At 64.0% G+C, this 115,343-nt stretch carries 92 protein-coding genes and 1 tRNA gene (2 of these 93 cut by a window edge); 59 read left to right on the top strand and 34 right to left on the bottom strand.

Annotated elements, in window-relative coordinates; translation table 11 throughout:
• Together KF712_18745 and fdhD are read left to right on the top strand one after the other, a co-directional pair.
• Nucleotides 1–319 carry the final stretch of a hypothetical protein gene (locus tag KF712_18745; GenBank protein ID MBX3743030.1) on the top strand. Its footprint begins 641 nt before the window's first position, so 319 of the gene's 960 nt are visible here — the last part of the coding sequence; the start codon falls outside the window, past its left edge; its stop codon occupies nucleotides 317–319.
• 107 nt (nucleotides 320–426) lie between these two features.
• Nucleotides 427–1,194, top strand: coding sequence for a formate dehydrogenase accessory sulfurtransferase FdhD (gene fdhD / locus KF712_18740; protein ID MBX3743029.1), 768 nt, complete (start codon nucleotides 427–429; stop codon nucleotides 1,192–1,194).
• Nucleotides 1,195–1,273: 79 nt separating this feature from the next.
• On the opposite strand, the gene KF712_18735 is transcribed toward fdhD, so the two are convergent.
• Nucleotides 1,274–3,562, bottom strand: coding sequence for an FdhF/YdeP family oxidoreductase (locus KF712_18735; protein ID MBX3743028.1), 2,289 nt, complete (start codon nucleotides 3,560–3,562; stop codon nucleotides 1,274–1,276).
• A gap of 83 nt (nucleotides 3,563–3,645) precedes the next feature.
• Between KF712_18735 and KF712_18730 the strand changes: the two genes are divergently transcribed.
• Nucleotides 3,646–4,692, top strand: coding sequence for an agmatine deiminase family protein (locus tag KF712_18730; protein ID MBX3743027.1), 1,047 nt, complete (start codon nucleotides 3,646–3,648; stop codon nucleotides 4,690–4,692).
• Between the two features lie 127 nt (nucleotides 4,693–4,819).
• Here the strand turns inward: KF712_18730 and KF712_18725 are convergent, their stop codons facing one another.
• On the bottom strand, nucleotides 4,820–5,737 hold the full coding sequence (locus tag KF712_18725) for a methyltransferase domain-containing protein (protein ID MBX3743026.1): 918 nt from the start codon (nucleotides 5,735–5,737) through the stop codon (nucleotides 4,820–4,822).
• 58 nt (nucleotides 5,738–5,795) lie between these two features.
• A complete protein-coding gene (locus KF712_18720) occupies nucleotides 5,796–6,248 on the bottom strand; it encodes a GNAT family N-acetyltransferase (protein ID MBX3743025.1) in 453 nt (150 codons plus the stop codon).
• Nucleotides 6,249–6,340: 92 nt separating this feature from the next.
• Between KF712_18720 and KF712_18715 the strand changes: the two genes are divergently transcribed.
• From KF712_18715 to ligD, 7 genes are all read left to right on the top strand, one after another.
• Nucleotides 6,341–7,714, top strand: coding sequence for a DUF1552 domain-containing protein (locus KF712_18715; GenBank protein ID MBX3743024.1), 1,374 nt, complete (start codon nucleotides 6,341–6,343; stop codon nucleotides 7,712–7,714).
• Between the two features lie 88 nt (nucleotides 7,715–7,802).
• On the top strand, nucleotides 7,803–8,630 hold the full coding sequence (locus KF712_18710) for a hypothetical protein (protein MBX3743023.1): 828 nt from the start codon (nucleotides 7,803–7,805) through the stop codon (nucleotides 8,628–8,630).
• 128 nt (nucleotides 8,631–8,758) lie between these two features.
• Nucleotides 8,759–9,559, top strand: coding sequence for an SDR family oxidoreductase (locus KF712_18705; protein ID MBX3743022.1), 801 nt, complete (start codon nucleotides 8,759–8,761; stop codon nucleotides 9,557–9,559).
• A gap of 147 nt (nucleotides 9,560–9,706) precedes the next feature.
• On the top strand, nucleotides 9,707–10,018 hold the full coding sequence (locus KF712_18700) for a hypothetical protein (GenBank protein ID MBX3743021.1): 312 nt from the start codon (nucleotides 9,707–9,709) through the stop codon (nucleotides 10,016–10,018).
• A gap of 21 nt (nucleotides 10,019–10,039) precedes the next feature.
• Nucleotides 10,040–10,924: a YihY/virulence factor BrkB family protein gene (locus tag KF712_18695; GenBank protein ID MBX3743020.1), complete on the top strand. Its 885-nt coding sequence runs from the start codon at nucleotides 10,040–10,042 to the stop codon at nucleotides 10,922–10,924.
• Between the two features lie 30 nt (nucleotides 10,925–10,954).
• A complete protein-coding gene (locus tag KF712_18690) occupies nucleotides 10,955–11,881 on the top strand; it encodes a Ku protein (protein MBX3743019.1) in 927 nt (308 codons plus the stop codon).
• A complete protein-coding gene (gene ligD / locus KF712_18685) occupies nucleotides 11,838–14,165 on the top strand; it encodes a DNA ligase D (protein MBX3743018.1) in 2,328 nt (775 codons plus the stop codon). Before KF712_18690 ends, ligD begins: the two co-directional genes overlap by 44 nt.
• Before the next feature lie 141 nt (nucleotides 14,166–14,306).
• Here ligD and KF712_18680 read toward each other — a convergent pair whose 3' ends face one another.
• Together KF712_18680 and KF712_18675 are read right to left on the bottom strand one after the other, a co-directional pair.
• Nucleotides 14,307–16,628, bottom strand: a complete 2,322-nt coding sequence (locus KF712_18680; GenBank protein MBX3743017.1) for a hypothetical protein — start codon at nucleotides 16,626–16,628, stop codon at nucleotides 14,307–14,309.
• A gap of 244 nt (nucleotides 16,629–16,872) precedes the next feature.
• The gene (locus KF712_18675) at nucleotides 16,873–17,589 is read right to left on the bottom strand and encodes an AraC family transcriptional regulator (GenBank protein ID MBX3743016.1); all 717 of its coding nucleotides are present in this window, start codon (nucleotides 17,587–17,589) and stop codon (nucleotides 16,873–16,875) included.
• A 136-nt stretch (nucleotides 17,590–17,725) separates the two neighbouring features.
• Between KF712_18675 and xylA the strand changes: the two genes are divergently transcribed.
• The 7 genes from xylA (at nucleotide 17,726) to KF712_18640 (ending at nucleotide 25,189) form a co-directional block, all read left to right on the top strand.
• Nucleotides 17,726–19,033 (top strand): xylose isomerase, encoded by a 1,308-nt coding sequence (xylA, locus tag KF712_18670; protein MBX3743015.1) that lies wholly within the window; start codon nucleotides 17,726–17,728, stop codon nucleotides 19,031–19,033.
• A 112-nt stretch (nucleotides 19,034–19,145) separates the two neighbouring features.
• Nucleotides 19,146–21,113, top strand: a complete 1,968-nt coding sequence (locus KF712_18665) for a hypothetical protein (protein ID MBX3743014.1) — start codon at nucleotides 19,146–19,148, stop codon at nucleotides 21,111–21,113.
• An 86-nt stretch (nucleotides 21,114–21,199) separates the two neighbouring features.
• A complete protein-coding gene (locus tag KF712_18660; protein ID MBX3743013.1) occupies nucleotides 21,200–21,946 on the top strand; it encodes a hypothetical protein in 747 nt (248 codons plus the stop codon).
• A gap of 12 nt (nucleotides 21,947–21,958) precedes the next feature.
• Entirely contained in the window at nucleotides 21,959–23,101 is a 1,143-nt protein-coding gene (locus tag KF712_18655; protein ID MBX3743012.1) for a glutathionylspermidine synthase family protein, read from the top strand.
• A gap of 32 nt (nucleotides 23,102–23,133) precedes the next feature.
• A complete protein-coding gene (locus tag KF712_18650) occupies nucleotides 23,134–23,499 on the top strand; it encodes a hypothetical protein (protein MBX3743011.1) in 366 nt (121 codons plus the stop codon).
• A gap of 89 nt (nucleotides 23,500–23,588) precedes the next feature.
• The gene (locus KF712_18645; protein MBX3743010.1) at nucleotides 23,589–24,014 is read left to right on the top strand and encodes an OsmC family protein; all 426 of its coding nucleotides are present in this window, start codon (nucleotides 23,589–23,591) and stop codon (nucleotides 24,012–24,014) included.
• Between the two features lie 86 nt (nucleotides 24,015–24,100).
• Nucleotides 24,101–25,189, top strand: coding sequence for an exo-alpha-sialidase (locus KF712_18640; GenBank protein ID MBX3743009.1), 1,089 nt, complete (start codon nucleotides 24,101–24,103; stop codon nucleotides 25,187–25,189).
• A 251-nt stretch (nucleotides 25,190–25,440) separates the two neighbouring features.
• Here the strand turns inward: KF712_18640 and KF712_18635 are convergent, their stop codons facing one another.
• On the bottom strand, nucleotides 25,441–26,094 hold the full coding sequence (locus KF712_18635) for a hypothetical protein (GenBank protein MBX3743008.1): 654 nt from the start codon (nucleotides 26,092–26,094) through the stop codon (nucleotides 25,441–25,443).
• A gap of 203 nt (nucleotides 26,095–26,297) precedes the next feature.
• Here KF712_18635 and KF712_18630 point away from each other — a divergent pair, with 203 nt between their 5' ends.
• Complete coding sequence (locus KF712_18630; GenBank protein ID MBX3743007.1) at nucleotides 26,298–27,137, top strand: PEP-CTERM sorting domain-containing protein; 840 nt, start codon at nucleotides 26,298–26,300, stop codon at nucleotides 27,135–27,137.
• 68 nt (nucleotides 27,138–27,205) lie between these two features.
• Here KF712_18630 and KF712_18625 read toward each other — a convergent pair whose 3' ends face one another.
• Both KF712_18625 and KF712_18620 read right to left on the bottom strand, forming a co-directional pair.
• Nucleotides 27,206–27,916 (bottom strand): choice-of-anchor M domain-containing protein, encoded by a 711-nt coding sequence (locus KF712_18625; protein MBX3743006.1) that lies wholly within the window; start codon nucleotides 27,914–27,916, stop codon nucleotides 27,206–27,208.
• Nucleotides 27,917–27,928: 12 nt separating this feature from the next.
• Complete coding sequence (locus tag KF712_18620) at nucleotides 27,929–29,632, bottom strand: choice-of-anchor M domain-containing protein (GenBank protein ID MBX3743005.1); 1,704 nt, start codon at nucleotides 29,630–29,632, stop codon at nucleotides 27,929–27,931.
• A gap of 61 nt (nucleotides 29,633–29,693) precedes the next feature.
• On the opposite strand from KF712_18620, the gene KF712_18615 reads away from it, so the two are divergent.
• A complete protein-coding gene (locus tag KF712_18615) occupies nucleotides 29,694–31,838 on the top strand; it encodes a TonB-dependent receptor (GenBank protein ID MBX3743004.1) in 2,145 nt (714 codons plus the stop codon).
• A gap of 37 nt (nucleotides 31,839–31,875) precedes the next feature.
• On the top strand, nucleotides 31,876–32,208 hold the full coding sequence (locus KF712_18610) for a hypothetical protein (protein MBX3743003.1): 333 nt from the start codon (nucleotides 31,876–31,878) through the stop codon (nucleotides 32,206–32,208).
• 195 nt (nucleotides 32,209–32,403) lie between these two features.
• Here the strand turns inward: KF712_18610 and KF712_18605 are convergent, their stop codons facing one another.
• Nucleotides 32,404–33,345: an esterase family protein gene (locus KF712_18605; GenBank protein MBX3743002.1), complete on the bottom strand. Its 942-nt coding sequence runs from the start codon at nucleotides 33,343–33,345 to the stop codon at nucleotides 32,404–32,406.
• 362 nt (nucleotides 33,346–33,707) lie between these two features.
• Between KF712_18605 and KF712_18600 the strand changes: the two genes are divergently transcribed.
• Nucleotides 33,708–33,917 (top strand): hypothetical protein, encoded by a 210-nt coding sequence (locus KF712_18600; GenBank protein MBX3743001.1) that lies wholly within the window; start codon nucleotides 33,708–33,710, stop codon nucleotides 33,915–33,917.
• A 30-nt stretch (nucleotides 33,918–33,947) separates the two neighbouring features.
• Here the strand turns inward: KF712_18600 and KF712_18595 are convergent.
• Nucleotides 33,948–34,021: transfer RNA gene (locus KF712_18595), tRNA-Arg, on the bottom strand.
• A gap of 82 nt (nucleotides 34,022–34,103) precedes the next feature.
• Between KF712_18595 and mtnP the strand changes: the two genes are divergently transcribed.
• The 5 genes from mtnP (at nucleotide 34,104) to KF712_18570 (ending at nucleotide 39,471) form a co-directional block, all read left to right on the top strand.
• Nucleotides 34,104–34,964, top strand: a complete 861-nt coding sequence (gene mtnP, locus KF712_18590) for an S-methyl-5'-thioadenosine phosphorylase (protein ID MBX3743000.1) — start codon at nucleotides 34,104–34,106, stop codon at nucleotides 34,962–34,964.
• Between the two features lie 78 nt (nucleotides 34,965–35,042).
• Nucleotides 35,043–35,963, top strand: a complete 921-nt coding sequence (locus tag KF712_18585) for a polysaccharide deacetylase family protein (protein MBX3742999.1) — start codon at nucleotides 35,043–35,045, stop codon at nucleotides 35,961–35,963.
• A gap of 23 nt (nucleotides 35,964–35,986) precedes the next feature.
• Nucleotides 35,987–37,702: a dynamin family protein gene (locus tag KF712_18580; GenBank protein ID MBX3742998.1), complete on the top strand. Its 1,716-nt coding sequence runs from the start codon at nucleotides 35,987–35,989 to the stop codon at nucleotides 37,700–37,702.
• Between the two features lie 118 nt (nucleotides 37,703–37,820).
• On the top strand, nucleotides 37,821–38,627 hold the full coding sequence (locus KF712_18575; GenBank protein MBX3742997.1) for a DUF3108 domain-containing protein: 807 nt from the start codon (nucleotides 37,821–37,823) through the stop codon (nucleotides 38,625–38,627).
• Nucleotides 38,628–38,748: 121 nt separating this feature from the next.
• Nucleotides 38,749–39,471 (top strand): L,D-transpeptidase family protein, encoded by a 723-nt coding sequence (locus KF712_18570; GenBank protein ID MBX3742996.1) that lies wholly within the window; start codon nucleotides 38,749–38,751, stop codon nucleotides 39,469–39,471.
• A gap of 13 nt (nucleotides 39,472–39,484) precedes the next feature.
• Here KF712_18570 and KF712_18565 read toward each other — a convergent pair whose 3' ends face one another.
• Nucleotides 39,485–40,735, bottom strand: a complete 1,251-nt coding sequence (locus tag KF712_18565; protein MBX3742995.1) for a PEP-CTERM sorting domain-containing protein — start codon at nucleotides 40,733–40,735, stop codon at nucleotides 39,485–39,487.
• A gap of 155 nt (nucleotides 40,736–40,890) precedes the next feature.
• On the opposite strand from KF712_18565, the gene KF712_18560 reads away from it, so the two are divergent.
• The 4 genes from KF712_18560 (at nucleotide 40,891) to KF712_18545 (ending at nucleotide 50,007) form a co-directional block, all read left to right on the top strand.
• Nucleotides 40,891–42,444: a hypothetical protein gene (locus KF712_18560; protein ID MBX3742994.1), complete on the top strand. Its 1,554-nt coding sequence runs from the start codon at nucleotides 40,891–40,893 to the stop codon at nucleotides 42,442–42,444.
• An 11-nt stretch (nucleotides 42,445–42,455) separates the two neighbouring features.
• Entirely contained in the window at nucleotides 42,456–45,401 is a 2,946-nt protein-coding gene (locus tag KF712_18555; protein MBX3742993.1) for a c-type cytochrome, read from the top strand.
• A gap of 144 nt (nucleotides 45,402–45,545) precedes the next feature.
• Nucleotides 45,546–46,355: a DUF1080 domain-containing protein gene (locus KF712_18550; protein ID MBX3742992.1), complete on the top strand. Its 810-nt coding sequence runs from the start codon at nucleotides 45,546–45,548 to the stop codon at nucleotides 46,353–46,355.
• 133 nt (nucleotides 46,356–46,488) lie between these two features.
• Complete coding sequence (locus KF712_18545; GenBank protein ID MBX3742991.1) at nucleotides 46,489–50,007, top strand: c-type cytochrome; 3,519 nt, start codon at nucleotides 46,489–46,491, stop codon at nucleotides 50,005–50,007.
• Between the two features lie 227 nt (nucleotides 50,008–50,234).
• Here KF712_18545 and KF712_18540 read toward each other — a convergent pair whose 3' ends face one another.
• Nucleotides 50,235–50,927: a trypsin-like peptidase domain-containing protein gene (locus KF712_18540; GenBank protein ID MBX3742990.1), complete on the bottom strand. Its 693-nt coding sequence runs from the start codon at nucleotides 50,925–50,927 to the stop codon at nucleotides 50,235–50,237.
• Between the two features lie 110 nt (nucleotides 50,928–51,037).
• The gene (locus KF712_18535) at nucleotides 51,038–52,066 is read right to left on the bottom strand and encodes an A/G-specific adenine glycosylase (protein MBX3742989.1); all 1,029 of its coding nucleotides are present in this window, start codon (nucleotides 52,064–52,066) and stop codon (nucleotides 51,038–51,040) included.
• 195 nt (nucleotides 52,067–52,261) lie between these two features.
• Here KF712_18535 and KF712_18530 point away from each other — a divergent pair, with 195 nt between their 5' ends.
• Genes KF712_18530 through KF712_18520 form a run of 3 tightly spaced genes read left to right on the top strand, consistent with a single transcriptional unit; the run spans nucleotide 52,262 to nucleotide 53,808 of the window.
• Nucleotides 52,262–52,669 (top strand): hypothetical protein, encoded by a 408-nt coding sequence (locus KF712_18530; protein MBX3742988.1) that lies wholly within the window; start codon nucleotides 52,262–52,264, stop codon nucleotides 52,667–52,669.
• Nucleotides 52,666–53,208, top strand: coding sequence for a hypothetical protein (locus KF712_18525; GenBank protein MBX3742987.1), 543 nt, complete (start codon nucleotides 52,666–52,668; stop codon nucleotides 53,206–53,208). The genes KF712_18530 and KF712_18525 overlap by 4 nt, the downstream gene beginning before the upstream one ends.
• 15 nt (nucleotides 53,209–53,223) lie before the next feature.
• Nucleotides 53,224–53,808, top strand: a complete 585-nt coding sequence (locus KF712_18520; protein ID MBX3742986.1) for a hypothetical protein — start codon at nucleotides 53,224–53,226, stop codon at nucleotides 53,806–53,808.
• 27 nt (nucleotides 53,809–53,835) lie between these two features.
• Here KF712_18520 and KF712_18515 read toward each other — a convergent pair whose 3' ends face one another.
• Nucleotides 53,836–54,159: a DUF2007 domain-containing protein gene (locus tag KF712_18515; GenBank protein ID MBX3742985.1), complete on the bottom strand. Its 324-nt coding sequence runs from the start codon at nucleotides 54,157–54,159 to the stop codon at nucleotides 53,836–53,838.
• A gap of 198 nt (nucleotides 54,160–54,357) precedes the next feature.
• On the opposite strand from KF712_18515, the gene KF712_18510 reads away from it, so the two are divergent.
• Nucleotides 54,358–56,856, top strand: a complete 2,499-nt coding sequence (locus KF712_18510) for a discoidin domain-containing protein (GenBank protein MBX3742984.1) — start codon at nucleotides 54,358–54,360, stop codon at nucleotides 56,854–56,856.
• A gap of 67 nt (nucleotides 56,857–56,923) precedes the next feature.
• On the opposite strand, the gene KF712_18505 is transcribed toward KF712_18510, so the two are convergent.
• Entirely contained in the window at nucleotides 56,924–58,099 is a 1,176-nt protein-coding gene (locus tag KF712_18505; GenBank protein MBX3742983.1) for a hypothetical protein, read from the bottom strand.
• 348 nt (nucleotides 58,100–58,447) lie between these two features.
• Here KF712_18505 and ccoG point away from each other — a divergent pair, with 348 nt between their 5' ends.
• From ccoG to KF712_18465, 8 genes are all read left to right on the top strand, one after another.
• Complete coding sequence (gene ccoG, locus KF712_18500; GenBank protein MBX3742982.1) at nucleotides 58,448–59,839, top strand: cytochrome c oxidase accessory protein CcoG; 1,392 nt, start codon at nucleotides 58,448–58,450, stop codon at nucleotides 59,837–59,839.
• A gap of 159 nt (nucleotides 59,840–59,998) precedes the next feature.
• Nucleotides 59,999–60,703: a sulfite exporter TauE/SafE family protein gene (locus tag KF712_18495; GenBank protein MBX3742981.1), complete on the top strand. Its 705-nt coding sequence runs from the start codon at nucleotides 59,999–60,001 to the stop codon at nucleotides 60,701–60,703.
• Nucleotides 60,703–63,141, top strand: coding sequence for a heavy metal translocating P-type ATPase metal-binding domain-containing protein (locus tag KF712_18490; GenBank protein MBX3742980.1), 2,439 nt, complete (start codon nucleotides 60,703–60,705; stop codon nucleotides 63,139–63,141). The genes KF712_18495 and KF712_18490 overlap by 1 nt, the downstream gene beginning before the upstream one ends.
• Nucleotides 63,142–63,276: 135 nt before the next feature.
• Nucleotides 63,277–63,972 carry a sigma-70 family RNA polymerase sigma factor gene (locus KF712_18485; protein MBX3742979.1) on the top strand — a complete coding sequence of 232 codons (696 nt, stop codon included), beginning with the start codon at nucleotides 63,277–63,279 and terminating at the stop codon, nucleotides 63,970–63,972.
• 140 nt (nucleotides 63,973–64,112) lie between these two features.
• Nucleotides 64,113–66,305 (top strand): serine/threonine protein kinase, encoded by a 2,193-nt coding sequence (locus KF712_18480; protein ID MBX3742978.1) that lies wholly within the window; start codon nucleotides 64,113–64,115, stop codon nucleotides 66,303–66,305.
• A gap of 234 nt (nucleotides 66,306–66,539) precedes the next feature.
• Entirely contained in the window at nucleotides 66,540–67,454 is a 915-nt protein-coding gene (locus tag KF712_18475) for a PocR ligand-binding domain-containing protein (protein ID MBX3742977.1), read from the top strand.
• Nucleotides 67,455–67,722: 268 nt separating this feature from the next.
• Complete coding sequence (locus KF712_18470) at nucleotides 67,723–69,093, top strand: LptF/LptG family permease (protein MBX3742976.1); 1,371 nt, start codon at nucleotides 67,723–67,725, stop codon at nucleotides 69,091–69,093.
• A gap of 32 nt (nucleotides 69,094–69,125) precedes the next feature.
• Complete coding sequence (locus KF712_18465; protein ID MBX3742975.1) at nucleotides 69,126–69,794, top strand: hypothetical protein; 669 nt, start codon at nucleotides 69,126–69,128, stop codon at nucleotides 69,792–69,794.
• A gap of 82 nt (nucleotides 69,795–69,876) precedes the next feature.
• Here the strand turns inward: KF712_18465 and KF712_18460 are convergent, their stop codons facing one another.
• The 9 genes from KF712_18460 to KF712_18420 all read right to left on the bottom strand — a co-directional run bounded on the left by KF712_18460 (nucleotide 69,877) and on the right by KF712_18420 (nucleotide 81,241).
• Nucleotides 69,877–70,431 (bottom strand): membrane integrity-associated transporter subunit PqiC, encoded by a 555-nt coding sequence (locus KF712_18460; protein ID MBX3742974.1) that lies wholly within the window; start codon nucleotides 70,429–70,431, stop codon nucleotides 69,877–69,879.
• 73 nt (nucleotides 70,432–70,504) lie between these two features.
• Nucleotides 70,505–73,012 (bottom strand): hypothetical protein, encoded by a 2,508-nt coding sequence (locus KF712_18455; protein MBX3742973.1) that lies wholly within the window; start codon nucleotides 73,010–73,012, stop codon nucleotides 70,505–70,507.
• 51 nt (nucleotides 73,013–73,063) lie between these two features.
• A complete protein-coding gene (locus KF712_18450; protein ID MBX3742972.1) occupies nucleotides 73,064–73,756 on the bottom strand; it encodes an SGNH/GDSL hydrolase family protein in 693 nt (230 codons plus the stop codon).
• 128 nt (nucleotides 73,757–73,884) lie between these two features.
• A complete protein-coding gene (rsmH, locus tag KF712_18445) occupies nucleotides 73,885–74,904 on the bottom strand; it encodes a 16S rRNA (cytosine(1402)-N(4))-methyltransferase RsmH (GenBank protein MBX3742971.1) in 1,020 nt (339 codons plus the stop codon).
• On the bottom strand, nucleotides 74,901–75,251 hold the full coding sequence (locus KF712_18440) for a nucleotide pyrophosphohydrolase (GenBank protein ID MBX3742970.1): 351 nt from the start codon (nucleotides 75,249–75,251) through the stop codon (nucleotides 74,901–74,903). Before KF712_18440 ends, rsmH begins: the two co-directional genes overlap by 4 nt.
• 337 nt (nucleotides 75,252–75,588) lie before the next feature.
• Nucleotides 75,589–76,551, bottom strand: a complete 963-nt coding sequence (gene cysK / locus KF712_18435) for a cysteine synthase A (GenBank protein MBX3742969.1) — start codon at nucleotides 76,549–76,551, stop codon at nucleotides 75,589–75,591.
• A 104-nt stretch (nucleotides 76,552–76,655) separates the two neighbouring features.
• Nucleotides 76,656–77,399: a phosphoadenylyl-sulfate reductase gene (locus tag KF712_18430; GenBank protein ID MBX3742968.1), complete on the bottom strand. Its 744-nt coding sequence runs from the start codon at nucleotides 77,397–77,399 to the stop codon at nucleotides 76,656–76,658.
• A 239-nt stretch (nucleotides 77,400–77,638) separates the two neighbouring features.
• The gene (locus KF712_18425) at nucleotides 77,639–79,360 is read right to left on the bottom strand and encodes an NADPH-dependent assimilatory sulfite reductase hemoprotein subunit (protein ID MBX3742967.1); all 1,722 of its coding nucleotides are present in this window, start codon (nucleotides 79,358–79,360) and stop codon (nucleotides 77,639–77,641) included.
• Nucleotides 79,361–79,465: 105 nt separating this feature from the next.
• Nucleotides 79,466–81,241, bottom strand: coding sequence for an assimilatory sulfite reductase (NADPH) flavoprotein subunit (locus tag KF712_18420; GenBank protein ID MBX3742966.1), 1,776 nt, complete (start codon nucleotides 81,239–81,241; stop codon nucleotides 79,466–79,468).
• 288 nt (nucleotides 81,242–81,529) lie between these two features.
• On the opposite strand from KF712_18420, the gene KF712_18415 reads away from it, so the two are divergent.
• Entirely contained in the window at nucleotides 81,530–81,850 is a 321-nt protein-coding gene (locus tag KF712_18415) for a hypothetical protein (protein ID MBX3742965.1), read from the top strand.
• Here the strand turns inward: KF712_18415 and KF712_18410 are convergent.
• Nucleotides 81,819–82,343: a hypothetical protein gene (locus KF712_18410; protein MBX3742964.1), complete on the bottom strand. Its 525-nt coding sequence runs from the start codon at nucleotides 82,341–82,343 to the stop codon at nucleotides 81,819–81,821. The two genes, KF712_18415 and KF712_18410, sit on opposite strands and share 32 nt — an antisense overlap.
• A 166-nt stretch (nucleotides 82,344–82,509) precedes the next feature.
• Between KF712_18410 and KF712_18405 the strand changes: the two genes are divergently transcribed.
• From KF712_18405 to KF712_18380, 6 genes are all read left to right on the top strand, one after another.
• Nucleotides 82,510–82,875 carry a hypothetical protein gene (locus KF712_18405; GenBank protein ID MBX3742963.1) on the top strand — a complete coding sequence of 122 codons (366 nt, stop codon included), beginning with the start codon at nucleotides 82,510–82,512 and terminating at the stop codon, nucleotides 82,873–82,875.
• 147 nt (nucleotides 82,876–83,022) lie between these two features.
• The gene (locus KF712_18400) at nucleotides 83,023–86,406 is read left to right on the top strand and encodes an autotransporter-associated beta strand repeat-containing protein (protein ID MBX3742962.1); all 3,384 of its coding nucleotides are present in this window, start codon (nucleotides 83,023–83,025) and stop codon (nucleotides 86,404–86,406) included.
• Nucleotides 86,407–86,666: 260 nt separating this feature from the next.
• A complete protein-coding gene (locus tag KF712_18395) occupies nucleotides 86,667–90,287 on the top strand; it encodes an autotransporter-associated beta strand repeat-containing protein (protein MBX3742961.1) in 3,621 nt (1,206 codons plus the stop codon).
• A gap of 255 nt (nucleotides 90,288–90,542) precedes the next feature.
• Nucleotides 90,543–90,731 carry a hypothetical protein gene (locus tag KF712_18390; protein ID MBX3742960.1) on the top strand — a complete coding sequence of 63 codons (189 nt, stop codon included), beginning with the start codon at nucleotides 90,543–90,545 and terminating at the stop codon, nucleotides 90,729–90,731.
• Between the two features lie 37 nt (nucleotides 90,732–90,768).
• Nucleotides 90,769–91,311, top strand: a complete 543-nt coding sequence (locus KF712_18385; protein ID MBX3742959.1) for a hypothetical protein — start codon at nucleotides 90,769–90,771, stop codon at nucleotides 91,309–91,311.
• A gap of 7 nt (nucleotides 91,312–91,318) precedes the next feature.
• On the top strand, nucleotides 91,319–92,044 hold the full coding sequence (locus KF712_18380; protein MBX3742958.1) for a hypothetical protein: 726 nt from the start codon (nucleotides 91,319–91,321) through the stop codon (nucleotides 92,042–92,044).
• Nucleotides 92,045–92,073: 29 nt separating this feature from the next.
• Here the strand turns inward: KF712_18380 and KF712_18375 are convergent, their stop codons facing one another.
• The 5 genes from KF712_18375 to KF712_18355 all read right to left on the bottom strand — a co-directional run bounded on the left by KF712_18375 (nucleotide 92,074) and on the right by KF712_18355 (nucleotide 100,176).
• Nucleotides 92,074–93,468 (bottom strand): competence/damage-inducible protein A, encoded by a 1,395-nt coding sequence (locus tag KF712_18375; protein ID MBX3742957.1) that lies wholly within the window; start codon nucleotides 93,466–93,468, stop codon nucleotides 92,074–92,076.
• A gap of 83 nt (nucleotides 93,469–93,551) precedes the next feature.
• The gene (locus KF712_18370) at nucleotides 93,552–94,184 is read right to left on the bottom strand and encodes a VTT domain-containing protein (GenBank protein MBX3742956.1); all 633 of its coding nucleotides are present in this window, start codon (nucleotides 94,182–94,184) and stop codon (nucleotides 93,552–93,554) included.
• Nucleotides 94,185–94,282: 98 nt separating this feature from the next.
• Entirely contained in the window at nucleotides 94,283–95,215 is a 933-nt protein-coding gene (locus tag KF712_18365) for a thioredoxin family protein (GenBank protein MBX3742955.1), read from the bottom strand.
• Nucleotides 95,216–95,458: 243 nt separating this feature from the next.
• Entirely contained in the window at nucleotides 95,459–98,941 is a 3,483-nt protein-coding gene (locus KF712_18360; protein MBX3742954.1) for a dihydropteroate synthase, read from the bottom strand.
• Nucleotides 98,942–99,081: 140 nt separating this feature from the next.
• Nucleotides 99,082–100,176, bottom strand: coding sequence for a homocysteine S-methyltransferase family protein (locus KF712_18355; GenBank protein MBX3742953.1), 1,095 nt, complete (start codon nucleotides 100,174–100,176; stop codon nucleotides 99,082–99,084).
• Between the two features lie 424 nt (nucleotides 100,177–100,600).
• Here KF712_18355 and KF712_18350 point away from each other — a divergent pair, with 424 nt between their 5' ends.
• From KF712_18350 to KF712_18325, 6 genes are all read left to right on the top strand, one after another.
• Entirely contained in the window at nucleotides 100,601–101,494 is an 894-nt protein-coding gene (locus KF712_18350; GenBank protein ID MBX3742952.1) for a TIGR02587 family membrane protein, read from the top strand.
• On the top strand, nucleotides 101,491–101,889 hold the full coding sequence (locus tag KF712_18345) for a hypothetical protein (protein ID MBX3742951.1): 399 nt from the start codon (nucleotides 101,491–101,493) through the stop codon (nucleotides 101,887–101,889). The genes KF712_18350 and KF712_18345 overlap by 4 nt, the downstream gene beginning before the upstream one ends.
• Nucleotides 101,886–102,971: a DNA topoisomerase IB gene (locus KF712_18340; protein ID MBX3742950.1), complete on the top strand. Its 1,086-nt coding sequence runs from the start codon at nucleotides 101,886–101,888 to the stop codon at nucleotides 102,969–102,971. Before KF712_18345 ends, KF712_18340 begins: the two co-directional genes overlap by 4 nt.
• Before the next feature lie 98 nt (nucleotides 102,972–103,069).
• Complete coding sequence (locus KF712_18335; protein ID MBX3742949.1) at nucleotides 103,070–103,465, top strand: BlaI/MecI/CopY family transcriptional regulator; 396 nt, start codon at nucleotides 103,070–103,072, stop codon at nucleotides 103,463–103,465.
• Nucleotides 103,466–103,472: 7 nt separating this feature from the next.
• Nucleotides 103,473–105,194, top strand: coding sequence for a hypothetical protein (locus KF712_18330; GenBank protein MBX3742948.1), 1,722 nt, complete (start codon nucleotides 103,473–103,475; stop codon nucleotides 105,192–105,194).
• Nucleotides 105,195–105,374: 180 nt separating this feature from the next.
• The gene (locus tag KF712_18325; GenBank protein MBX3742947.1) at nucleotides 105,375–105,755 is read left to right on the top strand and encodes a hypothetical protein; all 381 of its coding nucleotides are present in this window, start codon (nucleotides 105,375–105,377) and stop codon (nucleotides 105,753–105,755) included.
• Between the two features lie 317 nt (nucleotides 105,756–106,072).
• Here KF712_18325 and KF712_18320 read toward each other — a convergent pair whose 3' ends face one another.
• The 4 genes from KF712_18320 to gmk all read right to left on the bottom strand — a co-directional run bounded on the left by KF712_18320 (nucleotide 106,073) and on the right by gmk (nucleotide 110,777).
• Complete coding sequence (locus tag KF712_18320; protein ID MBX3742946.1) at nucleotides 106,073–106,756, bottom strand: response regulator transcription factor; 684 nt, start codon at nucleotides 106,754–106,756, stop codon at nucleotides 106,073–106,075.
• Nucleotides 106,750–108,276, bottom strand: a complete 1,527-nt coding sequence (locus KF712_18315; protein ID MBX3742945.1) for a HAMP domain-containing histidine kinase — start codon at nucleotides 108,274–108,276, stop codon at nucleotides 106,750–106,752. The genes KF712_18320 and KF712_18315 overlap by 7 nt, the downstream gene beginning before the upstream one ends.
• A gap of 8 nt (nucleotides 108,277–108,284) precedes the next feature.
• Nucleotides 108,285–109,691 carry a hypothetical protein gene (locus KF712_18310; protein ID MBX3742944.1) on the bottom strand — a complete coding sequence of 469 codons (1,407 nt, stop codon included), beginning with the start codon at nucleotides 109,689–109,691 and terminating at the stop codon, nucleotides 108,285–108,287.
• A 483-nt stretch (nucleotides 109,692–110,174) separates the two neighbouring features.
• A complete protein-coding gene (gene gmk / locus KF712_18305) occupies nucleotides 110,175–110,777 on the bottom strand; it encodes a guanylate kinase (GenBank protein ID MBX3742943.1) in 603 nt (200 codons plus the stop codon).
• A 475-nt stretch (nucleotides 110,778–111,252) separates the two neighbouring features.
• Between gmk and KF712_18300 the strand changes: the two genes are divergently transcribed.
• From KF712_18300 to KF712_18285, 4 genes are all read left to right on the top strand, one after another.
• Complete coding sequence (locus KF712_18300) at nucleotides 111,253–111,942, top strand: hypothetical protein (GenBank protein ID MBX3742942.1); 690 nt, start codon at nucleotides 111,253–111,255, stop codon at nucleotides 111,940–111,942.
• Between the two features lie 145 nt (nucleotides 111,943–112,087).
• Nucleotides 112,088–112,255, top strand: a complete 168-nt coding sequence (locus KF712_18295; GenBank protein ID MBX3742941.1) for a hypothetical protein — start codon at nucleotides 112,088–112,090, stop codon at nucleotides 112,253–112,255.
• Nucleotides 112,256–112,331: 76 nt separating this feature from the next.
• Nucleotides 112,332–112,967, top strand: a complete 636-nt coding sequence (locus KF712_18290; GenBank protein MBX3742940.1) for a hypothetical protein — start codon at nucleotides 112,332–112,334, stop codon at nucleotides 112,965–112,967.
• Between the two features lie 113 nt (nucleotides 112,968–113,080).
• Nucleotides 113,081–115,343 carry the 5' portion of a hypothetical protein gene (locus tag KF712_18285; protein ID MBX3742939.1) on the top strand. 515 nt of this gene lie beyond the right edge of the window, so 2,263 of the gene's 2,778 nt are visible here — the first part of the coding sequence; it begins with the start codon at nucleotides 113,081–113,083; the stop codon falls past the right edge of the window.

The raw sequence follows: 115,343 nt of genomic DNA, 5'->3' as shown, positions 1-115,343 counted from the left end.
ACCGCGCGGGCTGGATCCGGTGAAGGACCGCCGCAACGACCCCTACTTCATCAAGGAAGGCCCTGACGGCAAGGACCGCGGCATGAACCCCTACTACCACGGCCGTGGTATCTTCACCTATGATGCGGAGAAGCATGCCGCCACCAAGCCGGACGGAGCCGCCGACTTCACCGTGGGCGCGTGCTACGCCGTCGGCCACAAGGTGGGCAACCCCCTCATCGGCTTGGTCGGTGGAATCGCGGTCTTCAACCGCGCGCTCACGGATGAGGAGATGAAGGCGCTCCATGATTCCGCGAACATCGGCGCGCTGGCGGAGTAAAGTTCATGGCGGCGGAGGCCCTTTCCACGTCTCCTGCCTCTGGAATGCGGTCACCGCTCCTGATGCGGTCTTGCCCCCTCCCCCGGCGGCGTCCACGCTCCGGCACCATGGAATCCGTCAGCCACATCCCGCTCCTGCGCCAGGGGCCTGATGGCTCCCAGCCCGCGACCGATGTGCTCGCGGTGGAGGAGCCTCTGGAACTGCGGCTGGACGGCCATCCCATTTCCGTGCTGATGCGGACGCCCGGTCATGACGGTGAACTGGCCGCCGGGTTCCTGGTCACGGAGGGCATCGTCCATGCGATGGCACAGGTCCGGAAGATCGAGCCACGGCGGGATGAGAACCGCGTGCTGGTGTTTCTGGAGGACGGGGTGCGGGTGGATCTGGCACGGCTCACCCGCCATCTGTTCACCGGGTCCTCCTGCGGCCTGTGCGGGAAGGCGACGCTCGATGCCATCCTCACGCACTCACCTCCCATTTTCCCACCGGTGGAAATCACGGACGAGGCGCTGCTTTCCGCGCCGGAAAAAATGAGGGCGGAGCAATCCATCTTCGACACGACCGGCGGGCTGCACGCGGCGGGCCTGTTTTCCCGCACCGGGGAGCTGTTGGTTTCCCGCGAGGACATTGGCAGGCACAACGCGGTGGACAAGGTGATCGGCAGGGCGTTCCTCGATGGCATGGATCTAGGGGAAACCTTCCTGCTGGTGTCCGGCAGGGCATCGTTCGAGATCATGCAGAAGGCGCTCGCGGCCAGGATCCCGCTGGTGGCCGCGGTTTCCGCGCCCAGTTCGCTGGCGGTGGAGTTCGCGAAGGAATCGGGCCAGGGGCTGATCGGATTTCTCAGGCCGCCGGGGTTCAACCGGTATGCGTGAGTAAGGAGGGAGGACACTCTTGTCCTCCGGCGGCATTGGGAACCCGAAACAAAAGCATCCCGAATTGATCCACTCCTCCTTACCTCGCCATTGCAGCCGGTGGACAAGAGTGTCCACCCTCCTCACTGATATCGATCTCCACGGACTTGCTGGTCGGCGTGCCGCTGCCCTCGGCCTGGCTGCCGATGGGGACGAGCACGTTCGCTTCGGGGAAATAGGCGGCGGCGCTGCCGCGGGGCATCTCATAGGGCAGGGCGACGAATCCACGCGCGGTGCGCGTGCCGCCTTCCCAATGGCTGGTGATGTCCACGGGGGTGCCGGGCTTGATACCGCGTTCCACCAGATCCTCCGGGTTCACCAGGATGATGCGTCGCGCATCGGAGATGCCGCGGTAGCGGTCGTCCGGGCCATAGACGGTGGTGTTGAACTGGTCATGGCTGCGGAGGGTTTGGAGGACCAGACGACCCGGGGCGGGCTCGAAGATCCCGATGGGTCCGCTGGCAAATACGGCTTTCCTTTCCGGAGTATCCCACTGGCGTTCCTTCGCGGCGTTCGGCAGATAAAAGCCGCCGGGATGGGAGACGCGGTCGTTGTAGTTTTCAAAACCGGGCACCACCCTCTCGATGAGATCGCGGATGCGGTCGTAGTCTTCCGCCAGCCATTTCCACGGCACCGGACTGCCATTCCGGTGATACTCCTCCGCGAGCCGGGCGACGATGGCCACTTCGCTGAGCAGGTCGGGCGACGCGGGGGAAAGCACGCCCTGCGACATCTGGACGACACCCATGGAGTTCTCACACGTGACGAAATGGTCGATTCCGTCCCTCTCGCTGCGGCCGAGGCATGGCAGGATGAGCGCGGTCTTTCCGGTGACCAAGTGGCTGCGGTTCAGCTTGGTGGAAACATGGCAGGTCAGCTCGCAGTTGCGCAGGGCCTCCGCGGTGTAGTCCGTGTCCGGGGAGGCCTGGAGGAAATTCCCGCCGAGCGCGAAGAATACCTTCGCCCGGCCATCGTGCATGGCGTGGATGGATGCCACCGTGTCGAAGCCGTGCTTGCGCGGTGAGGAAATGCCGCACTCCCGGTCGAGCGCTGCATGGAAGGCCTCCGGCATTTTCTCGAAGATGCCGACGGTGCGGTCCCCCTGCACGTTGCTGTGGCCGCGCACGGGGCATAGCCCCGCGCCGGGCCTGCCGATGGCCCCCAGCAGCAGGTGGACGTTGGTGATTTCCCGGATGGCGGCCACGGCGTTGCGGTGCTGGGTGAGGCCCATGGCCCAGCAGGTGATGACCTTGCGGGATTTTTTCACCAGCAGTTCCGCGAGCGAACGGATGGCGCTTTCCTCAACCCCGCTCATGCGGACGATCTCCTCCCAGCGGGTTTCCTCCACCGCGTTCCGGTAGGCGCCGAAGCCCTCCGTGTGGTCGCGGAGGAAAGAGGCGTCCAGCACGCCGGGGGAAAGCGTTTCCTCTTCCAGCAACGCCTTGGCGATGCCGCGGAAAAGGGCGAGATCCCCATTGATCCGGACCTGCAGGAACCGGGAGGCGAGCGGGGTGGAACGACCGAACAGGGCGCCCACATGCTGCGGATGGGCGAAGGCGACCAGGCCGGTCTCCCGCAGCGGGTTGATGGCCACGATCTCCGCGCCGCGCTTCACGGCCTCCTCCAGCGTGGTGAGCATGCGCGGGTGGTTCGTGCCCGGATTCTGCCCGGCGCAGAGGATGACATCCGCCTCCAGGAAGTCGTCCATGGTCACGGTCCCCTTCCCCACGCCGATGGATTGCTTCAGGGCCAGGCCGCTCGACTCGTGGCACATGTTGGAGCAGTCCGGCAGGTTGTTCGTCCCGTAGCTGCGGACGAAGAGCTGATAGAGGAACGCCGCCTCATTGCTGGCCCGCCCGGAGGTGTAGAAGATGGCCTCATCCGGCGAGCCGAGCTTCCGCAGGTGGGAGGCGATGATCCGGAACGCATCTTCCCAGGAAACGGGCTGATAGTGCTCCGCACCCGCGCGCAGGATCATCGGCTCCGCGATGCGGCCCTGCCGGTCGTGCCAGAGGTCCGTCTGTTCCTGCAGGTCGCGGACGGAGTGCTCCGCGAAAAATTTCCGGTCGGCCAGCTTCGAGGTGGCCTCAGAGGCGAGCGCCTTCGCCCCGTTTTCACAAAACTCCGCGATGGAGCGGTTCCCGTCCGGGTCCGGCCAGGCGCAGCTCGGGCAGTCGAAGCCGCCTTTCTGGTTCATCTCCAGCAGCCCGGCGGTTCCGCGCAGGAGGCCCGGACCCTCCATGATGAACTTCATGGAGGAAGTCACCGCCGGCAGCCCCGCCGCCCATTTTTTGGGCTTTTCCTGCACCGGCTGTTCCTCGTCGCTCATTCAGAAGAAACAACGGCGCGGAGATCGTTATTTCAAATGGAATCCGCTTTCCCTTTTTCTCCGGACCCATTCATCGTCCCCGCATGAACGCCGCCGCCGCAGGATACGCCATGCCACCCGAGTGGGCACCCCAGGAAGCCGTCTGGCTGTCTTGGCCGGTGGACGATCCGCGCCACTGGGGCGGAGCCAAAAAAGACCTGATGTGGTCGAAGTTCGCGGAGATCGCCGCGGGCATCTCCCGCTTCGAGCCGGTGCGGATCAACGCGCCGGGCGCGGACCATGCCGCCATCGCCGCCGCCTGCAACCGGGCCAGGGCCGTGCCGGAGCGCGTGGAGCTTTTCGACCACCCGCACAATGACGTCTGGTGCCGCGACCACGGCCCCATCTTCGTGAAACACCACGGAACCGGAGACACCGCCGTCACGGACTGGGGTTTCAACGCATGGGGTGGGAAATTCCCGCCATGGGATCTGGACGATGCCATCCCCTCCCGCGTCGCCTCGGCGCTGGGCAAGCGCGTGTTCAAACAGGACATGATCCTGGAAGGCGGCGCGATCGAGATCAACGGCGCGGGCCAGCTCCTCACCACGGAAGCGGTGCTGCTCAACCCGAACCGGAACCCGCACCTGGGCAAAGAGGAAATCGAGCAACGCCTGCGCGATGGACTCGGCATTTCGGAAATTTTGTGGCTGAAGCAGGGCATCGAGGGCGACGACACCGACGGCCACATCGACGACCTCGCCCGCTTCGTGGATGAGGAAACCATCCTCGCCTGCATCGACGTCTCCGGCACCACGGAGAACCGGAAGGTGCTGGCGGACAACCTCGGGCGGCTGCGGGACTTCCAGAGTCCTAAGAAGCGGCCGTTCGAGATCATCGAAATCCCGCTGCCGGAGGCCTGCGAAGTCCCCGGCTGGCGGCTGCCGGTGCTGCCCGCGTCCTATGTGAATTTCCTCATCGTGAACGGCGGCGTGCTGGTGCCGACCTTCCGCCAGGGCCGGAATGATGACCGCGCGCTGGGCATGATCCGCGAGCTGCTCCCGGGCCGCGAGGTGGTGGGCATCGACTGCCTCGATCTGGTCGAGGAAGGCGGGACACTGCACTGCATCTCCCAGCAGCAGCCGGCGTGAGGTAGCGGAAAGGCAAGGGAAGATATATCCGCCCATCCTGGGATTTCGGAATTACACGCTCCGGAAGATGCCAGTCTGAAGACCAGCGCTCCCAGCGTCACATGCGGAATCTTCCCCTATGAGGGATTCACGAAGCCGCCACGCAGCGGAATGCGATGAACATGGGGAACTCCTCCGCCGCTTTGTGCTCCGCCTTGCTGAAAGCGCCGCCACCCTGGGAACGGCGGTGGCTGTAGAGTTCCTCGCAGGCGGTGACGGCCAGCCCGCCCTTGCCCATGGCGGTGATGAGTTCTGACAGCGGGCGATGATAGAAAATGGTCTGCTCCGGACCACCTTTTCCCGGATGGGTGGCGATCTGGATCTCCAGCGGCGAGCCGTAGCTGTCCAGCCTGCGGAACTGGATCTTCTGGTCGTTGTCGAAGCCCCAGTGCGTCTTCTTCGGGATACGGAAGCACGGGTGCATGAAAACCAGCACGGCGTGGCCGCCGGGTTTCAGGGACTTCGCCACGTTGGTGAAGAGGCCGGTGATGTCCGGCACGTCATGGACGGCCATCAGGCAGGTGGCGGCATCATGGCTGCCGTCCGCCCATGCGCCCGGCTTGCAGGCGTCCGCGGTGCGGAAGGAAACATTCCTGGTCCTGCCGTGGCGACCCTCCGCCGCCTGGATGAGGCGCGGGCTGGCATCCACCCCGAGAAATTTCCCGACACCGGCATCCAGCAGTGGCTTCACCAGCACGCCCTGGCCGCAGCAAACGTCGATCACGCTTTCGCCGCCTTTCAGGTCCAGCATCCGCAGTGTGGCGGGCAGGATGACATTGCGGTGGTAATCGGAGCCGGTTTCACCGACCAGTTTGTCATACCATGCGGCGACGGGATCCCAGCCTTGGTCCTCTCCACCTTTTCCGCCGCCGTGCCGGGGCGGTTGCGCGCCAGCCTTCGCCGGTGGCCCGGGCTGCCGCTTCGGCTGGGAAAACGGCCCCTGCCCCTGCTGCGGGCGCTTTGAGGGCGGTTGGTTCCGGAAGGATCTGCGTGGCGGCTGAGGCATGCGGCGATGATGCGCATCCCGACCAAGACGGCAAGAGCCGGAACAACGACAGCCGTCCTTAAAATGGCAGCACCGACCTCCGCCGCGCCATCAGGATCATCCGCGGGCTGGTGTAGAAGCCCAGCTTGGAATAGAATGCCTCCGCCACATCATCGCGGGCGGTGAGCAGATAGACGCGCTGGTCTCCATGTTCCTCCACCCGTTCGGAAAGATACGCCATGAGCGCGGTGCCCACGCCCTGCCGCTGGAATCTGTGGTCCACACAGGCTTCCTGGAGGTAGTAGTGGTTCCCGCCGGGCCACGGCTGGGACACCCCCATTGCGAAACCGATGATCCCCTCCTCCTCCGCCACCACTCCGGAGAAACCTGGGGTCCCGGCCAACTGCGCCAGCCGGGCGAGCGCGGTTTCCCGCTCCCATGTCTCGTTCCATGGCGGCTGCGCGAACGTGGCCACGAAGAGATCCGTGCAGGCGTCGAGATCGCAGGGGAGGAAAGGACGGTGCGTGGGCATGGGAGATGCTCCTATCATGGTCGCGGCAGATTGGAAATCGACCTTGTTCTTTTGAAAGCTCCGGGCCTTGGTGGCCGTAGCATCCTGCGCCCATGAATCTTTCCAGCGAACGCCGACACACGATCTCCCGCCGACACTTTCTCCGTGGAGCAGGTGTCGCGCTCGGGCTGCCGTGGCTGGAGTCGATGAACGCGTGGGGCAGCACCGTGGCCGGTCAGCCCGGTGCCACCGTAGCCGCCGCGAAAGGCGCGCCACGCCGCTTCGCCGCCGTCTTCATGGGAAATGGAGTGAATCCCCACCACTGGGGCGCGACCAACGGCCCGAACGGGCTGGAGTTGATGAAGACGCTCAGCCCGCTGGAGGCGGTGAAGGACAAGCTTCTCGTTTTCAAGGGTCTCTGGAACCCCACCACCGTCGCCGGTCCGGGCGGCCACTATCCGAAGATGAACGTCCTTTCCGGCCTGACCGTGAAGCAGACGACGACGGACGTACAGGTGGGCACCACCATGGACCAGCTCATGGCCCGGGAACTGGGAAACCGCACTCCCATGCCCAGCATCGTGCTCGGCACGGAAGGGCCGAACTACGGGACGGACAGTGGCTTCACCTCCATCTACTCCGCCTACATCTCCTGGAGCAGCCCCACCACCCCGGCCCCGAAGGAAATCTTCCCCCAACAGGCGTTCGACCAGCTTTTCGACGACGGCAGCCAGCGCAAGCGCGACAAGGGCGTGCTGGACACCGTGCTTTCCGACGCCAATTCCCTGCGCGCCAAGGTGAGCCGCCGCGACGCCCAGAAGCTGGATGAGTATTTCACCTCCGTCCGGGAGATCGAGCAACGGATCGAACGCGCCGACCTCGCCAGCAAGATCGAGACGAACGGCGCGGGCTGGCAGCCGAGCGTGAAAGAGCCCACCTTCCCCCGCCCGGCCTCAGGCATTCCGGTGGATGTGCGGGAACACCTCCAGCTCCAACTGGACATCATGGTGCTGGCCTTCCAGATGGACCGCACCCGCATCGCCACCATGATGCTGAACAACGACCTTTCGCAGATGAACTTCGGCTTCCTGGGCAACATCAAGGGCGGCCAGCACGAACTCTCCCACCATGCCGGAAATCCGGAGCGCCTGGACATGTACCAGCGCGTGAACGAGTACCACATGGAGCTGCTCTGCGGCACGCTGCAGAAGATGGCGGCCACCAACGAGGGAGAACGCTCCCTGCTGGACAACAGCATGATCCTTTTCTGCTCCAGCTTGTGGGACGGCAACGCGCACGACTCCCGCCAGCTCCCCGTCCTGATGGCCGGCGGCGGCGGCGGCACCATCCGCGGCGGACGCATGCTGGACTACAGCAAGGATGAGAACCGCAAGCTCTGCCGACTGCACATGGCGGTGATGGAACGCATGGGCATGAAGACCCAGCAGTTCGGCGACGCGGACAGCGCGTTGACGGACCTGGGGTGAGTCCGGCCCTGCCGGCATTTCCAAGGCCAGACCCTGCCATTGAATGGGTTTGACCTTCCGCAAATCCTTGTTCATCTAAGGTATTGCGATGAAACCCACCCCCCGCTTCGCTTTCCGACCCACCTCTGGATTCTGCCTTGCAGTGATCGCCGCCTGTACAACCGGGGCCGGAGCCGTGACGATCTTCAGTTCGGATTTCACCAGCGATCCGTCGCCCAATTTCGTTCTCAGCAGCGGTGCCGCGCTGAACACCAACGGACCGGGAGGATCCCGCGCCATCGAGCTGGTGGACACTTCCGGTACTCTTGCCAGCACCGCCGTGCTGACACCCACGGTCGCCAACGGCGCACCGGCTTTCAACACCGCCCTTCCCGGGCAGGAGCTTCTCCGCCTCACGGCGGACTTCGCCGTGACCACCCTCACCGCCTCCGGCAGCAACGTCAACGTCCCCCGCATCATCCTGGGTGATCTCGCCGATCCGGCGAACCTCATCCATGTGGGGCTTGGCCGCACTTCCGGCGGCAACGTCATCCTCTACGCGGGCAAGGGGGACAGCTCCAATCCTTCCGACGGCGCGACCCGGGTGCTGCTCCACAACTATGGTTCCTACAATGGCGGGGATGTGGCGGCGAACGATACGAATGACGTCTATGTCACCCTGACGCTGACCTACTCCAGCGTGACAAACGCCATGACCATCACCGCGACCAACGGCGGGGTGAACGGCAGTGGAAGCCTCACGGGATTCAGCGGCTTCAACAACGACAACCTGACCCTTTCCTTCGTCTCCGGAACATCCGCCCAGACCACCGCCTATCTCGACAATGTGACACTGGAGACGCTGCCCATTCCGGAACCTGCCGCCGCGCTCCTCGGCTCCGTCGCCACGTTGGGACTGCTTCTCCGCAGACGCTGATCCGCGCTGGCACATCGCCTGCGAAAGGGGGTGCCATGCCGAACAAATCCAAAGACCAGGGAGCCTCCCACAATGAGGCCCAGCTCCCGCCGCAGCACCAGGATCTCCAGCCCGGTGAGCAGAGGCCGATGATGCCGCAGCCCGTGTCCCTCCAACCGGGCGCGCAGGGGAGCGGACGGCTCGATGGCAGGGTGGCCCTCATCACGGGCGGGGATTCCGGCATCGGCAGGGCCACCGCGCTGACTTTCGCGCGGGAAGGGGCGGACATCATGATCGTCTATCTGGAGGAGGACGACGACGCGAACGACACGGCCATGGAAATCCGCGCCATGGGCCGCCGCTGCGAGGTGGTGGCCACGGACATCGGCGTGGAGCGCAACTGCATTTCCGTCATCGGGGAAACCATCTCCCTCTTCGGAAAGCTGGACATCCTCATCAACAACGCCGCCGAGCAACATCCGAGAGAGTCCATCACCGACATCACGGAGCAGGATCTGACGGACACCTTCCGCACGAATGTCTTCTCCATGTTCTTCCTGACGAAGGCAGCCCTGCCCCACCTGCGGAAGTCCCCGGGGGCGTGCATCGTCAACACCACCTCCGTCACCGCCTACCGCGGCAGCCCGGGACTGGTGGATTACTCCGCCACGAAGGGGGCCATCGTTTCCTTCACCCGCTCGCTCGCCCAGCAGCTCGCGGAGGAGAAAATACGGGTGAACGCCGTCGCACCGGGCCCCATCTGGACGCCCCTCATCCCCGCGACCTTCCCGGAGGACAAGGTGGCCACCTTCGGCTCCGACTCCCCTCTTGGCAGGGTCGGCCAACCGTGGGAATGTGCGGAATGTTTCCTGTTCCTGGCGGCGGCTGACTCCTCCTACATGACCGGACAGGTGCTGCACCCGAACGGCGGGGAGATCATCAACGGGTGAATCTGTCGCCGGTGGGTATTGCATGACGCGGATCGCAATTCGCACGGCATTCCCAGCCCACCGCACGGACTTTCCCGCGCCATTGCGGGGTTTCAAACATGGCACGCCACGAGCGACTGACGCGCGGACATGATCGCCACAACGCCAATGAAATCCACTTCCCTGAAGCCGACCCGCAGCCGCCGGGCCGCAACCCCAACGGGCGGGCGCCATACCTACTCGAAAAACCCGATCATCAACCGCTTCCTCCAGCTCACCGTCGAGGAAGGCCAGTTCATCCGCAGCGTGTCCCTCTGCTACTGCACCAGCAGCTCCAGGCAGGTGGTTTTTTCGTTCGAGGACGGTTCCGACCAAAGGTTGCTTTCCGACCACGACTACAGCGCCTTCAACGACTGGTGGAAGGATGCGTGCGATTTCCTCAAGCGGCTCCGCGGCATCCACCTCAGCCCGGCTGCCTGATCCCGTCCCCGCGACTCCGGAATGAAGGATCTCTGGGATACCATCCGCCAGACGGGCACGGAGTTCTTTGACGACAATGTTCCCAGGCTCAGTGCCGCGCTGGCCTACTATTCGATCTTTTCACTGGCACCACTGCTGCTCATCGCCGTATCGATCGCCGGGATCTTCTTCGGCGACGATGCGGCGAGCGGCGTTCTGGACGACCAGTTGAAATCCCGCATGGGGGATGCCGCGGCGGCGACCGTGCAGGAGATGCTGGCCAACACGCGGAAGCCTGCGGACAACCTGCTGGCCACCCTGACCGGTCTGGTGCTGCTGGTCATCGGCGCGGGAGGTGTGTTCGGCCAGCTCCAGGACGCTCTCAACACCGTGTGGGGCATCTCGCCGAAACCGGGCCGCGGCCTGAAAGGCATCCTGAAGGACCGCTTCCTCTCGTTCTCGATGGTGCTGGGCATCGGCTTTCTCCTCCTCACCTCCCTGGCCCTGTCCGCCTTCCTCCAGGGTGCCAGCGATTTTGTCGCCCGTGTGCTGCCCCTGCATCCGCTGTTCTGGAGCGGACTGAGCGCCATCCTTTCCTTTCTGGTCATCACCACGCTGTTTGCGGCCATCCTGAAGATCCTGCCGGACGCGGAGATCGGCTGGCGGGACGTGGCGGAGGGTGCGGTTTTCACCTCGGTCCTGTTCTCCCTCGGCAAGTTCGCGCTGGGATGGTACCTCGGCAGGGAGGCCACCTCCTCCAGCTATGGCTCGGCGGGATCGCTCGTCCTGATCCTGCTGTGGGTCTATTACTCATCGACCATCCTGCTGCTGGGCGCGGAGTTCACCCAGGTGCATGCGAACCGGCGCGGGCGGCACATCCGCCCCTCGTCGGGAGCCGTCCGCACGGGCAAGTTCCCGCCGGAATGAGAGTGGCACGATGCCTGCGGAAAAAGCCGCATGGCCCGCGCAATCTGGAAAGGTTCCATCGCCTTCGGTCTGGTGAACATCCCCGTGGGACTCTCCACCGCGGAGGCCCGGCCGGACATCCAGCTCCACATGGTGGACAGCAAGAACCACGCCCGCATCCGCTATGAACGGGTGAACGCGGACTCCGGTGAGGAGGTTCCGTGGGACCGCATGGTGCGCGGCTATGAACATGACGACGGCAAGTTCATCCTGCTGACGGATGAGGATCTGGAGGCCGTTCAGCCGAAGCTGACCAGGACCATCGAGATCACCGACTTCGTCCCGCTCAAGGAGATCGATCCCCTGTTGTTCGACAAGCCCTACTACCTGGAGCCGGAGAAACGCGGGCGGAAGGCCTATGCCCTCCTGCGCGAGGCCCTCCGCAAATCCGGCAAGGCGGGCATCTCCCGCGTGGTGATCCGCACCCACGAGTATCTTTCCGCCATGTTCGTGCGGGATGAGGTGCTGGTGCTGATGCTGCTCCGTTTTCCCCAGGAAATCAAAGCCGCGTCAAAGCTCGACCTCCCCTCCTCCTCCGCGAAGGAGTTCCAACCGGGCAAGCGCGAGATGGAGCTGGCGGAAAAGCTCATCGGTGAGATGAGCGGCAGGTGGAAGCCGGACGACTACCATGACGAATACCGCGAGGCCTTGATGGATTTCATCGAACGGAAAATCAGCTCCGGCAAGTCCGTCGATGACGTGAAAGAAGGCGGCGGGGACGACGAAGAGGAGGAAGATGGAAAGGTGCTGAACCTGGCCGACTACCTCGAACGCAGCGTGAAATCCAAAGCCGCGCCCGGAAAGAAAGCCGTAGCGAAGAAGACCGCAAAAAAGGCAGCCGCCAAAAAGACCGCCGCGAAGAAGGCCACCAGCCATGCAAAAAAAGCCGCCAGCAAGAAAGCGAAGCGCAGCGCTTGAGAAATACCACGCGAAGCGGGATTTCACGAAGACCACCGAACCGGTCACCGGCAGGTCCTCCGCGGACAGGCGGATCTTCGTGGTGCAGGAGCACCACGCGCGGTCGCACCATTTCGACTTCAGGCTGGAGATGGACGGCACGCTGGCCAGTTGGGCGGTGCCGAAGGGCATCCCGGAGGACCCGGCGGACAAGCGCCTCGCGGTCCATGTCGAGGATCACCCGATCGACTACGCGGGCTTCGAGGGAGAGATCCCCGCCGGGAACTACGGCGCGGGTCACGTGGCGATCTGGGACCGCGGCACCTGGGAGCCGCTGGACAGGGACTGGAAGAAAGCCTACGCGAAGGGAAAACTGAAGTTCGCGCTGAATGGCGGGAAGCTCGGCGGTGCCTACGTGCTGGCCCGGATGAAAGAGGAACCGAACTGGCTGATGCGGAAGATCGAGGTGGACCATCTCCCCGTGCCGGAACTGGAGAAAGAGGTGGCGGGTTTCATCCCACCGCAACTGGCGAAGGTATTTCCCTCAGTGCCATCCGGAAAGGAGTGGCTGCATGAGATCAAGCTGGATGGCTACCGGCTCATCGCGGTGCGGAAGAGGGGCAAGGTCCGGCTTTTCACCCGTACCGGCCTCGACTGGACGGAGCGTTTCCCATCGACGGCAAAGCATCTGGAAAAACTGGAGGATGGGGACTTCATCCTCGATGGCGAGGCGGTGGTGTATGACAACAAGGGACGGACCCGTTTCGGGTTGTTGCAGGATGCTTTAAAGACTCCGGCGGAGAACGACATCATCTTCGTCGCCTTCGACATCCTGCACGAGGACGGGAAAAACCTCCGTCCCCTGCCCTTGGTGGAACGCCTCAAGCATCTGGCAGCGCTGATCCCATCCGACACCGGGCCGTTGCGGACCTCGAAGACATGGCCGGGGGCCGATGGTCCCGCCCTTTTCAAGGAAGCATGCAAGCTGGGGCTGGAGGGCATCATCAGCAAGAAGGCGAACGGCCGCTACCACGAGGGGCTGCGCAGGGACTGGGCGAAGTCGAAAAGCCGCCCGCGCCAGGAGTTCGTGATCTGCGGTTTCACCCCGCCGAAGAACTCCTGCCCCGCGTTCGGCGCGCTGGTGCTGGGCTCGTTCGATGGCGGGAAACTCATCCCCCGCGGCAAGGTCGGCACCGGCTTCACCGATGACAAACGCCGCGGGCTGCTGAAGCGCATGAAGACGCTGGCGAGCGACACAGCCCCCTTTCCTTTCGCGGAGAAGCACGTCACCTGGATCAAGCCGGAGCTGGTCGCGGAGGTGGAGTTCGCGGAACTGACCGCGGAGGGTTTCATCCGCCAGGGCAGTTTCATTTCCCTGCGCGAGGACAAGGCCGCGCGTGACGTGCATCTGGATGCGATCCAGAAAGCCACCGCGGACGCGGAGGATCTCATGGTCATGAACATCACCATCTCCCATCCCGAACGCGTGGTCTTTCCGGACGACGGCATCACGAAGCTGGAAGTCGCCCGATTCTACGAACGCGTCGGAGACCTGATGCTGCCCTATGTGAAGAACCGTCCGCTGGCGATCCTCCGTGCGCCGGATGGCATCGGCGGGAAGGTGTTTTTCCAGAAGAGCTTCAAGGCGCACGTGCCGGACCACGTGCACACCAAGACCCTGGAGGATGGCACGGAGATCTTTTACGTGAAGGATGTGAAGGGCATCATCTCGCTCGCGCAGTTCGGGATGATCGAGATCCATCCGTGGGGTGCGGCGTTCCCCAACCCCGACAAGCCGGACCAGCTCATCTGGGACCTGGACCCGGACAGCGCGGTGCCGTGGAAGGAGACGCTCGGTGCGGCCTTCCTGCTGCGGGATTTCCTCGCGGAGCGTGGGCTGGATACCGTCGTGAAAACCTCCGGCGGCAAAGGACTGCACGTCATCCTGCCGCTGAAGCGCGTACATGCCTGGGACGTGATGAAGCCGTTCTCGAAGGCGGTGGCCAGCGCCGTCGCGGGGTTCAACCCGAAGCGGTTCATCGTCACCGCAAGCAAGCAGAAACGGACTGGGAAAATCTACATCGACTGGCTGCGTAATGGAAAAGGAGCGACCTGTGTGGTGCCCTGGGGTCTGCGCGGCAGGGCGACCGCCCCGGTTTCCACTCCGGTGAACTGGGATGATCTCGCGGAGGTGGTGCAGACCGGCTTCCACATCAACGAGCCGTTCTCACTGCCGGAGGACTGGAAGAGCATCAAGCCGCAGTCGGTGACGAAGAAGGTGCTGGCGGAGTTCCAGAAGGGGTAGCGAACCTCGCGAGAGGTTCGGCAGGGAGGACTTCCACGAACTCACCGATCCCGCCACGTCTCTGATGCCATGCTTCCTTTTATGGCATCGTGGGACGGAGGTGAGTCCATCCCACCGAAGCTCTCACGAGCTTCGCTACGCTCACTTCGCGAACTTCACCCACTCGATGCCCTTCAAGGCATAGTTGAAATCATCCCCCTTCGGATTCCCTCCGATGGCGATGGCCTCGATCGCCGGGCGGTCCAGCTTGCCGTTGGAGTCATGCGGCGTGTAGTTCGCCCAACTGAATTCATCGAACAACATGACCACCCGGTGGGGCTTCCCGTCGGCAGGCACATCCGGCAGGCTGATGGACCAGGTGGCTCCGTTCGGTTCCTTGAGCATCGCGTGATAGGTGGCGGGCGTGGTGCCGGGGACGATGGTGAAGGCGATGCCGTCCCACGATTCATCCGGACGATCCGCGGCAGGCAATGGCAGCCATGGATACACCCAGCGGTCGCCGCCTTTCATCTTCGCCGCCACCTCCACCGTGCCGTCCTTCAGCGCGAAGCCGAGATCCGCCTTGGACGATGAGGGTTTCCAGTTCCCCTGCTCCTTCGCCGCGGCGATCTCTTTCCGCCCCAGCGGCGTCACGTCGCCCAGGGAGGTGTTGATGCGGACCACGGAGAAACAAGGATCCATCCCCGGCGCGGTCGCGGTGATCTTCACCAACATGGGCCGTGCCGGGATGGGCGCACCGCTCAGCTTCAGCGACAGCGTCCCGTCCCACCGCCCCAGAGAACCGATGGTGGCGGCGTTTCCGGAAAGCGTTCCGGAAAGCGCCGCATCCGCCTCCAGCGAGATGGAGACAGCGGCATCCCCTTTCCCGAAGTGATAGACGCGCAGCGGCACCTCCATCGTTTCCGTATTACGGAGGAACCATGAGGAGTTGTCGAGGCGCAGGCGGTCGGGCGGAAAGACGGTCTGGATGACCAGCGGGCTGCAGTCCTTGTTTTCCGTCACCGGAACCTTCGGCGCGGGTTTCACCGGAAGTTCCGCCGATGCGGGAAGGACGAGATAGACAGGCTCCTCACCCACCCGCTCCGGAACGGTCATCCCGCGCCCGAGGAAATCGTAAGCCTTCTCCGCCCCCAACGGCGGCAGTGCCGCACCCTCCCCTGACCACGCGGCAACGACCGTCTTCGGCTCGCCATCGATCCGGGCACTGAAAGCGTAGGCGCTGGCATCCCCCTCAAGTTTTCCCAGCGGCTTCGCCCCCGCCAGCAACCGGCCCGCCGCGGCGAGCGCCACGTAGTCCGCGCGCGGTGTGTTGTCCCCATTCAGCACCCCGAAAAGGATGCCGTTCTCCAGATAATGCGGCAGCACGAAGGTGAAGAACTGCTCCGGCCCTTCGTTCAGGCCGGTGACGAGGTTGGTCGTGAGGAAGCGGGCGCGGAGTTTCCGTTCATCATCGGAAAGTTCCACATCGCTCTTTTGCACCCCCTGCCGGAAATGGAAGTAGGACTCCGTGATCCAGACCGGCTTTCCGCCGGAGGCCTTCCTCATGGTTGCATACGCCTGCGGGATGCCACTACGGACATAGTGGTGGAAGTTGAAGGTGTCGAACGCGGAGGCATCGAGGTTCTCGATGAAGTTCATGATCACCCCGCTCTCGCGGTGTTCCGCGAAGACATTCTGCCCGACGACCGCGTCCGGATCCCCGGCGCGGATGCCGTGCCAGGCGGCCTTCTGGTAGGCCATCATCTCCGCACCGGTGTGGCTGCCGAAGTTGGACGTATCCCCCTCATTCCATGGCTCCCACGCCCGCACCTTGCCCTTCCAGCGGGCGGACATCGCCTTCAGGTAGTGGTAGGCGTCCCGCAGGTCGTCGGGGAAATGCTTCGCATCGCTTCCCGCCCACTTCGGCGTGCTATGGAAGACCTGCAGCACCTTCAGCCCATGTGATGAAAAGGCATCCACGCTGCGGTCGTACTTCGTCTCCGCGGCGAATTTCCCTTTTTCCGGCTCCGTCTCCGGCCAGCTCAGGCGATCCCGCACCCAGCCCACTCCCGCGAGCGCGGAGAGACTTGCCGCTTCCCGGAAACCGAACGGAGCGCCGTCCTTGTAAAACCACGCGGCGGCGGCATCGATGGCGATGGGCGTGTCATCCGGCACGGGTGCCTTCAGCGGTTCCAGCACGGCGAAGGTGGTGCGGGCTTTCCGTGCACCATCGTCCGCCAGTTGCCATATCTCATAGTAACCGACACCGGCCTTCCCCAGCTTCGCCTCGGCACCTATCCCTGCCGCGATCTCTTTCCCATCATAGTCGAAGCAGATCCATCCCCCCCTTTCGGCAGCCCCCGTCTTCACCACCACCTCCTGCCCGGCAAGGAACACATTTCCGGGATTTCCGGCCAGTGGCCGGGGCTGCGCCAAGGCGACGGAACTGACCGCCGCGAAGATGGGAAGGAGTCTGGAATTCACGGCGGCATCATACGGGATTCCGTCAGGAAATCCTACACTGGATGGAGTAAGGAGGGTGGACACTCTTGTCCACCGGCGGCATTGGCGAATCCTCAAAGATTCACCGCGAATACGCCAAGGACGCGAAGTTGGGAAATATATCACTCTAAGAGTCGCAGTCAGCCTCCTTGTCTTCGCTGAACGCTGAAAACTTCTCTTCCTTGGCTCGCCATTGCAGCCGGAGGACAGGAGTGTCCTCCCTCCCTTACAACCCCTTCCGGAACTGCAGCGGTGTGATGCCCAGATACCTGCGGAAATACTGCGTGAAGGAGCTCTGGTCACAGAACCCGCAGTCCGTGGCGATGGAGGAAATGGGGGCGTCGCTCTGCTTCAGCAGCTTGCACCCGGCCTGCACCCGTGTCTTGTGGATGAACTCCTGCGGGCTCATCTCGAAGACCTGCTGGAACTGCCTGCGGAACTGCCGCTCGCTCAGCCCGCACATCGCCGCCAGCGCGCCCATTGGCAGCCGTTCCGCATACGCCGTCTGGATGCGCTCCACCGCCTTGCTGATGCGTGCATTCGCGAGAAAAGTGCCGCGCTTTTCACCGAGGCTGTGCGTCGTCCCCATCACGCCCACCACGCTGCCATCCATGGCGTGGAGCGGGAACTTGTTCGTCGTGTACCAGTCGAGGATCCGGTTCTCATCGAACAACACCTCCACCCGCCCGAGCAGGGGCTTGCCTGTCGTCATCACCAGATGGTCGTCATCCACGATGCCCTTCGCGATGTGGGCGGGAAAGAAGTCGCGGTCATTCCGTCCGGTCAGCTCGTCCAGCGAGCGCAGGCCGTAGCGCCTGACCATCGCCGCGCTGGCGGAGATGATGTTGCCCGCCCGGTCCTTCGCAAAGAAGCACACGTTCGGCAGATGCCCCAGCAGGCTCATGAACTGCACGGTGGGATCAAAGGGAGCGTCGGTTTTCATGGAGAGATTCACCATATCAAGGAGCGGACGGATTTTATGCAGATCCGGCCATTTCGGTCCAAGAATTTACTCTCCCGGCCCTGATCGGATGCTGGAACCTTGCGCGGCCCGGGGGAACTCCGTATTACCCGTCTCCATGTCGTATTTCCCAGGCATTCCGAAAATCCAGTTCGAGGGTCCGTCCTCGAAGAACCCTTTCGCGTTCAAGCACTACAACCCGGACGAACTCGTCGAGGGCAAGACGATGCGGGACCACCTTCGTTTCGCAGCCGCCTACTGGCATGTCATGCGCAACGGCCTGGGCGACCCCTTCGGTGGCGGCACCGCGCTCATGCCATGGGACGACCAATCGGACTCCGTGGAGAACGCGATCAAGCGCGCGGATGTGTTCTTCGAGTTCCTCGACAAGATGGACATCGGCTACTACTGCTTCCACGACCGCGACATCGCTCCGGAGCTGAACAACCTGGCGAAGTCGAACGAGGCGCTGGATAAGGTCACCGACCACCTGCTCCAGCTCCAGCAGTCCACCGGGAAAAAACTCCTCTGGGGCACCGCCTGCCTTTTCTCCCACCCTCGCTACGCGCACGGCGCGGGCACTTCCCCGAACGCGGAAGTCTTCGCCTATGGTGCCGCGCAGGTGAAAGCCGCGCTCGACGCCACGCTGAAGCTCGGCGGTGAGGGCTACGTCTTCTGGGGCGGCCGGGAAGGCTACGCCACCCTGCTGAACACGGACATGAAGCGGGAGCTGGACCACCTGGCCGCACTGCTCCACCTTGCCGTGGACTATGCGAAAAAGATCGGCTTCACCGGCCAATTCTACATCGAGCCGAAGCCACGCGAACCCTCCACCCACCAGTATGACTCCGATGCGGCGGCGTGCCTGAACTTCCTCCGCGAATACGGCCTGATGGACCACCTCAAGCTGAACCTGGAGACGAACCACGCCACGCTGGCGGGCCACACCATGCTGCATGAGATGACCGTCGCGGCAGCCGCGGGCGCGCTCGGCTCCATCGACGCGAACCAGGGTGACGAACTCATCGGCTGGGACACCGACCAGTTCCCGACCGACATCTACCTGACCACCTCCATCATGCTGAAGCTGCTGGAAAGCGGCGGCTTCACCACCGGCGGCCTCAACTTCGACGCGAAGCGCCGCCGTGAATCCCACGAGCCGGAGGACCTCTTCCATGCCCACATCGGCGGCATGGACGCCTTCGCCCGCGGCCTGAAATCCGCCGCCGCCATCCGTGCGGACGGACGGCTGGAGGAGTTCGTCACGAAGCGTTACGCATCATGGAACGAAGGCATCGGCGCGAAGGTGGAGGGCAAGTCCATCAGCCTGGAGGAAATCTCCGCCCACGTCCTCGGACAACCGGAGCCGAAGCTGGCATCCGGCCGGCAGGAGATGCTGGAGAACCTCGTGAACGAGTTCATCTGATCCGCGGGATTTCCCCCCGGATTCCGGACTATGCGAGTGGCGGCGGTTGGAAGACCAGCCGCCACGATCATAACTGTCTGGAAGTGGACGGACGGGACTGGTAGAGGGGACCATGCGTTGGCTCCTTCCGCTCGTCTTGCTTCCGTTGTTATACGCCCAGCCCCCCGATGAAATGTTCAGCGGGGATCCCGATGCGGAGGACAAGCATCGGCGGCAAAAAACATCGAAGATGCTGGGTCAGTGCCCTGATGGCCACCAGACGCTCAAGGATATCCCGATCCTCTACGGCCTGCACGGCATCCAGGTGAAGGACCAGAAAGACTGGAATGACAAAGACAGAACCCTTGCGAAATTGCGGGACGACAAAAAAGTCGTATTAGGAACGGATGTACTGTCGGGAGGTGAACCGCGGTTCCAACCCACCTGCCTCACCTGCGGTTACTACTACACCATCCGCGCCGTTCCCGACTTTTATGGATCTTGGCACAAAACGGGAAAGAAATTCCCGGATTTCAAAACCGAGTTCTCTCCGCTCACCCGCTCCGTTCCTTTCGCCACGGCAGATGATGTCCTCATCTCGGTGACTCTGGCAAAGGGGAAGGTGGAGTCGGAAAGTGTCAGTGCCTTTGTTCCGACAGTGAATGCGGATGAATGGCTCAAGAAAGTCAATGAATGGCTGGACCAGCATGGATACCCCCGGGAAACCATGGAGGACCTCCGCATCCGAAACGAAATCCGATATCCACAGCTCGATCCGTTCCCGGAGGGTCAAGTCATCAAAGGGGAAGATTCGAAATTCTGGCTGAGCATCTCGAGTCTTTCAGAAGAGAAAACAGTGTGGCTCAACTTCAACTTAAAGAAGAACAAGCCTGCCAGCAAGATCCCGGAAACGGAAACCAAGGCACGCGGCGGACTGCCGAACGTGCTGACGAAACTCACTTTTGGTGAACCCGTCCGCATCGCCTACCTCGGCGGCAGCATCACCGAGGCCGCTGGCTGGCGGGTGCTTTCGCTGGAGTGGCTTCGGGAACATTATCCGTCGTCCCGCGTGGAGGAAATCAACGCTACCTTTTCCGGGACGAACTCCGCGTTCGGGGCCTTCCGGCTGGGCCGCGAAGTGGTGGAGAAGAAGCCCGACCTGGTATTTGTCGAGTTCGTGATGAACGACGGTTCGACAGACCCTCAGCGGACCACCCGCGCAATGGAGGGCATCGTCCGCCAGATGTGGAAATCCTCACCCACTACGGACATCTGCTTTGTCTACACCATCGGAAAAAGCACTCTACCCAACTATCAGGGCGGCAGCCGCCCACCGGCGGTGGAGGCCATGGAAAAGGTAGCGGACCACTATGGCGTGCCGTCCATCGACTTTGGCCCTGCGATCGCAGAAATGGAAAAGGCCGGCGACCTCACCTTCACCGCCCCCCTGCCCTCCAACTCCGCGGCGGACGGAAAGATCATCTTTTCCGGTGACGGCGTGCATCCGTATGTGGAGACGGGCCACCCGCTCTACCTGGCCGCCATCCAGCGGTCATGGCCCGCCATATCCGCCGCTGCGAAGCCCGCCGGTCCTCATCAGCTCCCGGCACCACTCGACCCCGCGTCATGGCAGCAAGCCATCCTGATCCCGATGAAGGATCTCGCCCGGCAGGGCAACTGGCGGGAACTGGCTAAGGATGCCCCGCCGATGAAATCCGCCGGCACCCGTGCACCGCTCATGTGGTACGGGGAGAAGCCCGGCGACGCCATCGAGTTCAGCTTCACCGGCACCTGCTTCGGCCTCTATGCGCTGAAAGGCCCGGACTGCGGGACGTTCCGCGTGACGGTGGACTCCCAGCCTCCGGTGGAGGCGGCGAAGTTCGACAGCTTCTGCGTGGCGGACCGCTGGCGTGTCAGCCCGTGGATCTACCCGCACGACCTGCCCGACGGCGTCCACCGCGTGCGGATCGAGATGACAGGCACCGCCCCTGACAAGAAGGCCGCACTGAAGGACAACTTCGCGAAACTACCACCCGCCCAGCGCGACGGCACGCGCCTCTATGTCAGTGACGTGATGATTATCGGCAAGCCAGAGCGATGAGTCGCTATGCCGTGGAAACGCATTCCGCTTTTGGAATCCGCATCTCGTTGACGGGGGGTGCCATCCGCACCGATACTCCGCCGCCCATGAAGATGAAACGCAGCTCCTCCGCCTCACCCCGCCCCAACGGCATCCTCCGCTGGTCCACGCTCTGCGTGCTCGCCGGTGGTCTGGCCAGTTGTGAAAAGGAGGAAAGCTACACCTTCACCGAGAAGGACGCGGCGATGGCGAATCTCCAGTCCGGCATCGACAAGCTGGACTCCCAGCACGCCCTGCTGAAGGCCGGGGAGGTTGCGAACAATTTCCAGATGGACGGCGTGGGCTACTACCACGCGGAGCGGCGCGAGTTCTTTCCCCAACCCTACAACCTGCGGGCCAATGACGGACGTTATTTCGTCGATGGTTCCTGGCAGGCCCAGCCCGGCCCGGACTTCGTCCCGCCCAGCCGCCCGTCCCCTGAATCCCTGAAAAAGATCGATGCCGCCCTCACCGAGGCCCGCAAGGAGGAGGAAAAATCCGGTGGTAACACCGCCAGCCACAGTGGCGGTGGCTTCAGCGGCACGAACATGCTGCTGATGTACATGCTGCTCTCCGGCAACCGCGGCCTGTTCTCTCCCGGTGCGGGCTTCCAGCAGACCGACCGGAACCCCGCCGACCTGAACCGCCGTGCGATGGATGAACGCCGCACCGCCGCCGGCCATGCCTCCGCGAATCCCGGCTACCGCAGGGCCGTGGAGCAGAGCCGCATGCAAGGCACGCCGGTGAAGCCGGGCCAGTCCGTGCGTGGCGGCTTCGGCGCGTCCCGCAGCAGCGAGTTCACCTCCGGCAGTTGATCCGCCTTTTCCATGAGAGACATCCGACTTGATACCCGGCTTCCCCGCCACAACTGGAAGCAGCGGGTGGAGGAAGCGGGCCTCACCTGGCATGGAGCGGACGGACTCCCCTACTGGACGGAGGACCGCCATCTGGTGATGACCCTGCAGGCAGCGGAGACGCTGGAAGCGGCGGCCAACGAAATGCACGCCATGTGCCTCCACGCCTGCTCGGAGATCGTCACCCGCGGTTGGCTGGACCGCCTTTCCCTGCCGGATGAGGCAGCCCGTCTGGCGGAGGCATCCTGGCGGATGGAGGACTCCTACCTTTACGGCCGGTTCGACTTCGCATGGGACGGCAATGGCCAGCCGAAGCTGTTGGAATACAACGCCGATACCCCCACTTCACTGCTGGAGGCCGCCGTCGTCCAGTGGCAATGGCTGGAAGATGTGGCTCCGGAAGGCGACCAGCTCAACTCCATCCATGAAGCGCTCATCGACCAGTGGAAGCAGGAGCGCGCGGAGCTGATCCACTTCGCCTGCGTGTGGGAAAGCGAGGAGGACCGCCAGACCATCGCCTATCTGGCGGAGACCGCGGAACAGGCGGGCAAGCAGGTGGAGTTGATGGACATGGGCGAGATCGGCCTGTCGCCGGAGGGCCGTTTCACCGATACCCGGGAGCGTCCCATCGAGCGGATCTTCAAGCTCTACCCGTGGGAGTGGATGGCGAAGGAGGACTTCTTCGGTGAGGTGGCGCTGGAGCGCGACCGCTTCCTGGAACCGGCGTGGAAGATGATGCTCTCCAACAAGGCGTTGCTCGCCATCCTGTGGGAGCTGAATCCCGGCCACGACCTGCTCCTTCCCGCCTTCCTGGACGAACGCGGACTGCGTGCCTCCGGCGTCACCCGCTGGGTGGAGAAGCCGCTTTTCGGCCGCGAGGGTGCCGGGGTGAACATCCTCCACCACGGCCGTACCGTGACCTCCGGCATTCCCCACCAGGGACAGGAGCCGCGTGTTTATCAGCAGCAGACGGAACTTTTCAAAGCCGCCGGGCTCCACTTCGTCTGGGGCCTGTGGATGATCGGCGACGAATGCCGCGGCCTTTCCGCCCGTGGGGATACCTCCGCCGTCACGGGGAACCTCAGCCGCTTCGTGCCGCACCGCATCGAGGGTTGATCCAAGGATTACCCCTTACATAGAGTGTTGGGATGAACCTGCGATTGCTGACGCTTGAGGGTATTTTTGCGGCGATTTTGTCGTTGGGCAGCGGTACCGCCTGTCTGATGGCGGCGCGTCATGCAGGGAGAGCGCTTTCCGACTTCTATGGATTCCCCGAGGGGGAACCGTCCCCCGTTTTGCCGCGCATCAGTCATTGGGCGATCCACGCTTCGGGATGGGTACCTGTCACCTGCTTCATCGCCTATGCCATGTTCGCCATCCTGCGGATGAAAAACCGCCAGTCACCATGGCCCTGCTGGTTGCTCGCATTCATCCTTCTGGTCACCGTCAGCATCGTCCTGCTGGGGCTCACGATTCCCTATGCAAGAGCGACCTTCCGGATGGGAGATTCTTGACTCCATTTTTCCGGGCGACGGAATCAGCAGGGATTCCGCCACCTTTTGGATCTTTCCTATCCGCGGATCAGGTCTAGTTTCGTAGTCCTATCACCATGAAACGCACTGCATCCGCCCAATGGAATGGCACCCTCAAGGAAGGGTCCGGCACCCTCGAAACCCAGAGCGCGATCCTCAAGGACACTCCGTATTCCTTCCGCTCCCGCTTTGCCGATGGCACGGAGACGAACCCGGAGGAACTCATCGCCGCGGCCCACGCGGGATGTTTCTCCATGGCGTTGTCCCTCATGCTCGAGCAAGCGGGTTCCCCGCCTGAAAGCATCTCCACCAAGGCGGAGCTGAGCTTCGACACGGACAAGCTGGAGATCACCATCATCGTCCTCACCCTGACCGCGAAGGTGCCCGGCATTTCCGAGGAGAAATTCCAGGAGGTCGCCCAACAGGCGAAGGCAGGCTGCCCCGTCTCCAAGGTCCTGAAAGCGGAGATCAAGCTGAACGCCACGCTGGAGTCCTGAGCCGGTGTTGGTACGGGCGGGATGGCACAACCGTCACATGGCCGCGCTCCGACCCCGCTCGATCCAACGCCCAGATTGCCGTAACCATGCGCCCTGTCTTCTCCGTGCTGTTTCCGTGTTTGCTTGGCGTCGCCTCCGCCGATCCCGCGATCCTTGTTTCGGAGTTCATCTATGAATCCGGGCCGTATCCGCAGATCCATGCGACGACCATCGAGGAAACACCGGAGGGGCTGGTGGCCGCATGGTTCGGCGGGACGAAGGAGAAGCACCCGGATGTCGGCATCTGGGTTTCCCGGCAGGTCGATGGCAAGTGGACGCCAAGCGTGGAGGTGGCGAATGGCATCCAGCACACGCTCTCCGATGGAACGGTGGTACGCCACCCGACCTGGAATCCCGTCCTGTTCCAGCCACGCGAAGGCCCGCTGATGCTTTTCTACAAGGCCGGACCAACTCCGCAGACATGGTGGGGAATGCTCACCACCTCCGACGACCACGGGAAAACATGGTTCACCCCGCGCCGCCTGCCGGAGGGCATCCTCGGCCCGGTGAAGAACCGCCCGCTGCAACTCACCGATGGCACCATCCTCTGCCCCACCAGCGAGGAAACACCGGAGAAGCCCAGCAAGTGGACGGTCCACTTCGAGCGGACGCGGGACCACGGCATCACCTGGCAGCGCACGCCCGCACTCCATGACGGTCTCACCATCCAAGCCATCCAGCCCAGCCTGCTGACGAAAAAGGACGGCACGCTGCTGGCCGTCGGCCGCACCCGGCAGGACCGCATCTTCTCGCTTTCCTCCGCGGACCAGGGCGTCACCTGGAGCCCGTTGAAGCTGGGCAACCTGCCGAACAACAACTCCGGCACGGACGCCACCACGCTGCGGGACGGCACCCACCTCATCGTTTATAATCATGTCGGCGGCCTTCCCGGGAAATGGGGCGGCATCCGCACACCGCTGAATGTCTCCGTGTCACAGGATGGCGAAACCTGGAAGGCCGCGGTCATCCTTGAAAAGGACCCCGGCGAATACAGCTACCCCTCCGTGATCCAGTCGAAGGACGGCCTGGTCCACATCACCTACACCTGGAAGCGCCAGCGGGTGAAGCACGTGGTCATCGATCCCGCGAAGCTGCAGCCGAAGGAGATGATGGAAGATGGCAGGTGGCCGGAGTGAGTGGCTTCGTGGCGTAACGGCTGCGCCGTTACGGTTGGGACAACCCTCCTCCATCCCTGCGGATCCGCATGGGATGAAACGTCATCCATAAGAGGCAGGGACGGCGCCTGATACCTTGCCGTGGCCCGTTTCCACCGTAGTTCCCTCCTCCCGGGAAAGCCGGAAAACACGATCAGGGGATCGGAATCATGGGATGATGGGACATCCACCCAGCCGTAATGGCGCAGCCATTACGCTACGGAAAAGCATCCTCACTTCACACCCTCGTTCTCATCCTCCGCGCCTGCTCCATGCACACCGCCGAGTCCCAATCCAGCCGCCCCACCGATCCCCATGCCCATGGCGGCACTACCGCCACCCGCACCGCCGGCATTTCCACCACGGCCACCGCGTTCCTGCTCGGCAACGCCTTTTCCTTTTCCGCCGCCTGAGGCACCACCCGGGCGCGATGGTCCCTGCATCGGGATCTCCAATGCAGTTGGCACCGGATCCAGGTCCAACGCCTGGCGGATGAAGTCACGCAGGGAGATCACCAGCGCGTGGGTGTGGACCTGGCGGCCCGCCACCAGTTCACGTGCCGCCTTCGCCGCCAGCCGCACCTGATCCTCCGTGCCGAGCAGGATGATGTCGGAAAGCGCGGCCTCCACCGCGTCCCGCATCCGCCGTGAGCGGTCGGAGCCGCCGTCCAGTTCCGCGGCGGGGATGATTCCTTCGGCTGCTTTCTTCCGCAGGTCCCGCAGGTGGGTGGGATCCACCGCAAGATCCCCGGTGAAGGAACCGCCCAGCGTCTTGTAGGCGGCGATCAGCACCCTCAACCGTTCGTTGATCTGGCGGTTCGCCCGCTCCCGCCGCTGCTGGATGGTCGCCATGGCCAGCAACCGGATGCCCACCCCGATCAAGGTCACCAGCGCAAGCGCGACCAACGTGGAAAGGAGGCTCTGCTAGGAACTGAAGTCGATGCCGCGCATGCCCCACTGTCACCGGGATCCAACGTATCGCATCTTCCTTTTGTGTAATTTATTCGCTTTTGTACTTTATTTGCATTTCAAGGAATGAGGTAGTTGCCGGGTCACGGCACCGCGCGATGCGGGTGCCATTCCCAACTCCCATGAAAAACAAGATGATGATGCCCTACCTCACCCGTCCCACCCCGCTGCTGGCCGCGCTCGGCCTGCTCGCCGCCACCGTGGCGGAAAGCCAGGCGGTCCTGTTCAGCTACTACATCGGCGTGGATGGCCAGCAGACCATCCCGACCGGAGCGTATGCTGGACTCGCCAACCCGAACGCGAACCGCCTGACCCTGCTCTTCGCCCACCCCAACGAGGCCAGCCCGTCCAGCGGCCACTACCACTCGAAGGGGGTGTACCGCTACCAGCCCGGCTCGCCGGTGGGCAGTCCCGTCATCGAGGTGAACCCGGCCAACTACCTGCCGGAAGGGAGCGCCGCCCCGCTTTCCATGACCGCCGGGGTCGGCATCTACGCCGGAAAGTCCGTGGTGCTGGAGGACAGCTCGAATGGTTTCAGCCTGATCGATTTCCGGGACACGGATGATCTGGCGGCCTACGCGCCGGGGACGGCGGAGAGCTACATGTACAACTCCTCCGGCGGGCGCTGGACCGGCTCGATCGCCGGGGCGGACGTCCACTTGGTGCTGGTGTGGAAATCCGACGGGCTGAACATCGGCAACGACAGCTCTCTCAACATCGGCCTCAATGGTGCGGGTGATGAATATCATCTGTCGGATGATGTGAATTTCTCCCCGGTGTTCTGGACGGAGCAGGACGCGGTGCCGGGCACGTATCTGGCGCAGTTCAAGCTGGTGGATGAGGAAGGCATCTTCGGGGATTCCGGCACGTTCGAGTTCCGCTTCGATGTGGTGCCGGAGCCATCGTCCGCCCTGCTGGCGGCGGGGGCCGCGGCGCTGGGACTGATGCGCAGGCGGCGTTGATTTCCGCGTAATGGACTGGTGTGGCGGGTGTCTTCCGGAATGGGAGGCACCCGCTTTTCCGTTGGGGATCACCGGCGTTTCCGGCGGAACGCCAGCAGGACGGCGGAGGCGCAGGAAACCAACACGGCGGACGGTTCCGGCACGACCTGGAAGGTGATGATCTCCGTCGTCTGCTTGAACCCATCCATGGCATGGGTACCGGACGCGGTCATCTCGATGGTCCACGTTCCCGCCTCGGTGAAGCCCCAGTTGTGGTGGGCGTGCGAGCCCGCCCCCAGGGTGATCTCATCCACACCGGGATCCGCGGTGGACATGCGGATGATGGGATCTCCGAAGACGTCGTACTGCCACAGCGCGAAGTGACCAGCACCCGATGGAGAGGTGACGGTGCCTAGGGTGAAAGTGATGTCCGTCCACTGTCCTGCGGGCAGTTCCTCCGTGGCCAGCCCCAGGAATGGCAGCATCACGTTCTGGGACTGCGGCAGCACCCATACCGACTGCCCGCTCCCCGCACCCAGCGCGGGCAAGTCCACGGGCAGCACCATCAGCGCGTCCGTGGACACGACGGTGATCACATCCGTCAGGTCGAACTCGCCTTCGGTTTCATAGCCATCGATGGTGGCCCCGCCGGCATGGAAGTGGAAATGGAGCCGGCCGTTTTCATAAGCCAGGCCGAAGTCTCCGTGGCCATCCGTGTAGAGGGCGGCGGATGACCACCCGGCGAGAGCGGTGGTGACTGAGAGGATGAGGGATGGGCAGGCGATGGTTGGTCGTTTCATGATGGAAAGGGTTCAGGGGGCGGTGACATGCAGGCGGAAAAAGGTCGCGGGCGGCGCACCCGCCGATGAAGGGATGAGGCGCAGGGAGCGGGACCAGATCCGGCCATGGGCATTCCCTTCCTCCGCGCCGGTCTCGAACAAACCGAGCGGAGGCCCCGGCACGGTGGCGGAGCGGACGGTCCACCGCACCAGGTCATGGCTCACAGCCGGACGGATGCTCCATCCGCCGCCCGCCAGCGGATCCTTGTAAGTGTCCCTCAGAAAAGTGAACGCGCCTCCCCCGTCCGCGGTGCGGCGGGCGGAGGGCATGCGCCCGCCATCCGCCCGCGTGGGGTCGAGTCCGTGCCAGAACAAGGCGAACTCCACCCCATTCGGGATGCCGTCATGGTCGTGGTCCGACATCGGCTCGGACAACGCGCCCGCAGCCAGCCCGGCCTGTGCTTCATGGCTGGCGCTCCAGTCCGCATAGGTGAAATCCAGCCCCAACCCCGCGCCGATCACCAACGAGAATGGCGGGGAGAAATTTCCGGCCCCGGCCCGGTCCGCACGCACCCGGCCCTCCACGCGGTAGATCCCTTTTTGCGTGAAGGCCAGCGTCAGCTCCCGCCCGGCGGACGGGACGGGCACCACGCCTCCGGCTTTGTCCGCGATGATGGTGCCGCCGTCGAGCCATGCGGCATCGCCCGGCCCGTGGATGCCGGATATTTCCAAGGCGGTGCCGCTCCATGAAGCGGGAGGCAGTCCGGCGGATGCGATGGCCGGGGCGATGCCCACGCCATTCGGGAAAGCCCGCGCGGACGAAGCGAGCGTCACCCGGCTTTCCCATACCGCTCCGGCGAGCGCCGCTGACGCCGCACCCGCAGGTGTCCGCGCCTCCAGCATCGCGCGGTCCGTCCGGTAGGCGGCTCCGGCAGCGGCATCCCCCAGCAGCAGGAGCGGCGCACCGTCCGCCTCCACCACCTGGAGGATACCACCGCCACCCACCGCCGAGGAGAACGGAACGGAAAAGGTGAAGGTCTTCCGTGCCGTGGTGACCATGTTGCCATGGTTCGGCATCAGCTTGCCGGATGCCTCGAAGGTCACCCGGTAGAGGCCGGGCCGGGTGAAACCCCAGTTGTAGTGGGTGTGGGAGGACACCGGGATGGTGGGGATCTCATCCGCCGCGGTGATGCCGTCGGTGGTGTCGAACGAGAACACCGCCTGCCCGAAGCCCTCCACCTTCCAGGTGGCGAATTTCCCCCCGGCATCCGGCCCGGTACCTTCCCCCGACACCAGCCGCAGGGAGACACTGCCGTGGCTGCTGGGGGTGTAGTTCCCACCGACCCGGGCCTGGAACAACCCCGCCGCCATGGTGGTGCGGACACCGAGGAAAAGCGCACCATCCACCTGCGTCTGCGGCAGCACCCACAGAGGGGTGCCGGACGGGCCGAAACGCGAGAACACTCCGGCGGGGTTCGGTACGACCCGCGCCGCCGCCGGTCCCATGAGCATCGTGACCGCCTCCGGTTCCATCCTCACCACCCCGGCGGAGGTGCTGAAATCGTCATCCTCATCATAGGAAACGGAGAATTTCCAACCGTCGTCGGGATCCGCCGTGCCCGGGGTGTAGTCCAGATGGATCTCATAATGGCCGGTCACCAAGTCCGTCGGCGGGGTGGAGGCAGTTACCAGCGGACAGAGAAAAGCAAAGGACAGCAACACTCGCGCAATCGGCATGCACCCATCAAAAGCAACTTATTTACATTTACAATGAAATACCATCAGCAAATCTCATGCAATGAATCGCACCGTCGCCTCCCTACTCCTGCTGCTGCCAGCGCAGCCCGCCTTTTCCGAAGAGGTCGCGCAGGAACTGGAGGAAATCACGGTGACGGCGGAGGCGGAGGCGACACCACCCGCACCGTCGGCTTTCTCCCCGCAGACGGTGGTGGAGGTTCCACGGGAAACATTACGGAGAAACGCCGCAGCGACGCTGGGCGAGACGCTAGGCTGGGAACCGGGCGTTTCCTCCGGCTACTTCGGCCCCGGTGCCAGCAGACCGATCATCCGCGGGTTCGAGGGCGTCCGGGTACGGACGTTGAGGGATGACCTCGGCACCTTCGACCTTTCCGACATCAGCCCGGACCACGGCGTGGCGCTGGAGCCGTTCCTGCTGGAGTCCGCGGAGATCCACCGCGGCCCGGCGGCCTTGCTCTATGGAGGGGCCGCGCTGGGTGGCGCGGTGAACACCCGCAGCCTGGTGATGCCACGGGAGATCCCGGACCAGCCGGTGGGAGGTGGGATCGAGGCCCGCCACGAAACCCAGGGCAACGCGCTGGCCAACTCCGGGCTGGCCACCTTTGCCGCCGGGGACTTCGTGTTCCGCCTGACCGGCTCCGTCCGGGAAGCGGGGGACATCAGCATCCCCGGACGCGCCCGCAGCGGGGACTATGAGCGGATGGAAAATCCCGGCGTCTATGATCCCGGTGCGGGGACCATCCTACCGGTGCCGAATCCCTCCGGAAAGCTGCCCAACTCTTTCCACGAAGCCTCCACCTGGTCCACGGCGGTGGCGTGGGTGCCGCAGGATGTCCCGGCCCGCATCGGCCTTTCGTGGTCCCGCTTCGACAGCCGCTACGGAGTCCCCTACTCCTACCCCGGCGATGCGACCGACCTCTACGGCGACCAGTCGATCGACATGGCGCAGGACCGGCTGGATCTGGAAGGCGCGCTTACTTTCGGCTCCGGTCCCGTCACCCGGATCGAGGCGCGCTTCGCAAAGGCGGACTACGATCACCACGAATTCTTCACCGGAAAGGGAAAGGACTCCGGCAGGGACTTCACGGACACCACGCTGGCCCGGGAGGGATCGGAGGGACGGGTGGACATCCACCACCAGGCGTTCGACCAACGGCTCACCGGCATCCTCGCCCTCACCGCGGCGGGCGAGACGGTGCGCTCCCAGCGGACCGTGTTTCCCCCACCGGATCTCCAGCAGGTGGAGGGGGAGCTGCGCGGGGAGCAGATGGGCATCGCCCTGCTGGAGAAATACGAAAGCGGGGAATGGACGGCCCGGCTGGGTGCGCGGCTGGACCACGCGGACACACGCGACACCAGCCTCTCCGCTTTTGGCTGGGAGCCGTCCGAAACCGGCTGGTCCCACAGCCTGTCCGGTGCCGTGACATGGACGCGGGAGGGCATCGGCCCGCTCGACCGGCTGGCGGTGACGGGCATCCTCTCCCAGGTCGGGCGGCAGCCGACGGCGGTGGAGCGTTATGCGTTCTGGAACAACGCGGGCATCGGCAGGTTCCTCGTCGGCGGAGATCTCGACGGCATCCCGCTGGAAACGGAACGCTCGCTGGGCATCGAGGTGGGGCTGGAGGCACAGGCGGGTCCCGTCACCGGGAAGGTGAATGCCTACCACTACCGGATCGATGATTTCGTGTTCCTCCAGGAGTCGCCGGGACTGACCGGTGGCTTCGGCCGGGCGGTGGAATACGTCGGCAGGGACGCCACCTTCACCGGCTTCGAGGCCGGGCTGGACTGGCGGATCAACGATGAACTCACGCTCCAGCTCATGGCGGACGCCGTCCGCGCGGAGAACACCACCGATGGCACGCCCATCCCGCGCATGCCGCCGCTGCGCTTCGGCTCACGGCTGGAGTGGAAAAAGGATGCCCTCATCGCCGGCATCGAGATCCGCCACGCCACGGCGCAGGACCGGGTGCAGCAGGAACCCCGGCCCGAACTCCCGGCGGACGCCTATACGCTGGTGAACGCCGACATTTCCCGGACCTTCACCCTGCCCCGCGGGGAAATGACCGCCTTCCTCCGCGCCACCAACCTGCTCGATGAAAAGGCACGCGCCTCCACCTCCTTCCGCAAAGACACCGCGCCGCTGCCCGGCAGGGGCGTCTCCGTCGGGTTGAGGTATGAATTCTGAAGATGAAATGCGCCGGGAGCTGGTGGATGTTGCCGGGATGAACTCCACCAAACTGCTGAAGGATCTCCGCGACGCGCTGTGGCATGCCAGGATGGAATCCCGTATCAACCCCAGCGAAGGCGTCCAAGATGCCTACACGATCCCGCTCGATGAACTGACCGACCAGCTCTCCACCGCCGGGTTGCTATCCGATACCGAGGCCAGGCTGGTCATCGGCTTTCTCGATGAGTTCGATGCCCTGGATGAGGATCCCTCGCCGCGCGAAGTGCCGGACGATGTGGCCACGGAAATCTCCCGCGTCACGGCCGAGCTGCGCTCCGCCCGGCTGGCCGGGGATCGTGATGTGCAGGGCTTCGGCCCGGAACGATGAGCCGTTCTGTGGCAGGGACGCCATTCCATGGCGTCAGGCGGGGTAGATCTCTCACCACCCCATGGTTCCGTTTTCCCTGACGGCTTTGCGGGATTCTATCCGAGAGGAAGCAGGAGAGGGAAACCGGGCACAGCAAGGCATCAGACGTCCCCCCCGCCGGACGCCATGGAATGGCGTCCCTGCCTTTGCGTCCTCCTACTTCGGATAGTCGCGCCACAACCAGCGCAGGGTGTCCGGCAGGATGCTGGCCCCGTGCTTCGAGCTGTGGGCCCCCTCGCCGAAGACGAACTTCACGTCGTAGCCCTTTCCGCGCAACGCGGCGTCCATCGCCTTGTTCGCCTCCGGCCATGAGCCGAATTGGTTGACGATGTCGTTGCTGCCGTCCTGCAGGAAGACGCGGATCGGTTTTTTTTCCGAATCCCGGACGATCTGCGGATACTTGTCGCCGCCGCGGATGTTGGTGTAGCTGCCGATGAAGCTCATCACCTTGGAAAACTGGTCCGGCCTTTCCCATGCGACGGTGAAGGCGCAGATGGCACCGCTGGAGGAACCGCTGATCCCCCGCCCCGCCGGATCGTCCGTGATCTTCACGTGCTCCTTTGCCAGCGGCATGATCTCATCCAGCAGGAACTTCGAATAGGTGTCCCCCAGCGCGTTGTATTCCAGCGAGCGGTTGGAAGCCGGTGCAGGACGTCCGTCCGGACGCTTGCGCGGAGCCTCGCCGGGAGCGAGCGGCTTGTCGCCCGGGTTGATGAAGATGGCCGCCATCAGCGGCAGGTCCTTCTTGTGGATCAGGTTGTCCAGCACCACCGGCACCCGCCATCCGCCCTTGCGGGAAACGAACGCGCTGCCGTCCTGGAACACCATCAGCGCGCAGGGCTTCGAGCCGTCATAGCCCGCCGGGATGTAGAGGAACCACTTCCGGTTCACGCCCGGAAAGTTCTTCGAGCCTTCCATGATGAACTCCATCACCTTTCCCTCCGGCACGCCCGGCTGTGGCTGCGACTCCGGGCCGAGCTTGTACTGGGCATCCGGATCGACGGCGGCGGGCTTGGCCGGTGTGGGTTCCTGGGCGGATGCGGAAAGGCCGCTTTGAAGGGCGATCGCCGCGAGAAGCGGAAAGAGCGTGGGTCGCATGGTGGTGCGGATATAACCGACGGAAGCGCCGGATGTTTCAAGCCGGATGGAAATGATCCGTAGTCGCCTTGCTGGAGAGCGGATCCCGTTTGGCGGATTCGTGGACTTCTCCGCCGGTTTGGTCGGAAGAAAGCTGCATCCGGACACGATCCCGTCTTTCTAACAGACTTGCTCATCGGCACCAGGTTTCTGGCCGGATTCCCCCCATGGGGTTCCAGCCAGAAACCACCGGGGGTGGGATTCGCCCGAGCAAGGCGAGGATATCGGATCTAGAGCGTTGTCACAACGAACAACCCATCCCATGACCATCGAAAAATGAGCGCTCTTTACTTCCAAAAGGGATCGCATACTCCTTGGGTGACATGGATGTTCAGGAATCCAAGAAGCCAGTCATTTTCATCCCTATCAAAGGAGGGCAAGCGGGGATAAACATCCGCTTCATCAGAGAGTGGTCCTTTTCAAAAGATCGCCTCGAGCTCGTTGTCGAGCGCTCGGGCGGACATTCCGTTCATGTGGAGACAGGAGAGCAGGCACTTCATTGCCTGCGGATTCTCAAAGACTTCACCGGTTGAAATCTTTCTGAGAAGCCATGTTCATAAAAGCGCACCCGATTGGATTCGAACCAATGACCGTCCGCTTAGAAGGCGGATGCTCTATCCAACTGAGCTACGGGTGCTTGAGGGCGGACGTGTAGCAACGGCGGGCGGCCAAGTCAAAAACCGCTTTGAAAAAATCCTCCTGCGGCTAACTACCGGTCCATGGAACCAGCGATCGGGATCATCGGCGGCAGCGGGCTTTACGAATTGGACGGCTTCGAGAGGACGGAGGAACGGGTGGTGGAGACGCCGTTCGGCGAGCCGTCGGACGCGCTGGTGGGCGGGATCCTTTCCGGCAGGCAGGTCTGGTTCCTGCCGCGGCACGGGCGCGGGCACCGCATCCTGCCGACGGAGATCAACCACCGGGCGAACCTCTGGGCGCTGCGCAGCCTGAACGTACGCTGGCTGATCTGCGTGACGGCGGTGGGCAGCCTGAAGGAGGAATACCGGCCGCGCGACGTGGTGCTGCCGGACCAATATTTCGACCGCACCAGTCGGAGGGAGCACCACACGTTCTTCGGCGGCGGCATCGTCGGCCATGTGGCGTTCGCGGATCCGGTGAGCACGGGGCTGCGGGCGATCCTGCGCGGGGCGTGCGAGAGCAGCCTGGTCCCCTACCACGACGGCGGCACCTATGTGAACATGGACGGCCCGGCGTTTTCCACCCGGGCGGAGAGCAACGCGAACCGGCAGCTCGGCTTCGACGTCATCGGCATGACGAATCTGCCGGAGGCGAAGCTGGCGCGGGAGGCGGAGATCGCGCTGGCGACGCTGTGCATGGTGACGGACTACGACTGCTGGAAGGTGGAAGAGGAGGCGGTGACGGCCGGGGCGGTGATCGCCCACCTGCACGCTAACGTCGCGAACGCGAAGAAGCTGCTGGCCGCCGCGATCCCGCAGATCCCGACGACGCCGGACTGGCCGGAGCACTCCGCGCTGGACGGCGCGATCATGACGCCCCCCGCCCTCTGGCCGGCGGAGAAAAAAGCAGCGCTGGCCCCGCTGCTGGCGCGCTTCGGCTGAAATTTGCAACGCAAAGATAGTCGTGACATTGATCCCGCTTTGTTTAGCCTCCCTGAAACATTTCCTCCGCATATCCCCATGCAAAGCCCCATCGAAAAGCTCGGCTCGAACATCATCACCACTCTCGGCAACGATGACGGGCTTTCCGCCCTCTCCCGCCGTGGCTTCCTGGCAATGACCGCCACGCTGGCAAGCTGTTCCGCAGCAGCCCCGCTCCCGCCACAAGGTTCCGCCGCCGCTCCGGTGAAGACGAAGCCGAACACCGGCTACCGCACGCCTCCGGTGCAGGGTCCGGTGCCGCGCAACCCGGATGGCAACCACAGCAGCAACTTTTCCAAGGACGGCGGCATCACCTACTCCCGCGTCCTCGTTTCCGGGAACTACGTGGCGATGACCTTCGACGACGGTCCGCACCCGCAGAACACCCCGCGCCTGCTGGACATGCTGCGCGCGCGCAACATCAAGGCGACCTTCTACGTCATCGGCCGCAGCGTGGACCTCTACCCGAACATCGTCCGCCGCACCGTCGCGGAGGGCCATGAGATCGGCAACCACACGCACACCCACCGCCTGCTGAGCAAGCTGGGCATGGATGAGGTGCGCCAGGAAATGAGCCGCTGCCGGGACGCGATCGTCCGGGCCGCCGGTGTGCAGCCGCGCACCATGCGGCCTCCCTACGGCGGGATGTTGCAGACGCAGCGCGAGATGGTTTTCCGCGAGTTCGGCAACCCGTGCATCCTCTGGTCCGTGGACCCTCTGGACTGGAAGCGCCCCGGCCCGGGCGTGGTCAGCTCCCGCATCCTTTCCGGCACGACCGCAGGCAGCATCATCCTGGCGCACGACCTGCACTCGCAGACGGTGGACGCCATGCCCGCCGCGATGGACGGCCTGCTGAAGCGCGGCTTCCGCTTTGTCACGGTTTCCCAGCTCCTGGCCATGAAGATGGACAGCGCCGCCGCCACCGCGCAGACCACGGACGCCGCCGCCCCGGCCCACTGAACCCAGCGGACCGCCCATCAGGCATGTTCGGCGAGCGTTACTTCGCCACGCGCGAACGGTTGTCCGGCGTGATGGCCGGCATTTCCGCCCTGGCGGACCAGACGGGCGCGGACATTTCCGGCAAGCTGCCTTTCGAGGAGATCGAGAAGGGCCTCGGGAATCCGTTCCTGTTCGTCATCTGCGGCGAGGTGAACGCGGGGAAATCCACGCTCATCAACGGCCTGTTCGGCCAGGATCTGTGCAAGGTCAACGTGCTGCCGGAAACCCACCGGGTGACGTGGTACCGCCATGCCCCCGTCGCGCGGGACGTGGAGATCACCCCGGTGCTGGAGGAACGCTACCGCCCCGTGGGTTTCCTGAAGGATTTCTCCCTGGTGGACACGCCGGGGACGAACTCCGTGGTGAAGGACCACCAGCAGATCACGGAGCGGTTCCTGCCCGCCGCGGACCTCATCCTCTTCGTCTTCCCCGTCACGAATCCGTGGGGCGCGGCCACCTGGGACTTCGTGTCGAAGATCCCGGAAGGCGGCTTGAACCGCGTGGCCTTCGTCATCCAGCAGGCGGACCAGCGGGAACCCGCGGACATCGGGGTGATCCTGGGGCACATGCGGGACCTGTCGATGAAACGCATCGGCCACGTGCCGCCGATCTTCGCCGTTTCCGGAAAGCTCGCCTGCGCGGCGAAAAAAGCGGCTCCCTTTTCCCGAAGCCAGTTCGAAAAAAGCGGCTTCCCGGAGCTGGAAAACTTCATCTCGCGGCAGGTGTGCGGCTCTCCGGAACGCCGCGCCCTGCTTGAAACGTGGCGCTCCCAGGCCGCGTCCGCCCTCCGCACCGTGGAGGACCGCATCGAGGGCCAGACCCGCACGCTGGATGAGCAGGACCGCTTCCTCCACCAGATCGAGCGGGAGATCGACGCGATGCGGGAACGCTTCGTCGCCCGCCTTTCCCGCCACCTGCCCGGCGTGGCGGAGGTTTTCCAGACGGAGGCGGTGTGGGTGTCCAGCGTGCTTTCCTCCCGCCTCGGCGCGGCGCGCTCGATCTTCCGGTTGTTCACGGGAGACCGCACCGGCCAGGAGATGGAATCCCTTTTCATCGAGCGCTTGCAGGCCGCCATCAGCTCCGTCGCGGAGGCGGACGGAATGGAGGTGGCGGAAACGTGCCGCCAGCACTGGAACGAGCTGGGCGCACGGGTGAAGGCCGCCATGGGAGTGGACCTGGATGGCTCCCACCCCATCGAGGAAACGCTTGTGGTGGCGAAGCAACGGTTCATCAACCGCCTGGAAAGGGATGCCCGGCAGAGCATCGGCAACCTGAAGGTCCGCAACCAACTGGACAAGGTGCTCCGCCGCCGGAATGTGGCGCTGAAGTCATTCACCTTCATGACGCTGGCACTGGTGACGGCGGGAGGCACGCTGGGGGCGCTCTCCGTCCCGTGGCTGCCGTTCATTTTCTGCGGAGCGGGCTTCCTTTTCCTCGCCGGAGGGTTTTTCACCGCTTGGGTCACACGGAAGCGCATCGTCCTGGAGTTCCGCGACCGCCTGCTGGATACGTGCGGAGCCTTCGCCACCACCCTGCGGTCCGACTATGAGGAGGCGCTGAGGGCGGTCTTCCAGGACTACGGGGACTCCCTCACCGCGGTGCGGAAGCATCTTGCAAAGGAAAAACATGCCGTGGAGCCGCGGTTGAAACAGTGGAAGGAGCTGTTCCTGACCCTGAAGGCCATCGAGCAGGAACTGTGATCCACCGGCCACCTGAATAAATCGGGCCCAGGATCCGTTTCAACAACGGCACCTGAGCAGCCTTGCACTTTCCCGCATTTCAGCCGATTAGTCCCCCCGGGCGCACCTCCATCCCATCTTGAACCTTTTCCGCAGCATCATCCTGATCGCATTGGCAGCCGCCGGGCTTGCAGCCGCCGGACCGGAATGGCAGCGCGACGTCACCTCCCCGAACCTGGGGAACCATCCGCGGCTGGAGCCCATCGCCCTGGACTACCAGGCGAGCTGGAAAGGCGTGCTGAACTCCGGGCACATGCACATGGAATTCGGCCCGCCGGATGAGAAAAAGCCCGGTGCCTACGTGGTGAAGGCGTATGCCCGCAGCCAGGGAGCCGCCGCGCAACTGCACCCCTACCAGTTCGATGCATGGGCGGAGATCATCCCCTCCACCCTGCGCTCCCGCTACATCCGCACCAGCGAGACGGACAAGAACGGCAAGGAGGTATCCATCGTCCGCTATTTCCCGGACCGGGTCGAGTGCCTGACCACCTACAAGCCGTCTGACGGCGGCACGACGGGCACCACCTCCCGCACTTTCAACCATCCGGGGATCTTCGACCTGTTCGCGGTCATGCTGCACATCCGCAGCCAGCCGCTCGCGGACGGGGACCACATCAACATCGTCATCCAGTCCACGGACCAGCCCTACCTCCTGAAGGTCCGTTGCCTGGGGCGGGAGGTGCATAACGGGCAGAAGACCATCAAGCTTTCCGTCGGGATGCTGAAGATCGACCGGGAGACGCAGGAGCTCCGTCCCTACAAGAAACTCAAACGGGACGCCACCCTCTGGCTGAGCGATGACTATGACCGCGTGCCGCTGGAACTGCGGGCGGACATTTTCCTCGGCGATGTGCGCGTCGTCCTGATGCAACGGCAGAAACTCTGACCGCCGGCCCCCGGAGACGGATGAAGCATCCGCTTCCAATTCCGCGGATCGGTGCAATCAGTGGTAATCCAGTCCCTCTAAGGGTAAATTCCATCACCAATCCCCAACGCCCCTTGTCCTGATGCGCCTCATTTTCCTCATCACCGCCCTTCTTGCCCCGCTCATCTCCGCCTTTGAACTCCCCGCGAACAGCAGCCAGTGCATCGTCGGCGTCGCGGACGGGTGGAACAGCTCGAACGTCACGCTGACCACCTACGAAAAGCGGAAGGGAAAATGGACCGCCACCGGCGCATCATGGACCGGACGGCTGGGCAAGAACGGACTGGCGTGGGGCCTGGGACTCCACCCGAACCCGAAGGGCGCCTCCCTCAAGAAGGAAGGCGACATGCGCTCCCCTGCCGGCGTCTTCGATCTCGGAGGCGCATGGGGTTACCACGAGTCGATCCAGAAAAACCCGAAGCTCCCCTACCGCCAGATCACCACCCGGGACCTGTGGGTGGAGGATCCGGAGTCCCCTTCCTACAACCGCAACATCATCCTCGAGCGCGAGCCTTCCACGCCTTGGGAGAAAAAGCAGCAGATGAAGCAGAATGACTACCCGCAGTCGCTGAAGCTGTTCATCTCCCACAACGCGCCGCCGCGTGTCGTGCCGAACGGCGGCTCCTCCATCTTCTTCCACATCTGGCGCGGTGAGGGTTCACGCGCCACCGCCGGCTGCACCACCATGCAGGAAGACCACCTGCGCAGGCTCATCGCCGGCATCGACCCGGCACGCAGGCCGGTCTATGTCCTGCTGCCGAAAGCGGAGTACGATGCGCGCCGCGCTCAGTGGAAGTTGCCCTGAAGGCACCTGCCAATCATTTCCTGCGGCGGCGTGCCACCAATCCCATGCCTGCCAGCGCGCCGAGCAGCACGGTGGACGGTTCCGGAACGTGATTGGAAATGAGGGCGAAACTGAACGCCGGCTCCGTGCCGATGTTCTGGAGCGTGGGGTCCGCGGTGAGGGTCTGGAGATCGCGCCCCTCGACGACCCAGCGCTGGTTTTCCGCATCGTAGGCATAGCTGTAGATGTTGTCGCCGTTGTTGGTGCCTATATTCCCTTCCGGGCTGATGAGGAGAACGCTGTTGGACGGATCATAGCCGGTGGTGGAGATCAGCCACTTGCCGGTGGTACCCTTGGTGACGGTGCCGATGCCTGAACCTGCGGTGACATTCGCCGCACCATCGACACGGCCCATGGCGACCACGCCTTCCTGGCCGGTGGGGATATAGACGAATGCGGCGGGATCATTCTCCGTATTTCCAGAGTCACTGCTGCGGACGATGATGTCGAAGGTGCCGTCCTCATTGGCACGGCTGGAGGCGTGGTTCGCCTCATTCTTTCCACCGACGACGAGCATGATGCCGTTCTGGCTGGTGGCGGCCAGCCCGCTGCCCGGGGCGGTGAAGCCGGTGAGGTTCACGTTATAGACGCCAGCGCTGGCGGTGCTGTCATAGACGGTCCAGCCGCCGGTATTGGTCGCGCCGCTGCCCACGGTGAGTCCCGGGTAAGAGCTGCGGAAGTTGGTGATGGGATCATTGTTGGCCGCATTGTTGAGCCAACCACCGATGAATTCGGTGTATTTGAAGTAGCCGATGGATTGGTTGACATTCCACTCGTCCCCGGCCTTCGCGCCGCTGCTGATGGCGGTGGGTCCGATGAAGGTGGCGGAGGCATAACCACCGCCACTGGGCTGGATGGATGCGGTGGCGTAGCCGGGACCAGGGCCGATGGCGGGGATATCCTGCTCTGGCGTGGCACCCGGAATCATGGGACCTTCGTTGCTGCGGCCGTTCTCCGCGATGGAAACGATCATGATCCCTCCGGAGAGTTCCGCCGCGGCGCTTGCACCGCCGAAGCGGATGGCGAAGTCACCACGGTTTCCGCTGGCGTAGGAGATGCCCCCCTGCGCGTAGCTGAAGGAACCGGCAACACCGGCGGCGCTGTTGCCGATGTCATTCTGGGTGATGGTGAGGTTTCCCGCAATGATCGCTCCATGGGCGGAGGAAAGGACTAGCACGAAGCCAAGGCCCGCGGAGAAAGGAAGCAGAAGGGAACGGTGGCGCATGGCGCGGATGAAAGGCACACTCCCCGCCGCATCCAAGAGATGCAGGCCAACAGAATCGTAACAAGAAATGCCTCTTCCCGCCGCCCATGGAAAACGGCGGAAATTGAACGAAAAGAACACAAGCGCGGAAGGGGCGGTCCCGTATCCCTGATACGATGAAAAACCCATCCGGATCCCGTTTCAGGATACTCGCACTCGGTGGACCTGCCATGCTGGCGGTGGCCGCCTTTTCGGTGATGCTGCCCGCGCAGGACGCACCGGCTCCCGCGAAGCAGCCGGTGCGGGCGGGCTTCGCGGAGCGGGACATCACCCCCGCGCTGGGCATGGAGCAGCCGGGCGGGTATGGGAAGTCCTTCCACAAGGAACTCCACGATCCGTGCAAGGTCCGCGTTTCCGTCTTCGATGACGGCGTGAAGCGCGTCGCGTTCGTGGGCGTGGACGCGCTGATGGTGTCGCGCGACCTGGTGCAGCGCTGCCGCGAGGGCATCGAGAAAGCCTGCGGCATCCCCGGCTGGAACGTGATGATCGGCGCGTCGCACTCCCATTCCTCCGGGCCGACCGGCATGGTGCAACCCGGTGAATACGACCATGCGGATGATTTCGTGAAGGATCTGGCCTACAACCAATCCTCCGCGGCGGATCCCGCGTATCTGAAGACCGTGGAAGAAGCCATCGTCGCGGCGGTGGTCGCGGCGGACAAGGACAAGGTCCCGGCGAAGATGGGCTTCGGCAGGGGCCATGAGGACAAGGTCGCCTTCAACCGACGGCTGCGCATGAAGAACGGCCAGAGCTGGAGCCACCCGGGCATCGGGAATCCCGACATCATCGACTATGCCGGACCGATCGATCCCGAGGTGGGAGTGGTCGCCGCGTGGGACATGGAGGACAAGCTGCTGGGCGTGATGGTGAACTACACCTGCCACTGCACGACGAACCCCGGCGGCATCTCCGCGAACTGGGTGCAGTATCTGGAGCAGGTGCTTCAGGGCGGCCTCGCGTCAAAGACGCCGGTGGTCTTCCTCCAGGGTGCGAGCGGCGACATCACGCAGGTGGACAACCTCTCCCCCACCCAGCAGCGGAGGGGCGAGGAGATGTCCCGCTTTGTCGGTGGGCGCGTGGGCGCGGAGGCCCTGAAGGTGGTGCTGTCCATGGCAAAGGGGACGGACGTCCCGCTGGATGCGAAGCAAAAGGTCTGGCAGTCCGGCCGCCGCATCCCGGCACCTGAGAAAGTGGCGGAAGCGATGGCCATCCTGAAACAGGAAAAGGAAGCCAGCGCGGCGCAGCGGACCTTCGCAAAGGAAACCGTGATGCTGGATGCCGCGGTGAAACACTCCCCGACGGTGGAGGTGGAGGTGCAGGCGCTGCAGGTGGGACCGGCCGTATTCGTGAGCAACCCGGCGGAGTATTTCGTGGAGAACGGCCTGCGCATCAAGAAGGAGAGCGCCTTTCCTTTCACCTGGTCGGTCGAGCTGGCGAACGGCTGCACCGGCTACGTGCCGACGGAGGAAGCCTTCCGCCCGGACGGCGGCGGCTATGAAACGCGCCTCACCTCCTACAGCAACCTAGAGGTGACCGCCGGGACAAAGATGGCGGACGCCGGCATCTCCCTGACCCGCGAAATGACGCCCGGCCCCATACCGGCATTCCCCGCGCCCGCCCCGTTCTCGAAAGCGTGGGAATACGGCAACGTCGGGCCTGAAACCAAATGACCCTTTCCCGCATGCGATCTTTCCACCCCTGGCACCTGCTCATCTCCGCGCTCCCGTGCTCGCCATTCATCGGTGTGCTGTCGGCGCAGCCTCGGGAAACGGCATGGACGCCGGAAAAAACCCTCGCCTCCATCCGGATCGACGGTGCCTACGACGTGCGCCTGGCCGCCGCGGAGCCGCTGGTCCGTGATCCGGTCGAGATGTGCTGGGACGCGGACGGCGCGTGCTACGTGGCGGACATGATCGACTACCCTCTCGGCGGCCCGGACGGCGCGCCGTTGTCCCGTGTCCAGCGGCTCATCGACACGGATGGCGACGGAGCGTTCGACCGGGCCGTCACCTTTGCCGACAAGCTGGACCACGTGCAGGGACTGCTGCCGCATGAGGGCGGCCTCATCGCCACCACCCGCACGCAGGTGCTGTTCCTGAAGGACACGGATGGCGATGGTGTGGCGGATGTGCGCAGGCCGCTCATCGCCGGGTTCAATCCGTCGTTCTCCCAGCTACAGGTGGCCTCGCCGCGCTGGGGTCCGGATGGAGAGGTGTATTTCAACAACGGCCTCGACAGCAAACAGATCTACCCCGTGGCCGGAGACGGCAGCGAGGGTGCGAAGACGGACATCGCCCGGACCAACCTACGCTGGAATCCGGAAACGGGTGCCCTGCACGCGGCGGCGGGCTTCGGCCAGTATGGCGGCGGCTTCGACGACTGGGGGCGGCACTATTGTTCATCGAACCGCAGCCCGGTCATGTTCGCGGTGGTGCCACCGGAAACGCTGGCGGAGACCACTGCACCCGCACGTCCACCGTGGGAGAACATCGCGCCGCACGGCCCTGCCTCGCGCGTCTTTCCGCTGCAGATCACCCATACCACGTCCGACGCACACTCCGGCACGAACACCTCCGCCTGCGGGCTGGGCGTGTATCGCGGCCACCTGATGCCGGAGCTGGCGGGAGAGGTCTTTGTCTGTGACCCCACCGGCCAGCTCATCACCCGCTTCCGCAAGCCGGAGGCCCACGGCGGCAGCCTCACCACCTCCCGCACCGGGAATCAGACGGAGTTCTTCCGCAGCAGCGACGAATGGTGCCGCCCGGTGAACATCACCACCGGCCCAGACGGCGCGCTGTATGTCTGTGACATCTACCGCCGCTTCATCGACCACGCGCGATTCTTCCCGGATGACTTCGTGAAGTCCCACGACATGCGGACGGGCGAGAACGAGGGCCGCATCTGGAAGATCATGCCTAAAGGCTTCGCTGCGGAGAAACCCACCGCCGCGGCGAAGGACACCGCCGGACTGATCACGTGGCTTTCCCATCCGAACGCATGGCAGCGTGAGACCGCGCAACGCCTGCTCCGCGAACGGGCGACCACGCCGGAGACAATCCGCGCCACTCTGGACGCCCTCGCGGAAAGCAAGCCGACGACCGCACCGGGGAAACTCCACACACTCTGGCTCCATGCCACGCTCTCCGGACGCGCGGGGGTTGAGGCAGCGCCTTTGCTTGCCCTGACAGAAAGCGCACCGCCGGAGCTTGCGGAAAACATCGTCCTCATTGCCCACCGCCATCCGGCATACTTCGGGAAGGATATGCGGGAGATCGTTTCCCGCGCTGCGGTTTCCGGTGGCACCCGGGCGCGCATGCTCACGCTGCTGACCACTCGCTCCACGGCAGAGGAGATGCCCGCCACCATCAAGGCGCTGCTGGCGGCCACGGCGGATCTGGACGACCCATGGTTCCAGCAGGCGGTCATGGTCCACCTGACCGGTCACACCGGACGCTTCACCGGGGAACTGCTGGCAGGACCGTTCGCGGACAAGGCGGCGGACACCCGCTCCGCCTTCATCCGTGACCTGTCGGCGATGACCGCCGCGTCAAAGGACAAGGAGGATCTGGCGGCTCTGCTTTCCCCGCTGGGCACCGCGCCCGGCGAACTGCGGTGGTGGAAGGCGGCGATGCTCGAGGGGCTCGCACAAGGACTGCCGAAGGCAGGCGTGAAGTCGCTGGCGGAGTTCGCGTCCGTGCCTGCTCCCGGCGAGGGTGATCCGCGCGCGGAGATCCCGGGCCTGCTGGAAAAGGCCGGCAAGATCATCGCGGATGCCTCCCTGCCGGACGAGCTGCGCATCGCCAGCATGCCGCTGCTTTCCCAGCAACCGTATGAGGCCGCCGCGCCCGTGCTGAAGGAGCTTGTTTCCGGCCGCCAGCCCGCCGCCATTTCCCGCGCCGCATTTGCCATCGTCAGGAAGCATGGAGCGAAGAAGACCGCGCCGCTGCTCTACGAGATCCTGCCAACGGCGAATCCCGCGCTGCGGCAGGAAATCATCGCCATGCTGGGCAATGACCCCGGCACGCTGCCGGACATGCTCCAGCGCATGGACCGCGGCGAGGTGCCGAAATCCCTCGTCGATGCGGAGTCCCGCTGGCGCTTCCTCCAGAGCAAAGACGCCACCATCAAGGGTCTGGCGGAAAAGCTGTTCGAACGTCCGGCTGACGACCGTGCGGCGGTCATCACCGCCTATCTCCCCGCCGCCGATGCCAAGGGTGACTCCGTGAAGGGCAAGGAACTCTTCACCCAGCTCTGCTCCGCCTGCCACACCTACCAGGGTCATGGTAGTTCCGTGGGACCGGACATCTCCGACGTACGGGCGAAGGACAAGCGCGCGCTCATCAATGACATCCTCGATCCCAACCGGATGATCGAGGCCCGCTGGAGCGCCTATCTGGTGAAGATGAAGGACGGTCGCATGCTTTCCGGCATCATCGACTCCGACACCCCCGCCGCCGTGGTGCTGAAGATGCCAGGCGGTGTTTCCGAAACCATCTCCCGCGCCGACATTTCCTCCATGGAATCCCATGATGCCAGCCTCATGCCCGTCGGGCTGGAAGGCGGTATCACCGTCAGCCAGATGGCGGACCTCCTCGCCTTCCTGCGGGGGGAGGCTCCGGACAAATGAATATGAATCAACCGCAGATGAACGCAGATGAACATGGATAAGAGAAGAATGCTGATTGGATTTCTTCATCTGCGTCCATCCGCGTTCATCTGCGGTTAAAAAATCTCTCCAGAAGCAAAAAGCCCACAACCACTCCCACAACCCATGAAATATCTCCTGCTCTCCGCATTCCTCACCACCGCCTCCACGCTCTCCGCCGCAGAGCCGGTCAAGGTCACTGAAAGGATCGACATCCTCGAACTGATGAAAAAGGGCGAGGTGGACTACCACCTCAATGACAAGCTGGAGATCACCGGAAAGCCGGAGGAGATCTTCGTCCTGAAGGACGGGCAGCTCACCATCACCGGCCAGGCGTACGGCTACATGATCACGAAGGCTGCCTATGAAAACTACCGTCTGGTGACGGAGTTCAAGTGGACCGGCAGGACCTGGGGCAAGCGCGCGGAGAAGGCGCGGGACAGCGGCATCCTCGTCCACTGCCACGGACCGGCGGGTGCGCTCGGCGGCACGTGGACCGCCAGCATCGAGGCGCAGATCATCGAGGGCGGCATGGGCGATTTCCTCGTCCTCAGTCCGAAGCTGCCGGACGGCACCGTCGTCCAGTGCGAGATGGAGGCGGAGTTCGAACTGGACCGTGACGGAGAGAAGCGCTGGAAGAAAGGCTCCCCGCGCCAACTGGTGAAGGGCGGCAGGATCAACTGGGAGAAGCGCGACGAGGACTGGAAGGATGTGGTGGATTTCAAGGGCAAGGATGATCCCGACGCCCCTGTCGGCGAGTGGAACAGGATGGAGGTCATCTCCGAAAACGGCACACTCCGCATACTCTTCAACGGACGGATGGTGAACGAAGGCTTCGCCGCGAAACCTTCCTCCGGCCCCATCGCCATCCAGACGGAAGGCGCGGAAATGGTGGTGCGGAAATACGAACTGCTGCCGATCGGCAGCGGAGAATGAAACGTGGCTGCGCCGTCCCGGCGCAGGCCGTGCCGGTGGCGTCCCGCCGCCGGACATTAAGAAATGTGGCGGCGGGACGCCGCCACCACGGCCTGCCGCGGGACGCGGCAGCCACAGCAGAATCCTCTCCCGCATGAAACCCACTCCATCATTTCCCTTCAGGAAGGCAGCCGTCGCCGGATTGCTGTTCCTTTCACCGGTCGCCTCCGCAGAGTGGGTGCTGCAACCGGTTCCCGCGAAAGGACAGACCTTCGGAGCAGGGCAGCCGCTGTGGTACCGTGCGCATCTCCAGGTGGCGAAATCATTGGTCGATCCGTCATCCGATGCGAAAGACCTCTGGCGGGAGTCGATGACGCTCGCCCTTCAGGATATCCCGGGGCCGTTCAAGGTGTATCTCAACGGCAGGATGATCGTGGATGCGAAGGATGCGGCGGCGGATGCGCCGGTCCGTTTCAAGGTACCGAAGGACATCCTGAAAAATGATGTCTTCAACACGCTGGCGATCCGGCTTGAGGGAAAGGCGGCGGAACAGGGACTGACGCACGCGCCGGTCTTCGGCGGGTATCTGGATGAAGTGCGGCTTGACCGCGATTGGTTGGTGCAGGCGGGAGAGCCTAAGGACGACAACCTGCAACCGCTGGCCCAGCCACCTGCCGCGGCGGCCTACACACCGAAGGACTGGCGTCCGGCGAGCACGGTGCTCCAGGCACCGGCGGAGCCTGTGCGGGGAATGCAAGTCTCCCCGGCGGAGGCGCTCACGAAACTGAAACCCGCGCCGGACCTGGTGGTGGAGTCCCTGCTTCATGAACCGGAAGTCGCCCAGCCCACGCATGTGAGCTTCGACGCGCGGGGCCGGATGTGGATTTCCCAATACCGGCAGTATCCCTACCCCGCCGGGCTGAAGATGATTTCCCGTGATGCCTACTACCGGGGAAAATACGACCGCGTGCCACCCGCTCCACCGCACCACACACCGGGCGCGGACATCGTGAGCGTGCATGAGGACACGGACGGAGACGGCATCTACGACCGCCACAAGAACGTCCTCACCGGGCTGAACATGGCGAACTCCGTCCTCCACGGTCATGGCGGCATCTGGGTGATGCACGCGCCCTACCTGCTTTTCTATCCCGACGCGGATGGCGATGACGTGCCGGACCGTGATCCGGAGGTCCGCCTTTCCGGCTTCGGTCTGGAGGACACGCACAGCACCGCCAACGGCCTGACCTGGGGGACGGACGGATGGCTCTACGGCGCGCAGGGCAGCACCGTGAGCAGCCACATCGACACGACACCGGGCATCGATGGAGCGAACAAGCCGTTGATCTACCTGGAAGGTTGCGCGGTATGGCGCTACCACCCGGCGACGAAGGCTTTCGAGATCTTCGCGGACGGCAGTGGCAACACCTTCGGCCTGCACTTCGATGCGGAAGGACGGCTTTTCAGCGGCCACAACGGCGGCAACACCCGCGGCTGGCACCACATCCAGGATGGCCTCTACCTGAAACAGGGCACCTCCCCGGACAAGTTCGGCCCGCCGACGAATCCCTACTCCTTCGGCGAGTTGCAGCACATGGCCACCAGCCATCCCATCGCCCGCTTCACGCACAACATCATCATGATGGAAGGCACCGCCATTCCGGAAAAATGGCGGGGCCTGCTGATGGGCGCGGATCCCCTCCACCGGAAGCTGACCGCCTCCACCCGCATCCCCGCCGGCAGCACCTTCTCCACGACGGATGTCGATCCCGCGCTGACCAGCGATGACGTTACCTTCCGGCCGGTCTATCTCACGCCATCCCCGGACGGCAGCATCACCATCGCGGACTTCCGTGAGGAATACATCGCCCACGGCCAGAACTACCAGGGACAGATCGATCCGTTCACCGGCCGCATCTACCGCCTGCGCGGAAAGGATCTGCCGCTGGAGCGAGGCACCGACCTTTCCAAAAAAACCGACGCGGAACTGGTCGCCACGCTTTCCCATCCCAACCTCTGGCACCGCCAGACCGCCGTGCGCCTGCTTTCCGAGCGCAAGGCGACGATCCCGGATGCCACCGCGCTGCTTTCCGCGCCTGCCGGAAATTCTCACCCCGCACTGGAGATCCTGTGGGTGCTCCACCAGACCGGCGCACTGGATGAAACACTGGCCCTCCAGTGCCTGCGGCACCCTACGCCGATGGTGCGTGCATGGACCATCCGCCTGCTCGGAGACGCCAAGGTTCTCACGCCACGCGTCCACAAAACCATCCTGGCGCTGGCCGCCACGGAGCCGGATGCGGAAGTGCGCAGCCAGATCCTCTCCACCGCGCGGCGGCTGGAGCGGGAGCAGGCGCTGCCACTGGTCGCGGAGATCCTTTCACGCGACATCGATGCTGGGGACGCATTCATCCCCATGATGGCGTGGTTCGTCCTGGAGTCCCACTGCAAGTCATCCGCCGCCGAAGTGGTCAGCCTGTTCGAGCGCAGGGGGGATCTCTGGTCACGCGCCATCGTCCGCACCCACATCACGCCACGGTTGATGCGCCGCTTCGCCGCGGCGGGCACCCGCACGGATCTCATCCGCGCCGCGCGCCTCCTCGCGCTTGCACCCACGCCAGAGGACAAGGCCGCGCTGATGGACGGCTTCGCCCAGGCGTTCCAGGGCCGTGCCCTGCCGCCGCTCCCGCCGGAACTGGCGGAGGAAATGGCAAAGCTGGGAAAAGGTTCCCTCCACCTGCGCCTGCGGCAGAAAGAGGCCGCCGCACTGGAGGAGGCGGTGGCCATCCTTTCCAATCCGAAAGCCGCCGCACCGGAACGCCTGCAGCTCGCGCGCATCTTCGGTGAGATCCAGCACCCGCCGGCACAGGCCGCGTTGCTCGCCATCGCAAAGGACGCCACCTCGCCAGCGGATCTGGCGAACGCCGGCCTCGCTTCCCTCACTCTCTACGATGACTCCAGTATCGGAGCGGCCATCACCGCCGCCCTGCCCGGTCTGCCGCGTGACCGGTGGGACGCCGCCCTCGCCTTGCTCGCCTCCCGCCCGGCATCCGCGCTGGCGCTTGTCTCCGCCGTCGAGTCCTCCGCCATTCCGCGTGACGCCATCTCCGGCGACCTTCTCGTCCGACTGCGGCAGCACCAGGATGAAGGCCTGCATTCAAAACTCACCGTCCTTTTCCCGATGAAGGCACCCGCCGCGCGGGAGTCCTTCCGCCCACGGATCGACGAAGTGAAGCGCATCCTCTCCGCCGCGCCGGGAGATCCCTACGCCGGGGAGGCCATCTACATGGAACGCTGCGCCGCCTGCCACCAGCTTTTCCATAAGGGCGGCAACATCGGGCCAAACCTGACCAGCTACCAGCGGGAGGACCTTGGCACCATGCTCGTCAGCATCGTCGATCCGAACGCGGAGATCCGCGAAGGCTACGGCAACCACACCGTCACCACGAAGGATGGCCGGGTCCTCGGAGGTTTCCTCGCGGACCAGGACAGCAACGTCATCGTCCTGCGCGGCTTCGACGGGAATGACACCACGGTTCCGCGCGAGCAGATCGCGGAGAGCAAGGCCGCCGGCCTCAGTCTCATGCCGGAGGGCCTGCTCGACCAGCTTTCCGACAAGCAGATGCGGGACCTCTTCGCCTACCTCCGGATTTCACAGCCGATCAGCAGGTAGGGAGGGAGGACACTCCTGTCCTCCGGCGGCATTGGCGAAACATATGAAGTTCACCGCCAAGACGCAAAGGTCGCAAAGGGAAGAAATGGATTCACGCGATTCTCAATATTCGCGGTCAGCTTATTTCTTCCCTGAAAACTAAACACTGAAAACTTCTCCTTCTTTGTTCGCCAATGCCGCCGGAGGACAGGAGTGTCCTCCCTCCTTACTGCCTTGCGCGGTCGGCCTTACCTTCTCGCGCGGTCGGCCTTGATGATCTGTTCGAGCTTCTTCGTGTTCGGGCGGCTGCACTCGGAGTCCACGAAGAACGCCGTCTCCAGCGGGACCAGGAACTCCACCGCGGAGTTGATGCCCACCAGTTCCCCCACCGCATTGACCACCGGACCGCCGCTGTCTCCTGGCAGCAGGGGGATGTCGATCTTGAATTTGCGCGAACCGGTGAACGGCCCTTCGGGAGGAAGGGACGAGGTCAGTTTTCCATTGCCGGAACGGTAGCCGGTGGAGACGCCTCCGTGGATGACCTCCGTGCCTTCCGGCAGCCAGCGGTCAGCCGGGGTCCATTGGTAGTAATAGGGAGTCTTCACCGGAGCATGCAGCAGCGCCAGGTCACCTGGAACGGAGCGCCAGACGACGCGCGCCTTGTTCACCTCCAGCTTTCCAGACCGGGTATAAAAGACGAAGACGTTCCTCCCAGCCATGCGTTCCAGGATGTGGTTCGCGGTCAGGAAGTATCCATCCGGGGAAATGGGTGCGGCGGAACCACCATCGGCATCGGACGGGGCGGTGGCTTGGGAGAATCTCCTGCCTTGCCAGCCATGGAGGCTCTCCTCCGCGGTGACCAGCACCACACTGGCCCGCTCCGCCACGATCTGCCGGGCCATCTTTCCCGGAGGTGTGGGATCGGCCGGTGGAGGCGTCATGGAGCACCCCTGCAAGAGCCACGCCCCCACAACCAACAGCCCAGCGTGAATCCACCTTACCATTCCACCGCCAGAAAAGCATACCCTCACCGCCCCGTCACACGGGAAATTCAGTTTTCGCACAACATCCGCTCCACCACCACGCGGAATGGGGATGGCATGGGCAGTGCCAGCACTTCCTCCGGCGTCTTCCATTCGTCCCCTTCCCCTTCCCCCGCCTTGGATATGCCCCCGTCATGCACGCTCAGATCCACCCGGTAGCGGGTGATGGTGTAGCGGTGGGTGGTTGATACCGGTAGTGCGGCCAGTTCCGCCGCATCCCGCAGCGGCAGCCGCCAGAGGCCCTCCCGCCGCTTCCCTTTTTCCCGGTGCATCAGCACGCGGCCTTTCCGGTCCCGCAGCCACAGCGCATGCTCCGCCACCACCGTGACCTCCACCTTCTTCCGCTTCACCGGCAATGCTTCCGGCTCCCGGGTTTTGCAAAAAGCAGCGACCGGGCAGGCCAGGCAATCCGGCACCCCGGGGCGGCAGATGGTCTGGCCCAACTCCATCAACGCGGAGTTGAAAATGCGCGGCCGTGCCGGGTCCGCCAGCGTCTCCGCCCATTCCCAGATCCCTTTCAGGCCCGCCGTATCATCGACCGCTCCGTGGAAATCCATCAACCGCGAGAGCACCCGCGCCACATTCCCATCCACCACCGCCGCAGGCAGGTCGAACGCGAACGCGCGCACCGCCCCCGCCGTGTAGCGGCCCACCCCGGGCAGGCCCAGCAGATCTTCCATGGCATCCGGGAACTTTCCGCCATGATTCTCCCCCACCGCCCGGGCGGTGTCCCTCAGCATGCGTGCCCGGCGGTAGTAGCCCAGTCCCTCCCACGCCTTCAGCAACGGCCCGTCCTCGGCGGCGGCCAGCACCCGCACATCCGGAAATGTCTCCAGAAAGCGCGTGTAGAACCCCCGCCCCAGCACCGTGGCGATCTGCGTCTGCTGCAACATGACCTCCGAAACAAGCACCGCATACGGATCACTGGTGCGCCGCCATGGGTAGTCCTTTCCATTCACCGAGAACCAAGCCGCCAGCGCATCCCGGAACGCCGCGCGCTCTTGGACCGCATCCTTTTCCCACCGGGGTTTCAGCACGGGGGGATGGTGATGCCCGGCCCCGCCTCCGCCAAGAGAATCCAGCCACAGGAGGCCACGAATGTCCGGATGGAGCGCCGGCTTCAGCCGGCTTGGTTTCGCTGGCAGGATTCTGCGGAGCCGGCTGAAGCCAGCGCTCCATTCCCACATCAAGACATCGACTTGCGCCCTGGCCCCGCCCACACTCCGCGCACGATGTCCGCCAAAACCGGTTTCCTGCGCACGCATTTCAAAGCAATCCTTCTGGGAGTGGTCGTCCTCATCATCGCCGGGGCGTTCACCGTACCATCCGTGGATGCGGTGATGAATGGCCGCCACAAGCCGGTGCAGTTGTACCGCAGCATCTCGTCCGATGAGAAATACCAGATCACCGTCACCCGCCGCGTCGCCCTCCCGGCGAATGATGTGATGGACCCCGCCGTGGTCGCCACCTTCACCCTGAAGGAACACGCGACCGGCAAGGAGCTGGCGACGCAGGAGGTGAGGATCGGGAAAGAAAGCGCTCTCCAGGAGCCACTGTTCCTTTGGAGCAATTCCTCGGTCGAGGTGAAGCATTTCGACACCCTCCAGGAGCGGACCTTGAGTTTCAAAAGACCGGAATGACGAAAAATCGGAAACGCCTGCTGTGGATCACCGTCATCCTCGCCATCATCGTCTGGCGGGTGTGGCCGGGCGTCGTGGCGGTGAACCGTCTCAATCTGGATGTCCCGGACGATTTCACCCTGCTGGAAAAAGTCATTCCTCCCACGTCTCCCCCGCAGACGATTCACACAGGGTTCTCCCATCCCTACTTCGAGAAGAAGAAGCTGTGGGCGGAGATCCTTTTCCTGCCCCGGAAGATCTCCCACGGGCATGTCTTCCACTTGATGCCTGCCGACGATTCTCTGGGCGAATCCATCGCCGGAGTCCTCCGGAAACCGGGTGCACTCACCGAGAGACTCGGGAATACCATGTGCGGAGGCTTCCATGCGGACTATCTGTTGTCATGGGAGGAGAAGGACTTGAACTGGCAGGCGGTGGTTTGCATGGGCTGTCACGAAGTGATCTTCTACCACGAAGGCGTTTCCATGCGTTGCTGTATCACCAACAAGGCGGCCGATGCGATCAGTGAATTGGAGAAGAAGGCCGAGGCGGCCCGATGAAATGATCCCATCCCGATGACCTCCGGTGAACGAAAAGCCGCTGCGGAGACGATCCGGTCCTTTCTGGACGGGAAAGGTGGCTCACACGACTGGGATGAATTCATCTCCGTCCGCAAGAAGGACCTGAACCACCAGTTGGTACGGGATTTCTGTGCGGACTCCGACCTGCTGTATCCCTCCGGAGACGACCGCCGCTGGTGCGGGAACGAGGGAGAGGCCAGGCTGCGGGAACTGGCGGCATTGCTGGACTCCCGCGCGCCGTTCAATGCCATCCGCAGGTTCATGGAGGAGGAACGCCGCCGCGCGGCGGATGAGCCCACGGCTGTGGATGCCACTGGTCCCGGAAAGCTGGGCCACGCCACCATTACCCTGCCGGTCTGCGGGGTCTGCGTGGTCTTTCTTTCCGCGCTGATCCCTCCGCTGGCCCGCATCGGGGTGCAGGCGGGCAGCGCGGTGGTCTACGTCTCCGTCCCTTTCGCGGCGGCGGTGGCGGTGCTTTCATGGAAGAAGAACCGCGACCGCGCGTGGACCGCCATCGGCGGACTGGGGATCGCGGGATTCTTCGCGTGGCAGTTGTTGGAGAATCCCATCCATCCCTGAAAAAACACGCCCCGTGCGGCGCATGGCTCACGCCATCATCCCCTCCAGGGCGGTGCCGCAGTTCCAGCAACTGCCGAAGTTCGCCGGAGAAACCTCGCTGCACTTCGCGCAGGTGATCTCCCCGTCCGCCACCTGTTCCGCCTGATCCATGTCGCGGCGCATGAGCTCCACCGCCGCCGCTTCATCCGCATCATTCAGGATGCACAGCGCGGGGAAGAAATCCGGGATGGAGACGCCCTCCGTGGTGGAGAGATTCTCATTCCGGATGAAGGTGGGGATGCCCGCCGCCTCCAGCAGGGACTGGTAGTAGTTGATCTTCGTCAGGTCCCTTTGGCGCAGCAGTTCGATCATGGCGGAATGCGATTCCCCCATCCATACCGTCGCCCGGGCGATGCAGCGAGAGCTTATTTCATCCCGAATCCCCCTGATCTTCATATTTCAACCGCAATGAGCAGGACGTCCCCACCCGCATCCACAAAAACAACAGAACGCGATGGAAAAGCGGGATATCCCGCCGCCCGGGGGACGTATCCTTTTCCCAGTTCCATCATGCGTTTCCCGATACTGCCCGCCCTCGCCTTCCTCTCCATCATTTCCTCCGCCACGGCGGAAAACATCGCGCTCGGCCGGTCCTACGTGGCCTACCCGCGGCTTGGCGGTCACAAGTCCACCAACAACGGCAAGGAAGCGAAGAAGCTCACCGACGGACTGCGCTCGGGAAAAGTCCTGTGGGAGGATCCGGAACACACCGTGGGCTGGGTGGACGCGCAGTGGCCGGTGCAGATCGTGGTGGATCTGGGCAAGCGGCAGCCCATCTCCGGCATCTCGCTCGGCTGCGGCGCGGGCATCGCTCTCAGCTCGAAGCACGTCCATATCTGGCCCGGCACCATCGATCTCTACGTGAGCGACGACAGCAAGGAATGGCACCGCGTGGCGGAACTCACCTCGCTCAACGACCTGGACAACGAGATCCTGCCGCCGCTGGGCAACGAATACGCCTACCGGAACATCTCCACCAACCGGCTGCGCACGGCGGGACGCTACGTCCGCATCGTACTGGGGACTCGCAAGGAGGTGTTCCTCGACGAGATCGAGATCCATCGCGGGGATGACGCGCTGCTCTCCTGGAAGCCGTCGAAGCCCGGCGTGACCGGGGACAAGATCGAGAAAGAGATCATCCGCACTGACGCCACGCTGTTCGTTTCAAAGCGGCGGCACCGCATGGACATCGCCACCATCCTCTCGCAGCTCAAGGATCTGCCGGAGGAAAAGGCCGCACCCATCCGCAAACGGCTCACCGTTCTGCGGGAAAAATCACAGGCGAACAATGACACCCCGGCGGAAAAGCGTGCAATCCTGCCGCAGGGGGAGATCGGCCGGGAGATCCTCGCGGAGCAGGCGGCAGTGTGGCGGGAAAAAGGCGTGCCACCGCTCACCGTCTGGCAGACCGCCGCAGGACGCGACCCGCAATGGCTGGAGACGCCACCGGCGGAAAGCGACCCGCGCCTTTCCGTCCACCTCATCCGTGGGGAGGACCGCACCGCCACCCTCAACATCACGAACGCGTCACCCCGGGAGCAGGTTCTCACACTTTCCATCGCCGGTCATGACGATGCCTCCCACATCCGCGTGCGCTCCGTGGAGTGGACGGAGACGGTGGCCCGGACGGCCATCGTCCACGCGCTGCCGGATGCAGAGAAAACGGAAGGCGGGCACCGCATCACCATCCCCGCCGGGATGACGCGGCAGGTTTCCCTGTCCGTGCATGGCACCGGGAAAGACGGCGACACCGCAGGCACCGTCAGGCTCACCGCCGCGGACCCCTCCATCCCCGCGCGGGAGATCCCCTTCGACATCCACCTCCATCCCTTAGACTTCCCGGAAAAGCAGTCGCTCCATTTTTCCGGTTGGGACTATCTCAACAAGTGGGATATCTCCCGCTACGGGGTGGCGTCCAATGTCATGCGTCCCTTCCGCGAGCTGATCCTGGACTACAAGCTGGACCTGCCATGGGGGCCGATCACCCTGTGGCCGAAGGGAAATTTCAGCGCGGAGCAAACCTACGCGACCGCTGCCGATGAGCCGGACACCGCCATGTTCGACACCTGGGTGAAGGAGATCATGCCCACGGCGCACGGCTACAAACTCAACATCTCCGGCCGTAACAAAGACAACCGCGCCCACATCCAGGGCGTCCACCATGACAAGGACCCGCAGGCATTCGACAAGCGCGTCGCCACCTGGCTGCGCTTCTGGGAAAAGCACGTCATCCACCTGGGCCTGGACCCGGCGAAGTTCTCCCTCCTCATCATCGACGAGCCGGGGCTGGACGAAGCCTCCCCCTACAAAGAGGACGAAGCCATCCGCGCGTGGGTGGAGGCGGTGAAGAAATCCGGCGTGAAGTTCCGCATGTGGATGGACCCCGTCTATCACGAGCCATGGAGCGCCTACCAGCCGTCCATCGACGCCATGGACGAGTTGTGCCTGAAGTATTCCCACCTGGTCACGCACGGCCCGCGCTACGTGGACTACTACCGGCAGCGTTCCCCCAAACAGCAGCTCAGTCTCTACGAATGCTATCCCATCATCGGCGGATTCGATCCCTACAGCTACTGGCGTCTCCAGGCCTGGATGGCGTGGACCATGGATGCGGACGCCATCGGCTTCTGGTGTGTGGCGGACACCGGGCGGAATCCCAGCTTCGGCTCATGGAACAATGGACTCAACGCCCTGCACTACTGCCCGCTGTTCCTGGATGTGAAGGAAGCCGTCCCCGGCAAGGCGCTGGAGGCCATCCGCGAGGGCATCTATGATTTCCAATACCTGGTCATGCTGCGGGATGCGATCAAAGCCGCGCGCGAAAAGGGAGTGGATGGAGAAAAGGTCGCGGCTGCGGAAAAGCTGCTGGCGGACGCCCCGCAGGAAGTGCTGTGGAAAAACGGTGCCCTCGCCGAGCCGAAGTGGCTGGCCACCACGGAGATCGACCGCACCGTCGCCGACCGCATACGGGTGACGATCCTGAAGACTCTCGGGGATTTGGCGCGCTGAGAAATGAAGGGGCGGACAACGCGCCAGATGCGAAGAAGGCGTTGCGGCGTGCTCCTCTCCCGCCACATCACTGCGGCGCGACCTGAGGTCCACCGCCGCCGGGAGCCGACCTGGCGATGACGGACTGGAATTGCTTCACCCACACCTGATCCTGCGGCTGCGTGGCCAGCCAGGTCTTGAAACCCTCCGGATCCACCTGGAGCCAGCGAGAACCCGTGATGGCCACCGGATGGACGCCGGATGCGGGATACTCCCCCGGTGCCTGGGGCAGGCCGGGAAGATCCACCGCCCACTTCGTCGCTGCGGCGGCATCCCCGTTCGCCAGATCCATGACCATCCTCCGGGTGGCCCCGTAGTCGGTCCCCGGCTCGCCCGCATGTTCCGTGATCCATTGCTTCGCCGCCTCCTGGTCGCTGAAGGCAAGCCGCTGCGCGGTGACCGACCACGCGTCCGCCTTCAGGCTGTCCGGCATTTCCGCATAAATCACCTCCGGACTCCTGCCACCGTCCTTCATGCCTTCGATGTCGTAGAGATCCTTCAACGTTTCCTTCCGCAGCACTCCTTCGGGCATGTCCAGGATGGTGGCCTGCAGCTTCGCCGCATCCCCCTGCGCCCCATGGGAGATGGCGAGGGCGGCGGCAGAAGCTTCCAGCGGAGTGCGGTCCGGCTGCTTCGCCCAGGCAAGCGCGCCCGCCGGGTCCGTTTCCAGCCAGCCCCGCATGGTGTTGCGCACATCATCCCTCCCCTTGCCTTCCGGCCGCTCGCGGAACCTGGCGAAACAATCCTCCGGGGCGACCTTGCCCCACTGCGTCCACATCGCCGCCCACACCTCCGGAGCCTGGAAGTTGCCATTCCGCTGCGCCTTGCCGATGAGATCCACGGCATCCCGTATCTCACCCGCCTGCAACGCGCCGATGACGCCCAGGATGAGATCTTTCTGGGCGGTTCCTCCGGCAAGCTTCGCCCCCTTCTCGATCATCGCCAGCCTCTCCTCGCGCGTCATCCTCCGTGCCTGTTCGAGCGTCACCACACCGGAGGCGGCCCCGGATTCCGGGGCAGATAGCCGCTTTCCGGGGCGATCCGCCCTGGTCTCCACCAGGCTCCGGCCCGCGGATGGGGAGGCGGCAGCCGCCCCGTCCCGCGCCCCCTCCCGGCCGTCATCCTTTTCCTTCCCCATCCGGCCAGCGAGGAATGCGGCGACAGCGGTGCAGGCAACGATGGCAAGGATGGCGGTGGGTTTCATCGGTCCGGTCAAATGGGTTTCATGGGTGGAGAACCCCCTTCATCAGCGGTTTCCTGTTATTTCATTCCAATCCAGATCCGCAGGGTGTTTCAATGACGAAAGCGGTGCGGCGGGTGGAAAGCTTCGGTCAATGGAGGGGCGCACGCCGTTGCGCCCATGCGGTCGGAGCGCGGACTGAAGTCCGCTTGGCTTCGGTGGCTGTATTCTCCGGGGCGGACTGAAGTCCGCGCTCCAACCAGAACCGCTGCCACTCACCTCCCCCCCCCAGCAACATCCGCACAGTTTCCGCCAATCCCTGCGGAGCCATCCACGGGGTGATCTGCGATCTTCCCGGTCGTGCCCGCCCTGCTGCCATCCCAAAAGCGTCCGAATCTGGTCTCCGTGACCACGATCAACGCGGATGGCTCCCACCACGTCCTGCATCCGGCGGATGTGAAGGGACAATTCACGCGGGCACGGCGGTGGTTCGCCGTGATGCTCATCGGCATCTACGTCGCCCTGCCATGGATCCCGGTGAACGGCGCTCCGGCGGTGTTCCTGGATGTGGCGGAGCGGCGTTTCCATTTCCTGGGCCTCACGCTGCTGGCGCAAGACCTGTGGGTGCTGTTCTTCGGGATCAGCGGGCTGGGCTTCCTGCTGTTCTTCCTCACGGCGCTGCTGGGCCGCCTGTGGTGCGGCTGGGCCTGCCCCTACACGGTTTTCCTGGAGCATGTGTTCCGCCGGATCGAGCGGCTGGTGGACGGCGACGCGTCCGCCCGCAGGAGGCTGGACGCCGCCCCGGCGACGGCACGGAAGATCACGAAACGGGCGATCAAGAACGGCCTCTATCTGCTGGCCTCCGCAGTGCTGGCGCACGTGTTCCTTTCCTACTTCGTCTCCCTGCGCGGCCTCTACACGGCGGTGAAGGAAGGACCGATGGGACACCTCACCGCGTTCGGCACGGTGGCGTTCTTCACCGCCGCGTTCTTCTTCTGCTTCGGTTACTTCCGGGAACAGTTCTGCATCATCCTCTGCCCGTATGGCCGCATCCAGTCCGCGCTGACGGACGATGAGACGGTGGTGATCGGCTACGACGCGCGGCGGGGCGAGCCGAGGGGCAAGGCGACGAATCCCGACGCGGGCGCGTGCGTGGACTGCACCCGCTGCGTGCAGGTCTGCCCGACGGGCATCGACATCCGCAACGGCTTGCAGATGGAGTGCATCGGCTGTGCGGCGTGCATCGACGCGTGCGATGACATCATGCGCAAACTGAAGCGGCCGACGGGGCTGGTGCGCTATGACTCGACCAAGGGGCTGGCGGGAAGAAAAACCCGCATCCTCCGCCCGCGCATCCTGGCCTATTCCTTTCTCGGTGTGGTGGGGATGGCGGTGCTGGGCGCGGTGGCCTTCCACAAGGCGAAGCCGGTCTTCGCGGAGGTCACGCGCGCGCTGGGACCGTCGTTCTACAATGACGCCGCCACGGTGCGGAACCACTACAAGGTGCGCCTGGTGAACAAGCGGAACCAACCGGTGCGCTTCACCATTTCACTGGAAGGGAATCCGCAGGGATTCACCACCAGCGGCGCGGGGGAAACCATCACCCTGGATGCGCTGGGCGAACTGGCCCGCCCCATCGTCGTGCTGCAGGAGCGCGCGCACTACAAGGGTCCGCGGGAGATCACCTTCATCATCCACGCGGAGCCGGGGAATGCCACGGTCCGCCAGAGCGTCCGCTTTCTAGGCCCCAACCCCAGATCCTGAACCCAACTGTCCATCATGAAACATCCCTGGTTGTTCGTCATCGGAGCGTTCCTCCTGCTCATCGTCGCCTGGACCAGCCTGCTGGTGGTGGCGAGCCGCTTCAGCCCGCAGACGGTGGAACTTTCCCGCTGAAAGGATTTCCCCCCGCGCCCGCACGCAATGGACGCCATCCACACCACCATCGGAGCATTGGCCGCAGGTCTGGTGACCAGCGTCCACTGCGTGGGTATGTGCGGCCCCATCGCGTGCGGGTTGTCCTCCCTCCCCGCCACGGAGGCGCAGCGGCAGGCGGGCATCATCGCCTACCATGTGGCGCGGCTCACCAGCTACGCGCTGGTGGGGGCGTTGTGCGGGGCGCTGGGCCGGCAGCCGCTGGAGTGGTTCTTTGCTTCGCCCGCGGCGCTGCTGCCGTGGGTGCTGGTGGCGCTGCTCATCCTCTTCGGCCTCGGACTTGAAAAGAAGCTGCCCCGCCCGCCCGCGCTGCTGCGTTTCACCACGCGCATGCGGTTCCGGCTCGGCCGTCTTTCCGCGGTGCGCGGTGGTGCGGCCATGGGGCTGCTCACGCCGCTGCTGCCGTGCGGGCCGCTCTACCTGTTGTTCGGCGCGACCTTGCTGAGCGGCTCCGCGATCCGCGGGGCGGAGTTCGCGCTGGCCTTCGGCCTGGGCACGGTGCCGTTGCTGTGGCTGGCGCAGCACCATGTCCGCTATCTCGAGCAGCGGCTTGGCCCCGTAGGCATGAACCGGGTGAAACGCGGCCTGGCGCTGGCCGCCGCGCTGGTGCTGGCGTTCCGCCTCCATGGCACCCTCCCCTTCCACGCCCCGGACTCCGCCGCCGGAAAGGAACTCCCATCCTGCTGCCACTGATGTCCTCCTGCCTCCATTGCGGAACCCACTTCTCCCCCGCCACCCCGGAGGAATCCTTCTGCTGCCGTGGCTGCGAATACGTCCACGGCCTGATCCACCATGAAGGGCTGGATCGTTTCTACGAACTGCGGGGCGGATCCGCGGCCAAGCCCGCGCGTAGCGTCCCCTTTGAATCCCACGATTTCTCATGGCTCCCAACCGGCACACGGGGGGACGAGGGCAACCAAAAACCCGGAGAGTCCGCGGAAGCGGATTTCTCGCTCGAAGGCCTCTCGTGTGTCGGTTGCGTCTGGTTGGTGGAAAAGATCTTCCTCCGCCAGCCCGGCGCGCTGGAAGCCGCGGCGCAACCCGCCACCGGCACGCTCCACCTGCGCTGGACACAAGGAGAGACGGACCTGCCCGCCTTCGCCCGCGAGCTGGCATCCTTCGGCTACACGCTGGGACCGTTCCGGAAAAGGAGCGGCGGCGAGACGCGGCGGCTGGGCGTGAAGCTGGGGCTGTGCGGGGCCTTCGCCATGAACGCGATGGTCTTCACCCTGCCCACCTACGTCGGCATGCCGGAGGACTTCGCCTTCGCCGGGATCTTCCAGTTGGTGGCCTTTCTTTCCGCGACGCTGTCCATGCTCACGGGCGGCACGTATTTCATCAGCCGGGCGTGGAAGTCGGTGCGCCACGGCATCCTGCACATCGACCTGCCGATCGCGCTGGGCATCCTGCTGGCCTATGGCGGCTCCATCACCGGCTGGGCGGCGGGGGTGAAAGGGCTGCTCTACTTCGACTTCGTGTCGATGTTCATCTTCCTGATGCTGGGAGGGAGATTCCTCCAGCTTTCCGCGGTCGAACGGAACCGCAACCGGCTCCAGCGGCAGCGGCCCGTGCCGGCGCATGTGACCTCCCCGGACAGGGACGGCGAGGTTCCGCTGGAAGAGATCACGCCCGGCCTGCGCTTCGCCCTGTCACCGGGGCAGTCCGTGCCGGTGGCCGCAACTCTGGACGGCATGGCGGCGGATTTCTCGCTGGAGTGGATCAACGGCGAGGCGGAGCCGGTCACGTTCCAGCCCGGACGGAGGCTTCCCGCCGGGGCCATCCACCTGGGGCAAAAGCCGGTGACGCTGACGGCGGAGGAAACGTGGGCGGACTCCCTGCTTTCCCGGCTGGCGGACACGCGGCGGGAGACGGTGCGGGTGCCCGCACTGGAGCGGCTGCTGCGTGTCTATCTGCTGTGTGTGTTGGCCATCGGCATGGCCGCGTTCTTCTGGTGGCTGCGGCATGTCCCCGCAGCGGAAGCGCTGCAGGTCATGATCTCCATCTTCGTGGTGTCCTGTCCGTGCGCGCTGGGGCTGGCGCTGCCCTTCGCTGATGAACTGTGCGGCTCCATCATGGAACGCTCCGGCGTGTTCATCCGGGAGTCCCTGCTGTGGTCCCGGCTGAAGACGGTGCGCACCATCATCTTCGACAAGACGGGCACCCTCACTCTGGAACGTCCGCTGCTGGCGGATCCCGGTGTCATCAAGGCGCTTCCTGCGGAGTCACGGCTGGCACTGGCCCGCCTGACCGCCGGTTCGCTCCATCCCGTATCACGCTCCCTGCTGGAAAACCTGGGGCATGAGGGGCAGACGCTGCTCCGCACCCACGGCCACGCGAAGATCCACGACACTCCCGGCGTCGGCAGACATTTCTTCACGGACGACACGGTGTGGTTCCTCGGCAGGCCCGGCTGGTTGAGCCAGGAAAACATCCCTTCACCCCCTCGCCGCACCGGCATTTCCCATGATGCGGAACTGCGCAGGAACGATGAGATCATGGCGTGCTTCCGCTTCCACGAATCCCTGCGCCCGGACGCGACCGCCGCCCTCAACGCGCTGAAAAAGGACCACCGCCTCATCATCCTTTCAGGCGACCGCTTTGAAAAAGTGGCTGCCGCCGCGGAGCTGCTGGGCATCCCCCCGGAGGACGCGTATGCCTCCCTTTCCCCCATCGACAAGGAGGAGATCGTCCGCCAACTGGACCACCGGGACACGCTCTACCTGGGCGATGGTGCGAATGACTCCCTGGCGTTCAACGCGGCATGGGCCACGGGCACTCCGGTGGTGGACCGCAGCCTGCTGGAGGCAAAGGCCGACTTCTTCTTCATGGGCCACGGGCTGCGCTTCCTGCCACGCCTGCTGTCCCTGGCACGGCGGCGGCGGCGGGTGGTCCACATCGCCTTCGCCTTCGCGCTTATCTACAACCTGGGCGCCATCTCCGTGTCCGCGCTGGGCCACATGAACCCGCTGGTAGCCGCCATCATCATGCCTCTCAGCTCCGCCGTTTCCCTAGCCATCGTCACCTTCGGCCTGCGGCAGCCCGCGTCACCCGGAGGGGAGAAAGCCAGCGATGCGGCTCCCCTTCATGTCTCCCCGTTGCCACAAGCGGCACGCATGCCGACACAGGGATGAGAGACCAGGTAACGCGAGTATCCCCATATCTCCGAAGAGCAGAAAGTCCTCGAAACACCATGGATAACCCTGTTATCCATCCCCCAAGTGATCAAGAATGAAGGTGACAGACGATTTCCTACGACGGATTGGGCGATGTTCACGCAATGCGTGGCGGAGGATCCCGACCGCTCCCGGAAAATACTGGAACAACTGTGCCAAACCTACTGGAAGCCGGTGTATGCCTATATACGGCGCAGCGGGCGCGGACCGGAGGATGGGGAGGATCTCACCCAGGCATTCTTCGCCCATCTGCTGGAAAATGGAACCTTCCTCAGGATCGACCGGAGCAAAGGACGCTTCCGGAGCTTCTTGCTGACAGCCTGCTCGAACTTCCTGAAAAACGACTGGCGGCGGCGCACCTCCTGGAAGCGGGGGGGCGGAATCATCCCCCTGTCGCTGGAAGGACTCAGCGAGGACGGATTTCAGGACAAGGAGCCGGCTGATACCCTATCCCCGGACCAGCTCTTCGACCGTCACTGGGCGCTGGCACTCATCGATACCGCGGTGGATCACCTCAGGCGGGAATATGAAAAGGCGGACAAAGCACGCCTGTTCAAACACCTGCGACCGTATCTGCTCGAAGACGGGATGCCAGTCGGGGAAGCCGCCGCCGAACTGGGAATGACCGAGGGCAGTGTGAAAGTGACCGTTCACAGGCTCCGCCGCAAGCTCGGTCATCTGCTGCGCGGGGAAATCTCCAGAACCGTGGAGAGTCCTGAGGAAATCGAAACCGAACTCCGCCATCTCATCGACGCCCTCAGGACCACCCGTGACAGGCCGATCCTGTAACCGGCGGCAGCCATTCCGTTTTCAGTGTTATGATGGACCCGTCCCCTCAGCCCCATCCAACAAAGGTTTCTCCGGAGATCTCCGGCGGTGAGGGGGACTTGTCCCAAGCCAGGAGGCTCCTGGAACTCGCCCTCCCGGACATGGACGGGACTTGGGATACGGCCAGCCTCCAGCCCGGGGATTTCCCACGGATCACAGGCTACGCACTGCTCGAACGCATCGGTGAAGGAGGGTGCGGGGACGTCTATCTGGCGGAACGGCTGCACGCGGGCTGGAATGAAGTCGCCCTGAAGGTTCTCAAGCCGGGTATGGACAGCCGCCTGATCCTGCGGCGCTTCGAAGCCGAACGGCAGGCTCTCGGCAGGATGAATCACGAAGGGATCGTTCCCATCGTCGATTCCGGCATGACGGAGGAAGGACGCCCGTTTTTCACGATGGAATATGTGCGGGGGACTCCCGTCACCGAGTATTGCGAGGGCAAGGGATTCGGCGTCCGGGAGCGGTTGGGGATCTTCCTCAAGATCTGCGACGCCATCCGGCACGCACATCAGAAGGGCCTGATCCACCGCGATATCAAGCCAACCAACATCCTAGTGACGGAGGAAAACGGAGAACCCGCCGCAAGGGTCATCGACTTCGGGATCTCCAAAGCGGTCGGAACGGATGGGTTCTCCGAAGCCACCCTCTACACGGCTCTCACCGGCTTCGTGGGTACGCCCGGCTACATGAGTCCCGAACAGATCGGCCTCGGATCCGACGATGTGGATACGCGGAGCGACGTCTATTCCCTGGGCATTCTCCTCTACGAGCTCCTCACCGGCAGCCTGCCACATCTTCCCGGCAAATCCGGCCCTGGCGGCATCGAGGAGATGCGCCGCGTCCTCCTGGAACAGGCCGTCGTGGCACCATCCGTCCGCATCGCCACCCGCGACACCCGCCGGGCCGCCCTCGTCCGGGGGGATCTGGATGCCATCACCCTGAAGGCTCTCGAAACGGACCGGGACCTCCGTTATGAATCCGCCACGGCCCTCGCACAGGACATCGATGCCTGGCTGCGGAATCTCCCCATCACCGCCCGCAAACCCGGAAGGGCATATTTGTTCGGGAAATTCATCCGGCGCCACCGGACGGGGGTCGCCGTCTCCGCCGGTTTTCTCCTCGTCGTGATCGGAGCTTCCGTGTTCAGCACCATCTCCGCCATCCAGGCGAAACGATCCGAGCGGGAAGCCCGGAGACATGAACAAAAGGCTCTCGTCGAAGCTGCGAAGAGTTACCAAGCGGCGATGTTCCTTTCCAGCATTCTGCAAGGAGTGACACCATCGATCGCTGACGGAGCGGACACAACCCTGCTGAAAAGCATCCTGGACAACGCAGCCAGCCGGATCGACAGGGAAATTTCCGGCCAGCCGGACCTGGAAGCCTATCTGAAAGAATCAGTCGGCTGGGCCTATCATCGGATCGGGAAGCAAAAGGAAGCGGAGAAGAATCTTCGCCGCGCCATCGACATCTACCGGACTTTACCGGAAGGGAAGATACGTCTGGCCATCGATCTCAACTGGTTGGGCTACGCCATCATGTCCCGCGATCAGGAAGAAGCCGCCATCCCGGCGAGAGAAGGATTTGAACGGATGCTCGCCCTGGCGGATGATCCCTCGATCCCCCCGCGACAACTCCGGCCACTGGCCGATACGGTTCCAAGTATCGCCTTAATCCTGAAAAATTCAAAGAAGCCCTACGAAGCCGAAAAAGCAGTCAGGCGGTGGATGGAATTCCAAATCAGGATACTGGGAGAAAACTGTCGGTCGGTCGCCGCCAGCCATTCGGCGATCGGACAGAACATTCTCCAACAAAAAGACAATCCCGATCGACTGAAGGACGCTGAAAAGCACTACCTCAAGGCGCACGATATTCTCTCCCGGCTTTATGGAGAGAGGCACGCGGAAACCCTGCGCATCCGCGGCAATCTGGGTTCCCTCCTGCTGCAACAAGCCCGCTTGGAGGAAGCCGAACCATTGATCCGTTCGGCATGCGAAGACTCGGGCCGGATCTTGGGAGAGGATCATCCGGAACATCTGCTACCCCTCCTCCGGCTTGCAAGCCTCGAACGCAGAACCGGAAATCTCAATGAATCCGCCGAGGCCCTGCGCGCCACCGCCGCCCTCCGCTCCGCGAATCCCTCCCACCGCCTCGAAATTCTCGACAATGAGATCACGACGCTCGCCCGTCTTTTCAAGGAGCGGGGGGAACCGGAGAAAGCCCTGGAACTGCTTGCCCTGATTTCCACGGATGACAAGGACCGCAACAGCACACCGGCACCTGAAGAAGAATATTGATGCTTTTGAAATGAAGTGACATACCCGCTCCCATGGAGGATGGCATGGTGAGGACAGGTTCCGGCATGCCGTCGCTTTGGGGAAATCATTACCTGCCTCCGGGCGTCACTCCATTTTTCACGAAGATCAACAAGGCGGCGGGTCCCCGAGCCCCCCATCGAAAACTTTCCTTGAAGTTGCCTTGTCAGGAAGTCCTGTGTACGATCCCGCCAGAACGTACCTATCCCGCAGGACATGACCCAAGACGAGTATCCGTTTGAACGCTCCCTTTTCGAGAAACTCCGGAGTTCCGAGCTATTCGTGACCTACCAGAATGCCTTCCGGAGCGCGACGGGCCTGCCGCTCCGGCTGGTGGACAATGATACGGGAACCTGGTGTCTGGATGAGGCCTCCGTGAACCGCAGCCCATTCTGTGAGAAACTGAACCTCTGCAGCTCCGCCTGCCACGCGTGCATCACCGTGAACCGCCGCCTCATGGAGGAGGCGAAGGTCAACGGCCCCACGACCTGCCATTGCTTCGCCGGGATGTCCGCCTCCGCGGTGCCGATCCTGGCTGGAAGCCGCCTCATCGGCTTTCTCAAGACGGGCCAGGTCTTCCACAACGTGCCGGATGAGGAAACCTTCCGCGCGGTGGCAAAGACGCTCTCCCGCCAGGGCCTCACCGAAAACCAGACGGAGGAAATGCGCACCGCCTACCTCCAAACCCGGACCGTGGAGCCGGAACGCTACCAGAGCATGATCACCCTGCTCTCCACCTTCGCCGACCAACTGGGCAAGCACGCGGAGAAACTGGCCATCATCGACGCGAACAACGAGCCATCCTCCGTGGTGCGGGCGAAGAAATACATCGAAAAGAACCTTTCCGAGCCGCTGCCACTCGCCCTCGTCGCCAAGGAGGCCGGGGTCAGCGAGTCCCACTTCTGCCGTCTGTTCAAAGAAGCCACCCACCTCACCCTCACGGACTACATCAACCGCCGCCGGATCGAGTGGGCGAAGCGGGAACTGCTGAAACCGGAGGTGCGTGTATCCGAGATCGCCTTCCAGATCGGCTACCAGAGCCTGTCGCAGTTCAACCGCAGCTTCGCCCGCTTCACCGGGAATTCCCCGACGAACTTCCGCCGGGAAGAACTCGCCCGTGCCGCCAGCTAGGCCGCTGGGACCGCTGGTCTCCAGACCGGCGTTTAGCTTCGCAAAGCACGTCTTCCGAATGGATGGCGTCTCTCGTGGAGTCATGGAATCAACCGCAGATGAACGCAGATTGGCGCAGATTGGCGCAGCTTGAAGAAACTCGTCCAAATCCTCTTTCTGTCCAATCCCCCTCCAACAGGTTCAAGGTGGCTCAGCTGTGGATTTTCCCGTCCACGAACACGCTCGACACCCCCGCCCGCGCCCGGCCATTCTTGCCGCGCGTTCGCCCATGAACCTTTCCCGCCCGATATTCCTCCGGATCCTGCTGCCCCTCGTGCTGACCGTTCTGGGCGCCGCCGTCTGCCTGCTGCTGCTGCCGGGGGAGACCGCCGCGGTGCAGTCCCAGCTCACCGGATTTCCGGATTCCGACGTTTCCGCCCATCTTTTCCGCCCCACCATCCTGGCGGGGATCTGTTTCCTGCCGGCACTGGCCGCCGTGGCCTACTCCCTGAGCGGCACGCTGGACCGCTACATCGCCCGGCAGTTCCTCGGCATCTTCGCCATCTGCCTGGCCGCCCTCTTCGCCATCTGGCTGCTAATGGACGTGCAGGACAACATCAGCGAGTTCCTCGAAAGCGGAAACGCACCGCTGACGATGCTGAATTTCTATTCCGCGCGCTCCTCCGCCATCATCCTGTTCCTGCTGCCCTACGCGCTGCTGCTTTCCCTGCTCTACTCGCTGGGGAAATTCTCCTCCTCCCGGGAAATCGTCGCGGTCGTCCAGACGGGCCGCAGCGTGCCGCGCATCACCGCCCCGCTCATCGCCGCGGGACTGTTCTGCACGCTGCTCTGCACCGGACTGAACTACCACTGGGCGCCCACCGCGGAGGGCCGCAAGGACGAGATCCTGGACGCCGCCCGCGGCAAGGACATCACCCAGGCGAAGAACGTGCTCTACCGCAACGCGGAGGCCCGCAGGCTCTGGATGGTCGGGATATTTCCGCCGAACTATGAAAAGGGCGCGCCGTTGCTGGATGTGGAGGTGACCACCACCCGCGCGGACCACTCTCTGGAAAGCCGCCTGACCGCCAGCCGCGCGCTCTGGGACCGCACCAAGCAGACATGGACGTTCGAGAACCCCACCATCGGGCTGTTCCGCCCGGGCATGCCGCCTGAGTTCATCCAGTCAACCACCCCCGTGATCCATACGGACTGGAAAGAAACCCCCTGGCAGATCATCAAGCCGGGGCTTTCCGCGAATTTCCTCGGCGTCCCGGACCTCAACGGCTGGCTGCGCGCGAATGCGGGCAACGAGGTGAGCCTGAACCCCGCACCCTACCTCACCCAGTGGCACTACCGCTGGGCGCTGCCCTTCACCTGCCTGGTGACGGTGCTGCTGGCCGCGCCGCTGGCCATCCACTTCTCCCGCCGTGGTGCGGGCGGCGGCATCTTCCTGGCCGTGGTTCTCTCCGCGCTCATGCTCCTGATCTCCAGCATCTCCCTGGTGCTGGGGGAATCCCGCATCCTCTCCCCCATGATGGGCGCCTGGCTGCCGAACATCCTCTTCGGCGTGGTTGGCTTCTATCTCTTCCAGCGTCGTCTGGCCGGCCGGCCCATCTACCAGCGGATCAAGGCCCTGTTCCCGGACGACAACGCCTGATCCCCGCTTTCCCAATCCTTTCATTCCCAACCATGGCCTTCGGCGACAACTGGCACCTCCGCTCCCGCGCCCGCGAATGCGCGGCGACTGAAACCCCATTCACCAACGGCCAGCAGATCATCACCGCCATCTTCCCCGACCCGGAGTCCAGCGGCTACCTGCGCAAGGATTTCTCCCTCGATGGCTGGAACGACCGCGCCGATGACGCCCGGAAACCGTTCTCTTTCTGGAAGACCACCTTCACCTCCACCGCCACGGCGGAAAAGCCCGCTGCGGAAAAACTCAGCGCGGAGGAAATCCTGCGCCGCCTCATCGAGGAAGACGAGGACCACACGGAGAACACCCGCTACATCCTGGCCGTCATGCTGGAGCGCCAGAAGCTGCTCCGCGAGACGGACAGCCAGCGCACGCCCAACGGCATCATCCGCGTGTACGAGCACAAGAAGACCGGCGAGGTCATGATCGTCCGGGATCCGGACATCCCCCTCGCCGAGATCGAGAAAGTGCAGGAGGAAGTCGTCGTGCTGCTGGAGAACAACGGCCGCGTACCGGAACCCGAGCACCCGGCGGAGGCGGCGGCGGAGACTCCTGAAAGTGAGAACCCGGTGGAATCCGTTTCCGCTGAGGTGGAAGAGGCGACGCCTTCCGATGAGTCCGATGACGACGAAGACGATGGGGATACGGAGAAGCGTGATTCCTGATGGAGCGCGGACTTCAGTCCGCCCCGAAGAATAGGGTCCTTATCGAAGCCAAGCGGACTGAAGTCCGCGCTCCGTCCCTGCCTCAGCGCATCGACGAGGCGATAGCGTCGGCCAGCCTGGAGAGCAGACGGGATTCGGCGGCGACCAGCGGCTCATAGCCGTCCTTTTCCAAGGGTTCCTTGGCGTTGAAAGTCTTCGAAACCCGCAGGGTCCTTGCCGGGAGGTCATACACGCGGTAGGATGCCTCGATGATCGCATGGCCGTCCGCCCCGCCGTGGAGCTGGCGGATGTCGATGACCACCTGCCGGGTGATCTCGCTGTCCCGCTGCCATGGATAGACCTGCACGTTCCCGGTGCCCAGACGACGGCCGAGGTTGGCGGCCATCACGCGGGAAATCCCGTTGGCCAGTTCACCGGCCCAGCGGTGGTCGCTGGCCACGGCCAGGGAGTGCTCCGACTCCTGGAGAACGAGGTTCGGGCGGTTGATGTATTCCGCCAGCACCACGGGCCCCACCCCGATGCTCCTGCCACCACCCGATGGCATGGGACCGTCCGCGCTGAGCATGTAGAAAGTCGTGCCACCACCGCAACCGGCGGCCAGCAGACAGGCGAAAAGCAATGGGATGAGTTTCGTCATTGAAACAGCGGGATCGCGGCAAACGATGTCACGTTTCGCCCGCTCCGCAATGTTGGATTTGCTGGCGGAGATGCTATTCCTCCACCGCATCCGCGGTCTTGCGCTTCTTGCTGATGCCGCGGAAACCGGCGTCGATCCGCATCGCGTCGGGATCGTGGTAGGGATTCAGCCGGAACACCCCATCCGCGTCCCGGACCACCGGACAGGGCCGTCCGTTGATGGCCGCCTCCACCACCACCGCCTTGGTCCGGATGACGATCTCCGACGGCAGGGTGCCGCGCGCCTGGTAGATGCTCCCACGCGGTGGGTAATGGAAGAAAGGACGGTAGCTGGCGTCGATGTGGCAGACGATCTTTCCGCCATCTTCCTTCACGATGATCTTTCCGAACGGAAATGAATCCGCCGTGACCTCCGCGACAGGTGTCCGGAAGCCCAGCCGCATGCTTTCCTCCGCCTCCGGTTGGTAGGCGACCCACGTCTTCATCGGCGCGGCGGACAGCAGCCAGCCCGTCTTGCTCTCCGGCAGTTCCAGTGTGGCATCCTTCACCGACATGGTCCCCTTCCCGACGGAAAACTCCGGTGCGGTGAGGAAATCCGGCCATGGATCTTCCTTCCCGTCGATGAGCCTGCGGGAAAAGGCCTCCGTGTAGCAGTTCCACTTCATCTCCAGCTTCCGCCCCTGCCGCTCCCAGGCGATCTCCCTTTCCAGTCCCTCCGAGGAGTCCTTTGTCACCTTCCCCGCCAGGATGAGGTCGCGGAAGGCACCGAATGATCCGTACTCCGCCTTGTTCCCCATCTCGACGACGAACCCGGACCGCGCCTCCACCCACTCCCGGTCCGGGATACCCTCGGCATCCGCGCCCGCGAGGTTGTCCTGATAGAGCACGATGTGGCGCGTGCGCTTTTCCAGCACCGTCCGGCATTTCCCGCGCAGGCGGGTGGCCTCCAGCGGCCTGACCGCGGCATAGACGTCACCGTCCTCGATGAACCACCAGTCGCCCGGCGACAGTTCAGCGGGCAGGGATTTCACCGGCTCCCGGTTGATGGACAGGCCCTCCACCCCGTCCGTCCAGCGCATGAGGAACATGCCTGCGGAAGCGCGGTTGACCTTCGACTTCACCAGCCGGTCTCGGTTCGTCGCGGTGTCGCTGGTGTAGGAGGCGATGAGCGTGTTCCGGTGCTGGAGGGTGCCCAGCCGGCCGAACTCGATGAACTCCCGCAGCCATGGCCCGGACGGACCGCCACGGTGGTCGGACAGGGGTTCGTCAGGCTTCTTCTGGAAATACAGGTCGCCATCGTCCAGGAAGCTCATGCCGTTGAAAACGTAGTGCGGGTAGAGCGCGCAGAACCGCTCGGGGCTGCCGATGGGCGCTTCCGGGTTCCGGCTGTTGTTCCAGAACGCGACCGCCCCCACGTAGCACGGCGCGATGACCCCGGAGCCGGTGGAGGATCCCAGCGTGTAGTCCGCCGTCTGGTAGTTCACATACTTCTTCGGGGCCAGCGGATCGGCGTCCTTTTCCCCCTCCAGCACGGGATGACGGTCGTGCGGGATGTGGGTCAGCGCGGCCTGCAGTTCATGGGGCATCTGCTTTTCCCATGCCACCGGGTCCAGGTAGTCCGGCAGGTCCGGCAGGCGGGCCTGCGTCTGGTTGAGCGGCCAGGAGGAGCGGAATGCCTTCGGATCCTCCCCGTCCCATTTCTGGAAAAGATTCAACCACACCGGCCGCCGGGAGGCGGTGGCGAAAAGGAAACGCTCGCTGTCGGAGCCGAACCATTGGCTGGGCGCCATGCGGCTGCCCGGCCCGGTGTTCCTGCCCGTGGCGGCGGACCAGGTGAGCACGCGGTTGATCCAGCACCGCTCCGCGATCATGTACGCCATCCGCCGTAAATGGGGATCCGGCGTGTGTTCCTTGATCATCTCCCAGTCGGTGATGCCGTTGAAATGGTTCTCCAGCAGGTTGTACTCCCCCACATCCCCGGTGGTGTTCTGGTGGTCCAGTTCCCGGCGGAAGCCCCAGTACGCCATCTTCTCCGCCTTCGTGTCGCCCAGCAGCGCTCCACCGAGGATCAGCGGGGTGAGGTGGCCGTGCACGTTCGACCCGTTGCCACCGGCGATCTCCAGCCAGTTGTCATAGTCATTGTCCGGGTGCGTCAGGTCCGCCTCCCGCAGCGTGCGCAGCAGCAGTTCCCGCGTCTCATCCGTCAGGGCCTCCGGCACGCGCAGCGCACAGATGATCCACTGGTGCATGGTCCGCGCGCCCTTTTCCCGGAAGGCGGGGATGTCCGCCAGTGCCTTCCGGCAACCGGCCGCGATCTCCGCATTCGCCGCCGCGACCAGCGCGGCATCCCCACTGGCGAGGTTCTCGAAGGTGGTCCGCCGGAACTTTTCCCGGCCGATGTTCTCGCGGAAATGCAGGCTCTGCATCCAGAACTCCAGCGCATCCTGCCCGGCCGCCTGCTTGCCCGCGAAAAACTCCGGCGGGTAGTCCGGCAGGACCCAGCGGCTGACATCCACCGGCTCCGCCTGCAGCGGTGCCAGCGAAAGGAAAAGTGCAGCCAGAGATGCGCGCCGCGTGTTCATGAGTGGGGATGTTTTCATCGGATCAACGGGAACGATTTTCCGACCACCGGCTCATTTTCCGGAGCGTTTCTCCAGCCATGCCTTCACGCCAGGCCAGGTCACCGCCAGGCTGCCCGCCGCATCCGGGTGGGTGCCGTCCGGGATGTATTTCTTATACGTTTCGAAGTCGTCCTTCTTCAGCTTCTCCCATGCGGCGTAGTGGTCGATGAGGTCGAACCCACGGGCCTTCGCCATCTTGCGGTAGTTGTCGTTGTAGTCCTGGAGCTTCGGCCTCCAGGAATGGCTCTGGTTGCCGTCCGGCACATCCCAACCCACGTTCATGACCTGGAGGACGATTTCCGTTTCCGGACTGCCCTTGCGGATGGCCGCGACGATCTTCTCCAGGTTCCCCGCCGCCTGCCGCACGGAGACGTCATACTTGTCCCGCGCGTCATTGAAGGCGAACTCCACCAGCACCAGGCCCGGCTGGAGCTTCACCACCTTTTCCTCCACATGCTGCAATCCCCAGCCCGAATGCTGGCCCGGCCCGGAGTTGTTCACGAAATTGACCTGTCCGGGATACTTCGCGTCGAACCAACGCTGCATTTCCTTCGCCCACTCCCCGCCATGGCTCAGGCTGGTGCCATAGACCACCACCGTCTCTTTCTTCCCCGCGGCGAGGTTCTTGAAAACATCCGGCTTCTCCGCGGCACACACGTTGCCGAGCATCACCGTCACCAGCACACCGATCCATCTTTTAACCATCCTCGCTTCTAGCAGGATCTTCCACTCCCCCGCAAGCCCCCCGAAAGTGGGGCAAGCCCGCCCGCATGGGTGCAGCGGAGTGATCCCTCCATCTTTGCGATGCCAAGCGGACTGAAGTCCGCGCTCCGTCACGCCTTTACCGCCCACCTCAGCTTCGCCGGGGAGCTGCGCGGGTTCATCCGACGTTCCTCCGCGCCGGCGACGACAGGGCCGTCGCTGATCCCTGCATAGATGCCGTCCCGCAGGCCTGCCTTGAACGCGAGCTTCACCCGCCGGTCCTCTCCGGAGTGAAAGGTCAGCACCGCGACGCGGCCACCGGGTTTCAGGCAACCGAGCACGGCACGCAGGAAGGCATCGATGGCGGTGAACTCTTCGTTCACGGCGATGCGGATGGCCTGGAAAACCCGGCGCACCGTCTTGTCCAGTTCCTCCTCGTCCGCCCGCACCGCCCCACGGATGGCCTCCGCGAGTTCGGTGGTGGTTTTGAAATGCTTCCCGGCCAGCGCTTGGGAGAGGGATTCCGCACGCGGCTCGTCGGAGTTGTCCCACAGGGCCTTCTCCAACTTCTCCGCGCCGGTCTTCGCCAGCCAATCCGCTGCGGAAACACCCCGCTGCGGGTTCATCCGCATGTCCAGCGGTCCCGCCGTCTTGAAACTGAAACCACGCGACGGATCGTCGAACTGCATGGAGGAACAACCGAAGTCCGCGAACACGAAGTCCACCTGTTCCCCCGCCAGCACCTTCGCGATGCCCGCGTAGTTCGACTTCACCGCGCGGAACATTTTTTCCCCGAAGCCCTTCTGCCGCAGCCTGGCCTCTGTCTTCGGCATCTCGATGGGATCGAGGTCCAACCCGGTGAGATGCCCGCCGGGGGAAATCATTTCCAGGATCCGCGAGGCATGGCCGCCATAGCCCAGCGTGCCATCCACACCGCGCATGCCCGGCTCCAGCGCCAGCGCTGAAAGGCATTCCTCCACCATGATCGGGACATGCGCTCCCGCCGGAGTCTTCCCGGAGGCGATCACCTTCGCCACGGTGTCCGCGTATTTCTCCGGATCGTGTTCCTTGTACTTGTCCTCGAAACGCCGCGGGTTCTTTCCGCTGTAGCGCTTCCGGCGTGGCGGGCGTGGTGACGGTTCCTCGCTCAAAGCTCCGAATACTTCAGGTTGTTCCCGCGCGCCTTCTCCACCGGGTAGCGCAGCTCGTTGTTGGCGATCTTCGCCTCCATCACCTCGCCCAGCTTCAGTCCCAGATTGTCCGCCAGTTCGAAAAGCAGGATGCCGACGTCCGCGATCTCCGAGGCGATCTCATCCCGCCGTGCCTCCACCCGCGCCGCGATCTGGTCATCCTGCTGCCAGACGAAGTGCTGCATCAGTTCGCCAGCCTCCGCGGCGATGGCCACGGAAAGGTCCTTCGCATTGTGGTATTTCCGCCACTCCCGCGCATCCACGAAGCCCTGGATGCGCCCGGTCAGCGCGGCAATCGAATCACTCATGCAGGGAAGAAACGATTTCAGAGGGCGGCGGGCAATCTTTGAGTAGGCAGGGTGGACATTGCGGCAGAGCCGCTCTGTCCGCTTACATCCCATCTTGTCCACCAGCGGCATTGGCGGAGCAGGAAACGGTGGATGTGTTTCTGAATGCCTTTGCAATGGGTTCCCATTGCAGCCGGTGGACAGGAATGGGAGCGTAGCGGACATGGCGGCTCTGCCGCAATGTCCACCCTCCTTACCGGCCATTTGCCGGCAACGGGAAAATGGTATCCGAAAGGATAAAGAAAAAAGCCGCGCCTCCGTGGGGAGACGCGGCTTCGGAGAGATACGGGGAAATCAATCAGATCTCCGCGACGGGCAGGTTCGACACCTCCTCGCGGACCTTTTCAGCCAGCGGGGTGGAGAGGTAGCGCTCCGTGGAGGAGCAGCCGACGGTGACGATCTTCTTGCCTTTGTACTCCGGACGCTTGGCGAGCTGGATGGCGGACCAGACGTTGGCACCGGTGGAGATGCCGGCCGGGAGGCCTTCGAGCTGGGCGAGCGCCTGCGCGGTGGCGAAGGCGTCGTCATTGGAAACCTGGATGACCTCGTCGATGATGGAGGTGTTCAGGTTGCCGGGAATGAATCCGGCGCCGATGCCCTGGATCATGTGCGGACCGGGTGCGCCGCCGGAAATGACGGGGCTGGCGGTCGGCTCGACGGCGAAGACCTTGAAGTCCGGCTTGCGCGACTTGATGACCTCACCCACGCCGGTGATGGTGCCGCCGGTGCCTACACCGGCGACGAAGGCGTCGATGTTGCCATCGAGATCCTTCCAGATCTCCTCGGCGGTGGTCTCACGGTGGACCTGCGGGTTGGCCGGGTTGTCGAACTGGCCGGGGCCGAAGGAGCCGGGATTCTCCTCGATGAGCTGCTTCGCCTTCGCGATGGCACCGCCCATGCCGCGCGCACGCGGAGTGAGGACGATCTCCGCGCCCAGCAGGCGCAGGAGCACGCGGCGCTCCAGCGACATGCTCTCCGGCATGGTCAGGATGATGCGGTAGCCTTTCGCACGGGCCACGAAGGCCAGCGCGATGCCGGTGTTGCCGGAGGTCGGCTCGATGATGAGACCGCCGGGTTTCAGGGATCCGTCCTTCTCGGCAGCCTCGATCATGGCCTTGCCAATACGATCTTTCACACTGAAGAGAGGGTTGAAGAACTCAGCCTTCACATAGATCTCTGCGTCGAGTCCCTGTGTGAGATGATTGAGGCGGATGAGCGGGGTGTTGCCAACGGTGGCAACCATGTTTTCTGCCAATGCCATGGTGTCGATTTATTCGGGGTTAGGAAAAATGGGGCCCGCCAGCGGTCACCGGTCATTGGCCATCGGGAAAGAGGTGACCGCTGACTGATGGCCGTTGACCTTCGTTAGATTTGGAAATCCGAGGTGCCGGAGTCAAGGTGAAGACCGCACTCGTACTTCTGGCCGCCGTAGCGGGTGGACTCCGCGTCGCCGTTTTCATCGACAGGGCGGGTGCTGTGCCAGTCACCCATGGTGACGTAGCCCTTCTCCGCCAGCGGGTGGCGCGGCAGGCCGTTCTGGTGGTAGTAGAGGTCCACCTGGGCGTCCGCCCAGTCGAGGATGGGGTAGGTCTTGATGGTGCGCTTCTGCTGTTCCACGAACGGACGCTCCGCGCGGGTGCTGGACTGGGAGCGGCGCAGGCCGCTGATCCAGACGTCGGCGCCGGTCTCACGCAGCGCGCGGTTCATCGGCTCCACCTTGGTGATGAGGCCGTATTTGTCCGCGCCTTCCTTCCCCTGGTCCCAGAGGTTCCCCCACAGCGCCTGGATGCGGGCGGCGGAGTACTGCGGGTGATAGACGCGGAGGTCGATGCTCAGCTTCGACATCAGCTCCTCCGCATACCGGTAGGTTTCCGGGAACAGAAAGCCGGTGTCGATGAAGACGACGGGGATCTTCGGCGCATGGTCGTTGATGAGCTTGAGCATCACCGCGGCCTGGATGCCGAAGCTGGTGGAGGCGACGAGGCGGTCACCCAGCCGTTCATGCAGCAACGCCAGACGCTCCCCCACGCGCAGCGGCGCGAGTTCCGCGGAAAGGGCTGCCGGATCGACATCGGCGATCGCGGGGATTTCAAATTTGAGCGCTTCCATGACGATGAATTGTTTTTTGTTGGATCAACGGGGATCGCGGCATTTCAACCGGTGATTCCCGGATAAGTGGATTCTTCAACCACAGATGGACGGGATGGACGCAGATGGAAGGAATGGGATGACGGATGCCGGAGACCCGGGATCTCCAACTCATCATTCCCCATCCATTCTCTTCATCTGCGTGAATCTGTGTTCATCTGCGGTTTGATTTCTTCTGGATCAGGTGGCGGACAATAATATCAGACGGCGGCGGTGGCCTCCGTCCGGATGTTGGCGTGGAAGTCCTTGCCCTGCACCGTGGCGGCGACGTAGCCGGTGCGGATGACGAAGTCGCCGAAGCGTTCGCCTTCGTTCCGTTCCTTGGCGTAGTGGCTGAGGATGGGTGTGAGCAGTGGCTTGATCTCCGCCGCCGGGAGGTCCTGGCGGTAGAGCTTATTCAGGCGCTGGCCGGCGTGACCGCCACCCAGGTAGACGTTGTAGCGGTCCGGACCACGACCGACGAAGCCGATCTCCGCGATGAACGGACGGCCGCAGCCGTTGGGACAGCCGGTCATGCGGATGGTGATGGCGTCGTGGCGCAGGCCGACTTCTTCCACCGTCTCCTCCAAATCCGTGACGACCTGTGGCAGGTAGCGTTCCGCTTCCGCCAGGGCCAGGCCGCACGTCGGCAGGGCGACGCAGGCGATGGAACTGAGGCGCAGCGCGCTTTTCTCATGGCTGTCCTTGATGCCGTACTGCTCCATCAGCGCCTCGATCTGGACGCGCTTCGCCGGAGAAATGTTGGCGATCATGAGGTTCTGGTTCGCGGTCAGGCGGAAGTCGCCGTCATGCACCTTCGCGATCTCGCGCAGGCCGGTGCGCATGGGGTAGGACGGCGTGTCGAGCACGCGGCCACCTTCCACGAACATGGTGTAGTGGAAGTTCCCGTTCGGGTCTTCCTGCCAGCCGAAACGGTCGCCGTTGTCCACGAACTCATATGGACGCGCCGGCTCCAGGTCGTAGCCGAGGTATTCGTTGAGCTTCGCCAGGATCCACTCCGGGCCGTGGTCGTCCACGGTGTACTTGAAGCGGGAGTGCTTCCGGTCCGTGCGGTCGCCGAAGTCACGCTGGACCATCACCACCTTCTCGGAAACATCCACGACCTGCTCCGCGGTGCAGTAGCCGATGACGTCCGCAAGACGCGGGTAGGTGGCCTCGTTCCCGTGGGTGGAGCCCATGCCGCCGCCGACGGCGACGTTGTAGCCGACGACCTTCCCGCCCTCGACGATGGCGATGAAGGAAAGGCAGTTGGCGAAAATGTCCACGTCATTGCTCGGTGGCACGGCGATGGTGATCTTGAACTTCCGCGGCAGGTAGGTCTTGCCGTAGATCGGCTCCTGCTCCTCCTCGGAGGTCTGCACCTTCTCACCGTCCAGCCAGATCTCATGGTAGGCGCGGGTGTGCGGGGTGAGGTGCGCGGAAATATCGACCGCCGCCTTCAGCACGTCCGCGTGGGCGGTGGAGAGATACGGGTTCGGGTTGCACATCACGTTCCGGTTCACGTCACCGCACGCGGCGATGGTATCCATGGCCGCCTTGTTGATGTCGGCAATGGTCCGCTTCAGGTTGGACTTGATGATGCCGTGGAACTGGAACGCCTGGCGGGTGGTCAGCTTGATGGTGCCGTTGGCGAAGGTGGTGGCCAGGTGGTCGGTCGCCAGCCATTGCTCCGCGGTGGCCACGCCGCCGGGAACCCGGATGCGGATCATGAAGGAGTACGCCTTGTCCAGCTTGTGCTTGCGGCGGGTGGCGCGGGTGTCGCGGTCATCCTGCTGGTAGGTGCCGTGGAATTTCAGCAACTGCTGGTCATCCTCCGAAAGCGAGCCGGTCGAAAGGTCCTGCAGACCTTCCGCGATGGTGCCGCGCAGGTAGTTGCTGCGGGTCTTGATGCCTTCGTTGGCGGAGAGTTTCTTGTCGGACATGGGAAGAAGTAGGAAGTGATCAGTGGAAGAGTTGGTTTCGGGCCTTCAGATGACCGGCGGCAGGATCTTTCACTGATCACTGCTCACCGATCACTCGGCACTGTTTCAATACACGTCGCGCTGGTAGCGTTTCGTTTTCTTGAGGTTCTCGACATAGGCCTCGGCTGCCTCGCGGGAGACGCCGCCCTCGAACTCGACCACGGAGATCAGCGCCTCGTGGACATCGTGCGCCATGCGGCTGGCATCGCCACAGACGTAGAAGTGCGCGCCTTCCTCCAGCCACGCGTAGACTTCCTTCGCATTCGCGATGATGCGGTCCTGCACATACACCTTCTCCGGCTGGTCACGGGAGAACGCGACGTCCAGCTTGCTGAGCGCACCGCTCTTGAGGTGGTCCTGCCACTCGAGCTGGTAGAGGAAGTCGTAGAGGTAGTGCTGGTCGCCGAAGAACAGCCAGTTCTTGCCGGTGCTGCCTAGCGCGCCGCGGTGCTCGATGAACGAGCGGAACGGGGCGACACCGGTACCGGGGCCGACCATGATGACCGGGGTGTGGCCGTCGGCGGGCAGGCGGAAGTTCTTGTTCGGCTGGACGAAGATGGAGACGTTCGACCCTGGCTTAGCGGCATCCGCGAGGTAGGTGGAGGCCACGCCCTTGCGCTTCCGGCCGTTGGTTTCGTAACGGACGGCGGCGACGGTGAGGTGCACCTCGTCCGGATGGGCCAGCGGGCTGGAGGCGATGGAATAAAGGCGCGGCGGCAGCTTGCGGAAGATGCCCGCCAGGGCCCCGGCGGAAAGACCCTTCGGCGCGAAATCCTCGATCGCATCGACGATCTCGCGGCCCCAGGTGTATTCCTTCAGCTTGTCCTTCGCGTCCTCCGCGAGCAGTTCCTTGAGAGATGCGGAATCGGCGGCCTCGGCCAGCTTCGTCAGCACGGCACGGGACAGCGCGGTGATGTCGAAGTCCTCGCGCAGGGCGTCCGCCAGCAGCTTCTTGCCGACGTTTTTCACCTCGATCTCCTCGGTGCCCTTCAGCTTCGCGGCCTGCAGGACATCCGCGACGACATCCGGAGCGTTGAAAGGCACGACGGCCAGTGCGTCGCCCGGCTCATAGGTCAGGCCGGAGCCGGACAGGGAGAACTCCACGTGGACGGTTTCCTTCGAGGTGCCCTCGCCGTTGAGCAGCACGTTGTCGATGATCTCGGACGGGAAAGGATTCTTCTTCCCATACTCCACGGCGGCCACGGGTGCCGGTGCGCTGAACGCGACCGGGTGCGGGGTGAACGTCGGGGCCAGCGCCTTGAGCGCGGCGTCCAGCCACGCGGCGTAGCCTTCCTCATAGTCCACGTCGCAGTCGGTGCGCGGGTTCACGCGGGACGCGCCGAGCGCCTCCAGGCGGGTGTCGAAGTCCTTGCCCGTCTGGCAGAACTTCTCATAGGACGTGTCCCCCAGCGCGCACACGGAGTAGCGCACGGAGCCGAGTTTCAGGTCACCGGCCATGAACTCCTTGTGGAAAGCGGAGGCCGTTTCCGGCGGCTCGCCGTCGCCCCAGGTGGAGACGATGACCAGCAGGTTCTCGATCTTGGAAAGGTCCGCGGGCTTGATGTCGGACATATTCTTCATCACCGCCTGGAAGCCGCGCTTCTTCGCTTCCTTCACCGTGCGGTCGGCCAGCGTCTCGGAGTTGCCGGACTCCGTGCCATAGAGCACGGTCAGCTTCGCGGAGGGCGCGGGTGCGGGTGTGGCAGCCGCGGAGGACACGGAAGCACCGGTGGCGGCAAGATAACCGCTCAGCCAGCTCTTCTGCGTGGGATCGAGACTGACAATGATGGAGACCAACGCCTTGCGTTGGTCTGGGGTAAACGGTGCGTGCTCAGGCAGCATAATCCTTAGTTCCTTACCTCTTTTTGTGAGGTTTCGGCGAGAAAATGCAGCCAATTCCCAACGAACGCAACATTTATATCGGGCAATGCACTGTACAGCCGGACAGGAAAACGGGCGAACGGCGGGCGGGGGGGACGTCTGGAACTCCCTACTAGGGATTCCAGTAACACCCGGTCCAGCCGGGAACAAATCAAACTCCTCTCCAGCGACAGACAAATCAACTGGCAGTAATCCTCCCCCGCCCCCAGCATGCTGATCTCCCCCAGACAGCAAAGCAGAAGCATCACGATGAAATGGTATCTTGAACACATGGATTTCCACCTCCCCTGGATAATCGGCCTGTTGTTCGTCGTCTTTGTCCCGACCGTGCCATTCCCTTGGTCGGCGGCAATCATCTGCCTCCCTCCCCAACTTCTCATCCTGACCAAGGCCCTGGTGGACTACCGGCCCCACGGGAAACCCTACGTGGCGCACATCCTCGTGAATGAATCGTTGCTGCTCGTCCCGATCCTGCTGAACTGGCTGATCCACTTACTGGGTTTCCGGACCCTGCTGGAATGGAAGCAGGTCACGCTGTTCAGCACGGCCTGCGGAAGGCCGTTTTCCTGAGGCGGCCGAAAGCGGATCTCACGGCGAACAGCAAGCCCGGGACCAATCCGCCGATGCCAGGGAAGCCGAAAGCGGTGAGAGTTCTCCGCGCCCGGAACTCCGCCCAGCCGTGGACGGTCCCGTCCGCCGTGACCACGACATAAGCCTGCCCCGGAGGGAAATCGGTGGCATCGATCTGCAATGTCCAGCCCTCCGGCATCTTCTGTAGCTCCCGGTAGAGGACCGTCACGATCCCAGGGTGCCACGCAGCGCGAGCGACGACGATGGTGTGCTGCCGGCAGATGTCCACGTAGCGGGTCATGTAAATGGGCGCATCATGGTCGCCTCCATCCGCATCCACCTCATGGAGTTCCCGGAGCGCGGATGCCACGAGGTCGAACGCATGGTCGAACTCCTTCACCATGGCATCGTCCTTGTGCTCCTCACCCGTGAAAAGAACCCGGGGAAGATCATCGTAATCCGTGTGACGGATGAAACGCAGCTTGTTGTCCATGCCGTTTGGAAAATAGGAGGAACGACTCCATCTCTCACCCGGATCACTTGTCTTTCCAAGTTTATTCCATATCCGTAAAAGGCTTGGCCCGGCGAACAATAACTGGAAACACCAGCACAACAACGCTGATGCCATCGTCCGGCGGATCAAACAAAAGGCTCAACCAATGGAGATTCATTTGAACGCACTGATTTTCGCCACCTTCGTACTTCGATTATGGGGCTTTCTCCCTTTTTTGAAGCAAGAAGAAGTCGACGAAATCAAACCGCTCATGAATATAAGGTCAAAAGCACATGCGATGTATTTGGTCATCGCCGGGGTTGGGATTCTGCTCGGCGGGGCAGTATCAGTTCCCGGGCTGTGGATGGATGCCTATCACTTCCGTTGGTTGTTTCTGGTGGTCGTGATCGCAGAGATTTCCGCGATCGCGGCTCTACCAGTCGGGTTGTTGAAAAAGACAACGGTGGATGTGATCCGCCGTGATGTTCAGAAATGCGTCGATGGCGCGATACTGGCCTTGGTATTTTTGTGAACCCTGTGGTGCTGAAGCTGGCAAAGCTGGTGAGCGGGTGAAATAGAAGGGGCGCAGCGGACTGCGCCCTCCCTCCAACTTTGGCGTTGAACCGGAGGGGACATCCCTATTTGGTATGCGTCCCCACCCCCGTTTTCACAAAATCCAATGAAACCCCGCCGCCTTTCCCTTCTCCCTGTCCGCGCACTGGCGCTGGCCACGCTTTCCGTTTCCTTTTCCGCAGGCCTGATGGCGGCACCACTCTACTGGGACGGAGCGACCGCAGGTTCCTGGAATGATGTGGCGAACTGGTCCACGGACCCGGGCGCGGGCACCCCGGACCCGGCGGCGGTCCCCGGTGCGGGTGACGTTGCCCATTTCTCCATCACCGGCCAGGCCACCAGCCGCACGGTCAACCTGATGACGGACCAAGCCGTGCAGGGCATCGTCACGGAAAACCTGACGGGCACGGTGACCCTGCGCGGAGGGGCGGGTGTACCTGTCACCCTCACACTCGGTGCCGGAGGCATCGACCACCTCCGGGGAGGCCTCACCATCGGCAACGCGGCGGACGCGGACAAGGTGAACGTCGTGCTGGCGGCCTCGCAAACCTGGAACAGCTCCACCGCGGGTTCCGGCTCCTCTGCCATCGCGCTTCACAATGATGTTTCCGCCGCGGCGGGAAGCCGGACCCTCACCCTCGACGGCAGCAACACCGGCTCATACATCGCTGGTGCCATTTCCAATGGTGGCGGGACCGTTTCCATCATCAAGGAAGGCTCCGGCATCTGGGAACTGCGGGGGGCCAACACTTATACCGGAGCCACGCAGGTCAACGCGGGCATCCTCCGCGCCACGACCGCGGCCTCCGTCTCTCCCGGCACCACCATCACCGTGGCGGACGGCGCGACTTTTTCCATCAGGATCGGCGGCACCGGCCTGACCGCGGAAGAGACGGATACCCTGCGGGGGCTCATCAGCTATGAATCCTCCGCCGCCTTCCTCGGCCTGGACTCCGCCTCGACGTTCACCTACGCGAGCGATATTTCCGGAAACCACGGACTGATGAAGACGGGCAACCAGACCCTCACCCTCAGCGGAAACAACAGCTACACCGGCGACACCGTCATCGCCGGCGGCCTGCTCGCCTACACAAGCCCCCAGGCCATCGCCGACATCAACAAAATCCACGCGAAGGCCGGAGCCGGCATCTTTGCCCTTGCCAGTGGATTCACCCCCACGGAACTGGAAGACCTGCGCGCCGCCGTCCATTATGAGGACAACACCGCCTTCTTCGGCATCAGCACCCAGACAGCCTCCATCAACTACGACGTGGCCATGGCCGGCGAGCATAGCTTCGTCAAAGCGGGCGTCAACACCCTCACCTTCGGTGGCAGCGGCAGCAACACCTACACCGGCACCACCAGAGTCGCCGGCGGCACGCTCCTGCTCAGCAAGACCGGCGGGGCCACCGCCATCGCCGGAAACGTCAACGTGACCAGCGGCACCCTCAGCCTCGGTGAGGCCGACCAGATCGCCGACACGTCCGTGATCACGGCCTCCGGCAGCAGCACGATCCGGTTCCAGGCGAAGAACGAAACCGTCGCCGGACTCTCCCTCACCGGAAGCGCCGACGCCAACACCGGCAACTCGACCAGCAGCGTCACCAGCGTCGTGAACCTGGGGACCGTCACCCTCGCGGACACCTCGCGCATCACCGTCAACAGCGGCGGCAAAATCACCGCCAATTCCATCTCCCTCACGGGAACCGTCGAGACCAACAACGCCGCCGGCAACATCCTGATCGGGGGTTCCCACGCCGGCGCGGTCTCGGGGTTGGAAATCGGCGCGGGGGGCCTCACGATGCAAAACCGGACGATCCAGGTCAACGGCACCACCAACAGCAGCCACCAGGGCACGAGGATCGCCCTGAATGGCACCTTCACCGGCAGCGGGGAAAACCTCATCAAATTGAACGGCTCGAACAGCCGCCTCGCCGAGCTGGCCATGGGAACGGGCGAGCGCACCTTCAACATCACCGGAGGCAACACCCAGATCGACCTCAATGTGGCTGGCGAGACCCTGGTGAAAACCGGCTCCGGATCGCTCGCGCTGACCGGAAACAACACCTATACCGGCCTGACGAAGGTCAACACCGGCATCGTCCGCGTGCTTTCCAACAACGCGCTGGGCGGCGCCGCGCAGGGAACGGAAGTGGCCGCAGGGGGCCAGGTCCGGCTGGAGAACAACGTCACCGTCACCAGTGAGTCACTCAGGATCTCCGGCACCTCCAACTCCGGCGTCTCCGCCGGCCTGCTGAACTTCAGCGGCAACAACGTGTGGGCCGGAAACATCGACCTGGATCTGAAAGTCGGCGCGGCCGCGATCCAGAATACCCGCATCAACATGACCGGCGGGACACTGGACATCCGGGGGGAAGTCTCCATCAACGACACCAGCGGCGCGACCTCCAACGGTGGCTTCGGCCTCGTCCTCACCGGGAATGAAGGCACCGGAACCATCTCCGGAGTGATCAAAGGCACCGGCGTCAACCAGAACCTCATCAAGAACGGTGCCAGCACCTGGGTGCTTTCCGGCACGAACACCTACACCGCCCTCACCCGCGTGGACGACGGCGTGCTCAGCGTGGATTCCATCACCCACAACCTCGGCACGCCGGACGCCAACAGCAACCTCATCAACCTGGGTGAAGGGGCCGCCTCCGGCACCCTCCGCTACACCGGCGCCGCGGATGAAACCACGAGCCGCGGGCTGCGACTCCGCTCCACCACCACCGGCAACGGCACCATTGAACAGGCCGGCTCCGGGGCGCTTGTCATCACCGGCCAGGTCAACGGCGCCTCCACCACCAGCGACAAGACCCTCACCCTCACCGGCTCCACCGCCGGCACGGGCGAACTGACCGGAGCCTTCGCCGATACGGACGGCACCGGCAAAACCAATCTCGTGAAATCCGGCACCGGCACCTGGACCCTCTCCGGAGCCGCCAAAGCCTATGAAGGCACCACCACCGTCACCGGCGGAGTGTTGAACGCCTCCACCTCCCTCAGCCATTCCACCTCCGTTTCCGTGACGGACGGCACCTTCCACATCGCGGCCGACAACGTCATCAAGGATGATGCCACCGTCACCCTCGGCAGCGGTGCCATCCTCCAGGTCACCGGCTTCACCGATGCCGCCGGGGTTCTGGCCGTGACCGGAAACTCCCAGTTGAAACTGTCGGGAGGCAACAACGCGCTGACCTTCGGCAACTCCGCCTCCGCGGACTGGACCGGAGGCCTCCTCGCCATCACCGGCTGGTCCGGCCTGGCAGCCGGGGACGATGAGATTTCCTTCGACGCGGCGGGCCTCACCGGCTCCCAGCTTTCCGCCATCACCTTCGTCAACCCGCAGGGTTTCGACGAAGGCATCTACAGCGCGAAGTTCCTGGGCAACCAGCTCGTCCCCGACGCCCTGATCCCCGAGCCTTCCACCACGCTGACCTTCCTTTCCGGAGCCGCCTGCCTGCTCATCCGCCGCCGGAGGAAGTAAGGAGGGAGGACACTCCTGTCCTCCGGCTGCAACAGGAACCCATGGCAATGGAACCCCGGGGAACAAATCCGCTTTCTCTCTTCATCCGCCAATGCCGCCGGTGGACAGGAATGGGAGCGAAGCGGACATGGCGGCTCTGCCTCAATACCCCCTTCTTGTTCCCTTGCGGCGCGAAGTTTCGCATTGAAATCCCACCCCGCTTTTGATTGGCTGGCTCTGGCTCCCGAAAAAACCCACGGCAGTCCACCAAAACCCCGTTTATGAAACCCCTCCGCTTTTCTGCGTTGGTCCGCGGCGTGACGGCATGTACTGCCGCCGTCATCACTCTCAGCGCCATCCCCGCATCCGCCGTCCCCTACTGGTGGGACGGAACCGCCGCCGACAATGACTGGGGCAATGCCTCCAACTGGTCCGACAGCTCCACCGCGAATGCGAACCCCACGGTCGTGCCCGGCGCACTGGACATCGCCAACCTCACCGCTTCCGGCCTCACCGGCCCTTTCAACATCAACCTCAACGGAAACCGTGCTGTTGACGGGCTTGCGACCGCGAACCTGGGATCACTCGCCACCCTTCTCGGCGGGAACGCCAGTTCCACGCTGGCCGTCGGCGGCGGCGGCATCAACCACAGCAGCGGCGGTGGCCTGACCATCGGCTCCGCGACGGCCGGTCAGGAAGTGAACCTTTCCCTCACGGCCAACCAGAAATGGACCAGCAGCGCAGCCGGCACCGGCCAGGCAGCGATGATCGTCAACAACACCGTCAGCAACGGTGCAGCCGGCGGCGGCACGGTCACCCTCACCTTGGGAGGCATCAACCAGAACGCCATCATCAATGGCGCGATTTCCAACGCGTCGGGCACCATCAACCTCATCAAGGCGGACGGCGGCATCTGGACACTGGGCAACGCGGCGAACACCGTCGGCACGACCCAGGTGAATGCCGGCCTCCTGCGGCTCCTCAATGCGACGACGCTCAATCCCGCCGCCACCACCGTCGCCTCCGGCGCCACCCTTTCCCTGCGGGTGGCGGGCAGCGGTTTCACCACCGCGAATGTCGATACCTACCTGAATGATGTCGTCAACAAGGTCACGTTCAACTCCGGCTCCACCCTGGGCCTGGACACCGCCAACGGTGACTTCACCTACAACAGCAACATCACCGGCACCCACAACCTGAACAAGCTGGGCGGCAACACCCTCACCCTGGGAGGGACGAACACCTACACCGGCACCACCACCATTTCCGAAGGCGCGCTCGCCATCGCGAACATCTCCGCCTACAACGGCAACGCCATCAATGTCACCGCCAACGGCATCCTGATGGCCCTCTCCGGCGGGTCCAACCTGACGACCACGCAGATCGACTCCCTGCGGACGGCCGCCACGTATTCCGCAGGCGGCGTCTTCGGCATCAACACGACGACCGGGGACTACATCTACGGCAGCACCATGACAGGTGGTCTGCGGTTCCAGAAGTCCGGGACCAACACGCTGTTCCTCACCGGGAACAACACCCACATCGGCGGCGTCAACGTCTCCGGGGGCATCCTGAGCGTGGACAACATCCGCAACGGCGGGGAGGCCGGCGCGCTGGGTTCCTCCAACAACGCGGCCGCAAACCTCAACCTGGCGGGCGGCCGCCTGCGCTACACCGGCACCGGGGACAACACCAACCGTCTCTTCCAACTGGCGGCCTCCAGCACCATCGACTCCTCCGGCACGGGCGCCCTCGTCTTTTCCAACACCGGCACCAACGCCACAGGTTCCGGAACCGCGAATGCCCGCACCCTCACCCTGACCGGCTACAACAAGGACGCAAACACCATCGCCGGCGTCATCGTCAACAGCGGTACCAGCACCAACATCACCAGCCTCACCAAATACGGCTCCGGCAACTGGACCCTTTCCGGGGCGAACACCTTCACCGGTGCCATCCGCCCGAACGGCGGCGTCCTGACACTCGACTACGGCACGTCCGACCCGCTCGCGGCGGGCGCGACCATTCTCATCAACCAGGGCGCCATCGAGTTCAAGGGCAGGTCCACCGGCGTCACGACGGATACCATTTCCAGCCTCATGATCGGGGATGGCAACAACGGCCTCGGCCGGGTGATCCTCAACGGCAACGGCGGCTCCGGCGTCCAGCTCACCATCACCACCCTCACCGGCACCGGTGGGAACTCGCAGCGGCACGACCTCATCGACCTTTCCGGAAATGCGGGGAACTCCATCACCGTCGGAACCCTCGCTCCCGCTGTCGTCGGCCCTCCCGCCGTCGCCGCCCCCCTGGCAATGGTCAACGGAGTCCTGATGAACGTGAACGGCGGCAGAGCGAACATCGTCCTGCGGGACACGGACGGCAGCTATGGCTTCGCCGCGCTGTCCGGAGCCACCTCCGGCACGATCCAGAAAGTCGCCGCAGCGAACCAGACCGTCCTCACCGCGAACAGCACCGTCAACATGGCGACCGCGGCGGCCAACTATGTCCTCAACGCCGCCGGCACCTACACCCAGCAGGCCACCACCCCCCTCGTCTTCAACACGCTGACGGTGGACTCCACCGCCGGGGCGGTGACACTCGACCTGGGGGCGAACGCCATCACCGCCGCCGGCAGCGGCAAGGGGATGCTCTTCAGCGGCTCCAACGACATCTCCATCACCGGCAGTTCCACCTCCTTCGGCGGCTCCGCGCTCTGGTTCCACAACTACGTCGCGGATGGAAAGGCTCTCAACATCTCCGCCTCCTTCGGCGCCTCCAACTTCATGATCGTCGGCGGCACCGGCACCACTCTCTACAGCGGCACCGGCCTGGCGGGCACCTTCATCCTCGACGGCGGCCTGTTCCGCGTGTCCACCGCGCAGAACCCCACCGCCACCCTGCGGATCAACTCCGGCGGCGTGTTCGAGATCGGCGCGGACCTCAACGGCGGCACCGCCGGGGACCTGACCAAGGCCATCGGCACCACGGCGGGGAACATCCAGTTCACCGGAGATTCCGGCCTCAGCGCCCATGGCGCGAACCGTGTGGTGAACTTCGGCGGCGCCAGTGCGGGCATCACCTGGGGTGCGGCGAATTTCCTCACCTTCGGTGACACCACGGATGGCGACTACACCTTCAAGCTGTCCTCCGTCCTCTCCGACTCCAACATCGAGATCCAGAACGGCATCAACCTGAACGGAAAGACCCGGGTGGTGGAGGTTGCCAACGGTTCCGCCGCCATCGACGCCACCCTCAGCGGCGCGTTGAGCGGAGATCTCTCCGCCGGCCTCATCAAGACCGGCGCGGGCACCCTCTCCCTCACCGGCACCAACACCTACCAGGGCGCGACCCGCGTGGATGCCGGGCGCCTCATCATCGGCTCCGGCGGCATCAACTCCTCCACCAGCATTCAGGTAAGGAACTCCACCCTCGAGTTCGGCCCGCAGGCCACCGCGAACAGCTTGGTGAACGACAACGCGCTGGTGACGCTGCAGGACGCCATCATGGTCACCAATGGCACTGTCGAAACCTTCGGTCCCCTGGTCATCGCCGGGAACAACCAGCTGCAGCTCGGTGGCAGCAACATCCTCCACATCGCAGACTCCTCCACACAGGTCTGGAGCAGCACCTTGGCCATCCTCAACTGGGGAGGCTTCAGCATGGGTGGCGGGGATGACCAGATCTACTTCGGCAGTGATGCGAACGGGCTGACCTCTTCCCAGCTTTCCAAGATCAGCTTCGTCAACCCCACGGTCGATGGGCAGGGCTATACGGGCAGCTTCAGCGCCAGCATCCTCAACAACGGGGAGATTGTCCCCGTCATCCCGGAGCCGTCCTTCGTGTCGCTGGCCCTCCTCGGCGCCGCCGGGTGGCTCACCCGCCGCCGCAGGAACCCCTGAACCGCACCACGGCAGCGGCACTCCACCGGCCAGCTTCGGAAAAGCCCGTCCCCGGACTGGGACCGCGGAATTCATTCCGCTTGGCTTCGTTGGCTGGATTTTTCGGGGCGGAATGAATTCCGCGGTCCCGGTCCGGCCCACCGTCCATCCACGGCCTCCCGGGGAATTTCCCGGAGATTTCTTCAAATAAAAATCAGGACCAGCCCGTCTCATCCCATATCCTGACCATGCACCGTTAGAACCACCTCCGCCGCCATGAACTCCGCGCGTCCATCCCTTTTCCTGCATCTCCTCTCGGCCTGCGCGCTCATGGCCTACACCGTGGTGGCTTGCACCGTCACCCCCACAGCAGAAGAAAATCCCGGTCCACCGGCGAAGCCCCACGTGCATGATGGGCGGGAAAACACGCCGCCAGCGCCCGGGCCGGAGCAGGAGATGAAGTGATGTTTGGACTTCACCTCCTCCTTCCGCCCGGCACAGAATGGCCGGAATGAACGGAGAGGACCAGCCGCTGCCTGCCACGGATCCGTATCTCACCCCGGAATCCCCACCGGAGGCGGAAACCACCCGCACCTACGTCACACCCGGGCTTTTCCGCCTGCTGCTGGGACTTTCCCTGGTGCTGGTCGTGTTGCAGCTCTCCGCCGACCTGATGACGGAGCACACGCTCCCTCCGGCGTTGCGCGGGTATGGAGCCGGTAACAATAACATGCCGGAAGGGACACAAGCGATCATCGCCTTCGGGCTGCTTGCCCTCGCTTTCCTGGTGTGCGCCGCCTCCTACGTGGGCATGTTCATGCTCCGGAAATGGGGCCGCCGGTGCTACGTCCTGTCCAACGTCGCCGGTATCGCCGCCGTTACTCTCCTGCCCCCGTACGTGCTCTCCAGCATCGCGGACGCCATCCACGGGGTGTCGTGCATCGCCATCGGCAAGATCATCGCCGTCGCGTATTTCACGCCTCTCTTCGACCAAGCGGAGGCGGAAAGGATGAATATGCGCTCCAACCGGCAGCCCGCAACCTGACCCACCCATGGCCTCCATCACCCTCAGCAAACTGATCGCATGGCACCTTCTCATGGTCGCCTCGCTCGCGCTGTGCTGGGTGGTGACGGACCTTTGGATCCTGCCGGTGGCCGTCGCCAATCTGGCGATGTTGATGGTGAGGCCACCGCCGGAACAGCGTGCCTCCTCCCTGTTCTCCTCGTTCGCCATCGTTTTCACCATCTCCATGCTCGGGACCTTCCTCATCGCCTTGGATGCCAACTGGCTGGAACGGGGGATCTTCACGGCCGTTCCACCGGCCTACGTCCGGTGGTTGGCCCTGGCACTGCTGGCGCAGGCTTCCCTGCGGCTCATCACCTGCTGGCGGAACTCCAACAGCCCTTCCGCAGATCCCACACCCCCGGAGAAATCCGGACGCACCTATGCCTATCACTGCCCGTCCTGCCAACAACCGGATGGGGTGGAAGCCATTTCCGTGATCCCCGAGCCGAAGTTCACCTCCTGGAACTGCCCCGCATGCGGCCAGCTCGTTGGCCCGGCGCTGAAGCACCCGGTCGTGCTCGTTTTCCTGCATACCATCTTCCTCGCGCTCTACCTCGTGGTGACCGCGATGAAGCTCTGTCCGCTGTGGGTGTCCGTCATGGGACTCATCATCTCGCATGGCATCATCCACTATCTGGCGGGCGGCATCAAGATCGTGCCCATCGCCCGGCAGAAGGATTTCATCGAAGAGGAAATGACCTCCCGTCCGTAGCGGCGTGTTGAAGAACTGTGGCTGTCCCCTTATCCCCTGACCGTCCGCCGCAGGAAATCCAGCGCGGACTGGCTGGCGGCCTGCTTGAAGTCCTTCCGCTTGCGCGGGTGATAGACCTTCAGCGCCAGCGTCTCACGGCCCTTGATGGCGAGGCCGATCCACGCGGTCCCGATCGGCTTTTCATCCGATCCACCGCCCGGCCCGGCGATGCCGGTGATGGACAGCGCGACATCCGCCCCGCCCACGCGCAGCGCGCCCTCCGCCATCTGGCGCGCCACCGGCTCGCTCACCGCACCGTATTCCGTGATGCTCTCCGGGGACACGCCCAGCAGGCCGGTCTTCGCCTCGTTCGCATAGGTGACGAAGCCGTGGGTGAAGACGATGCTGGACCCCGGCACGTTGGTGATCCGGTTGGCGATCAGCCCGCCGGTGCAGCTTTCCGCCGTGGCCAGCTTCCACATCTTTCCCGTGAGCAGGCGCACCACCGTGCGCTCCAGCGAGCTGCCGTCCTCACTGATGAGATTGTTTTCAAAAGCACCCAGCGCGATCCCCCGCCCCGCCTGCAGCGCGTCCGCATTTCCGATCAGACGCAGGTCCACCTCACCCACGTGGGCGCAGTAGCCATACTCCAGCCCCGGCACGGCGGCGAGCCGCGCGTCGATGCCCTGGTGGAAGTCACTCTCACCGATGCCGGTAAACTTCATTTCCAGCACGTCGTTGAACGTCTCGATGCCGGAAAGGGCGCGGAGCCGGGGCACCACCTCATTGTGGAACATGGGGTAGAGTTCGCGAGGCGGCCCCGGCAGCAGGAAGATGGCGCAGTTCCCGCGCTCATTGAGGCGCGGCGGCACGTAGATGCCGGGCGCGGTGCCGTTCGGGTTCGGAAGGACATCCGCGCCGACGATGACCAGCGCCTGCTTCAGGTTGGACTCCGCCATCGCCTTTCCGCGCATGGCGAAAAACGCCTCCAGCGAGCGCACCGCCGCCTCGTCCGTGATGAGATCCGCGCCCAGCACCTCCGCGGTGATCTCACGCGTAAGGTCATCGCTCGTCGGCCCGAGGCCGCCGGTGACGATGACCGCGTCCGCACGGCTCACGGCTTCCGCCAGAGCGTCCCGGATCGCCTCACCGTCGGGCACCGTCGTCTGGCGGGTGATCCTCAGGCCCAGCTTGAAAAGTTCCCGCCCGAACCACGCGCCATGCGTGTTCAGCGTGTTGCCCAGCAGCAGCTCCGTTCCGGTATTCAGGATCTCGATTCTCACGGCCACAGCCTGCGCCGGGACGGGGCCGCGGGCAAGTGCCGGGTAGTGGGCTTCCCCGCTGGGAGCGCTGGTCTCCAAACCGGCGTCTTTGTGGGAAAATTCTCCCTCTGCCCAGCGGATGGCATCATGACGCGGAGGACATGATGGATGGAGACAGGTCATGTCATCTGGGACAGGAGGACTTGGGATGGCAGCCATTCCAGAGCAGAAGATGCCGGTCTGAAGACCGGCGCTCCCAGCGTCTGTCACGGCGTTCCCGCCCTCAGCTTTCTCCGCGCGATGAACCACAGCACGCCCGGCACCAGGATGCTGGTCGCCACGGCCCAACCGGGAGCGTCTTTCCCGCTGGCTCCGATGGCGGCGAAAACGGCTGCCATGGGCAGATTTCCGCAGGCGGAGGCGAGCAGGAACCGGCCGAAAGGCATGCGCGAGATGCCCGCCATGCAGGACACCGTCTCCGGCAGGATGGGGATGGCGCGTGACAGCGTGACCATCCAGCCACCGCCGTTCGCGAAAAATTTCCGCCCCCTTTCATAGTCCGCATCCCCCAGCCAGCGGCGGACGAATCCCTCCCCCATGATCCTGCCCAGTCCGTAGCCGGTGGCGGCCGCCAGCATGGTGCCGGTGAAAGCGAGCACCGCACCGAGCCACGGGCCATAGATGTAACCCAGCGCCGCCATGACCACGGTGGCCGGTATGGGCAGCACCAGATCCGCCGCCAGCAGGCCGATGCCCGCCGCCCATGCCCAGCTCCCTCCCGCGCCGATCCATGCGGCGGTACCATCGAGGGTGAGCCGCTCATCCCATGAGCCGCCCCAGACCAACCAGGTGGCCAGGACCACCATGGCCAGGCCGAGGAACAGGAAGACCAAACGCATGGCCGGACCGTGGTCGGAAACCACGCTCCGCTCAATGCACAAAAAAACGCCGGAAGGCATCCCTTCCGGCGTCCGTTGAATCGTGGGGAGCGCGGTGCTTATTCCGCCGGTTTGCCGTGGGCTTTCATCGCCTCAAGCTGCTTCTTCAGGCCATCCATCTGGACGGCGGCTTCGCTTTCCGGAGCGACTTTCTTCGCTTCGTCCACGGCCTTGATCGCTTCGTCGAATTTCCCCTGCTCCGCATAGACCAGACCACGCATGAGGGTGACGCGCTGGGTATCCTCCGGCTCCATGCCGCCTTCCTTGAGGGTCTTGTCGATGAGTGCCAGGGCACCGTCGAAGTCCTGCTTCTCCGCGAGGGCATTGAGATCCGCCTCGAACTTGGTGATACGTCCTTTCGCCTCCTGCTTCTTCACGAAGCCGGTGGAGTCCTCCGGATCCGCCTTCTTGATCGCGTCCACGGTGGAGACGTAGAAGCCGGAAACCATCGCGTCGCTGAGTTCCATCCCCTCCAGCACACCCACCAGGGCCTTCGCCTTGGCCGCTCCCTCGAGCTTCTCTGCGGCGGCGAATCCTTCGTCACGCGCCTTGCGCTTCTCCAGCAGCGTGTCGAGGTGCTTCACATACTCCGCCGGGCCACCCGGTTCATAGCCGGTCGCGGCGAACGGGCGGCCTTCCTCATCGGCCAGCAGGATGGTCGGGAAGCCCTCAACGACGTATTTCTTCGCCAGTTCCTCGTTCTGCTTCTGCAGCGCCTCCGACTGGCCGGACTTGTCCTGCGGATAGTCCAGCTCCAGCAGGACGAACTTGTCCTTCACGCCGTTCTTGAACGTGTCATGCTTGAAGACCTCATCATTGAGCTTGATGCACCAGCCGCACCAGTCGGATCCGGTGAAGTCGATCAGCAGGGATTTCTTCGCTCCGGCGGCTTCCTTTTTCGCCGCTTCGTAATCGGTGCTCCAGCCCTCGCCCGCGGCGAACGAGATGCCCGTGCAAAGAAGGGACAGCAGCGCCGCCCGGGTATGGGTCATGAGTTTCATGTTGAACGAACGTGCGTTGGCTTCCGGCGGGCGTCTAGTGGATTATTTCGCGGCGCTGAACATCGAACATCGAACGCCCAACATCGAACTTTGAAGGGAAGAAGGGGTGTTTGGCGCGGGGAGAACAAAGGACCATCTATGGGTGGATGGCGTTTCTTCCAGGCGCAGATTAAAAAACGCCCTAACCGCCCGGAAGACTCCGCCTCCGGAACCACTTCAATGTTCGATGTTCCCTCAGTATCCCAACCAGGGTCCGAGCCATTTCTCGGCCTCTTCCACGGTCATGCCCTTGCGCGCCGCATAGTCCTCGATCTGGTCTTTCTGGATCTCGGAGATGGCGAAGTAGTGGCTTTCCGGATGGGAGAAGTAGAGGCCACAAACGGCCGCCCCGGGGTGCATGGCGCAGCTTTCCGTGAGTTCCACACCGGTCGCATCGGTCGCGCCCAGCAGGTCGAAAAGGATGGGTTTTTCCGTGTGGTCCGGCTGGGCGGGGTAGCCCGGCGCGGGACGGATACCCTGGTAGTTCTCATGGATGAGCTGGTCCTTCGTCAGTTCCATCTCCGTCTCATAGCCCCACTCGATCCGCGCACGGTGGTGGAGCAACTCCGCGAAGGCCTCCGCGAAGCGGTCCGCGATGGCCTTCACCATGATGGAGCCATACGGATCGTGTGCCTTCTCCAGCTCCGCCGCGAATTCATCCGCACCATGGATGCCGACGACGAACCCGCCGATGTGGTCATTGTACGTGGCGGCGATCACCGGTCGCCGTCCTGCCGGGCCACCCTCACCCACGAACTTCCAGTCCGCCAGGCCAGCCACCACGGGATTCTCCAGGATATACCCCCTTTGGTTCAGGTAGTCCTCACCATCCCGTACCATGTGATCGTAGGAATCCTTCTGCCAGAACTCCCCGCTCCGTCCCAGGTATTGGTTCGCCTCCTTCGCGGACGCGGACTTGATGCCCTGCAGGATCGCCGAAAGCGAATGACCCTCCACCGGTTGGATGAGGCAGTGCACGTGGTTCGGCATCACGCACCATGCGCCGATGTGATAGCGCTCGCCCTCGAAGTGGAGCAGGCAGCGTTTCACGATCTCCGCAACCGCCGGATCCTTCATCGCGCATGAACCGTGCTGCTGGGTCATCATCTCCTCGATCCTTCCGGAAAAGAGTTCGGCAAGCCGCTTGCGGGCATCACGCGCGGTGGTTGCTTCGCCTGACTGCTCCGCCTTGAGGAGGATCGCCTCCAGATCGGCCTTCTCTTTGTGATACGCACCGATGACCGAGGCAGGCAGAGAGTCCGCGAGGCGGAAGGTCACCGCATAGGTCGCACCATCCTGATACCAGTGTGGCAGGCTGGTGCTCCGGCTTTTCGCGATGGAGTCATCCGGATTGAGGAACGTGGGGGAAAAGGCGGAGTCTCCCGACGGCGACCGGTGATCGCCGCCACTTTGCTTCACCGGAGCCACCCAGTCCGCGAGCGCGGCGTTCGGCTTGCCGGAGTCTTTCTTGAGTTGTTGGCGCAGGGTGTGGAAGCGGGTCTTCTCCGCGCTCCGCGTTTCATCCGCCCAGACGATGACATCATCCCCCTGCGAGTTCGCGGGGAAGAAGCCGTACATGCCACGCGCGGTGAACCGCCGCTCCGCGATGATCCGCTCCACCCACGCCATGGCGTCCTGATAGAGCTTCGCCGCCTCCGCCGCGCCTTCCTCGTTGCGGGTCTTCAGGACCTTCTTCTCGCGGTCCCACACGCCGCGCAGTTCCCATGCGTGGAAGAAAGGCGTCCAGTCGATGTAGTCCGCCAGTTCGGCAAATGATTGATCCTCCACCACGCGCACGCCAGTAAAGGATGGAACCGGCGGGGTATAGGTCTCCCAGTCCAGCTTCGGCCCCGCCTTGCGGGCGTCCGCCAGGCTGAGGGTTTCCTTCTTCGGCCCGCCGAGAAAGGCGGCGCGCTGCTTCTCCTGCTTCGCCAGGTTCTCGGCGACGAAGCCGGAGCGTTGTTCGTCCGAAAGCAGGGCGGTCGTCACCGGCACGGAGCGGGAGGCGTCCAGCACATGCACCACCGGTCCGGAGTAGTGCGGCGCGATCTTGATGGAAGTGTGCGCGGCGGAGGTGGTGGCACCACCAATGAGCAGCGGCAGCTTCATGCCCGACTTCTCCATTTCCTTCGCCACGTGCACCATTTCATCCAGCGACGGGGTGATGAGGCCGGAAAGCCCGATGACATCCGCACCGATCTCCTTCGCCTTCGCGAGGATCTTGTCACAGGAAACCATCACGCCCATGTCCGTGACCTCGAAGCCGTTGCAGGACAGCACCACACCGACGATGTTCTTGCCGATGTCGTGCACGTCCCCCTTTACGGTAGCGATGAGGAATCGCCCGGCGGAGTTGCCGCGCTCCGCCTTTGCCAGGGCCTCCTCATAGGTCAGAGAAGGATCTTCCTTCTGCAGCGCCTCGATGTCGCCCGCGAGGTTCGCGGCCTTGTCCTCCTCCATGAACGGCGTCAGCCAGGCAACGGACTTTTTCATCACACGGGCGGACTTCACCACCTGCGGCAGGAACATTTTCCCCGCGCCGAAGAGGTCGCCGACCACGCCCATGCCGTCCATCAGCGGACCTTCGATGACCTTCAACGGGCGCTCATACTTCACACGAGCCTCCTCCGTATCCTCGTCGATGAATTTGTCGATGCCCTTCAGCAGCGCGTATTCCAGCCGCTTCTCCACGGACTCGTTCCGCCAGGAAAGATCCTCCTCCAGCTTCTTGCCGCCCTTGCCCTTGAAGCTTTCCGCCAGGTCGAGCAGGCGCTCCGTCGCATCGTCGCGGCGGTTGAGCAGGACGTCCTCCACGGCCTCCAGCAGGTTCTTCGGGATCTCGTCATAGACCTCCAGCATGCCGGCGTTGACGATGCCCATGTCCATGCCCGCCTTGCCCGCGTGGTAGAGGAAGGCGGAGTGCATGGCCTCCCGCACCACATTGTTGCCGCGGAAGGAGAAGGAGATGTTCGACACACCGCCGGACACCTTCGCGCCGGGGAGGTTCTCCTTGATCCACCGCGTGGCGTTGATGAAGTCCAGCGCGTAGTTGTTATGCTCCTCGATGCCGGTGGCGACGGTGAGGATGTTCGGATCGAAGATGATGTCGTCCTGGTTGAAACCGACCTCATCCAACAGGATGCGATAGGCGCGCTCACAGATGCGGATCTTTTCCTCGTAGGTCGCGGCCTGGCCTTTTTCATCAAAGGCCATGACCACCACCGCCGCGCCGTATTTCATGATGTGGCGCGCGTGGTCCCGGAAGACGTCCTCCCCTTCCTTCAGCGAGATGGAGTTCACGATCCCCTTCCCCTGCAGGTATTTCAACCCCTCCTCCAGGATCTCCCACTTCGAGGAGTCCACCATGATCGGCACCTTCGCCACATCCGGCTCCCCCTGCACCAGACGCAGGAACTGGCTCATCATCGCCTTGCCGTCGATCAGGCCGTCATCGAAACAGATGTCGATCACGTTCGCACCGTTCTCCACCTGCTGGCGGGCCACCTCCACCGCCGCCTCCAGGTCGCCCGCGCGGACCAGCTTCGCGAACTGCGGGGAACCCGCGACGTTCGTGCGCTCCCCGATCATCAGGAAACGCTTGTCCGCGGTGTGGTTGTAGGCGTCCGTGCCGGAAAGGCGGAGGGCGTGGGGAATGGTTTTCATGGGAACATCGAACATTGAACATCCAACATCGAACGCTGAATGGAAGAAAGGGATGGAGTGGCCGGTGGGAGCGAAAGCATCCGGGAAAACGGACAGAGCAGAACTGGGAATCTCTTCATTTCGATGTTCGATGTTGGGCGTTCGATGTTCGATGTTCAACCAATCACCGGCACCTGCCGCGGCGCGTATTTGGCGACGGCCTGTGCGATGGCGGCGACGTGCTCCGGGGTGTTTCCGCAGCAGCCACCTGCAAGGTTGAGCAGCCCGGCTCCGGCGAATTCGGCCATGTAGTCGTGCATGTGCGGCGGCTCGAGGTCGAAGCCGGTCGGGGCCAGCGGGTTCGGCAGGCCGGCGTTGGGATAGCAGGAGACGTGGGTGGCGGCGCAGGCGGAGAGTTCCTCCAGGAAAGGCTTCATCAGGTCCGGACCGAGGGAGCAGTTCAGACCGATGGCCAGCGGGTCGATGTGGGCGAAGGCGTTCCACAACGCCTCCACCTTCTGCGCGGAGATCATGGTTTCCCCGCCACGGCCGACGGCGGCGGAGACGATGACCGGCAGGCGGTGCTTCATTTCCCCATACACTTCTTGGATCGCCACGACGGCGGCCTTCGCGTTGAGGGAATCGAAAATGGTCTCCACCATGAGGATGTCGCAGCCGCCCTCGATGAGCGCGCGGACCTGGTGTTTGTAGTCCTCCAGCACCTGGTCGAACGTGACCACGCGGAAGGCGGGATCATTCGCATCCGGGCCGTTGGTGAGGGAAACGGTGAGCGGCCCGATGGCACCGGCCACATAGCGGCGGATGCCGGTGTCGCTGCCGATGTTGTCCGCCCATTTCCGGCACAGCCGGGAGGATTCGTAGTTCAGCTCCCAGGCCAGGTCTTTCAGGAACGGGTTCTCCAGGATCTTCTGGAAGAACTCCGGATCCTTCCGCCCGCCATGCTCCCGCGGATCCTCCACGAAGAACTCGCTCTGGGCGATGCTGGTGGCGGAAAAGGTGTTCGTCTCGCAGATGTGGGAACCCGCCTCGTAGAACCGCTTGTGGATGTCACCGATGACGTCCGGACGGGTGATGGAGAGGATGTCGCCGTTGTTCAGCAAGTCCTTGTCCGTGTCCGCGAAGCGCTCGCCCCGCGCATCTTTCTCCCCCAGTCCGTAGGTCCGGATGGTGGTGCCCATCGCTCCGTCCAGAACGAGAATCCGTTCGGAAAGGGACTTCTTCAGGTCATCGGTGGGATCGGCTTGCGGCATGCCGCAGCCTATGCCGGAAAACCCGCTGCTCAAGAAACAAATCTTCGCATCACGATATGATGATGCGTGAGAAGAAGCATCATGGAGGGCACACTCCGTTGTGCCCTCAGAAAATGCCGCCGAATGGCTCCGCCATTCGCAGTCCGAAAGGCAGGGACCGACCTCCGGGCGGTCCGGTGGGTTATAGCCACCAATATCTTACGACGACGACTACATGTTGATGCCATCTGTTAGATGCGGAATCGGAAGAACTTGGTGATTTCTCACCACCGGACCGCCCGGAGGTCGATCCCTGCCTCTAATAATGCATTTCGCCCTCCGTTCCTCACCTTCCTGCAACCCTTTCTCTTTCAGCTCCTCCTCAACTCCATGAAGCCACGGAAAATGGCTCATGGCACGTAGTTTGCGAAAATGGAGCCGAGCCATGATCGACTTCAGCCATGCCCGGACCCCCGCGCAGTCCATGCAGGAGTACGGTCGTGGTCTGGCGGGTGGGCTGATGTTCGCCATGCCGCTGCTTTTCACGATGGAGGTATGGTGGGCGGGCTTCATCCTGCACCCGCTGCGGATCCTGCTCTACGTGCTGGCGACGTTCTGCCTGCTGTTGATCTACAACCGCTTCGTCGGCCTGCGGAAGGATGCCTCGTTTCTGGAAGTGGTGATCGACTCGGTGGAGGAAATGGGCCTCGGCATCCTGGTGGCGGCGGGGGTGCTGTGGATCACGGACCGGCTGAACCTGGAGATGACGGCCACGGAGATTGGCGGGAAGATCATCATGGAGGCGATGACGGTGGCCATCGGCGTGTCGGTGGGCACCGCCCAGCTCGGCGCGCCGGACGATGGGGATGAAGGTCTGGCCGGTGATGGAGACGAGGACCGGCGGAAATCCTACCTGCCGCAGACCGCCATCGCCCTGTGCGGTGCGGTGCTGTTCGCGGCCAACATCGCACCGACGGATGAGATCGGCGTCATTGCGATGGAAAGCCCGTCGTGGAAGCTGCTGCTGATGGTGGCCTGCGGGCTGGGTCTTTCTTCGCTCATCCTGCATTTCACGGACTTCCGGGGGGCGGAGGCCCATACCTTGACGGAAAATGTGTGCCTGAAGGCCCGCGGCGTCATCACCAGCTACGCGGTGGCGCTGGTGGCGTCCGTCTCCGCGCTGTGGTTTTTCGGCAAGCTGGACGGGCGGCCCGCACCGCTGGTCATCGCCATGACGGTGGTGCTCTCCCTGCCCGCCGCGCTGGGTGCCTCCGCCGGGCGCTTCCTGCTGCAGACCAGCACCCGCGATGAAAAGGGCGGAAAGGACGATCCATCATGAGCACGAAATCCAACGACGGACGGAACACGAAGAACCCGCTGGAGTGGGCGGTCTTCGGCATCAGCGTGCTGCTCGTCGCCGGGATGGTCGCCTTTCTCGGGTGGGATGCCTTCGCGCTGGAGGACGGACCCGCCGCCTTTCATGTGAAAACGGGCGATGCCATGCAGGTTTCCGGCACCACTGTGGTGCCCGTCCACATCACCAACACGGGCTCCACCACCGCCGCGGAAGTGATGGTGGTGGTGACCGCAGGCTTCGCCTCCGGCGAAAAGGAAAGCACGCTGACCATCGACTTCATCCCGCGCGGCGGCAGCCGTGAAGCCCGCGCCGTGTTCGCGGGCACAGAGCAACCCACCGCCCTCGCCGCCCGGGTGGCGGGCTACATCGAGCCATGAAAAAGCCACGCGTCATCGCCGTGCGGAGCGGGGAAGGCATCGTCCGCCTGGTCTATACCACGGACACCATGCCGGGCTACCGGCGGCACCGGCGCGGCACCGGCTTCAGCTTCCTGCTGCCGGATGGAAAGGCGCTGGCGGACCGGGCGGAGCGCCGCCGCATCCTGTCGCTGGCCGTGCCTCCCGCCTATGAAAGCGTATGGATCTGCATGCGGCCGGACGGCCACCTCCAGGCGACCGGCATCGACGCCCGCGGACGGAAGCAATACCGCTACCATCCCCACTGGCACGCCGGGTCGGCTGACCGGAAATACGGGCTGCTGTCTTCTTTCGCCGCCGCGCTGCCGCGCATCCGCCAGCAGGTGGTGAAGGCCCTTTCCCGGCCCATGCTCACGCGGGACCGGGTCATCGCCGGCATCGTCGCGCTGCTGGACAGCACCGGCTACCGCATCGGCAACTCCAGGTATGAAAAGGAGAACCGCACCTTCGGACTGTCCAACCTGCTCAACCGCCATCTGCGCGAAGTGGACGGCCAGCTCACGCTGAAGTTCCGTGGAAAAGCCGGGCAGGAACACCTCGCGGAGATCGCCAACCCGCGGCTCGTCCGGCTTGTGTCGGAGCTGCAGGAACTCCCCGGACAGCACCTTTTCCGCTATGAGGATCCGCACGGCGGCTTCCACGACATCGGCACCGCGGACGTGAACGACTGGCTGAAGGAGATCACCGGAGGGGAATACACCGCCAAGCAGTTCCGCACCTGGAAGGCCACCGTGCTGTGCGCGCGGGAACTTTCCCGCGAACTGCCACCGGACACCCGCACCGCGCGGGAAAGGGTCATCCGCCAAGCCATCAAGGACACCGCGCTGCGCCTGCACCACACTCCGGCCACCTGCCGGAAATACTACATCCACCCCGCCTTGCTGGCCGCCTACCGGACAGGCGACCTTTACAAGATCATGCACCTCCGTCCTCCCCGCCTCCGCAGGACGGATGGCACCGCCGGGCTGAGGAGTGACGAGCGCCGGGTATACAAGATCCTCGGACTGCCGGTGAAACGGAAGCGCCGGGCGGGGAACTGTTAGGAACAATGTCGGCTTGCGGATGCAAGGGAGTTCCGGCGGGAAGATATATTACAAATGTAGTGGACAAAGCCACCACACTTGTAGTATCCCCATCGGATATGACACTTCCGAGTTTTCCGGAATCCGAATGGGCCATCATGGAAGTGCTGTGGGAATCCTCCCCACGGACAGCTTCAGAGGTGGCGAAGGAACTGGCGGGAACAAAGGGCTGGGCGGAGAACACGGTGCGGACACTATTGGGCAGGCTGGTGGAGAAGGGCGCGCTGGAGACGGAGGAGGAAGGAGGACCACCGCGGCGCTACCGGCCTGCGGTGAAGCGTGAATCCTGCGTGAAGGCGGAGAGCGCATCTTTCCTGGAGCGTGTCTTCCAAGGTGCGGCGAAGCCGCTGCTGATGCACTTCGCCAGCAACGCAAAGCTGACCTCGGAGGAGGTGAAGGAGCTGAAGAAGCTGCTGGATGGTTCCATCAAGAAGAACAAAAAACCGAAACCCTGACCCGAACATGAACCCCATCGATCCGCTTTTCGACTGGATGCTGGCCGCCACAATGCGGGCGTCCGCCATCGCCCTGGCCGTCCTCGCTCTCCACCTGGTGGCGCGCCGCTGGCTGCCCGCGCGGTGGCGTTACGCGCTGTGGTTCCCCATGCTGCTGGTGATGGTGCTGCCCGCACTGCCGTCCGTTCCGTTCGGCTGGTCGCTGCCGGTGGCGGAGAAACGAGAGACGCCCCCGGCGGATCGGCCTGCACCGGCACACCCGGCGGTGGTGGAAATGGCGGCTGCTCCCCTCCCCCCTACCGCCCCGGAAAGTGCATCGGGTGATGCGCGGCGACCGGTGAATCCCTTTGCCATCGTATGGCTGACGGGTGCCGGTACGGTGCTGGCGATGGGATTGGCGGGATACGTGCGGCACCTGCGGCGCATTTCCGGCGCGGCGGTGGCGGTTAAGGAACCTCTGCTCCGGCAGATCCACGCGACGGCGGATGAGGCGGGCCTGTGCCGGGTGCCACGGGTGCTGGTTTCTCCGATGGTGGACAGCCCAGCAGTCACGGGGATTTTCCGTGCCACGCTGCTGCTTCCGGCACGCTTTCCGGAGGGTTTCAGCGGGGAGGAAACGCGGCTCATCCTGCTGCATGAGTTCTGCCACCTGAAACGCCATGATCTGGTGGTGAACGCGGTGGCCTGCGTGCTGCAGGCGCTGCATTGGTTCAATCCGCTGCTGTGGTTCGCCTTCGCCAGGATGCGCGCGGACCGGGAGGAGGCGTGCGATGCCAGGGTGCTTTCGATCAGCGCCGGGGACAGCCGTACGGCCTATGGCACTGCGTTGCTGAAGCTCCAGGGGGGCTTTCCGTTGCAGGGCTTCAGCCTCGGCTTCGTCGGCATTTTCGAGCACGCGGCGGGGATGAAGTCGCGCGTCCGGGAGATCGCCGCCTACCGGAAGGCGGGCATGGGGCAGTGCGTGGCCGGTGCGGCCATCCTCACGCTGCTGGTGGTGTTCGGCGCAACGGAGGCGCGGGAGCCGGCGGCAGCGGAGACAACCGCGGAGGATGGAAAAAAGGCGGAAAAGACGGCCAAACCCGCGACTCCCGGCCAGATCGCCATCGACCGGAAGCTGGATACCATCGTCGTGCCGCGGATCGACTTCGAGCAAACGGCATTGCTCGAAGCGGTGGATTTCCTTCGATTTAGATCCGACGAGCTGGATGTCACGGCACCGCCGGCGGAACGGGGAATCAACATCGTAGGGGTGCTGCCGCCGCGGAAAGAAGGTGAACTTTTCAATCCCGGACCGAGGTTCACCATGGAGAAGCGGAACATCACCATCCGTGACGCGTTGGTGACCATGTGCCAGGAAACGGGGTCTGTCTTCCGCGTGGATGACCATGCGGTGGTGGTTCATCCGGCGGGCATGGAGGGATACGGACGGGTTCCGGAACAGAAAGGCGCGGCGGCGGAGTTCGCGGCGAAGCTCATCCTCCAGCGGGCGCGGCTCGAGATGACCCCGCTGCAGGAGATGGTGGACACTTTCAACGAACAGGCGGCCAAAGCCGCGAAAGGTGGGCCGGTGTTTCCAATCGTCATCGGTGAAGGAGTGGACCCCGCCGCCACCAGCGGGACCATGGCCCTCCGCCGGGTGCCGCTCGCCACGGTCCTGTCATACGTCCTGGACGAGATGGGGCTGACATGGACGACGGACGACCATAAAATCCTCATCCGGCGGAAGTAAGGAGGGCCGGTCTTCAGACCGCCATCTTCGCTGGCAGGCTGGTGATGTTCGCTCCGTTGGCGTCCCACCCGCTTGCCACAAAAAATTGGAACTCCCGCAGAGCAGGATGTAGGATGGAAGATGCCCTCCGTTTCACGGTGGGGAGGGTGCCGATTTGTTTCCCGAAAGCCAGAGAACGCCATGTTGACGCAACCGATACCGGAGGTGACGAGCGGGGATGTGGACCGGCTGGTGGGCAGGGATTTCCCATCGGAAAGGCACGCGGAGGTTCATGAGATCCTGTCCGTGTATGGGCGGGAGAGCTGGCAGTGCGGGGAGGATCGGGTGCGGCTGGCGGCGCTGAAGTTGGCCGCCGGGGATGTGGGGAGGCTGCGAGCGGAGATCGACCGGGCGACGCTGGACTACCACGGGGTGATCGCCGGGGCGGAATACCCAGGGTTCACGATGAAGGTGGGGGCCTGCGGACTGCCGACGGATGACGAACATTGCGAGCATGCGGCGCATGCGAAGGCGGTCATCGATGAGGACTGGCGGCAGTACAGGGAATGGCTGGAGAGGTAGGTGAACATCGAACGTCGAACGTCCAACATCGAAATTTGAAGTGGAGAAAGCGAGTGGGATCGCCCCCGTCGCGGCAGCGTCATGGAGTGCGGCGGCCCTCCGCCGCTATGGGAGAGGAGGGCGTTGCCGGAAAATGGCGCGGGCCGGTGGGGTGCGGATGGCGGTTCAATATCGGGGAAAGTTTCGTGCGCCACTGATAGCGGCAGAAAACTGCCGCACTCCATGACGCTATCGCGGACGGAGGCACCCTTCCTCCATCGCCCCTCTTCACTTCAACGTTCGATGTTGGACGTTCGATGTTCGATGTTCGATGTTCCCTATCCCGGATATCTATAGCCGGTGCCGCGGACGGTGGCGATCCAGCGGGGTTCGGACGGATCTTCCTCCAGTTTTTTCCGCAGGTTGAGGATGTGCTGGTCGAGCGTGCGGGACTCGGGGAAATACTCCATGCCCCAGCAGCGGTTGAGAAGTTCATCCCGGGTGATGACTTCGCCCGGATGACTGGCGAGGAGGTGGAGGATGGAGACTTCCCGTGCGGTGAGATCCACGCATGGGTGGCCGTCCCGCTCCGCCCTCTGGTGGCGCGGGAGGACACGCCACGGGCCGATGGAAAATGATTCCTGTGCGACGGCGGCGGCGGGTTCCTTCCGCCGGACGAGGGCGCGCACGCGGGCGAGCAGCTCATGTTTCCCGAAGGGCTTGCGGATGAAGTCGTCCGCTCCGAGTTCCAGACCGAGGACGATATCGACCTCCTCCGACTTCGCGGAAAGGAAGGCGAGCGGCACGGCGGTGTCCTCCCGCCGGATGGTACGGCAGACATCGTAGCCGCTGGCACCGGGCATCATGATGTCCAGCAGGACCAGTTCCGGCCTGCCGGTGCGCCACGCGGCGATGGCGGCGGTGCCGTCCGCGGCCTCCAGCACCTGGTGGCCCTCCACGGCCAGGAGATCCCGGATGGCCTCCCGCGTCACGTCATCGTCCTCCGCCACCAGGATCAGCATGAGCCAGTCTCCTTTCCCGTGGTGGGGATGACGAGCCGGAAAGCGGCTCCCTTCGCGGCGGGCAGCAGTTCCAGCGTGCCGCCCATGCGCGCGGCCAGATCCCGGCTGATGGACAGGCCCAGGCCGGTGCCGCTGACACCTTCCCGGGTGCCCTCCCGCGCACGGCTGAAGGGGTGGAAAATCTTTTCCCGCGCGGCGGCGGGCACACCCGGCCCGTCATCCGCCACAGTGAGGGTGAGGCGTCCGCCCGCCGCTTCCCCGGTGATGTGGCAGGTGGCCCCGGGGCCGGCGTATTTCTCCACGTTGGAGAGCAGGTTGGAGAGGATCTGGGAAAAGGCGTCCCCGTCGATGGGGTGCGGGCCGGGCAGGTCCACGCGCCAGATGCAGCGGATGTCCTTCCGCTCCAGCAGCGGGGTGAAGTTCCGCCGGATGCTTTCCACCAGTTCCGCAGGGTGGCACGGGGCGGAGTCCGCGGGGGACGCACCGCGCTCCTGGCGGGCGAAGGCGAGCACGTTGTCCACGATGCGGGAAAGACGGCCCGTCTCCTCCCGGATGAGGGACAGGCGGCGGCCTACCTTTTCACCGGACGGCGGCAGCTCGTCGATGGCGAGGTCCGTGTTGAGCAGCAGGTTGGTGAGCGGGGAGCGCAGCTCATGGGAGACGCGGTTGACGAAGCTGACGCGCTCCTCCGCCACCCGCAGGGCGCGGCGCTGGCCGGACGCGGCGACCATGCCGGTGATGACGAGCAACACCGCCACGGCGGACGCACCGACGAAGGTGGGCAGGTGGTAACTTACGAAGGATCTGGTGGGAAACCACTGCCGCAGCTCGAAGGTGCCGAAGCGGGAGACATGCTGCTGGGTCTCGTCCGGCCGCACGGTCTCCGTCTCCAGGGGGCGGATGCCGGTGTAGGTCCGCCACTGGAGGCGCCCCGGTTCCCCGTGGAAGGAAAACTCCGGGTTGTCCTCCAGATCGCGCATCACCACTGCGGCGGCGGCCTCAATGTCCAGCACCATGGCCACCACCTTGCGGTCGTTGCCACGGATGTAGAGGGGAGGCCTGCCCGCGATGTCCCGGAAGCCGACGCCCATCACCTCCTGGATGTCGATGATCCATGGTTCATCGTTCGCGGTGGCGTCCTTTGCGGCGGGTTTCCTGTCCTTCTCCAGGATGGGGTGCAGACCGCGCGGCCCCAGCACGGCGGGGGGTGAACGCTGGCCCAGGATGACCGCGCGGGTGACTCCGGCGGTGGCGGACTCCCAGGAGGTGTCACCGCTGGTATGGAGGTCCAGCAACTCCTGCGACTCCTCCGCCAGGGCGTCCTGCCAGCGTTTCTCCATCTCCGTGATGCGGTGGATGGCGAAGTGGAAGATGTCTCCCGCCCGGTCCCCCGGGGGGAACCAAGGAACGCTCTCCGTGCTGCGGGCGAGGAACAAGCCGCCCGCCACCACCAGCGCGGCCAGCACGCAGGTGAGCCAGAGGATGGCATCCGGTGAGGAAGTGGCGGAAGGGAGTTTCATGCGGAACGTCAGTCGATGCGGATGAAGGTGAGGATGGTGCTCTCCGGGTCCGGCTGGCCCTGCGCGGTGAAGGTGGACCCGGTGCTGGCGAGCATCCATTTCCCGCGCTGCGGGCGGATGCTGGAGGTATAGGTGTAGGAGGAGAACAGCGGCATGGTCATGTCCGGCCGCCATTCATTCCCATCCCGGAAGCGGCGGCAGACGGTGTCCCCCAGCTTCCACACGTAGTAGAACTCCGTGTCCAGCAGCAGGCCCTGCGCGTCATCGGTCAGCTTCACTTCCGCGGTCATCCCCAGGTTCCGCGTCTCATAGGCGGTGGCCGTGGACTGGACCTCCGCCTTCGCATCCTCCGGCTGCGGGGCGATGGGTTCGTTCCGGTTCTTGAAGCCGTATGGCACGTACTCTGTGGGATAGATGTATTCCTCCCACTGGTTGATGCCCGTCCGCTCGCCCTTGCGGCTGGTCCCGGCCAGCTCGGTCACCAGGGTGATGCCCTCCCCGCCGGGAAGGCCGAGGGCTTCCCACGCGGTGGCGGCGATGTCGCCGGTAGGCTGGGACTGGATCCAGGCGGAGAACTTCCGCTGCGGGATTTTCACCAGGCGGGCGTTGATGCGGTATTCCTCCGGTCCCTTTGCCGGGGCTGCCGCAGGCGCCTCCGCCTGGATGTCGCCACGGAAGAACACCGCGACGGACATGCCGTCGGTCCTGCCGGGAAACTGCGTCCGGCTGACGAGGTGGACCTTTCCCGCGGTGAAGGTGGGGCTGGAGAGGAGGGTGTTCCGCGGGGTGCCGATGCTGGTGTTTCCGAAAGGATCATTGTGGGTTTTCTCCTGCTTCCACTGGAAGCTGTGGGCGTGGAAGCAGGGCAGGAACATATCCCCCGGCTGGCTGGTCCGCCGTGCCAGTTCATGGTAGAAAAGCACCTCCGAAAGGATGACCCACTCCGACTCCAGGTGGAAGGCATGGTCAGCGGATGCACCGCAGAAGCTGTTGGCGGAGATGCCCATGTTCCGGGTCTCGAACGCGGTAGGATAGGGCCAGCCGGTGGGAGGGGATGGCATGAACTCCGTGGGGTAGAGTTGCTCGGCGATGGTGTCCACCCGGATGGCGCGCTCCCGGGTGCCGCTGGCGAACATGGTGTGGATGGGCGTGGCTTTCCCGTCGTCGATGAGTGGCTGGAGCGACGCCCGTAACTTCGCCGCATCGCCATCCGTTTCCTGCCATTGGTCGAGCACGGCGGTGGGCACGGCGATGTATTCCAGCAGCCGGTGGACGGCGGCTCCCGCGGGTGGTGGCGGCGTGGATTCCTTCGCGCCGGGTTTTTTCACGAACGGGTTCGCCTCCTGCGCGGTGGCGGTGACGAGGGACAGTCCGAGGATGAGGAGGGCCGGATGATGACGGAGTTTTTTCTTCATGGCAGGTGGTGTGGGTTACACCCCGGAGTGAAGATCATCCCACCGCAGTCCGCGCCAAATGGACATGATTGTTCTGCAAAAGTTCTGCAAAACGGCTGCACCAAGCATGAAAAAGGATGAACCACGGATGGACACAGATCGAAGAAAGATGACCAAAGGTCATCCGGAGCATCGTCCTGAAAAGTTGGCCCCGGAGCGGTTCATTCTTTGGCAGGGACGCCATTCCATGGCGTCAGGCAGGGTGGATGTCCCGTCATCCCATGATTCCGCTTCACAGATGGCCTTTTCCAATCTTCCAAAGGGAGCTACGGAGGAAAACCGGTCACTGCAAGGTGTCAGGCACTGCCCCCGCCTGACGCCATGGAATGGCGTCCCTGCCTTCCACGGATGACGTTCCATCCTCTGATCCAAAGGAATGGATCCGTGTCCATCCGCGTCCATCCGTGGTTGAAGATTTCACCCTTACCCGGGTGATCTCCGGATCTATGGAACAACGCTCCGCGAAATGCGCAGACGCTCGGCGACCAGCAGGGAAAGAAAGCGGGTGTAGTCCTCTTCCGGGGTGCGGGACAGCAGGCGGTAGGTGTATTCCGGCCAGTGGGCGATCTCTACCAGCGCATTCTCCATGCGCAGGGCGATGACTTCCTCGCTGTCCGTCCCCCGGCCCACCAGCCGGGCGCGGAGTTCGTCCTCACTCTCCGGCATGACGAAGAGATCCACCAGCGCGCGCTGGATGGCATCGTCGTCCGACGCACGGACCTGGGCCGCTCCCTGGACGTCGATGTCCATCACGACATCCGCCCCGGACTCCAGATAGCCCAACACCTCCGACCGCAGGGTGCCGTAGCGGTTCCCGTGGACCAGGGCGTGCTCCAGAAACTCCCCGGCGGCCAGCTTTTCCTCGAACTGCGCCAGCGTGACGAAGTGGTAGTGCTCCCCGTCGATCTCCCCCGCCCTGGGCGCGCGGGTGGTGCAGGAAATGGAATGCCGCGCCTCCCCGGAGTGGGAGAGGCGTTTGCAGAGGGTGGTTTTCCCGGATCCGGACGGACCGGAAACGAGGAGGAGGATGCCTGTGCGGAGGGACATGGGGATGGTGGGCGGACATTCGGCACCGCTGACGGTGAAAATGCCAGTCTGGATTCTCTGTAGCGAATCTCGTGAGAGATTCGGCGGGGTGGCCCCCATCAGACAAACCGGCCCCGGTCCCCAAAGGACTTCCCCCCGGCCGAAGGTCTCACGACCTTCGCTACCCCGCCCATTTCATCGCCCGTGGTCGCGCACCATCACGCGGCAGCGTCATGGAGTGCGGCAGTCTCTGCCGCTATCAGTCGCGGGTGGGACTTTCCCCGGAGTGAAGATGCCATCCGCAAGTTGGGACGTGGTGGTTTCAACCACATCGTCTGGCAGGTGCCATCCACCGCCAAAGCGGCGGAGGGCCGCCGCACTCCACAAGCTGGCGCAATGCCCGCGCACCCCCATGAGCTGGCGCACCATGGTGCCTTCCGCGCGTGCTCCGGATTCTCTGTTTGGATTTCCCCCGCTCCTCTGATAGACGGGCGGGATGAATGGCCAGCATCCCTACCCGCCACAGGTTCCGCCGCTCCCGAAGAAAGGTTTGTCCGGCCCGGCATGGGTGGGGATCGGGTGCGGGGCCATCGTCGTCGTGATCATTGCGGTGGTCGGCGTGCTGGGCTTTTTCGGGGTGAAGAAGTTCAAGGAATTCCAGGCGGACAAGGAACTGGCGGTGGCGGAGATCGTCATCGCCACGCATCCGGACCTGGAGAAAGTCTCGTCCGACCGTGGCAAGGGGGAGATCACCGTGCGCTCGAAGTCCGGCGAGGAATACACCGTGAACTACAAGGAGATCACGGAGGGGAGATTTTCCTTCAAGGACGCCGCGGGCAACACGACCCGCCTGGGTGGCGGCGCGGACTTTACCGAAGTGCCTGCCTGGGTGCCGCGCCCGCCCGCCATCTCCGGCACCCCCGCTGTCTTCCACGCCGTGACCGCCGGAAAGGCGGCGGGCATGTACAACGCGACATCCACCCAACCATTCGACGACGTGGAGGCGTTCTTCAACGCGGAACTGGACAAGGGGGGCTTCGGCGCGGCTTCCAGCAACCGCAGCACCTTGGGCGGCAACCGGACCGCCAGCCGCTCCGTCTCCACCGCGGACAAGGAGATCACCGTGAACCTCACCATGGAGGCGAAAAAGCCCGTCAACATCCAGGTGATCTACAAAGAGAAGTGAACGGGGCTGCGGAAGTCCCACGGCTTCCCGCCCTTTTTTCCCGCATTACAAATGAAAGGCCATCTTCCATTTGCGATGTGCCCCACCGGGTCTATCAGTTGACCATCCGGGAAATGATGCCCGGTCTGATAGAAACCTGAATGTCATGAAAGTGAACCGCAAGACCCGCAACGGGGAAAGCCGCGAAGTGCTGCTCAAGGAATATTTCATCACCGCTTCCCTCATCGCGCTGCTCAAACGCGCCGGCCAGGAAGCCGCCCGCATGAACCCAAGGTTCAAGCCGGCGATGATCCCTGTCCGGGTGCGCTCCTGATTTTCCAGATTGCGTCCGGGACGGTTCGGCCCAGACTCACGGAACTTCCATGTTTCGCGCAGGCTTCCGGGATCTCGTGAAACCCCAATGGGTCGCCACCATCGGGGAGCTGAAGATTTCCGGCGGTCTGCCGGTGAGCGAACTGGCCCGCAGGATCGACGCCAGCTACATGGCGGTGAAGCAGTATTGCGAGGATCTGAAGGAACTCGGCTACCTGGAACGCTCCCGCATCCCGAGGACGGAGGTGGGACGGCCTGAAATCTTCTACCGCCTGACGGCAAAGGCGGATGTGCTGTTCCCGGAGGCGGGGGCGGCGTTCACCCTCGATGTGCTGGAGAGCCTGAAGCCGATCTTCGGCGAGAGCGCGCCGGAGCGCCTTTTGTTCCAGTATTTCCAGCACCAGCAGGAGCAGTGGCTGCCGAAGCTGGCGAAGGCGAAGTCCATGGTGGAGAAGGCGACGCTGCTGGCGGGCCTGCGGGAAAAGAGCGGCTGCTTCGGCCGTTGCAAGTATGAACCGGCGAAGGGCTTCCGGATCGAGGAATACCACCATCCGCTCCAGCGCGTTTTCGAGAAGTATCCGCGCGCCATCACCATGGAACAGCGGATGATGGAGCAACTGCTGGGAACGAAGGTGGTGCGGAACGAGATCCCGGGCGGAAAGGCGGGACCGGCGCGGGTGGATTTCGAGATCGCCGTGCTGGGGCAGCGGTGAAGGAATTTTTTCCATCCAGCGGCTCCGACAAAATATTTCCCCCCGGAGGGATTTCCCGGTGAATATTGTCCTCCGGTGGTTCCGTCCCATCCACCGTAACCAAAGTTCCTGCCATGAAAACCCCGATCGCCGCGACCTTCACCGTCCTCTCCCTTTTCGTCACCACCGGCTGTGACCGGAAATCCGGTGACACCGACACCAAAGTCAACGACCTCCAGCGCAAGGCGGACGAACTCCAGCAGCAACTGGAGAACGAACGCGTGGCGCGTGAACGGTATGAGATCGAGCGGGAGCGCGCCGCGCTCGACCTGGAAAGGGAGGAACTGGCCAGGCAGGCCGGGGACAAGGCCGCGGCGGAGGCGGAGCTGGCGAAGCGGGAACGTGACCTGGCCGCACGCCAAGGACGCGTGGAACAGATGGAGACGGATCTGGACGCGAAGCACCGCGACATGGCCGGCCGGGAGCAGGATCTGGACGACCGCGAGCTGGACCTGGCCGGGCGTGAGGCCATCGGCTCCGGCTACATCGAGGACGCGCCTCTGGATGCGCTGCCGGTGGCGGACTACACCACTTTTTACGAACCCCTCTCCGCCTACGGTTCATGGATCGAGACGGTGGACTACGGCTACGTCTATCAGCCCGCCGCGGTACGGTCCTCCGGCTGGCGGCCGTACACCGTCGGCCGCTGGGCCTGCACGGACCGGGGCTGGACGTGGATGTCGGACGAGCCGTTCGGCTGGGCGTGCTACCACTACGGACGCTGGGCGCTGGTGCGCGGCCATGGCTGGGTGTGGGTGCCCGGTGACGAGTGGGCGCCCGCTTGGGTTTCCTGGCGGGAAAGCGGCGACACCATCGGCTGGGCGCCGCTGCCGCCGGAGACGCTCGCCTGGCGCGGGCGGAACTGGGGGAACAACATCGACGTGGAGTTCGGCATCAGCTCCTCCTGGTTCAGCTTCGTGCTGGTGAAGAACTTTTCCTCCCCCATCCGCAGCCACTGCCTGCCGTTTTCCCGGAACAACGACCTGTTCCGCAACACCCGCAACATCACCAACATCCACTGGCGGAACCGGGATGTCATCGTCGGTGGTCCGGAATACCGCCGCGTGCGTGACCAGGTTTCCGCCCCCCTTCCCTTCTATCGCCTGAGCCGTGACCAGATGCGCCGTCCGGGACGCGACCCCTTGGAAATGCGCCCGCGTGTTTCCGGAGATGAACTGCGCGTCGCGGGACCGCGCATCGACGCACCATGGAACAGCGCCCTCCGTCCGTCCCGCGTGCGGGAACGTCTGGAGAACGTCTCCATCGAGCGTGAGGGAAAACTGCGGCCGGAAATTTCCGAACGCTTCCGCGAGAATCGCCAGGAGCGCCGCAGGGAGGCGGACCGCGCGGTGGAGAGCCTGGGAGGCAGGGATGATTTCAACCGCCAGCGCGGTGAGCGCCTGGAGTCGAACCGCAGGGAAGCGGAGCGCGTGGTGCGTGACCAGCCCCGCAGGCCGGATGCGGGAGATCCACCACGCAGACCGGGCACCCCGGGTGATGCGGATGGACGCCGTGACGACGACCGTACCCGTCCGGACGTCAACCGTCCCGACCGCGGGCCGTCCCGCGACCGTGGACCACGCCCGGATCCGGCGGATCGCCCGGACGAAAACGCGGGAAATCCACCCGGACGCCCGATGCCCGGTGGCCCCGCTGCCGAACGCCCCGACCGCCCGGGCCGTCCCGGTGTTGATCGGCCAGATGTTCCGGGCGCTGACCGGCCGGGCCGCCCCGGAGCGGATGATTCCCGCACTCCGCGCGGACGCCGTGACGCTTCGGAAGAACGCCAACGGGACATGAACGAGGGCCGCGGCCAGCAGCGGGAGGAACGTGGAAACCGCGGACGTGATGATGATGCACCGGATGCACCCCGCCCGGGCACGCCCACCCCACCTGCCGTCCCCACTCCCGGACCTGAGCCGGTGACTCCTCCGCAGAATCCACCGCAGGATCCGAACACTCCGCCGTCCCGCCCGAACATGTCTGATCGTGAAACGCGGGAAGATCAAGAGAACGGCCGTGGCAGGACTCCTGACAACCGCGGCACGCCCGGACAGGATCCGCGCCGCAATCCACGGGCCGATGCGCCCGGACAGGACGGCGAGAACCGCCCGCCAGCCGGAGAGCGACCAGGCCGCCAGGGAATGAACCGCCAGCAGGAGGAAGAGTCGCGCAAGCAGCAGGTCGAGGAGGCAAAGGCCAACGAAGAGCAGCAAGGCCGCATGCAGGAAGCTGAGAAGGCCCGCCAGCAACAGCAGGAACAGATGCGCCAGCAGCAGGACGAGGCAGCGAAGCAGAAGCAGGCCGAGGAAGCCAAGGCCCGTGAGGAGCAACAAC

This window comes from Akkermansiaceae bacterium, from assembly GCA_019634595.1.
Classification (GTDB): domain Bacteria; phylum Verrucomicrobiota; class Verrucomicrobiia; order Verrucomicrobiales; family Akkermansiaceae; genus Luteolibacter.
Note: the sequence above shows the minus strand (reverse complement) of the source record. Positions and strands in the feature narration are given on the sequence as shown.

Bases quoted from the DNA above. Each gene is read 5' to 3' on its own strand.
- fdhD (MBX3743029.1), top strand. From the start codon at position 427: ATGGAATCCGTCAGCCACATCCCGCTCCTGCGCCAGGGGCCTGATGGC.
- KF712_18735 (MBX3743028.1), bottom strand. From the start codon at position 3,562: ATGAGCGACGAGGAACAGCCGGTGCAGGAAAAGCCCAAAAAATGGGCG.
- KF712_18730 (MBX3743027.1), top strand. From the start codon at position 3,646: ATGAACGCCGCCGCCGCAGGATACGCCATGCCACCCGAGTGGGCACCC.
- KF712_18725 (MBX3743026.1), bottom strand. From the start codon at position 5,737: ATGCCTCAGCCGCCACGCAGATCCTTCCGGAACCAACCGCCCTCAAAG.
- KF712_18720 (MBX3743025.1), bottom strand. From the start codon at position 6,248: ATGCCCACGCACCGTCCTTTCCTCCCCTGCGATCTCGACGCCTGCACG.
- KF712_18715 (MBX3743024.1), top strand. From the start codon at position 6,341: ATGAATCTTTCCAGCGAACGCCGACACACGATCTCCCGCCGACACTTT.
- KF712_18710 (MBX3743023.1), top strand. From the start codon at position 7,803: ATGAAACCCACCCCCCGCTTCGCTTTCCGACCCACCTCTGGATTCTGC.
- KF712_18705 (MBX3743022.1), top strand. From the start codon at position 8,759: ATGATGCCGCAGCCCGTGTCCCTCCAACCGGGCGCGCAGGGGAGCGGA.
- KF712_18700 (MBX3743021.1), top strand. From the start codon at position 9,707: ATGAAATCCACTTCCCTGAAGCCGACCCGCAGCCGCCGGGCCGCAACC.
- KF712_18695 (MBX3743020.1), top strand. From the start codon at position 10,040: ATGAAGGATCTCTGGGATACCATCCGCCAGACGGGCACGGAGTTCTTT.
- KF712_18690 (MBX3743019.1), top strand. From the start codon at position 10,955: ATGGCCCGCGCAATCTGGAAAGGTTCCATCGCCTTCGGTCTGGTGAAC.
- ligD (MBX3743018.1), top strand. From the start codon at position 11,838: ATGCAAAAAAAGCCGCCAGCAAGAAAGCGAAGCGCAGCGCTTGAGAAA.
- KF712_18675 (MBX3743016.1), bottom strand. From the start codon at position 17,589: ATGAAAACCGACGCTCCCTTTGATCCCACCGTGCAGTTCATGAGCCTG.
- xylA (MBX3743015.1), top strand. From the start codon at position 17,726: ATGTCGTATTTCCCAGGCATTCCGAAAATCCAGTTCGAGGGTCCGTCC.
- KF712_18665 (MBX3743014.1), top strand. From the start codon at position 19,146: ATGCGTTGGCTCCTTCCGCTCGTCTTGCTTCCGTTGTTATACGCCCAG.
- KF712_18660 (MBX3743013.1), top strand. From the start codon at position 21,200: ATGAAGATGAAACGCAGCTCCTCCGCCTCACCCCGCCCCAACGGCATC.
- KF712_18655 (MBX3743012.1), top strand. From the start codon at position 21,959: ATGAGAGACATCCGACTTGATACCCGGCTTCCCCGCCACAACTGGAAG.
- KF712_18650 (MBX3743011.1), top strand. From the start codon at position 23,134: ATGAACCTGCGATTGCTGACGCTTGAGGGTATTTTTGCGGCGATTTTG.
- KF712_18640 (MBX3743009.1), top strand. From the start codon at position 24,101: ATGCGCCCTGTCTTCTCCGTGCTGTTTCCGTGTTTGCTTGGCGTCGCC.
- KF712_18630 (MBX3743007.1), top strand. From the start codon at position 26,298: ATGAAAAACAAGATGATGATGCCCTACCTCACCCGTCCCACCCCGCTG.
- KF712_18625 (MBX3743006.1), bottom strand. From the start codon at position 27,916: ATGAAACGACCAACCATCGCCTGCCCATCCCTCATCCTCTCAGTCACC.
- KF712_18620 (MBX3743005.1), bottom strand. From the start codon at position 29,632: ATGCCGATTGCGCGAGTGTTGCTGTCCTTTGCTTTTCTCTGTCCGCTG.
- KF712_18615 (MBX3743004.1), top strand. From the start codon at position 29,694: ATGAATCGCACCGTCGCCTCCCTACTCCTGCTGCTGCCAGCGCAGCCC.
- KF712_18610 (MBX3743003.1), top strand. From the start codon at position 31,876: ATGAACTCCACCAAACTGCTGAAGGATCTCCGCGACGCGCTGTGGCAT.
- KF712_18605 (MBX3743002.1), bottom strand. From the start codon at position 33,345: ATGCGACCCACGCTCTTTCCGCTTCTCGCGGCGATCGCCCTTCAAAGC.
- KF712_18600 (MBX3743001.1), top strand. From the start codon at position 33,708: ATGGATGTTCAGGAATCCAAGAAGCCAGTCATTTTCATCCCTATCAAA.
- mtnP (MBX3743000.1), top strand. From the start codon at position 34,104: ATGGAACCAGCGATCGGGATCATCGGCGGCAGCGGGCTTTACGAATTG.
- KF712_18585 (MBX3742999.1), top strand. From the start codon at position 35,043: ATGCAAAGCCCCATCGAAAAGCTCGGCTCGAACATCATCACCACTCTC.
- KF712_18580 (MBX3742998.1), top strand. From the start codon at position 35,987: ATGTTCGGCGAGCGTTACTTCGCCACGCGCGAACGGTTGTCCGGCGTG.
- KF712_18570 (MBX3742996.1), top strand. From the start codon at position 38,749: ATGCGCCTCATTTTCCTCATCACCGCCCTTCTTGCCCCGCTCATCTCC.
- KF712_18565 (MBX3742995.1), bottom strand. From the start codon at position 40,735: ATGCGCCACCGTTCCCTTCTGCTTCCTTTCTCCGCGGGCCTTGGCTTC.
- KF712_18560 (MBX3742994.1), top strand. From the start codon at position 40,891: ATGAAAAACCCATCCGGATCCCGTTTCAGGATACTCGCACTCGGTGGA.
- KF712_18555 (MBX3742993.1), top strand. From the start codon at position 42,456: ATGCGATCTTTCCACCCCTGGCACCTGCTCATCTCCGCGCTCCCGTGC.
- KF712_18550 (MBX3742992.1), top strand. From the start codon at position 45,546: ATGAAATATCTCCTGCTCTCCGCATTCCTCACCACCGCCTCCACGCTC.
- KF712_18545 (MBX3742991.1), top strand. From the start codon at position 46,489: ATGAAACCCACTCCATCATTTCCCTTCAGGAAGGCAGCCGTCGCCGGA.
- KF712_18540 (MBX3742990.1), bottom strand. From the start codon at position 50,927: ATGACGCCTCCACCGGCCGATCCCACACCTCCGGGAAAGATGGCCCGG.
- KF712_18530 (MBX3742988.1), top strand. From the start codon at position 52,262: ATGTCCGCCAAAACCGGTTTCCTGCGCACGCATTTCAAAGCAATCCTT.
- KF712_18525 (MBX3742987.1), top strand. From the start codon at position 52,666: ATGACGAAAAATCGGAAACGCCTGCTGTGGATCACCGTCATCCTCGCC.
- KF712_18520 (MBX3742986.1), top strand. From the start codon at position 53,224: ATGACCTCCGGTGAACGAAAAGCCGCTGCGGAGACGATCCGGTCCTTT.
- KF712_18515 (MBX3742985.1), bottom strand. From the start codon at position 54,159: ATGATCGAACTGCTGCGCCAAAGGGACCTGACGAAGATCAACTACTAC.
- KF712_18510 (MBX3742984.1), top strand. From the start codon at position 54,358: ATGCGTTTCCCGATACTGCCCGCCCTCGCCTTCCTCTCCATCATTTCC.
- KF712_18505 (MBX3742983.1), bottom strand. From the start codon at position 58,099: ATGAAACCCACCGCCATCCTTGCCATCGTTGCCTGCACCGCTGTCGCC.
- KF712_18495 (MBX3742981.1), top strand. From the start codon at position 59,999: ATGGACGCCATCCACACCACCATCGGAGCATTGGCCGCAGGTCTGGTG.
- KF712_18490 (MBX3742980.1), top strand. From the start codon at position 60,703: ATGTCCTCCTGCCTCCATTGCGGAACCCACTTCTCCCCCGCCACCCCG.
- KF712_18485 (MBX3742979.1), top strand. From the start codon at position 63,277: ATGTTCACGCAATGCGTGGCGGAGGATCCCGACCGCTCCCGGAAAATA.
- KF712_18480 (MBX3742978.1), top strand. From the start codon at position 64,113: ATGGACGGGACTTGGGATACGGCCAGCCTCCAGCCCGGGGATTTCCCA.
- KF712_18475 (MBX3742977.1), top strand. From the start codon at position 66,540: ATGACCCAAGACGAGTATCCGTTTGAACGCTCCCTTTTCGAGAAACTC.
- KF712_18470 (MBX3742976.1), top strand. From the start codon at position 67,723: ATGAACCTTTCCCGCCCGATATTCCTCCGGATCCTGCTGCCCCTCGTG.
- KF712_18465 (MBX3742975.1), top strand. From the start codon at position 69,126: ATGGCCTTCGGCGACAACTGGCACCTCCGCTCCCGCGCCCGCGAATGC.
- KF712_18460 (MBX3742974.1), bottom strand. From the start codon at position 70,431: ATGACGAAACTCATCCCATTGCTTTTCGCCTGTCTGCTGGCCGCCGGT.
- KF712_18455 (MBX3742973.1), bottom strand. From the start codon at position 73,012: ATGAACACGCGGCGCGCATCTCTGGCTGCACTTTTCCTTTCGCTGGCA.
- KF712_18450 (MBX3742972.1), bottom strand. From the start codon at position 73,756: ATGGTTAAAAGATGGATCGGTGTGCTGGTGACGGTGATGCTCGGCAAC.
- KF712_18440 (MBX3742970.1), bottom strand. From the start codon at position 75,251: ATGAGTGATTCGATTGCCGCGCTGACCGGGCGCATCCAGGGCTTCGTG.
- cysK (MBX3742969.1), bottom strand. From the start codon at position 76,551: ATGGCATTGGCAGAAAACATGGTTGCCACCGTTGGCAACACCCCGCTC.
- KF712_18430 (MBX3742968.1), bottom strand. From the start codon at position 77,399: ATGGAAGCGCTCAAATTTGAAATCCCCGCGATCGCCGATGTCGATCCG.
- KF712_18425 (MBX3742967.1), bottom strand. From the start codon at position 79,360: ATGTCCGACAAGAAACTCTCCGCCAACGAAGGCATCAAGACCCGCAGC.
- KF712_18420 (MBX3742966.1), bottom strand. From the start codon at position 81,241: ATGCTGCCTGAGCACGCACCGTTTACCCCAGACCAACGCAAGGCGTTG.
- KF712_18415 (MBX3742965.1), top strand. From the start codon at position 81,530: ATGAAATGGTATCTTGAACACATGGATTTCCACCTCCCCTGGATAATC.
- KF712_18410 (MBX3742964.1), bottom strand. From the start codon at position 82,343: ATGGACAACAAGCTGCGTTTCATCCGTCACACGGATTACGATGATCTT.
- KF712_18405 (MBX3742963.1), top strand. From the start codon at position 82,510: ATGGAGATTCATTTGAACGCACTGATTTTCGCCACCTTCGTACTTCGA.
- KF712_18400 (MBX3742962.1), top strand. From the start codon at position 83,023: ATGAAACCCCGCCGCCTTTCCCTTCTCCCTGTCCGCGCACTGGCGCTG.
- KF712_18395 (MBX3742961.1), top strand. From the start codon at position 86,667: ATGAAACCCCTCCGCTTTTCTGCGTTGGTCCGCGGCGTGACGGCATGT.
- KF712_18390 (MBX3742960.1), top strand. From the start codon at position 90,543: ATGAACTCCGCGCGTCCATCCCTTTTCCTGCATCTCCTCTCGGCCTGC.
- KF712_18385 (MBX3742959.1), top strand. From the start codon at position 90,769: ATGGCCGGAATGAACGGAGAGGACCAGCCGCTGCCTGCCACGGATCCG.
- KF712_18380 (MBX3742958.1), top strand. From the start codon at position 91,319: ATGGCCTCCATCACCCTCAGCAAACTGATCGCATGGCACCTTCTCATG.
- KF712_18375 (MBX3742957.1), bottom strand. From the start codon at position 93,468: ATGACCTGTCTCCATCCATCATGTCCTCCGCGTCATGATGCCATCCGC.
- KF712_18370 (MBX3742956.1), bottom strand. From the start codon at position 94,184: ATGCGTTTGGTCTTCCTGTTCCTCGGCCTGGCCATGGTGGTCCTGGCC.
- KF712_18365 (MBX3742955.1), bottom strand. From the start codon at position 95,215: ATGACCCATACCCGGGCGGCGCTGCTGTCCCTTCTTTGCACGGGCATC.
- KF712_18360 (MBX3742954.1), bottom strand. From the start codon at position 98,941: ATGTTCGATGTTCCCATGAAAACCATTCCCCACGCCCTCCGCCTTTCC.
- KF712_18355 (MBX3742953.1), bottom strand. From the start codon at position 100,176: ATGCCGCAAGCCGATCCCACCGATGACCTGAAGAAGTCCCTTTCCGAA.
- KF712_18350 (MBX3742952.1), top strand. From the start codon at position 100,601: ATGATCGACTTCAGCCATGCCCGGACCCCCGCGCAGTCCATGCAGGAG.
- KF712_18345 (MBX3742951.1), top strand. From the start codon at position 101,491: ATGAGCACGAAATCCAACGACGGACGGAACACGAAGAACCCGCTGGAG.
- KF712_18340 (MBX3742950.1), top strand. From the start codon at position 101,886: ATGAAAAAGCCACGCGTCATCGCCGTGCGGAGCGGGGAAGGCATCGTC.
- KF712_18335 (MBX3742949.1), top strand. From the start codon at position 103,070: ATGACACTTCCGAGTTTTCCGGAATCCGAATGGGCCATCATGGAAGTG.
- KF712_18330 (MBX3742948.1), top strand. From the start codon at position 103,473: ATGAACCCCATCGATCCGCTTTTCGACTGGATGCTGGCCGCCACAATG.
- KF712_18325 (MBX3742947.1), top strand. From the start codon at position 105,375: ATGTTGACGCAACCGATACCGGAGGTGACGAGCGGGGATGTGGACCGG.
- KF712_18320 (MBX3742946.1), bottom strand. From the start codon at position 106,756: ATGCTGATCCTGGTGGCGGAGGACGATGACGTGACGCGGGAGGCCATC.
- KF712_18315 (MBX3742945.1), bottom strand. From the start codon at position 108,276: ATGAAACTCCCTTCCGCCACTTCCTCACCGGATGCCATCCTCTGGCTC.
- KF712_18310 (MBX3742944.1), bottom strand. From the start codon at position 109,691: ATGAAGAAAAAACTCCGTCATCATCCGGCCCTCCTCATCCTCGGACTG.
- gmk (MBX3742943.1), bottom strand. From the start codon at position 110,777: ATGTCCCTCCGCACAGGCATCCTCCTCCTCGTTTCCGGTCCGTCCGGA.
- KF712_18300 (MBX3742942.1), top strand. From the start codon at position 111,253: ATGAATGGCCAGCATCCCTACCCGCCACAGGTTCCGCCGCTCCCGAAG.
- KF712_18295 (MBX3742941.1), top strand. From the start codon at position 112,088: ATGAAAGTGAACCGCAAGACCCGCAACGGGGAAAGCCGCGAAGTGCTG.